Genomic DNA, 115,343 nt, shown 5'->3' with positions numbered 1-115,343 from the left:
CACTTTCAACTAATACAGTTATTGAACTCTTAGGAAAAAGTCTCGGAATAAAAGTACGCATCTGGAATTTGCCTCAGAAATGGGTCAATGCAATGGCGCAATTAGGTAACTATTTAAGATTGCCTTTAAATACTGAGCGTTTGCAAAAGCTAACCGAAGATTATGAGGTAAGCAATTCTAAAATTGTTGAGGTAATGCAAAAAAAAATGCCAGTATCATCAGAACAAGGACTGAATTTAACCTTCAAATCATTCAGAAAAAATGCTTAACAGATTAACCGCATTGGTACTTTTGGTACTTCTATCCCCTGTATTCATAGTCGTTGCACTGTTAATATATTTTGAAGACGGGCGTCCTGTTTTATTTAAACAAAAAAGAGTAGGTGTAAATTATACCTTTTTCAATATGTATAAATTCCGCAGCATGAAGATGAATACTCCTAATGTTGCTACTCATTTATTGAATGATCCGGAACAATACCTGCTTAGAATAGGAGTTTTGATGCGCAAATTAAGTATTGACGAATTCCCCAATTTAATTAACATCATAAGAGGCGAAATGGCTTTTATCGGACCTCGTCCTGCTTTATATAACCAAGATGATCTTATGGAATTGCGCGTAAAACAAGGTGTTCACATCATAAAACCAGGAATAACTGGCTGGGCCCAGATAAATGGAAGAGATGAAATATCGCTGGAAGAAAAAGTAGCGTATGAAGCGGAATATTTAAAACGAAAATGTTTACGATTCGATACAAAAATATGCATTCTCACTTTTGTCAAAGTTCTGGGACGTCATGGAGTTAAGCATTAATTTATTTTTTTCAGATAAACCTTTTTAAAGTATCTTGTTGAAATTAATGTAACAGTAGGTAGTATTATTAAAAAATATCAGGGTTCGACTTTTAAGAGCAGCGCAACCTTTTTAACTAATAATAAAGTTCGGATTACTTTTAATTCTTGGTAGATAGGGGCATTATGTTTTTCTCTAAGTATTACATGAAATCAAAAAAGTGCATTTTTATATAATCAACGGAACTTCGCCAGAACTATTGTTTTTTGTTTGTTGTAACGGAGTAAAAAAGGAATTGAGAATCATAACAGCACAAAAAATCCTTACTTAACTGTTTTTCTTTTTTAAGGATTCCCTGAACTGAAAATTTGAAAATTATGTAGTATTGATTTTGTTTTAATTTGATTATTAGCAGGTTATCTTTTTTTTGATGTTTGTCGGTTTTTTCGGTTAAAAAATCAAAAAAAAAAGCATTAATTGTCCCTACATTTGCCTTAAAACAGATCTTTTTCAACCCATTTATGTGAGTTTGAACTGCGAAGCTTTAAAATAAAAAGAACACAATGTATTACTAACAGAGACGAAATTTGAGGTTACGATTGGAAATCGGGTACTATGTACAATGCAATTTTCCAATTGTGAATTTAAGGTAAAAAAGATGTACGGTATGAGGCCTCTAGTTAGCATGGTAGCAGCCACTTTTGCAAAACAACGTATTATAGCAATAAAGCACAATGAATAAAGACACTAAAATATATATTGCAGGACATAAGGGAATGGTGGGAAGTGCGATTTGGAGAAACTTAACTGCAAAAGGATACACTAATTTACTAGGTGTTTCCAGTTCAGAGCTGGATCTTAGAAATCAACAGGCCGTTAGTAATTTTATAACTGATGAAAAGCCGGAAGTTATAATTGATGCTGCTGCAAGAGTGGGCGGAATTCTGGCGAACAGCAATTATCCGTATCAATTTATTATGGAAAACATGCAAATTCAGAACAATCTGATCGATTCGGCACTTAAATCGGGTGTGGAGAAGTTCATTTTTCTGGGAAGTTCTTGCATTTATCCGAAATTGGCGCCGCAACCTCTAAAGGAAGAATACTTACTTACGGATACTTTAGAACCGACTAACGAATGGTACGCGATAGCGAAAATTACCGGGATAAAAGCCTGTGAGGCAATCCGCAAGCAATTTGGAAAAGATTATGTGAGCCTTATGCCCACTAATTTGTTTGGGACGCATGATAATTTTGATCTGAATACCTCACATGTTTTGCCTGCAATGTTGCGTAAGTTTCACGAAGCGAAAGAGAACAAACATGCACCAGTTACCCTTTGGGGTAGCGGTACGCCCAGACGAGAATTTCTATTTGTAGATGACATGGCTCAGTCCGTGCTTTTTGCCTTAGAAAATAAATTGCCGGAGTCCTTGTATAATGTAGGAACAGGAGAGGATATAACGATAAAACATTTGGCAGAAACAATTCAAAAAATCACAGGACATCAAGGAGAAATCATTTGGGATGCCACCAAACCGGACGGTACACCAAGAAAATTAATGGATATTTCAAAAATGCATGATTTGGGATGGAAACATCAGGTGAACCTTGAAGAAGGCATCCAGAAAACTTATGATTGGTTTTTGGAAAATATCGAACGATTTAAGGAAGTGAAGATGTAAAGGAGGTTAATCGTTTATGAAAAAGGGTTAATCGTTTAGGAAAAGTTTAATCGGTTAAGAAAAGGTTAATTGGTTAGGAAAAGTTTAATCGTTTAGGAAAAGTTTAATTGGTTAGGAAAAGGTTAATCGGTCATGAAAAGGTTAATCGGTTAACTGAGATACAAATTCGATTAAACGCTTAACCAATTAAACGCATAAGCAATTAAACGCTTAAACAATTAACCAATTAAAAGCTTAAACAAATAAACAATTAACCAGCTAACCAATCCCGGTTTAATCAAATTAGAAAAAGAAAATATGAATATCATACTAAAGCATAATGGATAATAAACAAAAAATAGCATTTATCACAGGTGTAACAGGACAAGATGGAGCATACTTGAGTGAATTTTTACTAAAAAAAGGATATATTGTACATGGGTTAAAAAGACGTTCGTCTTTGTTTAATACCGATAGAATCGATCATTTATATCAAGATCCGCATGTTAATAACCGTAATTTCTTTTTGCATTATGGTGATATGACGGACAGTACTAACTTAATTCGTTTGATTAAAGAAATTCAGCCCGACGAAATTTACAATCTTGCGGCGATGAGCCATGTGGCGGTTTCTTTTGAAACGCCGGAATATACCGGAAATGCGGACGGATTAGGAACTTTACGTATTTTGGATGCGGTTCGTTTATTGGGATTGGAAAAAAAAACCCGTATTTATCAAGCCTCCACTTCGGAGCTATACGGCAAGGTGCAGGAAGTACCACAGTCAGAAACGACGCCGTTTTACCCTCGTTCGCCGTACGCAGTAGCAAAAATGTATGCGTTTTGGATTACGGTAAACTATAGAGAAGCCTATGGAATGTATGCCTGCAACGGTATTTTATTCAATCATGAATCACCTATTCGCGGCGAAACTTTTGTAACACGTAAAATTACCAGAGCCGTTTCCAGAATTGCTTTAGGATTGCAGGACAAATTCTACTTAGGTAATTTAGATGCCAAACGAGATTGGGGTCACGCCAAAGATTATGTTCGTATGATGTGGATGATATTACAGGCAGAAGAAGCTGAAGATTGGGTTATTGCCACAGGTAAAACCACAGCGGTACGCGATTTTGTTAGGATGAGTTTTGCTGAAGTAGGCGTTGAATTGGATTTTAAAGGAGAGGGAGTTGATGAAAAAGGGTATGTTAAAGCCTGTAATAACCCAGAATTTCAACTGGAAATTGGAAAAGAAGTACTGTGTGTTGACCCTAAATATTTCAGACCTACCGAAGTCGATTTATTAATTGGTGATCCTACTAAAGCACGCACTAAATTAGGCTGGGAATGCAAATATGATTTGCCGGCATTGATCAAAGACATGATGCAAAGTGACATAAAACTGATGCAGAAAGATCAATATTTGAAAGATGGAGGATATAATACTTTAAATTATTTTGAATAGTTAACTTTTAATATCGACAGGATTAAATAGTTATCAAGAAAATAAATTTTTTAAAAACAGTATGGTCAAACCAAAAATTTACTTCTGCACTTTTTCAGATTCAAGATTACAGCCTACATTAAAAAGAATTGAAAATGAAGCTAAATCTTCTAATTTTTTTGATGATATTTTTATTTTTAATGAATTTTCTCTTAATAAAGAATTTAAAAATAAATTTAAAGATGTACTTAATTACAATAGTAGGGGATATGGTTGTTATATTTGGAAGGTCTCCATAATACAAGATGTGCTGTCTAAGCTTAAAGAAAATGATATCCTCTTATATACAGATGCAGGCTGTAGTATTAACAGTAACGGGTTTAACAAATTTCAAGATTATATCAATTTAGTAAATGAATCTGAGTTGGGCATCTTGGCAGTTTCTCTTGAAGACAATTTACTTGAGAGTAAGTATACAAAAGGAGATTTATTTGATTACCTGCAGGTACGAGATAATGAAGCGATTTACAATACCCCGCAAATACAGTCTGGACTTATTTTAATAAAAAAAAATAAAAATGCTGAAGTTCTTTTTAACGAATGGCAAAATGTTATTAATTCAAGTTTTAATTTAATAAATGATGAAGTATCCATTTCATCAAATTTTCCCGATTTTATTGCCCATCGACATGATCAAAGTATTTTTTCAATATTATTTAAAATGCATAAAGGGGTAACAATTCCTTTGAGTGAAGTATGGGTTAAACAAAATGAAGATCTTCACTTATTAAAAGACAGCCCAATTTGGTGTATGCGAAACAAAAATAAAAAGGTATTTGGTCTAAAATATCTTATGGTCAATTGGATAAATGACACCTTAATATTTAAAAAAAGGATGTAAAGACATGGTTTTTAGATCCATGGGTACTATGGGCTTAAAAAGTGAAATTATAATTATGTATTATAAATTTACATCTAATATTTTTTTGTACTACTAAAATTCATCAGTTTGATAATAATTAATCTACTTTAGAGAGAATGTTTTGGAATTATTTAGAGTGGACGAATGCTTTTTTTATTCAGTTTTTTGCAATTATTGTTGCTGTTATCGTTGGTAAGAAAAATGAAATCAAAAATCATGATATATTCCTGGCGATCTCATTAGTTAGTCCCGTGGCGATATTTACTGTGTCAGCGGGTGTTGCAGGTGCTATTTTTTTAAGCGATTTAGCAGCAATCTATTTATTGTTCCGTGAAAATAATCCGATAAAAAAAATCAAAGTGGTGGTTCTAGCTTTTTTTTTATATTTAGCCTGGCCACTTATTTCAACTTTTTTAGCTGTTCTATATGCACCTTTTTCTACTGAGATAATAGATTTTGACAGCAAAATTTTAATTATTCAGTTGGTACGTTATTTTCTTTATTTTATTCTTTTGGCTAAATTAGTTTCTAAACCTTTTACTGATACTACTTACATACTAAAATTGTTTAAGGTGCAGTCGATAATGCTTTTTTTTATTTTCACCGCAATTCTATTAGGATATTTAGGATTAATTAAGGTCGACGCTTGGAATGAATTGGCCGATATTGATTTAAGTGACAGTGATTTAGGTAAAGGGGGTATGTACCTTTATCGAGGAGGTGTGGGGACATTGGCAACAATATCCATTCCCATTGTATATTATTGTTTTTTTTCTGCAAAAGGATTTTATAAATATCTTATGATTTTTTTAATCTTTATAATTATTACAGCAACACTATTTTCAGGTTCACGTCAGGGAATAACTCTTTCTTTTTTATCTTTATTGCTATCTCTGCTGCTCTTTAAACAGTTTAAAAAAGCCATTCAAATCTCAGTTATTGGTTTTGTATTCTCTTTATTTGTTTTGCAAAACGATTCTATCAGCAAGACCTCTGATTGGGTTATTAATCGTTATGAAATTTTATTAAATGATAATATTAATTTTGGAGATGAAGTGAAAGAAAGGAATTGGGCAATTGATAATGCTGAAAAGCAAAAAAAAGATTTATTTCATGAAATTAATGGATATGGACTTGGAGGGGGTATAATTCCAACAGAATCTGATTATTATAATTCCTATTCTTATTTTGGAGCTATTGGTTCAATTATTTATTATTTTTTTATTCTTTATTGTGCTTTTAAAATTTACAGGAACTGGAAAAATGCATATGACCGTAGTATTAAAAATATATTTTTGATTTCTTTAATTATTGCATTAATAATGCCTCTTTATGGCTTTCAACAGTGGTACATTATGACTTTTGGCTCACATAATGCGATGAACATTTATTTAATATTATTCATTCTTACTCTGGCATTACGAAATTTGAAGTCGCCACTTAGAAATAGTAAAATTTCAATCAATTGATCCCATATTTAAAAAAAATAATTCAACATCCTTTTTTTACCAATTCTTTATGGGCGATAGCAGGATCTTTTATTTCAAAAGGAATCAATTTTGCTTCAATAGCTTGGATTGCCCGTATTTTAGGGCCTGAAATGTTTGGGGAATATAACGTAATACAAACTACTGTCGGGATGTTTGGCACCTTTTCTGGATTAGGTCTGGGACTGGCAGCTACAAAATTGATTGCCGAATTTAGAGACAGGGATATTATAAAAGTTGGGCGAATAATTAGTACACTGTATTTACTATCCTTTTTAATAAGTTTTGTAGTTGCAATTATTTTTTTTAGTATCGCTGGATTGATTTCAAACAATTTGCTGAACAATGACAAGCTTACCTTGCTATTACAAATTACATCAGTAATTGTAATTTTTGACGCAATAGCCGGAGTGCAAAATGGTGTTCTTTCCGGTTTTGAGGCATTTAAGGAAATTACTTTTATTGGTATTATTGTTGGGATATTCAGTGCTCCATTGTTGGTTTTTGGTACTATCTATTATGGTCTCACTGGGCTTACGGTTATGTTACTTGTGTCAAGAATCATTAATGTTGTTGCGAATAGAGTTTATCTCAATAAAAAATTTAAAACTCATGAAGTACGAGTAAGGCCGCAAATAAATAAAGATGTTCTGAAAAGTATTTTTGACATAGGAATTCCATCCTTCCTAAGCGGATTGTCAACAAGTCCTGTTAGTTGGATTACAACATCGATATTTGTGAATCAGCCATTAGGATACCAGTCTTTGGGAACTTATAATACTGCAAATCAACTTCGGACACTGGTGCTTCTTTTACCTGATAGCGCTGGAAAAGTGACCATGCCACAATTAGCTAATGCGTTTGGCAATGAAGATATTAAAAAATTTAAAAAGATAGTTGTGATTACTTTTGTATGGAATCTAGTTTTATCAGTTTTGCCCGCTGTGATCTTATTTTTTTTTGGAGGTCTTTTTCAAAACTTTTTTGGAGATAAATTTAATTTAAGTAGTTCCTTGATAGCTGCTGTATTGGCCACAGGAATTTTAGTTGCCCTTACAAATGCGGTTGGCTATATATTTATTTGTTCCAATTTAATTTGGTATGATTTTATTTTACGAATATTTTGGGGTATAGCACTTATAATTTTGATCCTTCTTTATGGAAGACACAATGGAGCAATCGGATATGCCATTTCTATACTCGGAGCTTCAATTGTACATATGATTGCTCAGGGAATTGTTTTGTTGATAAAGTTTAAATACAAGCCTAATAAATGAAAAATATTATTTATATAAATATCATAACGCCCTTTAACGATGAAACTTTTATGAGACAACTGTCCGCTTCTTTGGAGAAGGAAGGTTTTTTGTTTTTTGAAAATAGTTTGCAAGATCGCGTTTGGGATATGGTAATTGTTTACGAAGGTTTAAAAACGGAATTAAAGATAAAATGCAAACAAGGGGGGATTTTGTTTATTTCCGGGGAACCACCTTATAGTATGACGTATTCGACTTATTTTCTAAAGCAATTTGATCATCTGATTTCATCTCATCCCAATTTAAAGCACAAGAACAATCATTTAATTCAGCAGGCACTGCCTTGGCATATTGGTATTGGTCATAAAACAAAATGTGTGAATTATGATTATAATGATTTAATTGATATGCCATTGCCTAAAAAAAATAAGAAAATATCTATAATTACCTCAAATAAATTAATAATGCCCGGGCATAAGCAGCGCATGAAATTTTTAAATAGTATACAAACTACCTTTCAAAATGAAATAGATGTATTTGGCCACGGTATTAATCCAATTGATGATAAAGCTTCTGCTTTACTGGATTATCAATTCAATATCTGTGTTGAAAATTCGTCTATAAATGATTATTGGACTGAAAAGATTGCGGATCCATTTTTAGGTTACTGTATTCCCATTTATCATGGATCCAAAAATATAAGTAAATACTTTGATGAGGATTCTCTGATTAAAATTGACATTAATAATATTGAAGCTTCACTAAAAACTATCGAGAATGTCTTGTTGAAATCAGATAAATTATATTTAGAAAAATTTGAGTATTTGATCGCCTCCAGAAATAAAATTTTATTAGAATATAATTTATTTAACGCACTTAAAAGTTTTTATATCGATACTATCAATAATCATCTTTTACCTTCTGAGACTTTTATTTTAAGACCAGTCTATGATTATAAAGATCAGAAAATAAAAATGAATTTTTTAAGAGGAAAACGATTTTTAAAAAGGTATATATAAGACACGGTACTTAAAAAAGTATAAATTATTCTAGTATTTGTTCACTGCAGTTTTTTTAAGAAAACAGCGTTTGAAAATTATTTGTAGAAAAATTAGATAAAATAAAATAATGACTCAATATTTCATAATACTTTGTAAAAATAAAAATTGATTTATGATAACAGTTCGCCTGTCCAGTGGTTTGGGAAACCAACTCTTTCAATATTTTTTTGCGCAATATCTTAAGGAAAAGTACGATCAGGAAGTACAATTTGATTCAAATGGCTTTAAATTTGATGATTCCCGAGAAATAGAAATTACTATTTTAGAATCTAATTTTAATACAGTTAATGAAGCAAGACTGTTTACAAATTATTTAGGAGTTGCTCACAGGATAAAACTTTTTTTCTTTAAAATTAGTCGTCGTACTAAATATATAAATGATAAAGTAGTATTTAATAAAACAGCACTGGATAAGGCTAAAGATTATTATTTTGACGGCTACTGGCAAACGGACTATTATGTTTCTAAAATAAAAAACAGAGATTTTTTTTTGGATACAGTAGATAAAATGCCTGTATTGATCGAAAATTATATTTCAGAAATTGAAAAAAGTAATTCAGTCGCTTTGCATATCAGACGTGGAGACTATTTTTCGCCGCTGTACATGGACAGGTATGCGGTTTGCAATGTTAACTATTATTTAAAGGCTGTAAATTATATTCAAACTAACGTTGAAGACCCTGTCTTTTTCGTGTTTTCAGATGATTTGGATTGGGTTAGAAATAATCTAAAGCTACCAAAGGGTACGATATTTGTTAAAAACGAAAAAATAAATAGTTTTTGGTATGTTTTTTTAATGTCGAAAGCGAAACATAACATTATTTCAAACAGTACATTCAGTTGGTGGGGAGCATATTTGAATAACAATACAAATAAGATCGTAATCTCGCCAGATAGATGGATGTTAGATTCCGATAAAACTATTGCATTAAGTGAATGGATCAAAATTTCAGTACTGAACGAATGAAAAAACTATCTTTAATCATTCCGGTATACAATGTAGAAAAATACGTTGCTAAATGTATTCAATCCTGCATTGATCAAAATCTGAATAAAACCGATTATGAAATCATTATTATTAATGATGGGTCTACCGATAATAGTTTCGAAATAGTAAAGGCTATTGCCGCAGGCCATGAAAATATAACTGTTTTTTCTCAAACCAACGCCGGATTAAGTGTAGTACGTAATAGAGGTTTAGAATTAGCTCAAGGTGAATATATTTGGTTTATTGATTCCGATGATTGGATTGAAACAAATTGTCTGCAGAGTATTACAGAAAAATTGACTGATATTGATGTTCTAGCTATGGGATATGTTAATGCCTACGACGATACTTCAAAAAATAAAAAGATTTTTCCAACTTCAGCTGTAACAAATTCAGGTATTGATTTACTTCACAATTCGTATATTGTTCCAGCACAGTTTTATATTTATAAAAAGGAATTTTTATCAGAAAACAATCTTTTTTTTGAACCCGGAATTTTTCATGAGGATTTTGAGTTTATTCCAAGGATGCTATATTTTGCTAAAAAATTAGTGGTTTATAACAAACAATTTTATTTTTTTTACAAACGGCCAGATTCGATAACTGCAAGTATTAATCCGAAAAAATCTTTTGATTATATCAAGATTGCTTTAAATCTTATTGCATTTGAGAAAAAAAATGTAAAAAAAACGGAAAAGTATATTTTTCATAATGTGATTTGGTTGGCATTAACTAATGCGTTACACAATTCACTGGTAATGGATGGAGTTACCAGGGTTAAGCTGAACAAAGAATTCTATTTTAATAAATGGATGTTTAAATATTTAGACTCAGGTACTATTTTAAAATATCGAATAGAAAGAATTTTGTTTGTTATTTTTCCTAAACATTCAGTTTTTATTTATCGATTGTTAAAACGATTTGTAAAATGAAGCAGAGTTGTTTAAACAGGATTGAAAGTTCCATTTTCAATTACGACGCAATATTTTTGATGCTCATTAAAAAAAAATTATGAAAATTTTATATATTTCTGACAATATATATCACCATATGATTCCTCTAGCCAATGCATTAGTATCTCAGGTTGGAATTGATAATTTTAAATATGCAATACTTGAACCTGCGGAAAAATTTAGAGTTAATATGGGATTTAATGCTGAGGATGAGGATCAGCCTTGGGCAATTAAAGTATACGAAAACGAGGAAAACAGCATTGAATTTGAAAAATGGTTTGATCAGGCTGATGTCGTTCTGTTCAGTAATAGGACTTTCTTTGAAAAGGCCAGTCAACGAGTAAAAAACAATAAATTGACATTCTACTTTTCAGAACGATGGTGGAAACCGAAGATCGGAAGATGGAGATTGCTATTTCCAAAATATATTAAATACGCACTGGAAATCAGGAAATTATCAAAAAATCCTAATTTTCATTATTTAGCACAGGGAGGTCATGCAGCGAACGATATTCTGTTCATTTCTAAATTTAAGGAAAGAATATGGAATTTTGGATATTTTACAGCTGTTACATCAACAACATTAATGTCAAGACCTACCAGCACTATCTCTATTTTATGGTGTGGGAGAATGCTGCCTTGGAAAAGAGTAGATGTATTAATAAGAGCTTTTAGCGAGGTAATTAAAAAACATCCTGATTGTCACTTGACATTAGTGGGCGATGGAGAAGAAAAAGAAAAATTGCAAATTTTAGCCAAAGAGATTTTACCACAAGAAATGTACAGTATTGTACCTTCTCAAAAAATTGAAGTTATAAGAGAAATGATGGGAAGTTCTGATATCTATGTGCTGCCAAGCAGCGGATATGAGGGGTGGGGAGCAGTTGTCAATGAGGCAATGTCTGAAGCTTGTGCGGTTATTGCTTCCGTAGATTCAGGTGCTGGTAAAGCTATTATCGAAGATGGTGTAAATGGATTTGTGTTTAAATCCGGTGACTGGAAAGCATTGAGTAAAATAATACATCAATTAATTGTTGATGAAAAACTAAGAACGCAAATTCAATTTAAGGGTCAAAAATGCATAAAAGAAATTTGGTCTCCGCAAGAAGCCGCAAAACGATTTGTCAAAATTTGTGATATTATTTTAAATAGAAAAGAGAGAATTAAGTTCGATAGTGGACCTTTTAATAAAAATTTCAAATAGAAAATAAACGATAGATTATAAACATATTTCTGTTTATCCGGTTGTGTGTAATTTGTTTTTGATTATAATTTTTCGTCAGTCAAGTGATTTTCAAATTAAAATTGTAACGAGAATAAGAAATATTTGATTAAAAAATGGTTTTCAATACATTTTTTGTTCTGCTTTATTTCACAAAAAAAGTACTGTGGCTGTTTTAAATAATAACATTTAAAGGAATTAAGTTAGTATCGTCGAAAAAGAGAATGTTCAATCTTGAAATAATTAATTATTGATTAATAGAGTAATCAGATTAATTGCAGAAATGTATTTTAATTTAAACAGTATATTATTGATTAAAAATGAAAACTTTTAATAAAATCGGTCTTATATACAATTTTGCACAGCATTATAGAACTGCTATATTTACGCTTTTAGATAAAGAATTGGAAGTCGATTTTTATTTTGGTAACAAGATGGACGGTATTAAAAAAATGGATTACACCCTTCTTTCAAATTTTAAACGTGAACTTACAAACGTTAAATTATTTTCGACGATTTATTGGCAAAGAGGAGCCGTTTCTCTTTTTTTTAAGAATTACACTCAATATGTGATTTTGGGAGAATATTATTGCCTTTCAACATGGTGTATGTTGTTGTTAAGTAAATTTTCTAATAAAAAAATTTACTTGTGGACTCATGGTTGGTATGGAAATGAAAGTTTTATAAAAAAAGTAGTTAAGAAAGTATTTTTTAATTTGAGTGATGGTTTATTTTTGTATGGAGATTATGCAAAAAAACTGATGATTAAAGAGGGTTTTAGAGCAGAAAATCTTCATGTGATATACAATTCATTAAATTATAGTAATCAGCTCTCAGTTAGAGAAAAATTGCATAAAACTGATATTTATTCCAATTATTTTAAAAACGATTATCCGATATTGATTTTTATTGGTAGATTAAGTAGAGGGAAAAAATTAGAACAGTTGATAAATGCCTTTAAGTATTTAAAGGAAGATGGAATTTTAATCAATTTGGTCTTTGTCGGAACTGGGACTGAAGATGAAAGACTGAGAGAAAAAACGAAAAGCATGAATAATAGTGTTTGGTTTTATGGCTCCTGCTATGATGAAGAAAAAATTGGTGAGTTAATTTATAATGCAGCAATTTGTATTTCACCGGGAAATGTTGGACTTACCGCAATGCATTCATTAGTATACGGAACACCAGTAATAACACATTCTGATTTTTCAAGTCAGATGCCCGAATTTGAAGCGATAAATGAAAATGTTTCGGGAACTTTTTTTATTAAAGACAACGAAACTGATTTAGCAAACAAAATTAAAGCTTGGTTTTCTGAATCAAAGGAGAGAGAAAAAACGCGGCTCGACTGTTTTCAAATCATTGACGAAAAATATAATCCTCGTTTTCAACTGGAAGTAATTAAAAGAGTTTTAACAAATGATTAAATATAAAATAAGAGAATTATTTAGGTTAACGAGAATGTCATTTCTTCGATGGAAACTGAATCTAAAATATGTTCACAAAACCTTTTATATGGGTCGTGGTTGTTCTATATCTTCAGATTTAATTGCAGGAGCTTTTTCTTATATTGGACCTAGATCTTTAATTTATCCAAAAGTTAGTATTGGTAATTATACAATGTTGGCTAATGATGTATCTATCGTAGGTGGGGATCACGTTTATGATATGGCAGGTCGACCAATAATATTTTCAGGTCGTGCCAAATTGAATTCAACTGTAATTGGTAAAGATGTTTGGGTAGGAGCTTTTGTCAAAATTGCGACAGGTGTAAAAATTGGAAATGGAGCAATAATAGCTTTAGGTTCTGTAGTGACAAAAGATGTTGAAGCTTATTCGGTTTATGGAGGTATTCCTGCAAAGAAAATAAAAGACAGATTTCAAAATGATCAGGACCGAATTAAGCACGAGGAAATGTTAAACAAAACATATCAAGATGCCGGATTCGATTTTAAGTTATTGCCCCGGAAAATGGAGAATACAAAAATAGATGTATCGTAATTACGCAGTGCGCTGAGCTAAAAACCTCATGATGACAGTATGGTCTCGATAATTATATGAAAGCCTTTAAAATTTTCAAAATATCATGGATGTTCGACTTTTTACATTCTTATGTAGTTTCCAAATCTGTAAATTTATACGCTGGTTCTTATTGGACATATTAGCCGCTGTCGTTTACAAATTATAGCATAATAACGATGGTTACCACAAGATGGGGCAGTAGTTTTGTGTAGTAAGAAGCAGTACCAAAAAGTTTAACTTTATACAGTCGCTGTGACAGCGCCACAATATGCTTAAAAAACAGATTTTTTTAAAATAAAAATATGAGAATAGATTTTAATAATTTAAGTAAAATTCCAGTAACTGTAATTGTTCCGGTTAAGAATGAGGAAAAAAATTTACCGGAATGCCTAGGGAGATTAAAGGATTTTTCAGAAGTTATTGTGGTTGATTCTAAAAGTACAGACAGGACTCCTGAAATTGTAAAAGATTTTGGTTTTCAATTCGTACAATTTGATTGGAATGGTAAATTTCCTAAAAAAAGAAATTGGGTGCTGCGTAATGTAGAAATGAGAAATGAATGGGTTTTATTTTTGGACGCTGATGAGTTTGTTACCAAAGATTTTCTTGAAGAGTTGAGAAATAAAATAATAGCTGATGAGTATTCAGGTTTTACTATAATGTATGAAAATTATTTTATGAAAAAGAAATTAAATTATGGCGATAAAATGAAAAAAATGCCTCTTTTTAAGGTAGGTAGTGGAGAATACGAGCAAATAAAGGAGGGCTCTTGGAGTCATTTAGATATGGAAATTCATGAACATCCAATAATATCTGGAAAAATTGGTTTTATCAAAAGTCCCATAATACATAATGATTATAAAGGTCTTGAGCATTATATAGCAAGACACAATGCTTATTCTTCATGGGAAGCTAATCGATATGTAAGTTTGAATAGCAGTAATTATGGATTGCTTACGTCTCGTCAGAAGTTAAAATATAAACTAATGAAAATAGGACTTCTACCGATCGTATATTTTATAGCAACTTATTTTTTTAAATTCGGCTTTCTCGATGGGAAAGAAGGATTTTATTTTGCAAAATATAAATCACAGTACTTTTTTCAGATAAAAACAAAAATAATTGAGTTACAGTCGTAAAGTGGATTTTATAAGTGTGGTCAATCTAATAAATGCTAACGAGTTTTCAATGCATGGACTGGCAAAATCAATAATTGATTTGAGAAACCAAATCTAATTTTATTTTATGCCTCTTCTATGGGATAATCTTAAGTAAAGACAACTTAATCATACGTTGGCTCAAGAAAAAATATAAAAGTGAAAATAGGATTCAATTAGGAGACAGTTCGATAAACACAATAGGTTACCTTAAATATGTTTTAAGGAAAACATATTTTTTTTTAATTTAAATACAAATTTTTGAGAATATCCATCATTACCGTATGTTACAATAGTGCCGCCACTCTTGAAAAGACAATTCTTTCCGTTGCTGGTCAAACCTATAAAAACATTGAATTTATCATCGTTGATGGTCTTTCCAAAGATGATACGATATCGATAATTCAAAAGCATCAGGATAAAATTTCTAATTGGATTTCAGAGTCCGATAGAGGCCTATACGATGCCATGAATAAAGGTATTGCTATGGCTACAGGTGATATAATTGGAATTCTGAATGCAGATGATACATTCTATTCAGATAATGTTATCACAGAAGTTGCCGCTTTTCATTCAAAAAACAAAACGGATGCATCCATAGGTACAGTAGTGCAACACAACAAAGAAGGCAAAGTTATTCGCACTTATTCATCAAAATTTTGGAATCCGGATAAACTTAGAATTGGATTTATGCCGCCACATCCTTCAATTTTCTTCAAAAAGGAACTATTTGATAAATTCGGAGTTTACGAACTTGGATTTACGATAGGTGCAGATTATGAACTTATCACTCGTTTTTTTCTCAAAAAAAAAATAAGTTGGAAATATTCAGGTATAACGACCACCGCAATGTTAGTTGGAGGATTGAGCAGTTCGGGAGCTACTTCTTACATGCTTATTACAAAAGAAATTCAAAAAGCATTAGCAATGAACGGCATCGCTTTTTTACCATTTAAAATAAAAATGCGGTTCTTTTGGAAAATAATTGGTTTTCTAAAAAAATAATTAAAAACAGCTTTATTAATGTTTTGTTAAGATCCTAATCTACTGGTTGATCCGGCTAAAATAAAAGTTATAATACGGAAACTTTGTAGACAGTATCAAAAAGTTGATTACTATAATAAAAGGAGAAATGGTTTTTTTCGGCCCGCGACCAGCCTTGTATAATCAGGAGGACCTTATGGCATTGCGTGTCGCAGATAATGTGCATACACTAAAACCGGGTATTAGCGGTTGGGCACAAGTCAACGGCAGAGATGAAATTTCAATCGAGGAAAAAGTGGCGTATGAAGTGGAATACTTAAAAAGAAAATCTTTTCTGTTTGACTTGAAAATTTGCATCCTCATTTTTACAAAAGTTGTCGGACGTCATGACGTAAAACACTAATTTCATTTCTGTGGGAATAATTTATTGGTGGCGACAGCTTTGAAATAAATAAACGCTCAATCGCGTGATTGTTAAAATATAGGGATTCCACTTTTTAAATAAAGTGGAATCCTTTTTTTTATGGATATTGACGCCAGTGTTGTGGCTCATACGCAATTTTTAGGGTAAAAGGGTATTTTCAAATATGATAGTAGAGTCAATATAATATTTCACATTAGCAATGGAAATACCGTTGTCATTTTTAAATCCTTCTTCTTTTTTAGGTCAATTAGGAAAGATTTGTAAGATATAAATTCCATATCTCTGGGATTTATTTGCAACACGAAATTTATTTTTCCCAATAAATGCTCCAGGTAATTCCTATGGTTAATTTCTTTGTATTCAAGATGTTCCTCAAAACCAAATTTCTTAATATAATAAAGCGCTTGTCGCAAATCGTTGCGTTTATGAAACACAACTTGGGGCTTTTCATTGACAATTATTCCGGTCACCTCCTGGCGTGAATTGGGTGTCATCAATTTTGTTTTGTTTCCATTGATGCGAAAATTTTGTCTTTCAATAATTTCAGTGACATGTTTTAGCAATTCATTTTCATCAAAATCTCCTGAAAAGGTAAGGTCATCCGCATATCTGGTATATCTTATTTTTCGTTGCATACAAAAATTGGAAATAGCGGCATCAGCTTCCTTAAAAATTAAATTAGAAAGATAAGGACTCGTGCAGGCACCTTGTGGCAAAGCACCGTTACAACTACACAATCGGGTTAAAAGTCTTGACATCATTTTTGAATAGCCCAACTGTAGAAAAACTTTTTGTATGGAGTCATATTTGATCGATGGAAAGAAATTTTCTACATCCAAAGTAAAAACTTTCGGTTGCTTTTTATGGAATTTCAGATTTTCTAGAATACTTACGGTGGGTTTATACGCTTTTGCAAAAGCACTGACTGGTACTTTATAAAGGATGTTTCTGAGAATCCAAAGTTGTATTTCTTTCAAGCTGGGCAGCGGTTCAGAAATAAGTCGTTTTGATCCGTTTTTTTTTGTAATGTGAAAGTTGCGATAAAAATAGTTAGGATATAATGCTGCTTTCTGCAAGTATTCCTTTTTGTAACCCACAAGCAACGCGAATTGTGATGGATTGTAAAGTACTGGGACCCCATGAGAGAATAAAACTTCAGCGTATTCCAAACAGCGTTGGATATTTTTTGGAGAATATCCAAGTTTTGAAGCTTCTCGTGTGAAAACACAGGTGTAGTGCGGAAAATCCATTGCTTTTAAAGTCATTAATGGGGTAGGGACTATTTTGTCCCTATCCCCAATTAAGAATACAGGTTTAAAAGTTCGGAGCTCTGCGGAGAATCTTTTAAACCTGGTGCTTGAAAGAACATTCAATTACAGAGCAGTGACTCACGGCTCCGATTCTAACGTAAACAAATTTATTTCTAGAAAATGGGTTAGAAGAATAATTCATCCTGATTTGGAATAAATAGTGTTTTTTTATCCAGTTTTGGAATTTTACGCTCTATGTCCTTCCGAATCCAATCCTCTTTCTTTTTAGCTTTTATTTTGTGGGTTTCCATTATTTTAAAGTATTGATTTGTATTTTATAAGTATCACATTATAAGTGTTTTGACAAACTAAAAACCATCATAAAGTTAATTAAAAATATTTTATTATCAATATTATTGAACTATTTTTTTTTAACTTAAATTCCAATTCGTTGAAACTTTTACAGCAGATTTTAGGTTTAATTTCAGAGCGTAAAATGCTATGATTTTATTAATTATAGAAACGTTTATAGGGAGTGTAAGTGACAATAATTTCTATAATTCGCGTGATTAAGTATGACAGGATATTGATCAGTTTTGTCAATATATTGGTTTTATTTTGCAGCAGTTCCGGAGTAATTCTCTCGCATTGACCAATAATTTTAATCAGTTGTGCTCGGTACATTGCAGAGAAAGTTACTGAATCGATTTCCAAATTCATTTCAATACTTCCATAAGAGCTCAGATTATTCAAATTAAATGAGCCTACTGTAGTCCAGCATCCGTCTATTACAGCAGTCTTCCCATGCAGAATCGATTGTTCCCATTCGTACAATTCAATCTTGTAACTCAGCAATTTTCCGTAGAGAAAGCATGTAGCGCGACGGGTCAGCGGAAGGTCTGATTTGCCGGATAGTATTAATTTTATTTCCACTTTATTTTTGGATGCTTTTCTGAGAGCGCGTATAATTCGAATACCCGGCAGAAAATAACTGCCTACGATAATGATTTCTTTTTTGGCAGTCCGAATTGATTTAATATACGCGTCACAAATTTCATTTTTTCCTTTTAACCAATCATTCTGGAGGATGCGGACACTTGCATCTCCTTGCATCTGAAATTCTGATTCGGTTTTTTTATTATTGGGTCGTCTTTTTTTGAAATAAGTGACATTGCAGAGCTCTCGGAGGCTTTTTGCGATTTCACCGTTGACTTGAATCGCATAATCGAGCCAAGGTGCTTCATGCCTTGTACCATGATATTTGTCAGCTATATTTATGCCACCAATTAATGCAGTTTTACCATCGGAGACTACAACTTTTCGATGTAATCGTCTGCCAAGATAAAAAGTGTATGATGAAAACAACGGTGCAAAAAACCGAATATTTATGCCACACTGCCGCAGTTCTTTGATCGTTTCAGCCGGAAATGTGAGAGATCCTAATCCATCTAAAAGAATATAAATGGAAACATTTTTAGCAGCTGATTCTTTCAATGCCTTTATAATTCGCCTACCTGTTGCATCATTGTCAAAAAGGTACATCTGAAGATGGATTTCAAATTGAGAACCACAAATAATAGCTTCTAATCTGGAAAAAAAATCTTCGCCACTGTTAACAAGTTCCAGATTTTTAGCGGTCGTAAAGTCATTTTTAGTTTTTGACATGCGTTGCATCTATTTTAACTTCATGAATCAAAATGAATTCCATCAGATTTTCTATATCTAATGTGCCGGCAAGTTCATTATTCTCCATAACCAGCATTAATCTTGATTTATTGAGTTCGAGTAACTCAAAAACATTTTCCAGTAAGGAATCGCTATCGAGATAAGTCAAATTCCTGTCCATTACATGATGAATTAATTCCTTTTCCCCTGCTGTCGAAAGTCCTTTTATAATTTGGTCGCGATTAAGCGTTCCAACTGGAATACCATTTTCCAGAATTAGAAAATTCTTATTTTGACTGTCCAGCAATAAGCCAACTGCCGTTTTAATTGTTTCATTTAAATCAATTGTCTGATAGTTTTTCATGACCACATCCTTGATTTTAAAACCTTTCAACATGAATTTTGACTCGGTATAATCAGCTTCAACCTGTGCGCCGATAATAACAAAAACACCGATAAAAATCAAAAAAGGGGAGATGAAAAAACCAAAAATAATAAAAAGCATTGCCAGAAACTGACCAATACGGGCCGAAATTCTCGTGGCCACATGTCTTTGCAATTTAAACGATAACAGTGCTCTTAAAATTCTGCCTCCGTCCATGGGAAATGCTGGAATTAAATTAAAAAAGGCCAGCCAAAAATTAATCAAAAAGAAGTTAAGAAAAAAATTATCCGCGTTTACTCCTTTAGATAATTCATTCATCATTTGCTCAGTAGTTTGAGGAAACGTGATAAAAATTCCCGTAATAAACGCCAGTGTGATATTGACCAGAGGTCCGGCAGAAGCGACTATTAATTCTTCGAAAGGCTCTTCAGGAATCTTTTCCAGACGCGCTATCCCGCCAATAGGTAAAAGGGTGATGTCCTTCGTAGCAATATTAAAATTTTTAGCTGCTAAAGCATGACCTAGTTCATGTAAAATGATAGTAACAAATACAGCTAAAATAAATACAACAGACCATATTATCTGGTTGATATTATGCTGAGCTTTGTAATTAATGAAAATGATAAATAGTATGAGTAAGGAGAAGGTCCAATGAATAAATATACCAATTCCTGCTATTTTTGCGAGTTTAAATGATCCTTTCATCTTGTCAGATTTTAATCCTATTAATCACAGTGTGTTAAAAAATATGTTACTAAATATACATGTAGATTCGTTTAAAAAGCATTATGAAAATCGTATTATTTCACTTCATTTTCAGAAATACCATTGTAGGCCCAAGCGTTTAGGTTTGCAATCGTGTGATGTGCAATTTGTCCTAATGCCTCTTTAGTCAAAAAGCCCTGATGACCGGTAATCATAACATTTGGATAGGAGCGGAGCTTGAGAAATAAGGCATCATTGATCGAAGAATCGGTGTGATCCAGAAAAAATATCTGTCTTTCTTTTTCATAAACGTCCAGACCAACTGCAGCCAGCGTTTTGTCCTCTACAGCTGCTACTAAATCTTCTGTATTTACAATTTCTCCTCGGGCGGTATTAATAAAAAACATTCCTTTTTTCATGAGGGAAAAAGTAGTTTTGTTAAACATTGCTTTTGTCGTTTCGATAAGCGGACAATGAATGGATAACACATCTGAATTTTTACAGACCTCCTCGAGTGATGCATATACAACAGGGATTTCGCTCATTAGTTCCTTGTTCTCTTCAATGTCAAAGGCCAAAATTTCACAGCCAAAACCATGTATAATTCGCGCGAAAGCAGCTCCAATTTTACCCGTTCCCACAACACCTATTTTTTTTCCGTGCAAATCAAAACCCACCAGATGATCTAATCGATAATCGCCAATTTGCATTAAGGTCTGGCCTAAAATTAGTTTTCTGTTTAAGGCCAATAATAAAGCTACAGCATGTTCAGCCGTGGCGTAAGGGGAATAGGATGGCACGTTTGCCACTTTCATCGCTAAGGATTTAGCTCTTGGTAAATCAACCTGGTCGTAACCCGCTGAACGAAGGGCAATATATTTTACACCGCAGGCATAGAGTTTTTGCAAAACGATGTCTGAAGCATAATCAGAAGTGAAAAGTGATACGGCATCAAATCCGTTAGCCAGATCTACAGTGTTTTCATTCAAGGTCATTTCTGTAAAAACCAATTCGTGATTCCCATGGGCGGCTTTTTCCAAAAATGGCTTTTCAAAATTAAAGAGACTATAGACTAATACTTTCATTATTAATGTTTTTTAAGATCAGTAAATAAAAGCAAATATGGACCAATAATAAAATACAAGAAACTGAAAATCAATAAATTGTATAATATTTATCTAAAAGATAGCTATGTAAAGTTACATTATTTTAAAGCAAAATAATTATATAAATGTATTTTTTGAATGTGAAAGTCAAAAATGGTTATTAAATTTTTAAAGTGCTTTTTGCCCCAATACTATTTGGCAAAATGGTACTATTCGTACATTTCCGGATGCATAATTTAGTTCGGTTTTAATTCCCTGTTCTTGTCCTTACGGCAAAATAAATGCTTATGGCAAATGCGGTAAAAAAGACAATAACCGTTGAAATATCAACTAAATTTTCAGAAAAATTAATTCCAGTTGTTTTCAGTATCAAAAAATGAATATAGGAATTACTTTCATCGGAATAGCCCATAAGCCGCCGTATTTTCCAATGCCAATCAGTCAGTGGGCAATAGCCAAAGCCGTACCATATTCCCAATACAAACCACGAAAAAGCGGTTAGTGACAAAGTGATTAAATTTGCACATCGCCATCGTGGAATAATCCAGCCAAAAACATTGAATAAGATGAGAACGATATGAAACACAATGAAAAAATAATCGATAAAATGCAATATAAATTTATTCATAATAATGCTGATATCACGGCGATGCTATTTTTTTTTACGGGAAATATATGATACTAGGGCTTCTAATGTATTGATTTTTCCATAATCCTCTTCCGGAATATCTATTCCTAATTGCTCATTCAAGGCGACGATGAATTGCAACGTATCAAAAGAATCAATAGCGAGAGTTTCCCGAATATTTTCATCTGCTTTCAATTCCGAAGGTTCTGTATCAGGAGCAATCCGCTTCAGCAATTGAAAAATAGTTTTTTTAATTTCTTGTTCATTCATAATGATTCTGGATTTTGTAAATATTTGTTCAGTGAAACTAAAAACCCACTGCCAGTAAGTCCGTCGGTAGCGCGATGATCACCTGCCAGTGTTACGAAAATTGAAGAGCGAATTCCTAACATGCCGTCCTGCGCAAACGGCTGTTCCGAAATACTTCCAAAACCAATTATCGCAACCTGGGGAGGATAGATAACTCCAAAAATCGTATCAGCTCCGCCGTCACCTATATTTGTTATTGTTACAGTGGAATCACTTAATTCCGAACTGCGTAACTTCAAAGCTCTTGCTCTGGGGATAATATCATTGAGGGCCTCCATAATTTCATCAACATTTTTTAAACTGGCCTGATGTATGGCGGGAACAATTATTCCGCCGCTGCGTAGTGAAACCACAAAGCCAATATTGATGTCTTTTTTTTGCTGCAAACCATCGTCCCAAATCGCATTCAAATCCGGAAATTCAGTTAATGATTGCGCGGTTGCTTTTATCAGCAGAACAACAGGAAGTAGCCGTTCTTTTACCGTTCTTTTACTGTTTACCTCTTTCAGCCAGGTTAGTGCATTTGTCATATCTATTCTTTTTCCGAGATAATAATGCGGAATTTCCCTGTTCGATTTGCTCATCGCAGCTGCTACAGCAGTACGAATCGATTCAGCAACGGTGCCAGGTTTTTCTGGTGCAACAGCTACTTCCTGAGTCTTTTCTTTTTCAGTTATATCTCTTTGTGCTAGAGTCTTTTCTACATCCTCTTTGGTAATGGCGCCCTCGGGTCCGGTTCCTTTTATTAGCGACAGGTCAATTTGGTTTTCGAAAGCAATTCTTTTGGCAAATGGAGAGGCTTTAGTATGAATTTCTTCTGTTTTTTCTAAGGAAATGGGTTCCAATATCCGTTCTTCTGTCGGTTGTAATGCAACTGGTTTTTTCTCCGGAATCTTTTCTTCTTCTTCTGGTTCTGAAGCAATTCCACTCGGGTTAATTAATGCCAGTGCAGTTCCTACGGGCACTTTGGCGCCTTCGGGAATCAGCAATTCTCCGATGATTCCTTCGTCAAAAACTTCAATTTCAATGAGTCCTTTTTGCGTTTCCACTTCGGCAATAATATCGCCGCGTTTGACCGTATCGCCTGGTTTTTTCTTCCATTCGATTAAAGTACCCGCTTCCATATCAGCTCCCAGACTCGGCATTAAAAATTCAATCATGGCGTATCATTTTTTTTACTGCATTTATAATATCGTTTTTTTGCGGAACTGATGCTTCTTCCAAATGCAAAGGGTAGGGAATAGGGACCTCGACACCGCACAACCGCTGTACTGGCGCATCCAGATCATAAAATACCTTTTCCATAATTCGAGCGCTGATCTCTGATGAAATACTTATCGAACGCCAGGCATCTTCCACAACGAGAACCCGATGCGTTTTAGCAACTGATGCAAGAAACGTTTTTTCATCTAAGGGGCGTAAAACCCGCAAATCAATAACTTCTGCATCAATACCGACGGTGGCTAATTCGGCTGCAGCCTCCAGACATTTATAAACACCTGTTCCATAAGTAATAATCGAAAGGTCTTTTCCGGTTCTTAATACTTTGGCTTCGGTAATGTTTACGGCAGCTGAATTTTCTGGAATTTCTTTTTCCAAGTTAAGCATCGAGGTATATTCAAAAATAACAACCGGATCCGGGCTTTGAAGCGCAGTGCGCAACATCCCTCTGGCATCTTCATGCGTACCTACCGATAAAACAATTAATCCCGGGACATGGGCATAAAAGGGTTCCCAACTATGAGAATGTTGTGCGGCCAGTTGCCGTCCAATGCCGCAGCCCATTCTTATAACGATAGGAATCTGTAATTGTCCGCCGGACATATGCTGCAGGGTTGCTGCATTATTAATTATCTGATCCATCGGGAGTAATCCAAAATTTATGGTCATTACCTCAACAATCGGCTTCATTCCGGTCATAGCAGCGCCAATTCCGGCACCTACAAAGCCTGATTCGGAAAGCGGTACATCCATGATGCGATCGGCTCCAAATTCCTGTAACAATCCTTTACTCACAGCAAAAGCACCACCATAACGGCCCACATCTTCGCCCATCAAAAAAACGCGTTCGTCATTTTGTAACGCATCACGAATTCCTTGCCGGAGGGCCTCACGATAGGTGATGGTAATTTTATCGTTATTCTTTTCCATGGTTTGAATCGATTATTTAAATGATTAGCTTTCTTTCCAGCGTTTTAATAGCGGTAAAATGTTGATAGCTTCATGAATAACATTTTCTTGAAGATCCAATTTTTTCATTTGGTTTTCCACGTTGTTTTTCATTTCAGTCAAAGTCATTTTTGGATGTTTGAAAGCTCCGTCTTCGTAGCAATACTTGCAATAATCAATACTTTTTAAGCCATTTTTCTCAGTGCCTTTTAAAGCTTCGGTATCAAGTGGCAAACCGCAACTTTGACATAAAATTTTATTTTCCATTTTTTTCCTATTTTAATAGGGTTCAATTGATTTGCTTTCAGACTTATTTTTATCATGTACATCTCGAATCCAGCCTACCAATTCCTCATTAATTTCCTCATCCGTGAAAACATCAATACAATGGAGGAAACGGTTTTTTGACATTGGAGTAATTTGTTTGATTCGTTTATTTATAACTTTATGATTTAAACTGAAATCGATACTAATTTTGTCTTTGAATACTTTGACAGCTGCAAAAGTGAAAGTGCTGACAAAATGAATGCAACATTCAAGCGATTCAATTTTAAAACGATCGAATATCTTTTCGAGCGAAAATTTTAATTTTTTATATAACAATTCTCCATTGCTTTTCTCTATAAAATGTTGTTCTATTGGATATTGCTTGCAGGAATGACTTTGATTTATTTTTTCAAATTGACGTCCTCATTTTGGACATTCCTATAGTTCTATTATGTCGGTTTTATTTCTCACTGTAAACAAATTTGGTTAGTTGGTTTAAAGGTTCCCAGGTTCCTGCTTCCGCAAATGCTACTGCTTTTTCAATTTTTGCTTCAATTTTATCCTCAAAAGCAGCGATTTCCTGATCCGTAATCCATTGCTGTTGCAAAAGAAACTGCTCGAATTGCGGAATCGGATCCCGTTTTTTCCATTCCTCGACTTCATTTTTGTCGCGGTATAACTCGGCATCAAACATCGAGTGGGCACGAAAACGATAGGTGTTGCAAACCAATAAGTAGGGCTTACCACTAATTCTTACTTTTTCTACAGCTGAATTGGCGGCTTGCATCACAGCCAATAAATCCATTCCGTCCACTGCAGCAGCTTCAATTCCATAAGCCGCGCCTTTTTTTTCCAGTTCGGTTACGGAATGAGAGTATTCTATGGGTGTTCCCATGGCATACAGATTGTTTTCACAAACAAATAAAACGGGAACTTTCCAAAGTGCTGCCAGATTCATCGCTTCGTGAAATTCTCCTTCAGCGGCGGCTCCTTCACCAAAAAAACAACAGGTAATATTTGTTTTTTTCTGTTTTTTGGACGCCAATGCCATTCCAACAGCTATCGGAAGATGGCTAGCTACAATAGCGTTACCACCATAAAATTTTTTTGATGCATCAAACAAATGCATGGAACCGCCCCGACCTCGGCTGCAGCCTTCCACTTTTCCATACATTTCCGCCATGATAACATCTGGGTCAATGCCGCGAGCCAACGCATGACCATGTTCGCGGTAGGTGCTTAACACATTGTCTTCATCAGTTAACGCTTGAATTACGCCAACAGCGACCGCTTCTTCACCAATATATAAATGCAAAAAACCCCTGATTTTGGCTTTGGTGTATTGCTCTGCTGCTTTTTCTTCAAACCGTCGAATGAGCAGCATTTGATACAAAAGGAGCAATCCTTTTTTCGCATCCATGGGTTTCTGCATTGTGACTAATGGTAACATATCGTTTTATTTTTTAAAGTTGTTTTACATTCCAAAGGCATAGTAATAATAAGTTGGGTCACCGGCATATTTTCCTTCGAGCATTATCCCACCTTGTTGTGCTTCAACTGTCTCCAGGAAAGATTGAACGGTCGACACCGCCCTGTTGTTTACGGATGTAATTACAAACCCTTCTCGTATAGCGGTATATTTTTTGAGTTTTCCATCATAAAGTTTGGTGACTTTTACTCCGTTTCTGACTTTGTAATTTTTTTGATCTTCCATGCTAATTGCAACGAGTTCAATGCCCAGATCCTTGAGTAAATCGGTTCTTGTACTTTTTATGATTTTAGGACTTTCCTGTTGTATTTTGAGTGTGGCAGTAAGTTCTTTTTTCTCTTTACCGTTTCTAATCAGCGTAATTTTTATTTTATCTCCCGGGCGTTTTCGCATGACAATCTCCTGCAATTTTGAAGCTGTTACGGTTTCCATATTATCAATGCTGATGATTACATCTTTGGCTTTAATGCCGGCTTCTTTTGCGGCTCCGGTAGCCGTAACGCTGTCAACATAAACCCCGTTGGCACGGTCAATATTGATCTCCTTTGCAATGGTGCTGTTCATGTCACGGATAATGATTCCTAAAACACCTCTCTGAACCGATCCAAAATTCATCAGATCATTGGCCACTTTTTTTACAATCTCAGCAGGGATTGCAAAAGCATAACCCGCATAAACCCCAGTAGGTGTTGCTATTGCGGTATTGATTCCGATGAGTTTTCCATCTAAGGTCACCAAAGCGCCGCCGCTGTTACCCGGATTGGCGGCGGCATCGGTTTGTATGAAGGATTCAATGGCTCCCTGTTCTCTTAAAATATTTATATTTCGGGCTTTGGCACTTACAATTCCGGCAGTCACTGTTGACGCCAGATTAAATGGATTTCCCACGGCTACGACCCATTCTCCAACTTCTATGCTGTCACTGTTGCCATACATAATAAAGGAGAGGTTTTTTTCATCAATCTTAAGGAGCGCCAGATCGGTCTGCGGATCATTACCGATTACTTTACCGCGATAGGAACGGCCATCAAACAGAGTGATATTAATCTCATCGGCATCTTTTACCATGTGGTTGTTGGTGATAATATAGCCGTCGGGAGTCAGTATCACTCCGGATCCGCTTCCGATGAAAGGCTCGGAATCATATTGCGGAGATTGGGGAATTCGAAATTTAAACTGTCTGAAAAAAGGATCGTCTTTAAAAAAATCTTTTAAAGGATCAGGCATATTATGAAAATCATCGCCATCTTGGTACTGCTGCGTCTGTGGTTTAAAAGTGCATTTAATATGCACCACTCCGGGTGTCGCTATTTTGGCGGCTAATTTGAAATCTACATTGCCAGTGTAAGAGGCCTTAGCAGAGATAGGAATTGCACTTTTCTGAATCGCAGCAATGTCTTTTTCATCTTTCTTATCCTGAGCGTGACATCCCTGAAATAGCAGAAAGAGGACAAACAAATAAATTTGTCGACTTTTGGGACCCGTTTTCTTAATTGTCATCATGACTGAAACTGATTTAATAAAAATTAGTATAACGTCTCACTTATATCTTGCTTTAAGTTACCAGATTTGATAAGCTTTAAATTATTTTTAGTTTTGTTCCAATGTAGAAAGATCTCCTTCCGGCAATCCGAGTTCACGGGCTTTTAATAATCGTCTTAAAATTTTTCCGCTTCGGGTTTTGGGTATACTTTCCACAAATTCAATTTCTTTAGGAGCAACAGCTGGACCCATTTCTTTCCGTGCAAAACCCATGATCGCCATTTTGGTATCTTCATTCGCTTCCTTTCCGGTTTTTAATACGACAAAGGCTTTTACCATTTCCCCAATAGTGGGTTCCGGTTTACCAATCACCGCTGCTTCAGCCACTGCCGGATGTCGCATCAAAGTGCTTTCCACTTCAAAAGGCCCCACCATATGACCCGAAGTTTTGATGATATCATCGGCCCGACCGATAAACCAAAAATAACCATCGGCATCTATTTTGGCCAGGTCTCCGCTGAGGTACCAATCGCCAATAAAACATTTTTTATACCGTTCTTCTTCATGGATATATTCCCGAAAAAGCGATGGAAATCCTTTTTTCAGAACCAAATGTCCTTGAATTTCAGGTTGTGTGATAAGTGTCAGTTGGTCGTCATTTATTGCTGCAATGGCAATTTCTACTCCCGGTAATGGTTTTCCCATCGAACCGGGTTTTACGACCATCGACGGATAATTTGCAATCATAATACCGCCCGTTTCAGTTTGCCACCAATTGTCTAAAATTGGGATACCAAAATTTTCCTGTCCCCAAATCACGGCTTCGGCATGAAGTGGTTCGCCAACACTGAGTATCAATCGAAGATTTTCGAGATTATACGTGTTTTTTGGCTTTATATCCATCCGCATCAATCGTCTTATAGCAGTGGGAGCGGTGTACCAAATGTTTATTTTATGTGTTTCAAGAAGCGAATACCATCGGGAAGCATCAAATTCTGCTTCATCAACAATGCAGGTGACACCATTGATTAAAGGAGCAATAATTCCATACGATGTGCCCGTTACCCAACCCGGATCGGCGGTACACCAATAGATATCCCTTTCGTGAAAATCGAGTACATACTTGCCCGTTATATAATGCGTAAGTGCAGCCTGATGCACATGTAACACCCCTTTTGGCATTCCTGTAGTGCCACTGGTGAAATGGAGCAGTGCTGCATCTTCCGGATGCGTTTCCGCAATGATAAAATTATCTTTTGCCTCTTCCATAAGTTTTGAAAAAGACAATATTTTCTCTGAAACAGGCTCACTCACATCGGTGAGAATGATGTAACGAAGCGAAGGAAGTCGTTCCACTAATTGCTTTACGGTCTTTTCATATAAAGCGGATGTGGTTATTAAAACCGATGCATCGCCCCTGCTGAGTCTTTGAAAAACAGGCTCAGGGCCAAAGACAGAAAATAACGGACAAAATACTGCAGTATATTTCAACGTTCCCAAAGCGGTAATGTATAGCTCTGGAATTCTTCTTGCCAGCGAGAAAACGCGTTCCCCTTTTTGGATGCCCAAATTCTGGAGGACATTGGCGAATTTTGAGGTTTGTTTTTGCATTTCAGCATAAGTGAAGTCCTCAAAACTGCTGTCTTTTCGAATAAAGCGAAGCGCTACGGTATCTTTGAGATGACCGTTTGCATGACGATCAATCGCTTCGTGAGCGATGTTTAATCCTTTTCCCTCAGCAAGTCCGCTTAATTCCTTAGCAGTATTTTCCCATGAAAAAGAAGCCATAACTTTTTTATAATCCAATAGATGGTGTTGTATTTTATTTTTGATGGAAATCATATCGTTACTCTTTAGGGATAAGACTCTGCTCAACAATTATTTCGGGTTCTAATCGAATGGTTGTTTTAACTGCGCTGGAAATCAAACAGGCCTTTTCGCTCATCTCCAAAAGACGTACTGCCTTTTCTGGTTTTTGTGAAAAGTGGATGACGACTTTTGGTTGTAAGATGATTTCGGTTACTGCGTATTTGCCATCAATCAGGTCGACATTGCAAATGGATTTGCTTTCAAAGCTTGAAAATTCAAATTTTGAGTTCTCGGCAATTGATATAAAAGTTGTCATCAGACAGCTATTTATCGATGCTGCAAATAAATGTTCGGGGGACCAGATTCCTGCAATTCCTTTAGGAAATTCTGGAGGTGTGGCGACCTCAATATTTTGGGGCAAAACAGGGGAACTTAAAAGCCCTTTTCTGGTGCCTGTCCATTTTAAATTTACTTCGTAAGTATGCATTTTTATTGAGTTTTTAGTTTGAATATGAAGTAGTAAAATTATTATTGAGCCACAAAACCACCATCCACGGCCATCGCGTGTCCGGTAACGAAGGAAGCTTCATCGGAACACATCCAAACCACGGAATTGGCTATTTCTTCGGGCTGACCAAAACGTCCCAGCGGTTCTAAACCTTTAAATTGTTCAATTGCTTCTTTCGTTTTTCCGGTAAGTCGGTCAATCATTGGCGTTTGTATGACGCCGGGACAAACAACGTTTACACGGATTCCGAGTGTAGCGTATTCTAAAGCAGCTGTTTTTGTTAATCCGATAACACCATGTTTAGATGCCACATAAGCGGGTAATCCGGCAAAACCAATCAGTCCGGCTACTGAAGAGCAATTGACTATAGCTCCGTTGCCTTGTTTCAATATTTCGGGAATTTCATATTTCATGCAGAGCCAGATTCCTTTGAGATTTATGCCAATGGTTTTATCCCAATTTTCTTCTGTACAATCAAATGTATTTGCTCGTGTTCCTTCAATTCCGGCATTATTGAACGCATAATCTAATCGACCGAAGGCAGCAATGGTTTTTTCTACCATCGTTTTTACGTCTGCGGTTTTGGAAACATCGCATTTGATAAAAATAGCCTCACTGCCCATTTCTTTGATGAGGTTTACCGTTTCATTGTTTTCAATCCAATCCACAACGGCGACCTTGGCTCCTTTTTTGGCGAAAGCAAGTGCCGTGGCTTTCCCAATTCCAGAGGAACCTCCGGTTACAATAGCCACTTTATTTTTGAATGCTGTTTCCATAATTGTATTTTTTTTACGTTAGAATTTTTCTTTTTGTTTTCTTTTCCGCTTCCAAAATATTCTCGATTCCTTTTATCAAAGCATCGGGATTAAATGAAATACTGTCAATTCCTTCGTTGACCAAAAAATTGGCAAATTGTGGAATGTCGCTCGGTGCCTGTCCGCACAATCCCACTTTTATTTCAAAACGTTTGGCGACCCGAATCGTTTCTTTAATTAAATATTTTACGGCCGGATTTTCTTCATCAAACAAATAACTTACTAATTCAGAGTCCCGATCCAAACCTAAGGTGAGCTGCGTTAAATCATTGGAACCGATAGAAAATCCATCAAAAAGTTTTGCGAATTCATCGGCCATCAATACATTGCTTGGAATTTCAATCATCACATATACCTGTAATCCGTTGATGCCTTGCACTAATCCGTTTTTGGCCATTTCATTAAGGACATTTTCTCCTTCTTCGACGGTTCTGCAAAAGGGAATCATCAATTTAACATTGAGAAGACCCATTTCGTTACGTACCTTTTTCATGGCTTCACATTCTAAAGCGAAACCTTTTCGGTAAAAATCACTGTAATAACGTGAAGCACCGCGGAAACCAAGCATAGGGTTTTCCTCATTGGGTTCATAATATTTTCCGCCAATCAGGTTGGCATATTCATTACTTTTAAAATCACTCATTCGTACAATCACATCTTTTGGATAAAAAGCGGCGGCAACAATAGATACAGCTTCGGCTAGTTTATCAATGAAATAATTTTTGGGATCATCATAGCCTTTGGTTAACGTTGCTATCTCAGCAACGATTTTTTCATCGGTTATTTTTTCAGGTTCGCACAAAGCCAGCGGATGAATTTTGATGGTATTCGAAATCGCAAATTCCATTCGCATCAAACCCACGCCCTGATTTGGATAATGACTTAATTCAAAAGCTCTTTCCGGATCGGCAAGAATCAGCATCGGGTCTGTCTGGGGCATTTTGAGTGTGCTGAAATCCTGTTCTGTAATTTCCCATTTCAATTTCCCGTCATAGATATTTCCTTCTTTTCCTTCTGCGCAGGACACCGTAATTTCCTGACCGTTTTTTATCACCGAAGTAGCATCACCGCAACCTACCACCGCAACGGTTCCTAGTTCTCGGGCTACAATGGCGGCATGACTGGTGCGTCCGCCTTTATTAGTAATGATTGCCGAAGCTCTTTTCATGATGGGATCCCAATCCGGATTGGTTAAATCGGTGACTATGATTTCACCATTTTGCAGTAAATAGCCTTCCTGAGGGTTGTTCAGAATTCTGGCTTTTCCGGAAGCAATCTTATCGCCAAGGGCAATTCCTTTAGTCAAAAGTGTGCTTTTTGCTGTGAGTTTATAAATTTCGCGGACTTTCTTATTTGCTTTTCCTTGAACGGTTTCGGGACGTGCCTGAACAATGTACAATTGGTTATTCAAACCGTCTTTTGCCCATTCGATATCCATTGCTTTGTTATAATGTTTTTCGATTTTATAACACCATTGTGACAGTTGGATGACTTCTTTATCGTTTAGCGAAAATTGAATTTGTTTTTCAGTGGGTGTATCAACGTTAACAATAGTATTTTCGGCTGAGGTACTTTCCGATTTATCGGCATAGATCATCGTGAACTCTTTTCTCCCGCACTGTTTTTTTAGAATTGGATTCAAATCTGGATTTTCCAAAGTGGGCTTGAAAACCATCCATTCATCGGGAGTAATGGTACCTTGGACAATATTTTCTCCTAATCCCCAACAACCATTGATGATAACCGTATTTTCGAACCCGCTGTCCGGATCAATGGTAAAGGCCACTCCGGAGGATGCTTTATCGCTTCGCACCATTTGCTGTACGCCAACGGAAATGGCAATATCTAATTTAGCAAAATCCATATCGTAACGGTATTTTATGGCACGGTCGGTAAATAAGGAAGCGTAGCATCTGCGAATAGCTACGAGCAACTGCTGATCTCCGTTAATGTTCAAAAAAGATTCCATTCTGCCTGCAAAACTTGCGGTTGGTAAATCCTCCGAAGTAGCGCTGCTTCGTACGGCAACATCCAGATTGCTGCTGCCGCATTGATCGCTGAGCGACTGGTAAGCGACTTTTATTTCATCTCGGATTTCCTCTGGAATAGTTGCTGTTAAAATAAGATTTCTAGCTGTTTCTCCAATGAAAGAAAGATTAGAAAACTGTTTTGTATCCAGTGACAGCAACAAATCCTCGAGAGGTTTATTCAGATTATTTTCTTTACGGAATAGCCTGTAGGCTTCGGCGGTAACAGCAAAACCATTGGGAATGCCGATGCCTATTGGATTGAGTTCATTGTACATTTCGCCGAGAGAGGCATTCTTGCCGCCAACTTGACCAATGGCCTCGATGCCAATCTGGTCGAAAAACAGGATGTGTTTGTAATTTGCCATTTCGTATGTTTTTTAATTAGAAGCAGACTATTAGTAGCATTCCAGAACGGTAACAATAGAAAATAGTTGGGGCTAATTCATCCGACAGTATAATTTTTAAATTCAGAAGAAAATTGAAAATTAGCCGTCGTTTTATGGTTAGAATAAGTAGAATGTTGTAGGTACTGCAACTTATTTAAACCGATATTGTAAATTTAATAAATTAAAATTGTTTTTCGATAAAAAATAATATTTAAATGACTGCTGGTCAGTATTTTAAAATTAAAAAGAAAATATTTTTTTAATTAAAAGTAGAGAAAGCAATCGTTTTTAAATTCACGGAATAATTTGCAGAGCTATAAAAATACTTTCGGTATTTGCATTTAGATCTTCCAAGTATCCAGCAAAAATTTTCACAAATTCATTTTTTTCGCAAAGGTAAAATTGTTGACTAAAGTCGGATATGTAATCTTTAAGATAGTCACGTTCAATTCCTCTTTCGATATATCCCGGAACATTCGCTCGTGTAAACATTTTAACAAAATTATCCTTGTGCATCTGCTGCAGTTCTGTGACCTTAATTACATCTTCGGAAGTTTTATTTCTTTAAAATATTGGGTTGTTTTGAATTCAATTTTTTGAAAGAGGTTTCAAAAGATGGAAGTAAACGACGTGATTACAGAACCTACTGCTGTAAAAAGATCCGGATCTTTGTATTGAATTGCGGCAAAGACATCATGCGGAATCAACTCGGCTTCCGCATTTATACTTCTTAGCATATTGTTAACGCCGAGATAATCGGCGCATCCCGTAATCGGAAACTCGACACAGTATTTTCTCCTTAAACGAGTAAAGGTAAAAGGGCGTAACTGGGAAATTCATAATGGGAGGTTATTTTTTTATCAAAATTAAATAGTTTTACAAGCAGCTTTTCAGGCTATTTCTTTACAACAATTTTAAAAAAAAACACAGCTGAATTTAAGATTTTCTATATTTCTTCGGTTGGTACTATTGATCTGTTGCACGCTTTTAATGTAAATTAATGCGAAGCTTGCCAACTAATTAATAGTGTTTGGAATATTAAATTTGAAAAGCAACTAATTATTCAAAAATAATTTTATTTTTGTGTGTTAAATACCTTTAGAAATTCATTCAAAAAAATTAGAATAAAGCTTTAAAATAAATAGTATTTAGTGTTTATACTCAATTTAAAAATAATTTAAGATCTGCTTATTAAGATTAATTCCCAAAGATGAAAAAAGTTCCGTTGCCATTAAATGAATCTGACCGGCTTGCAGCTCTTGAAAGTTATACTATTATGGATTCTTTGCCTGAAAAAGCATATAATGCTTTAACGCAGCTAGCCACTTATATTTGCGGAACTCCAATTGCATTAGTTAGCTTGTTAGATAAAGAAAGACAATGGTTTAAATCAAGTGTCGGACTGGGAGCATCTGAAACACCAAGAGAAATTTCTTTTTGCCAGTATGCCATTATGGGCGAGGAAGTATATGAAGTGAAAAACGCTTTAGAAAATGAATTATTTGCAGATAATCCTTTGGTTACCGGTAATCCTGATATTCGTTTTTACGCAGGAGCACCTCTTAAAGATGCAGATGGTTTTAAGTTAGGAACTCTTTGCGTTATCGATACAGTTCCCAGGGCCTTGAGTGAAGATCAAAAAAATGCTTTAAAATTATTGGCAAACCAAGTCGTTTTATTATTGCAATTGCGCAAAAAAAATGCAGATTTGATTAATACCCAGAAAGAATTTCAGAATTTCATCGACCTATCAAAGGATTTGGTTTGCATTGCTAATGTGAACGGATTTTTTTATAAAGTAAACCCTGCTTTTACTACTGTTTTGGGATATTCGAAGGAAGAATTGGAAGGGACGCCTTTTGTTAATTTTGTTCATCCGGATGATTTAGCGGCAACCGGTCTTGAGGTGGAAAAACTTGTAAAAGGAGAGCTGACCATCAGTTTCGAAAATCGTTTTCGATGTAAAAATGGCGAATATATTGTGTTAAGTTGGAACACCTCTCCGGATCCAGTTACTGGCAATTTATATTGTATTGCCCGAGACATGACTTCAGAGTATCAGCAGAAAGAGAAATTGGTAAAAACCAGTAGCGAATTATCGGCAATCCTTAATTCTACGGATTTTTCAATAATATCTTCCGATTTAGATGGAACGATTAAAGAATTCAACAGAGGCTCGGAGATATTACTTGGATATAAGGCAGAAGAAGTAATTGGAAAAACTACTCCATCTATTTTTCACTTATGGGATGAAGTTGTCAAACGAACAGAAGATTTATCAGTTGAGTTTGGAAAAGATTTGGCGCCTGGGTTCGATACATTTGTATTTAAAGCGAGAGAACTAGGAGTTGCCGACTCTTATGAGTGGACGTATGTACGAAAAGACAGTAGTTTGGTTCCAACAGTTTTATCGGTTACGGGAATAAAGAATCGTGAGGGTGAACTAACAGGTTATTTAGGAATAGCTAAAGATATTACTAGAGAAAAAGAAATAGAGCTGAATTTAAAAAACAGCAATACATTATTAGATGAATCGCAAAGTATTGCTAAAACAGGAAGTTGGAAATTTGATTTAGCCACGAAGGATTTGATTTGGTCGAAGGGTAATTATAAAATTTTCGAAATTGAAGAATTACCTGCAAATAAATTATACGAAGCATATCGAAAGTTACTACGTCCAGAAGTCTTAACAAGTTTGGACCTAGCGATAGAAAAAAGCATTAGCATTGGGCAGAATTTTGAGTTTATGACCGACATTGATTTTCCTGACAACAGAGTAAAACATATTTGGACACTAGGTGAGGTTATTAAAAATGAATTTGGACAGGTAATTGGTGCTCAGGGAAGTACTCAGGACATTACTGAAAAAAAGCTGGCAGAACAAAGTTTGATAAATAGCAATAAATTATTAGATCAATCGCAAAGTATTGCTAAAATTGGAAGCTGGAAATTTAATCTAATCACAAAAGACCTTATGCTGTCTAAAGGACATTACAGCGTCTTTGAACTAGACGGTGTTCCGGCTGATCAACTCTATCAGGCGTACAGGAATAGGATACATCCTGATGATGTTTCGCAGCTGGATCAATTAGATCAAAAAGTGATGAAAACGGGTGAAGATTTTAAAATTAATTATAGAATTTTATTTCCCGATAACCGGATAAAATATATTTTAGAAATAGGGCAGCCTTATAAAAATGAGCAAGGAGAAATAGTTGGTTTGCAGGGATCAATTCAGGATATAACAGAGAAAACGCTTGCAGAACAAAAGATATTTGAAAAGTCTAAAGAAATTATCGATATCAAATCGGCCCTAGACGAATCAGCAATTGTGGCTGTTACCAATCAAAAGGGAATATTTACTTCCGTTAATGATAATTTTTGTGCGATTTCTAAGTATTCCAAAAAAGAATTAATTGGACAAGACCAAAAAATTATTAATTCAGATTACCACACCCCAGAATTTAGAAGAGAGGCTTTCGTAACCATCGCAAGTGGGAATATTTGGAGGGGAGAAATAAAAAATAAAGCAAAGGATGGCTCTTTTTATTGGGAAAGCACCACTATAGTTCCTTTTTTAAACGAGAAAGGTAAACCATATCAGTACATTGGTATCAGTACTGATATTACTCAGGAAAAATTAGCAAAAGAGAACTTAAACAATGCGCTGACAGATCTTGAAAGAAAAAATAAAGAGCTCGATCAGTTTGCTTATATTGTCTCGCATGACCTTAAAGCACCGCTACGAGCAATCAACAATTTGTCGGAATGGATTGTTGAAGATATGCCTGAAATGCCGGATGATGTAAGCGCTAACTTTGGCTTATTGCGCGGACGCATTGTGCGAATGGAGAACCTAATCAATGGCGTTTTAGACTATTCCCGCATTGGCCGGACAAAGATAGAAAAGGAACGCACTGATTTAATAAAAATATTAAATCAAGTCATTGATTCTGTTGTTCCTGTCGAAGGATTTGAAGTGATTGTGGGGGCAAACATCCCGACAATTACCACAGAAAAAATACTTATCGAACAAGTATTTAGTAACTTGATAAGCAACGCGGTAAAATATAACGATAAAGCTATTGGAAAGATAGAATGTCAATATGAGTCCTTGCCTGATTTTCATCAATTTTCTATAAAAGACAATGGTCCTGGAATTGCTGAAGAGTACCATAAAAAAGTATTTAAAGTTTTTCAAACTATTGAGGCGCGCGATAAAAAAGAGAGCACAGGAATTGGATTGTCAATTGTGAAAAAAATAATTGAAGAAAAAGGAGGTAATATTTATATTGAATCCGAAGTTGATCAAGGTGCCAATTTTATTTTTACACTTCCTAAATAAATCAGTATGAAAGTCCTTGAAGATAAATGCGAGCTACAGCTTGCTGCGTTACAAAAAGAATTTGATGAGTTTGTGTATATTGTTTCGCATGATATAAAAACTCCCATGCGAGCTATTGTAAACCTCACATCATGGATTGAAGATGATTTAGGCAGCAATGTTGAGCAAGATATTTTAGACAACTTCAGTCTACTAAAAAATAGAGTGGAACGGCTTGAAAGAATGATGAATGCGCTGCTGGAACTTTCGCGTGTCAATACATCCAATATGGAGCTGTATGAGGTTGACATTGCAAAGTTGGTCAGCGATTGCACCGAAATGATAGATAAGAATTTAAATGTCGAGTTTCATATTACGTGTAATTTAAAGGATGTTAAATACACTACTTTAGGAAAAAAATTAGAAAAGATAATTTACAATTTAATTAATAATGCCGTTCGATTTCACGATAAAGAAAAAATGAATGTGTTTATCGAAATCAGTGAAAATGACGCTGATCTTGAAATAAAAATTAGCGATGATGGTCCCGGTATTCCGGATGAATTAAAAGACAAAATTTTTTCCATATTTTATACTATAAATTCAAAAGATGTTGTAGATTCGACCGGTGCAGGATTAGCGATTTGTACTAAAATAATAAAAATGGTGGGAGGTACATTAGCTTATTATCCGGCGGAAAATGGAGGTTCACTTTTTAAATTTGATTGGCCTAAAATAATTAAAATCGAAAAATTAAAATTATGATACAAAAATTGGTGAATATTTTATTGGTGGAGGATGACTTGGTTGATGTAATGAATGTCAAAAGAGCCTTTGCAAAAAATAATATTAAAAATGAACTTTTTGTAGCGGGTAATGGGGTAGAAGCACTGGAAATGTTGAATAACATGATTGTACCTTTGCCTCGAATTATTATTTTGGATATTAATATGCCAAAAATGAACGGAATCGAGTTTCTGAAAAATTTGAGGGATACAGAGAACCTGAAAAATATATCAGTATTTGTGATGACTACCTCTAATGAAGACAGTGACAAATTTGACGCTTACAATCTCAATGTTGCAGGTTATATTTTGAAACCCCTGTCATTTGAGAATTTTATTGCATCGGTTGCGACACTTAAAGACTTCTGGCAATTGTGTGAAATGTAATTTTTATAATTTTTCTTGATGAGAAACTATAATATTTTATTAGTTGATAGTTGTAAAACGGATATCGAGTACACAAAAAATGCTTTTTCTGTACTCGATATCAAACATACTTTATATACTGCTGAAACGGAAATCCAAGCTTGGGCGATGCTTCAGGGCAATAATAAATTGACACCATTACCTGAAATTTTAATTATTGACATAAATGAGGAAGGTATAAACGGTATAGATTTATTAAGGAAAATACGAATCCATCCGGATTTAAAATCAATACTGGTGTTTGTGATTACAGCTGCTGACAATGAAGAAAATAGAATTGCAGCTATAAATTTAAACATAGCCGGATATTTTAGAAAACCCATTGAAAAAAAAAATTTTCCTGATTTTTTTTCAATTCTTAATGATTATTGGAACCTCGTCGAATTTCCAAGTAAAAAATAATGGATACTATGGCAAATGCCTTAAAAATATTGATAATCGACGATGACAAAGTTGATTTGGTCACCATAATTCGATCGATATCGCATTCTGGTATAATCGCCGATGTAGAAAGTGCCTTTTCAGCTAAAGAAGGTATCGAGAAAATTAAATCAATACAGTATGATTTAATATTCCTTGATTATATGATGCCGGACAGTGATGGAATATCTTTCTTGAAAAAATTGAAAGATTTAGGAATAGAGACTCCAGTTATTTTTGTCACCTCACAAGGAGATGAAAAAATAGCCAGTCAGGCCATTTTAGGCGGTGCTTCGGATTACATTCCAAAAACATTATTGACTCCGGACGGTATCTCACAAAGCATTAGAAATGCACTGAAACTTTCCGAAAGTCTGAAACAGAGAAAGAAAACCGAATTAGCTTTAAAAATTAATGCTAACCGACTTGCCGAAGCGCAAGAATTAGCCAAGATTGGAAGTTGGGAAATAAATTTAGCTGATAATGAAGTGTTTTTCTCGGAGCAATTCTACACTATTTTTGAAATTAATTCAAATTGTCAAGCGTCTATAGGTCTTTTAAAATCGAGACTTATTAAACCTGACGATGTTGAACTTTTTGAAACTAATCTGAATTATGTTAAAAAAAATAATTCAGAAGTACAGTTCAGCCATATTCTTACCTGTAAAAATGGAACCATTAAATACATCAATGAATATATTAAATGTCTGAACGATGAAAATAATGAACCGGTCAAAATTTTGGGGACCATTCAAGATATCAGCGAGCAAAAAAATATCGAAAATGAATTGATACTTGCAAAAGAGTTGGCGGAGCAATCAGTACGCGTAAAAGAGGAGTTCCTGACAAATATGAGTCATGAAATCCGCACGCCAATGAACGGAATTATAGGATTCGCCCGAATTCTGGAAAGTACAAATCTGGACAGCGATCAAAAACAAAGTGTGGATGCCATTAAAAGAGCGAGTAAAAATTTATTAGTTATTATTAATGACATTCTTGATTTTTCTAAAATAGACGCAGATAAAATGACATTTGAAGATGTAAATTTCTCCTTGTCTAAAAATATAAATTCAGTAATTGAGTTGTTATCTCCAATTTCAAAAGAGAAAAAAATAAAATTATTGTTTGAAATTGATCCGAAAATACAAGATTTTCTAATTGGTGATACCACAAGGCTTTCACAAATCTTGATTAATTTAGTAGGAAACGCATTGAAATTTACCGAAAAAGGATATGTGGAATTAATTATTACTCAAGAGGAGGAAACTGAAACGGAAACTTTTATTCGATTCAGTGTAGTTGATACCGGGATTGGAATCGCAAAAAACAAGATTGATTCGATCTTTGAGAGTTTTAATCAGGCTTCTCATGGAACGGCTCGAAAATTTGGAGGGACAGGCTTAGGTCTTACCATTACCCGCAAGCTAATTGAATTGCAAGGCGGAGTGATAACGGTAAAAAGTGAAATTTCAAAAGGGAGTGAGTTTTCTTTTTTACTTCAGTTTAAAAAAGTCCAGAAAGGAATTTTACCGATTGCAAAAGCGAAAAAAGAACGATTATCTGCTAATTTCCTAAAAGACACTAAGATACTCTTGGTCGAAGATAATGAGCTGAACCAACTTTTAGCGATTAAAGTATTTCAAAAATGGGAAAAAGAAATTGACATCGCTGATAATGGAAAAGTAGCCATCGAAAAAATAGAAAAGAACAATTATGATATTATTTTGATGGACATTCAAATGCCAGAGATGGATGGGAATGAACTTACAAATTACATACGAACGAATATGGGATCTAAAGCAAATATCCCAATAATTGCATTGACGGCTCATGCCACATTGGCCGAAGAAAAACGAAGTTTAGAGAATGGCATGAACGATTATCTCTCTAAGCCATTTGATTTCAATGTGTTGCTCGAAAAACTATACAATAATCTGATGAATGTAGAAAGTGTACAATCGGTTGATTTAATAGTACAAGAAGAGATTTCAGAAAAATTGATTAATTTTGCCTACTTAAATGAATTTGCTGACGGAGATCCCGATTTTATCGGCAAAATGGTTTCCTTATTTTTACACAATGCTCCTCTGGCTTTGCAAAGCATACTAGAGTCTAATGCGATGGATGACATTAAAGTTTTGAAAGCTGAAGTGCACAAAATAAAATCCTCCATTGGTTTATTAGGAATAAAAAAAGCATCCCAAAGTATCGAAATTATTGAAAACGAAATACAAATTGATCCATTAGGGCAGAAGAGAAAAGAGGAAGTTGAACAATTGTACGAAATCTGTCAGTTGGCTATTCGCGAATTGGAAACAATACATGGTTTCTCCAGATTAGAGTCAACTTGCAGTTCAGAATTAGATTAAAAACAGCAGAAGTGTAATTATAAATTGATAATCATAGCAAAACAGTGTTTTTAGAAGATGAAATTACGATAATTAATACTTAGAAAAATGAAAATATTAATAGCTGAGGATGATGAGATGATGCTAAAAACTATGGAGTTTAAGCTGATTCGTGAGGGATATGAGGTGATTTCATGTGCTGACGGGCAGGATGCACTAGTGAAAATCGTCTCTGAAAAACCGGATTTGATATTATCAGACATAGAGATGCCGTTTGCTTCCGGATTAGATATCGTAAATCGGGTAAAAATAGAGTTAAAACTGAACATTCCAATCATTATATTATCCTCCGTTGGATTAGAGAAAACCGTATTACAAGCCTTTGAATTGGGAGCTGATGATTTTATCACAAAGCCTTTTAGTCCTAATGAATTGATAGTAAGAATAAAACGACTGTTGATCAAGCACTAATTTCTAGCAGCACTTTTTATCGAACAAATAATAAAGAAAAACCAAATCACCATATAGGTGCATTAGGTTTTTTTGCGTTATAATTCTATCAGTTTTGGTAATCGATATGCATGAACTTGCGACATATTTTAAACATTAAAAGCATCATAGGCTGCTGTTTTTTATTTTCGGGCCGGAGGTGGTTTAATTATACACTTTTGCGCGCTCCTCTTACGGCAAAAATTTGTAATAAAGACTTTACTATGAGTGCTTCTATTGTGTAATCAACTATATTTACTCGATTATCAACAAAATAGAGTTAGAACCGAGTTCTTGGCTCCTGAAATTTATCGATGATTGTATACTGCTTAATTAATTTAAATAATTGCAGTATTATTGGAAATGAATCTCCAGAAGATCTTTACAAATTTTTGTTACTGAGCATATAAAAAGATTAAAAAGATGAAGAAAAAAGATCTTAAGATGAGGATAAAGCAGTTGGAAGTCGAATTGAACGACTTACATTCATTTAACCTTGATGTTATGCTGCTCGCGCAAAATAATAAAGAAAAAGAAGTGAAGGACTCAGCAGAACATTTGCGTGTGGCCAACGAAGTAGCTTCACAGACAGAAAGCAATGTTCAGTTAAAAGAAAGTGAAGAACGTTTTCTTTCTTTGGCTGACAATGTCCCGCTACACATTTTTATCATTGAACCTGACGAAGAAGCAAATATAAGTTATTGGAATAAAAGCTGGCTGGATTACATTGGTCAAAATTTTGAACAGGCAATTGGCAATACCTGGGGTGATGTTATACATCCGGATGATGTGCAGGGTATAATGGAGATCTACCTGCCTGCTTTTGAAAATCGTCAACCCTACTTTCTTCCCGGTGTACGGGTGAGGCGGTATGACGCACAATACCGCTGGCATTCCGTGAAGGCCAATCCGAGGTATTTGCCCAATGGCAAATTCATGGGGTACATTGGGATAGGCGTAGATATCCATGAAAGCAAACTGGCACAAGATGAATTAAAAGCAAGTGAAGAACATTTTAGAAAAATGGCTGACCTGATGCCGGCAAAAATTAGCAATGCCAATACAAATGGCGATGTTACCTATTACAATAAAAACTGGTTGGATTTTACCGGATTTACTTTTGAAGAATTAAGGGATTTTGGCTACCATCAGATTATGCATCCCGATGAGATGGAAGAATTTGCTATCCGTTTACAGAAAGCTGCTGCGACCGGAACAGATCTGGTAATGGAAATGCGTTTGAAAAATAAAGCAGGTGATTATGTATGGCATTTAAACATAGCAACTCCGGTAAAAGATGAAAATGGAAACCATAAAATGTGGGTGGGTGTTACCACTGATATTAGCGACCAGAAAAAACAACGGGAAGAGCTGGAAAAAGCCGTAACAAAAAGAACCAACCAGTTATTGAATGTTAGTAAAGAACTTGAAAAAAAGCAACAAGAATTGTTTGATGCCAAGGAAAAATTATTTAATGAATATGCACGAAGTCTAATTGAAGCTAGCCCAGATCCATTATTTACGATCAGCTCTACAGGAGAAATTACAGATTTTAATGAGGCAAGTTCAAAAATCACAGGAATTTCAATACAAAAATTAAAAGGCACAAATTTTATAAATTATTTCACTGATCCTGAAAAAGCACTTAAAGGATACAAACAGGTTTTTGAGCATGGTTTCGTAGCAAATTATCCACTTACAATCAAAGATGTAAACCAAACTCCAGTTTTATTTAATGGCTCCGTTTATAAAGATGGAAATGGAAACGTAATTGGTGCGGTAGCAGTGGCCAGAGTAATTACCGAGCAGAAGCGATTTGAAAAGGAATTAACCGAAGCAAAAATTGCCGCAGAAAATGCCGCGGCATCCAAACAACAGTTTTTATCCAACATGAGTCACGAAATCCGGACGCCATTAAATTCGATTTTAGGATTTACAAATGTTTTATTAAAAACAGCATTAGACGAAAAACAAAAAGAATTTATTGATGCAATAAAAACAAGTGGAACTTCATTAAATGTACTCATAAACGATATATTAGATTTGGCAAAAGTTGAGGCAGGTAAAATGTCATTTGAAAAACAACCCTTTGAAATACAGAAATCAATAAAATCGATACTTCATTCTTTTGAGTTGAAAATGAAAGAGAAGAATTTAAAAATGATAAGAGAATACGACAGTAAAATACCGTTAATGTTGCTGGGAGATTCAGTACGATTGAATCAGATTATAATAAACCTTATGAGTAATGCAGTAAAATTTACGCACAATGGGACAATTATATTAAACGTCAAATTATTAAGTGAAGATCAAGAAAATGTAACACTTGAATTTGCAGTAACCGATTCAGGAATCGGTATTGCAGAGGATAAAATAAATTCAATTTTTAAGGTCTTTGAACAGGCAGAAATTAGCACGTCAAATTCCTACGGCGGAACAGGATTGGGACTTGCTATTGTGAAACAGCTCATAGAATCTCAAGGAGGAAATATTAACTTAAAAAGCAAATTGGGTGAAGGTTCTACTTTTAGTTTTACCCTGACTTTTGGTAAAACGAATATGAGAACGCAAGAAATTATAGAAATACCAAAACTGGATTCAAATAATAAAAATATTAGCGTATTAGTAGCTGAAGATATCCCATTAAATCAATTACTAATCAAATTGATTTTAAATGATTTTGGATTTGAACACGAGGTAGCAGATAACGGAAAAATTGCACTAGAAAAATTGCGAACCAATAGCTACGATATAATTTTGATGGATTTGCAGATGCCTGAAATGAATGGGTTTGAGGCAACAGAATACATTCGTAAAACAATGAAATCTAACATTCCAATAATTGCATTATCCGCAGACGTAACTACAGTAGATATTTCGAAATGTAAAGAATTTGGAATGGACGACTATATTTCTAAGCCTATTAATGAAAACTTATTATACACTAAAATAGTAGAGCTAGTAAAGCAAAGTAACATTTTTCATGAAACATAATTGTTGAAGAAAACACTTACTATTAATAAGGTGTGATATAACTCCCCAAAAAAAAGCTATTAATACTTGAACAATCTGCTAAAATAAAAAACCCTGTAAATCAATTGATTACAGGGTTTTTGGTGGAGTCGCCGAGAATCGAACTCGGGTCCAAACAAGCAACTAAAAAGCTTTCTACGCGTTTATTTCCTGATTGAGTTTTCGATAGTGTGCTAGGCCAGAAACAGCCACACGCTACTTATCTTCTTAATTTTGAAATCCACCCGAAGCTCATGGAAATCTAGGTTTATTTTTACGGTTCTCCTGGACTGAACGCCACAAACCAAGGCTTTCAAGGAGAATCCAGCTTTCCTATCTGATAGGAACGTGGCTTAATCTTACTATAATTCGGATTATGCAGCTAAAGCGTAGTTATTTTCGCCGTGTAAAATGGTAAGATCTTATATTTACGAGCAAGGTCTCAATGCTCGACGTGCTTACTGATCAATTCGACTTGCTGTCAAAACCAGTCGACCCCTTTATTATTTCAAAATCAAAACGCAATTTTGAAGTTGCGAATTTACACTTTTTAACTTAAATCCAGTGCTAAATATCAATTCTATTTCAAAAATCGTACCTCTTTTATTCATCTTTTAATTTGAATGGATAATCGCCAAATAAAACCGCCAGTTTTCGAATGTCATATGTTTTTCTGGTGAATTTATTAGAAAGGGCTATAATCGTTACGCCCTCTTTTCTCAGGGTTATGTACGAAGATGTATTCCCGTGCCACCAGCCGTTATGAAAATAGAAATTTTGTCCCGTTTCCCAGTTGACCATTCTGATGCCTAGACCGTAATTTTTAGTTCCTTTGCGTTCATTGCTGTAACCCTTATAAACAAGGCTTTGCAGTTTTGGTGTTAAAAAAGTGGAACTGTTTCTGGCTCTGTCAAATTTCAATAAATCTCTTGGTGTAGAATAGATATTTTTGTCGCCATAAACCGCGTCTAAATAATCCGTACCTATTTCAACTCTGTTAGCTTTATAGGAGGTTACAGCGGTATCTTTATCTTTTTCATAGTCAAAAACGTAGGTGTTTTTCATTCCAAGCGGTTCGAAAATCATCTGTTTCATCGCTTCCTTGTAAGATAGTTTTGTTATTTTTTCGATTATCAGTGCCAACATCGCATAATTAGTATTGCAATAACTGAAACGCGTATCCGTTTTGAATTCTAAACCAATATCCTTTGTTGCCATAATAGTAAGGATATCTTGATTGGTTAATATATTATGCCTGTCCCAAACAGTTTTGTCTCGGTCTGTGAAATAAGCATAATTACGCATTCCGCTTCTGTGATTCAACAAGGTCTGGATCGTGACATCAGGATACGGAAACTCCGGCAAAATCGTATTTACTTTTTGATCCAGTTCGATTCTTTTTGCATTCACTAATTTCAAAATAGCAGTTGCAGTAATAACCTTTCCTACTGATGCAATATGTAATGGCGTGGATTTCGTAATCAACGTCTTTTCTCTTAGATTCGAATGGCCTTCGTATTTTTCATAAATAATTTGGCCGTTTTTAGCGACCAAGAAGCTTCCGTTTGCACTATTGTTGGGCCAATTCTTTTTATAAAAAGAGTCTATTTCTTTCCTTTTTGAAGCAATGAATTCCGCTGTGAGTTTTGGTTCTGGTTTGGTTAACGGCTTCATTTTAGGCAATGTACTCTTTGGGAGTGCCGCATCACTTATCTCTATTTTCTTTACCTCTTTCGTGCAAGAACTGAAAACCAGGACGAGCAGGAGAATATGTAGTATATTTGCTTTTTTTGTAAAATTCATTTCTGGTGTGCTAGAATCACAAATATATAGAATCAATGTCTTCTAATGTTGTGTTTTTTTTAAACCTTAACACTATTTTATCAAAAGTCTGTAATGACATTTTTTGTATCATTTTGTACCTCAGTGAATAGTGATTTTTAGCCTAGAAATCAAGATCAAAAATTAAAAATAATTTACTTTAAATTGTTACATTTGTAACAAATAAGTGCCCTAAAGTTATATTAAACAAATAAATAGAAATACATATATGAAATTTGGAATTTTAAAAGAAAGAAAGAGCCCGCCGGACCGAAGAGTTGTTTTTTCCCCCGATGAATTGGTTAGGCTAAAACAGTTGCATCAAAACGTTTCTGTAAAAGTGGAAGCATCTGATATTAGAGTTTTTACCGATTCACAATATGAAGATCTCGGAATTAAAATAACAAATGATATTAGCGATTGTGATATTTTGTTTGGTGTAAAAGAAGTGCCGATAGATAATTTGATTCCAAATAAAACCTATTTCTTTTTTTCGCACACGATAAAAAAACAGCCTTATAATCGAAAATTGTTACAGGCTATTTTAGAAAAAAATATCGATTTGTACGATTACGAAACGATTGTAGATGCTAACAATCGTAGGTTAATTGGTTTTGGGAGATATGCAGGAATTGTAGGTGCTTATAACAGTATTCGTGCTTTTGGAATCAAATTTGAATTGTTTAAATTACCAAAAGCAGAAACACTTTCGGGCAAAGAGGCATTGATAACCCATTTGAAACGATTGGTATTGCCTCCTTTAAAATTTGTTATTACAGGCACAGGAAAAGTGGGTAATGGTGCAAAAGAAGTACTGGATGCCATAAAAATAAAGGAAGTTTCAGTAGAGAATTATTTATCAAAAAACTACACGCAGCCCGTTTATACCCAAATTGATGTCTTGGATTACAACAAACGCAAGGACGGACAAGTATTAGACTTTACTGATTTTTATCGCAATCCAAAAGAATACGTTTCTGATTTCGAAAGATTTACAAAAGTATCTGATATTTACATTACAGGGCATTTTCATGCCAATGAAGCGCCGGTGATTCTTACTCGAGAAATGCTGCAGTCTAATGATTGCAAGATCAAAGTTGTTGCTGATGTTTCCTGCGATGTCAATGGTCCAATAGCTTGTACGCTGCGTTCATCAACAATTGCGGAACCTTTATACGGATATTTTCCACGAGAAGACAAAGAAGTTGATGTCTTTCATCCTGCAGCAGTTGTAGTGATGGCAGTTGATAATTTACCTTGTGAATTGCCCAAAGATGCAAGTGAAGGCTTTGGAGAAATGTTTCTAGAGCATGTTATTCCAGCGTTTTTCAATGTCGATAAAGACGGTATTTTGCAAAGAGCTAAAATTACCGAGAAAGGAAAACTGACGCCAAGATTTAGCTATTTACAAGATTATGTTGATGGGAAATAATTCCTAACACCTTAAATACTAATTAAACCTGCCACCTAAAGTTGCAGGTTTTTTTGTAGATTTCAAAATGATTAAAAATTCATTGTTCAAAGAAATAGTTAAAAATATGCGTAGTAGTGCATTTACTTGTCAGGGTCTACAAATTTTCACAAATTAATTCGTGATAATTTGTGAAATTTGTGGCAGGTAAATAGGTTAAATCGTCATGGAGACTTTAACTATTGGAACCAGAACTATTAACTTTTGGTTCATAATGATTTATTTTATCAGAAACATTATAAATCAATTAACAGCACAGAATTTTTGGCTCGATGGGAAATGATTAATTTTGTTCAAAATTTGAAATTTATAATGGATAAAAATATTCCGATTTCCCTATTAGAATTAGCGATTATTACCCAAAATAGTAATGCGAGCGAAACATTACAAAAAACAAAAGAACTGGCGCAATTGGCTGACAGTTTAGGATACAAACGATTTTGGCTGGCCGAACATCACAATATGGCGCACGTAGCCAGCACTGCAACGGTTGTATTGATTGGTTATATTGCCGGTCAAACCCAAAATATACGCGTAGGTTCCGGTGGCATTATGTTACCAAATCATGCTCCGTTAATTGTAGCGGAACAATTTGGAACCCTTGAAATTTTATATCCAAATCGTATTGATTTAGGATTAGGAAGAGCTCCTGGAACAGATGGCTTAACTGCGCAAGCGATTCGGAAAGATTTCTTCGAGCAATCGCATCGATTTCCTCAAAATGTTGCTGCGCTTCAGGAATTTTTCTCAGAAGATAATGCTACTGCAAAAGTGCGTGCTTTTCCTGCCGAAGGGACGAATGTTCCTATTTGGATTTTAGGTTCTAGTATGGACAGTGCCGCTTTGGCTGCTGCCAATGGATTGCCATATGCTTTTGCGGGACATTTTGCACCGAAACAAATGTATCAGGCATTTCAGTTTTATCGAGATAATTTTGAGCCTTCAAAATATTTAGACCAACCCAAAACGATGGCTTGCGTCAACGCAATAGCTGCGGATACGGATGATGAAGCTGAAAAACTATCAACGAGTTTAACTCAAATGTTTCTGAATTTGATTCGGAATGATAGAAAACCTTTACAGCCGCCGGTTGATTCCCTTGATGGAATTATGAGTGAAGAAGAGCATTTTCATGTCAACCAGATGACTGCTTGTTCTTTTGTAGGAAGTAAAGAAAAATTAGTGACCGAATTGCAGCAGTTTATTGATTACACTAAAATAGATGAACTGATGATTACCAGCCCGATTTTTAATCATGACGATAAATTGAAAAACATTCAAATCATGAAGGAAGTTATGGATGTTATTAATAAGTAAAAGAAACTATGTAAGTTTTTCTACTCAAAGCTAAATTATTAAATCTGCTGCTGAAAGAAATTTAAACCAAGAAACCCTGCAACGTTAAATTGCAGGGTTTCTTGGTTTATAACTCATAATTAACAATTCATCATTTATAATTAATTATTTCAAGCTTCCCACCATATCTTCGGGTTTAACCCAAGCATCAAAATCTTCTGAAGTTACATATCCCAAGCGAACAGCTTCATCTTTTAAAGTTGTTCCGTTTTTATGTGCAGTTTGAGCAATTTCAGCTGATTTGTAGTATCCGATTTTAGTATTCAAAGCCGTAACCAACATCAATGAATTGTCAACCAATTCTTTGATGCGTTTGTAGTTAGGTTCGATACCTTGAGCGCAATGTTCGTCAAAAGACATGCATGCGTCACCCAATAATCTCGCTGATTGCAAGAAATTTGCAGCCATTAATGGTTTGAAAACATTCAATTCATAATGACCTTGCATTCCTCCAACAGAGATGGCAACATCATTCCCCATAACTTGTGCGCAAACCATAGTCAATGCTTCACATTGTGTTGGGTTTACTTTTCCTGGCATGATGGAAGAACCCGGCTCATTTTCCGGGATAAGGATTTCTCCAATTCCGGAACGTGGTCCAGAAGCTAACATACGAACGTCATTGGCAATTTTATTCAATGAAACCGCCAGTTGTTTTAATGCTCCGTGTGTTTCTACAATGGCATCGTGTGCGGCCAGTGCTTCAAATTTATTTTCAGCAGTTACGAATGGATGTCCTGTAAATTCAGCAATATATTCCGCTACTTTTACATCATATCCTTCTGGTGTATTTAATCCGGTACCAACAGCAGTTCCCCCTAAAGCCACTTCTGATAAGTGTGCCAATGTATTTTTAACCGCTTTCAAACCGTAGTTTAATTGTGCCACATATCCTGAAATTTCTTGTCCTAATGTAAGTGGAGTAGCATCCATCAAGTGCGTTCGACCTATTTTTACCACAGTATTGAATTCAACAGCTTTTGCATGAAGCGTGTCTCTTAGCTTTTCAACTCCGGGAATAGTAACTTCTACAACTGCTTTGTAAGCCGCAATGTGCATTCCGGTAGGGAAGGTGTCATTTGAAGATTGTGATTTATTCACATCATCATTGGCTTTGATGAATTGTTCGCCTTCGCCAATGTTGAATCCTTTTAATACTTGAGCACGATTGGCAACAACTTCATTTACGTTCATGTTACTTTGCGTCCCTGAACCGGTTTGCCAAATCACCAATGGAAATTCGTTATCTAATTTTCCGGCTAGGATTTCATCACAAACGGCTGCGATAGCATCGCGTTTTTCGACTGGCAAAACACCTAGATCACAATTGGCATATGCCGCTGCTTTTTTAAGATAAGCAAAACCTTCGATGATTTCTTTAGGCATCGAAGCCGATGGGCCTATTTTGAAATTGTTTCTGGAACGTTCTGTTTGTGCGCCCCAATATTTGTCAGCTGGAACCTGCACTTCACCCATGGTGTCTTTTTCTATTCTGAATTTCATTTTGTTGTTATTTAGGAATAATTATGTCGATTAGTACTTTTTAGCCCCGATGGAAATGGAAATCCTTTTCTTTTTTTCTTTAAAAAAGAAAAGATTGGAGTGAACAGCGGGAAACAGCTCCAAATTCTGTTTTCAAAAATACGGATAATTCCTTTTTTATAAAAATTGATTGATAGTTTTTATGCTTTTTTATTGGTACGAAAAGGAATTAAACTTACATTTGTGGCTACATTCAAAATTCCGGAAAACATGTTTGAATTTTCACAGTACTTAGGCTTTTTACTTTTCTTAACCATTCTTACTATAGGATTTTGGTTGATGTTTTTTCTAGTTGGTTTCGTATCTTATTGGATAGGTGGAGCAACTTGGGAGGCATACAAGGAGAAAAGAGCAAAAAAGAAGCAAGAACAATCAGTTTAATCTTTTTGTTAAATAAAAAAAGGACTCATTTATGGGCCCTTTTTTTTATGCTTATACTTTTTTATTCAGATATATTAAATGATTTATATAAAAAAAGGACCCATTTTCATGAGTCCTTAATTTTGTTATCCTTGATAATCACCTTCGTTATCATTTTGGTTTCGCTTAGGCTGTTCTCTTTCGTTCTTAGGTTTGTTGAAACGATAGGTGAATGATAAATTAAATTGTCTTACTCTCCATTGCATTTCGCTGTAAGAATCAACAATTCCCGGAAGGTACGTTTCCATCATTCTTTTTCTGGAGTTCAGTACATCACTCACGTTGAATGAAAGAGTACCTTTATCCTTTAAGATGTCTTTACTGAAGGCAAGGTTTGCCGCAAAAATACCTAAGCTTCTTCCTTGTGCATTATTTTGCGGACCGTTATAGGTTGCATTAGTCTGCCACTCGATTTTGTACGGCAACGTGATTTTTGAAGTCAGTCTTGTAGACCATGATGTTGCTATGTTATCAAAATTTTGTACAATTTCATTATTGTTAAAATCAGTATAAGTAAAATCTCCTTGCGTTTCGCTTCTGAAGAAATTGAAATTACTGTTTAATTTCCACCATTTGTATGGAGAAAAATTTAATGTAAATTCAAATCCAGTTCTGTATTCAGTAGCCAAGTTGATCGGTGAACTAATTATTATGGGAATTCCATTTACGAAATCTCCTGATTCTCTTCTTGCAAATTGAAATACATCCGTAGTTTTATTTAAATAAAGGGAAGTATTAAAGGTTAATTTCTCCCATCTTTTGATGTAACCGAAATCAATAGCATCTGAAAAAGCTGGATCTAAATCTGGATTTCCAACGAAAATATTGATGTTACTTGACAAATTACTGAACGGATTCAACATTCTTCCTCTCGGTCTTTGAATTCTTCGGCTATAGCTTATTGAAGTACTGCTTTTGTCTGAGATTTCATAAGTGAAAAAAGCGCTTGGAAAAAAGTTATTGTATTTTTTAGTATTGAAATCATTGGTTGCTAATTGATTAATTTCAATATTAGAATCCTCAAAACGCAATCCGAAAAGGGCAGAAAATTTGCTAATCTTCACACCATATTGTGTGTAGACTGCATTTACATTCTCCTTGTACTCTAAAGTATTGGTGAAATTGTTATTGACTACTCCATCATTTTCAACTCTGTAATCTGTAAGTAGTTCGGAGAAATCGCCACGGTAACCTGCTTCAAACTGGCTTCCTTTTCCAATAGGCAGCACATAATCCATTTGAAGTAAATTTCTGCTTTGAGTTTGATTGTTGATTGTATTATCGAATTTTACCAGACTTGTATTAGTGGCTGTATCCGTAATTAACGCAATGTTTACATCATCATTAGTAGAGAAGGAACCATCAAATGTTAATTTATGACCATCTTTTTTAAATTTTTTAGTGAAGTTAGTTGCGTATTCTATATTCTCACTATCGCTATTCTCTAAATTGATACGATTTCGGGTGTAGTCAAAATTAAATCCTGCATCATAGTTATTTTGGAAAATGTCATCCACATTGATTCCATCACTTTTTCTATAATTGAATGTATTAGTCCAAGAAAGACTCTCGCTTAAATACCATTCGATTCCAAAGTTTCCATTATATCCTTTACTATCTCTTTCATTTTCTCTAGTTTCATTTACATAATTTCGAGTTGTGTTATCAGCATTTAAATATCTTGAATTTGTAAATGCATTACCCGGATTACTACGGTCATTGTATCCTTGCGTAGTAAAAAGATTAAAGTTTTTTGATTTGTAATTTAATGTACCACTCAAACCATAATTTTCAGGATATCCTGCCGAGGCAATAAATGTTCCATTTAAACCTTGGTTTTTTCCTTTTTTCAAAATGATGTTCAATAAACCTCCACCACCTTCAGCATCATATCTCGCAGATGGATTGGTAATCACTTCTACTTTTTCAATTGCATCGGCCGGAATCAATCGCAACGCTTCAGCAATGTTAATAGCATTAGAAGGTTTTCCGTCAATAAGCACTCGTACATTGTCATTTCCACGAAGGCTAATGTTTCCTTCAATATCTACTGCAACAGAAGGAATGTTGTCTAAAACATCACTTACAGTTCCGCCTTTTACCATAAGGTCATTTCCTACATTGTAAACTTTTTTATCTAGTTTGATTTCAACGGTCGTTTTTTCAGAACGAATAATAACCTCATTTAATTGATTAATGTCCTCTTCTAAGCTAATTAAACCTAAACTAGTGCTTGCCTGAAGTGTTTTCTGTTTGATTTCGTTTACTTTAAAAGATATAAATTCAATTTTTATATCGTAAACTCCCGGTGTGATATCAATAGAAAATTCACCGGTTGGATTAGAAATTCCACCAGCAACTGCTTTAGGATTGTTTGGATTGTAAAAAGTGATTGTAGCATATTCAAGTGGTTGTTTGCTGATTTTTTCAACAACCTTTCCTGTGATTTTGATTTTTGGAACAGCAGGGCCTTGCTGTGCAAAACTGAATAGAGTTGTAAGAAATAGAACAAGAATTAAAAAGGGTTTTGTTTTTTTCATTTTATTTAAAATAGGGTTGCGCACTTTAGAATGCAAAAGTATGATTTGGTTTAACGTAACAAATCACAAATAAATGTTAATTAAAAAAATATGATCTTACAAAATAAATTCGGCTACTTTTTGTAAATCCCGACCAATTATTGCATTGTTCCCCCTAATAACAATAGGTCGTTCAATGAGGATAGGATTTGAAATTAATATTTCGATAATTTCTAGGTCGTCCAATTTTTTATCTTTAAAATTTTCGACCCAAATTTTTTCTTTTACGCGAACTAATTCAATAGGTTTCAAATTTAGTTTTTGAAGGATAGCAGACAGTTCTTTAAAAGAAGGTGGGTTGGTCAAATAATTGATTACTTCAAACTCTTTTTCTGATTGTTCCAAAAGTGCAACACAATTTCTTGATTTTCCGCAGCGGGAATTATGGTATATTTGTATCATATTGATATGAAATTAAATGTTTAAGGTTCTTTAATTTGTAACAAAAATAGCATTTGTCAAACTAATCAGCATTTAAATTAAACCAAAAAAATACATGTTTATAGAACAAGGAATAAAATCAGAAAATAAATTTTGGAAATACATCTTAGGATCCATACTGATAATTTTCGCTTCATTTGCAGGGCAATTGCCACTTCTAATTGCCTTACTGTATGAAACTTTTGTAAACGGTAAACCGTATCCTACTAGCAATGAATCAATAATGCGTTTTTTTGAGCCGAATCTTACTTTGCTGTTGATCTTAATTTCTTTTGTTTTTATAATGATTGGGATAATATTAGTGGTGCGTTATTTACACAACCAAACGATGCTGTCCGTGACGACATCAAGAACTAAAATTGATTGGCGAAGAGTCGGATTTTCATTTTCAATTTGGTCTATTTTCACAGTTGTTTCCACATTATCTTTTTACTTCTCAAATCCTGCTGATTTTGTTTTCAATTTTAAGCCTGTTCCATTTGCTATTTTAGCATTAATAGGAATTGTTTTGATTCCTGTTCAGACCAGTTCCGAAGAATATATTTTCAGGGGTTATTTGATGCAGGGATTTGCAAACCTTGCCAAGAATAAATGGTTTCCTTTACTAATGACATCAATAATTTTTGGCGGAATGCATATTTTTAACCCGGAAGTCTCAAAAATTGGATACATAGTGTTAGTTTATTATATAGGAACGGGGCTATTGCTGGGAGTTATTACATTAATGGATGAAGGAATGGAACTGGCTTTGGGATTTCATGCTGCTAATAACTTAGTGGGGGCTTTACTGATTACTTCTGATTGGTCTGCTTTTCAAACACATTCTATTTTCAAGGATATATCAGATCCTTCAGCGGGAGTGGATGTTATTTTACCGGTAGTTATCATTTACCCGATACTTTTATTTATCTTTAGTAAAAAGTACAAATGGACGGACTGGCAGGAAAAATTATCTGGTAAAATTTATTAAATTAGCGTAAGTTACCTATAAAAAAACAATTAATTATGAAGAATACTTTAACCTATAATAACGTTCACAATCTTTTTAAATTGAATGGATTTCATTTAAATCGGAACGATTTATGTCGAGTAGCTTACAGTTTTATAAAAGAAGGAGATGAGTATGAAAAATCGGTAGGCGATTTTCTACTCGATTGGTTTGATAATAAATCATACCTTGATTTGAGTACATCCGGAACTACAGGAACTCCAAAATTGATTCGAATCGAAAAACAAGCGATGGTGAATTCAGCAATCGCAACGGGCAATTTTTTTGACCTGCAACCCGGAGATAAAGCATTGCATTGTTTGCCTACTAAATACATAGCGGGAAAAATGATGTTTGTGCGAAGTTTTATTTTGGGTCTCGATATAGATTTTGTTGCTCCAAGTTCGCATCCTATGACGAATAACATTGTTAAATATGATTTTGTAGCCATGGTCCCACTGCAAGCTCAAAATTCTTTAAAACAATTGGAAAATGTCAAAAAGATGATTGTTGGCGGTGCCAAAATGAATACTACACTTGAAAAAAAACTTTCTAAATTGAAAACGAAGGTTTATGAAACGTATGGAATGACGGAAACTATTACTCATATTGCGGCCAAGGAAGTAGGAGAGGACGCTTTTTCCGTTTTACCGGACATTACAATCAGCTGTGACGATAGGAGTTGTTTGGTTATTCATGCGCCTAAAATTTCTAATGAAGCAATAATTACCAATGACATAGTGGATTTACGTAATGATAATCAATTTGTTTTTTTGGGACGAATAGATAATGTCATAAATAGCGGAGGAATTAAATTGATCCCCGAAAAAATCGAAGCTAAATTATCTGATAAAATTAATTCAAGATTTTTCGTAACCGGAAAACAAGATCCTGTTTTAGGAGAAAAATTGGTTTTGGTAATTGAAGGTGAAATACAATCAGTAGACACAATTATATTTGAAGGCCTGGACAAATATGAAAAACCGAAAGAAATTTTCTATGTTTCGAAATTTAGCGAGACAGAAAATGGAAAAATAAAAAGAAAAGAAATAATTGACAGCCTATAATTTTAAAAAAAAAAAGCATCTTATTAGAAAATAATAGATGCTTTTTTTAATTTAGTTATTGTTCCATTTTAAAAAAATAATCCGCTGAATGTTTCCCACTGCCATAAAATAAAAAAGCTACACAAAAACTTAAAGTGAGTAATGCCAACAGCAAATTTTGAGAATACATCTCACCCATGAAATTCACGATTACAGCTCCTATCAAAATTGGCAGTTGTGCAATTATCGCCCATCTTGTCAGTAAACCAAAAATGATCATTATGCCGCCTACCATGTGCGCTGGAGCAATATAATGAATAAGGAACATCCCACCCCCAAGTTTGTCAATCGGTGAAATTAAATCGTGTAAATATTGGATATTTGTCACAAAAAAAATACCCTTCATAAACAAAAATACCCCAAGCGCGATACGTGCTAAATCTACCGGTAAATAAGTGTGCGCGTTTGCCCATTTATTTAATTTTTTTTACATTATTCATAATAATAAAGCTTTTGAAATTAATAATAAGTCTCTGATTTTAATAGATATATGATAAACTGAGTTCTTTTTTTGTTTGGGCCTATTCTAAAATAGTTCCCCAGAAATAAACCCGAGCATATCCCAAATTATTGCGGAACTGCAAATTTGGAAATAAATCCCAGTCCAAAATCATTATCTTCATCGGAAATGGTACAACCAACTCCTGTTTTGGCACCCCAATACCATTTCGAGTTTAAATTGAATTGTACATTGGGTTATATATAAATTAAACTAAAGTAACTAGGAAGAGCCCTTTTTTTCAAACTACTTTCAGGTGTCATGATTCCGATGTTTTATTTTATAAAACGTTAATCGTAATCGGATTTTATTCCTAATTCCCTTCTCGGAGAATTTTATTTCTATGGCATCAAATTAACGCCAATAGAAAGCCTGTAGACACGATACATCATAATGTGAACAGGCAGTGATAGATTAATACTCGTTTCGAGGTGAATTAAATTGTCCTTTTTTAATGAAATAGTATTGGGCTCACTTTCCTGCGCCGATACAAATTGAAACACCAACAGCATAATAATCGAGGATAGAATCTGAATAATTTTCATTTTTTAAAATAATTAAATAGTCAAATGAGGATGAATACTTTTAATGCAATTAAAAAAAAAAGAATAAGGCAGAGATGAATAGTATTTAAAAATTTAAAATTTGCAAACACAATTAAAGATACAAATTATTATTAATCAATGACATACGAACTATTGAATATTTCAACATCGTTTTGATTAATGTCATTGGTGTGGGAAAAATTGAAGAAATTTAAATGCCCGATCGCAGATCAGTAAGGATCCAGTTAATTTCAGGATCGTTTTCTTTTATACGATCTTCAATGGTTGGGATAATTTGCATATCGGGAAAAATGCCGCGCCCGTCTGTGGTAGTTTTGAAATGAGGAGCCATATACATTACACCCATGCGAATTTGGATGTTACTGTGTGGCAATTTAACCCGAGGCATAAACCCTGCAACGGTTCCATTAAATGCTCCACCAGTTTCTTCGCCTACAAACAATGCTCTTTTAGAACCTTTTAAATTAGAAGAAATTATACTAGACGCCGAAAAACTTCCTCCATTGATAAGAACATATACTTTCCCTTTGAAAGCATTTTTATTCATTGTACGAGGCTTAGTTTGCGTTTTAAAGTATTTTTTGCCATCCTGTTTTTTATTAACAGTAAACAATATATAGCTATATATTATTGGAGAAAAAATAGTTTTTAAAGCTTTGACTCCAACGGAACCGCCATAAAAATAAGCTCCTTTGAATAAACTGGATTTTGAAACTACTTCAGATTTATCCAGAAATACAAAAGTAGAATATGTTAAATAAGAATATAAATCGGCAATTTCAGTAACGCGGCCACCGCCGTTATTTCTAAGATCCAGAATAAGTGCTTTGGAATTATATGCTGCTATTTTGGCAAAGCTTTCTCGATAAAATGATTTGTAGTCACCAATTTTAAAACTTCTAATTTTCAGGACTGCCACACTGCTGTCTTTTTCCAAGAAATTCAGGTTTCGATTGTAATTTTTTTCAACGGAATAATAACCGTTTACCCTTTTCTTTTTTCGAAGCGCTTTCAATTTTGCTTTATCCTTGAATAACAGTTTTTTTTCAATTTTTTTAGCCTGATTTCCAGTAGTGTCCTCTTTTGTTCTTCGAATCGTAATGGTTTTTAAGCTATCATTATATTTGAAATTATAGTGTAAACTATCTTTAAGTCCATTTGCGGTAGTGAAAAATGATGAAAAACGTTTGCCAGAAGTGCTGGTTTTTAAAGTTGTATTAAAACCGTCCGAGCTGTAAAAATGACTGTATTCCTTTATTAAGTCAATAGGCTTTGTTCCGTTTACTGTAACTACTTCCGTTCCTATTTTGATTGATTTATCATGGGAATTATTCTTTATAACATACAATTTTTCATTGAAAAGTTCAAAATCAAATTGAGAAAGAGGACCAATGCCTTTTTCAAGGAGTGCTTTGGTTTCTTTCTTTCTCATTTTTTTGGTTGGCGGATAAACGACCACATGCCCTTGCCGAACAGCAGCAACGACTGGACTCAGTTTTTTAAAAAACTTAAAACTAGTCATTGGTTCGGTAATAGTTGTTTTTATACTGTCAAATTTATAGTCCAGATCTTTTTCGCTACTATACCAGTATAATTTTGGGTGTAATTCCTGTAGTTTTCTGTATGTAAAATCTACGTCGGATTTTAGCTTTTCAGCGGAAATTAAATTGTTCAATTGCGCGTTGTGTCTTTTTATCGAAGTACAGTGCACAAATAATAAAACTGTAAAGAAAAATAATATTATTTTTTTCATTTTATATCTGCAACAAAGGATTCTTAAAAAAATAGTAGCGATCAGAAAATTATCCTCTGATCGCTGAACACTGACAACTACACTTGAATGACGCCAAGGTTAAATTTCTTTTCAATAGGTGAGTGGTTTGCCGCTTCGATTCCCATCGAGATCCAGGTTCTGGTATCTTTTGGATCGATAATAGCATCAGTCCATAGTCGGGAAGCAGCATAATATGGCGAAACTTGCTCGTCATATCTGGCTTTTATTTTATCGAACAATTCTTTTTCTTTCGTTTCGTCAACCAGTTCTCCCTTTGCTTTAAGCGAAGATGCTTCAATTTGGGCGAGTACTTTTGCAGCTTGTGTTCCGCCCATTACGGCTAATTCCGCACTTGGCCACGCAAAAATTAATCGTGGATCATACGCTTTTCCACACATAGCATAATTTCCTGCACCATAAGAATTCCCTACGATTACAGTAAATTTTGGAACAACGGAGTTGGAAACAGCATTTACCATTTTAGCGCCGTCTTTTATAATTCCGCCATGTTCAGATTTGGATCCCACCATGAACCCGGTAACATCCTGGACGAATACCAAAGGAATTTTTTTCTGGTTGCAATTGGCTATAAAACGAGTGGCTTTATCAGCGCTATCAGAGTAGATTACTCCTCCAAACTGCATTTCACCATTTTTAGTTTTTACCACTTTTCGCTGATTGGCAACGATTCCTACAGCCCAACCGTCAATTCTGGCGTAACCTGTTATAATGGTTTGACCGTAACCGTCTTTGTACGCTTCAAATTCAGAATTATCAACTAAACGATTGATGATTTCCATCATGTCGTATTGCTCGTTTCTGGCTTTTGGCAACACACCATATATCTCGTTTTCGTCTAATGCGGGTTTTACCGCTTTAATTCGGCTGTATCCTGCTTTGTCAAAATCACCTATTTTATCAACTATATTTTTAATTTTATCTAATGCGTCTTTGTCATCCTTGGCTTTGTAATCCGTAACACCCGAAATTTCGCAATGTGTTGTTGCTCCTCCCAGCGTTTCATTATCAATGCTTTCGCCAATAGCAGCTTTGACCAGATAGCTTCCTGCCAGGAAAATACTTCCAGTTTTTTCAACGATTAAAGCTTCGTCGCTCATGATTGGCAAATAAGCGCCACCAGCTACACAACTTCCCATAACAGCTGATATTTGTGTGATTCCCATACTGCTCATTTGTGCATTATTTCTAAAAATACGTCCAAAATGTTCTTTATCCGGGAAAATCTCATCTTGCAAAGGCAAATAAACTCCGGCACTATCGACTAAATAAATAATTGGCAGACGGTTTTCCATTGCAATTTCCTGTGCACGCAGATTTTTCTTCGCAGTTATCGGAAACCAAGCACCTGCTTTTACAGTTGCATCATTTGCGACTACAATGCATTGTTTTCCTCGGATGTATCCAATTTTAACAACAACACCTCCAGATGGGCAGCCACCATGTTCGGTATACATTCCTTCACCTACAAATGCCCCAATTTCTATACATTTCGCTTTTGGATCTAATAAATAATCGATACGTTCACGTGCGGTCATTTTGCCTTCACCATGTAATTTTTGGATGCGTTTTTCGCCGCCGCCCAATTTAACTACGCTTAATTTTTGACGCAAAGCGGAAAGTAAAAGTTTATTGTGGTCTTCGTTTTTGTTGAAGTTCAAATCCATGATGAAATAGTATTTTAAAAATTTTTGTGCTAAAATACAAAATCCAACTAAATAACTATTGTTAATTTAAGTCGTTTATTCAGAGAATTGAATGTATGTTTATTGTTAAAACAAAAAAACAGAAGTCACCAGTTGTTTTTTTATGAATTTAATAATAAAATGACTTTTTATTTTTTGGATTCGTTTGCCAGTCTTTTCAAAATAGCCCATTGTTTTAATGCATCTCGTGCTTCTACAGCTGGATAACCTAATACAGTTTTGCCTGCAGGAATATCTGCTATAACGCCAGATCCGCCGCCTACAATGGCGCCGTCACCTATAGTAACATGGTCTTTTACAGCTGCGTTTCCTCCTATAATTACTCCATTTCCTATGGTTATGGAACCAGCCAGACCGCTGTGTCCTGCTATGATACAAAATTTCCCGATATTACAGTTATGACCTATTTGTACAATATTATCGACTTTACAGCCATCACCCACAATGGTTGAACTGAATTTTCCTCTGTCAACGCAAGAGTTGGCTCCAATCTCAACACTATTTCCTATAATTACATTTCCAATTTGCGGAATTTTGACCAACCCTCTTTCCGGATCGGGGCGAAAACCAAAACCGTCGGCACCAATCGTTACATTAGGATGTAAAATGCAATCATTCCCAATATGACAGCGTTCTCTAATGACAGTTCCGGGCCAGATTGTCGTGTTTTTTCCAATTGTGCATTCATCCATAATTGTCACATTTGGATAAATTGTTGCGTTATCTCCAATGACAACTTTTGGACCTATATAGCAACCAGGACCAATTCGTACTCCGTTACAAACCGTTGCACTTTGATCAATCACAGCGGTCGGGTGAATATCAACTGCAAATATTGGAGCAGGAGGAGCAAAAAGTTCCAGCACCTGAGACATCGCTAAATCAGCGTTTTTTACCTTAATGAAAGCTCTATTTTCCCCTGGTTCGATTGAAATATCTTTGTTTACGACTGCAGCACCAGCTTTGGATGTAGCCCATAATTTTTCATATTTTTTATTTCCAATAAAAGAAATTTCGGAAATATTGGCCATTTCTAATTGTTCAGGAGCTGTTATTTTTTGGGTAGTGTTCCCAATAATTTCTCCCTTAAGAATCTCATTTATTTCTTCAATAGTGTAAGATTTCATAACGTATTGTTTGGATTTGGTTGTCTGCTAATTTTCAAATAAAAGAATTTAGGTTTGAAATTCCTAATGTTCCTGTTTCTTTAATATGCATGAAAAAAGAAGTTATATACTTTTGAACGCAATTCGATGATAGTTATTCTTTTAAGGATATGGAGAAGAGCTAATTGATTTTAATAAATACAGAGTACTATAGGAGTAGGGGTTTCCTTAATTGTATGGATGTATTTAACTTTAAAAAAAAGCCGATACTTAATTTAAAGTACCGGCTAATTTGTATTTATTTGATTCGAATTTTATGCTTTGACAATCATTTTTCCTTTGTTTTCCCCTTTAAATAAACCAAGTAAGGCAGCCGGTAACTGATCAAAACCCTCTATTATGGTTTCTGTGAATTTCAATTTTCCTTCATTTACCCATTTTGATAATTGAGCGATTCCTTCTGGAAAGTCCTTTTGAAAATTACTGATAATAAAGCCCTGCATCAATACACTTCGGGTTAATAACATGGGTTGAATACGCGGTCCCAGAGGAATTTTGGTACTATTGTATAAGGAAATCTGCCCACACAAAGCAATTCTAGCGTGAAAATTCAGGTTTTGGATGACTGCATCAGAAATTTCTCCCCCCACATTGTCAAAATAGACATCAACTCCATTTGGACATAAATTAGCGATTGCGTTCTTTATATTGCCAGTTGTTTTATAGTTGATGACATCATCGTATCCAAATTCTTGTTTTAGCAGCGATGCTTTTTCATCAGAACCGGCAATTCCGATTACACGGGCTCCATGGATTTTTGCAATTTGGCCAACTACAATCCCAACTGCTCCTGCAGCTCCTGAAACCACTACAGTTTCACCTGCTTTTGGTTTTCCAATGTGCATGAGACCAAAATAAGCGGTTAATCCGGTCATTCCCAGGATTCCTAAATAATACGTCAGCGATTCTACTGTCGATTCAATTTTTTGCAGGTTTTTATCCGAAGCAATCATTTTTTCGCTCCAAGGCAAAGACCCCAATACAACATCTCCCGTTTTAAAGAGATCCGATTTTGATTCTAACACAGTTGCCAGAACACCACCCTCTATGGCTTTGTTTAATTCAAATGGCGGGACATAAGACTTTCCTTCATTCATTCGGCCCCGCATGTAAGGATCTACGGAGTAATACATTCCTTGCAGCAGTACTTCTCCCTGTTGCAGTTCGTCTAATTCTATATCTTCAAATCTGAAATCATTCAATATTGGAGTTCCATTAGGTCTTGCTGCTAATACGATTTGTTTGGTTGTCATAATTTTTTCTTTAAAAGTGAGTATTTTAAATACCTACAAAAGCCAAAGCCTATCTAATCTACTAATTTAAAATTGGTAATAGAGTAGATAGGCTTTACCTAATTAGTATTTTCTAGAACGGATCAGATAATCCACTAACACGAATTAATTTTTTATTTACAAATTCATGAATTCCTATTTCAGAAAGCTCTCTCCCGTAACCAGAACCTTTAGTTCCACCAAAAGGCAAATCGGTTTGTGTCCAGGTTGGGTGATTGATAAACACCATTCCAGAATCAATTTGATCTGCAATTCGTTTTCCACGTTCAATATCTTTGGTAAATATGGAACCACCTAAACCAAAATCAGAATCATTTGCTAATATAATTGCCGCCTCCTCATCTTTAACTCTGTAGAAAGAAGAAACTGGTCCAAATAACTCTTCATAATAGGCAGGGATTTTAGGGTTTAAATCCGTTAAAATGGTAGGTTCCATAAAAGCTCCCGGCCCATCAACGCGTTTACCACCTAATAAAACGGTAGCTCCCGCTGCAATGGATCTATCAACTTGATCTAATAAATGTATTAAAGCTTCTTCACTACTTAAAGGACCTAACTCTGTATTTTGATCCATTGGATCACCTACTTTTAATTTTGCTAATTTGGCGGTATATTTTTCAATAAACTCATCGGCAATAGCCTCCACAGCAATAATTCTTTTAGAGGCAATACAACTTTGGCCATTATTGTTCATTCGACCTATTACGGCCCATTCAACAGTTTTGTCAATATCAGCATCTTCTAGAACAATAAAGGCATCGTTACCTCCTAATTCTAATACTGATTTTTTAAGGTTTTTACCTGCTTCTGAGGCTAAACTTGCACCAGCGGCTTCACTCCCGGTCAGGGAAGCACCTTTAATTCTCTTGTCAGAAATAAGCATTGATGCCCTTTTTCCTGATAGTAACAAATTGGTATATAATCCGACTGGCGCCTGTGCTTCTTTGAATAAATCTTCAATAGCAATTGCACATTGAGGAACCATTGAGGCATGTTTTAATAGAATAGTGTTTCCTACCATCATATTAGGTGCTATAAAACGCGCCACTTGATAAAAAGGAAAATTCCAAGGCTGAACTCCTAATAAAACGCCTATTGGGCTTGATCTAATAATGGCTTCACCTAACTCAGGCTCTAATTTTTTATCGGCTAAAAATGTTTCGCCATTTTTAGCATAATATTCTAAGATATTAGCGCTTAATTCTATTTCACCTTCGGCCTGAGAAAAGATTTTTCCCATTTCGAGTGTAATTAATGTCGCAAGAGCTGTTTTTTTCTCTCTCATCAAAGAAGCAACTTTATTTAAAACAGCTGTTCTTTCGGGATAAGTTGTTTTTTTCCAAAGTTGAAACGCGGTTTCAGCTTTTGAAACTGCCTGATCTAATTGTTTATCCGTCATTTCGTCAAATGATTTAATGACTTTATTAGTAGCCGGATTCGTTGTTTGTATGGACATAATTTATGTATTAAAAAGATTAATATTTTGGCATCCGCCAAAAATAACTTATGATGCAAAACACAATGTTTTGGCATTGATAATATTCAAGAATAATTAGGGGAATTTTACAAATCAGATTTTTTTTTTTAATAACTGTTCTGGTTTGTAATAAAAATCATTGAGTCACAAAGATAAAAATTGAATAAGGAATAAGACTTACATAATTTCCACATTAACTTTTTTTTGTATGTGTAGTTAACATTCCAAGAGCCATAATTTTTTAAGGATTTTGATTTTACTTTGTGCTCGATTTTGCTGATTTTTGCGCTTTGAATAAATCTTTAGAGACAAATAATAGAAAAAGAGCTTTAATTAATTGAAGAGAATATCGTTGACAAGCTGAAAATTTCAGAAAAAGCACCAAATTAGTTTGCTGTTTTTGTAAATTAATTTACTTCAAATTACTGTGAAATACCCAACAGTATCAAATTAGCATAGAAAATGGGATCTAAGTGCTAGCCGTTTATAATTATATTTTACTTTTTCCTTCAAAAAAAAATTAGCCACAAATTTTACAAATTTCCTCACAGCAATTTGTCCTAATTTATGGCTAATGTTTAGAGATACAACAGTGCAGACTTTAAGTTTAATAACATATTTACGGACTTCTAGTACAGATGATTTTGTGCGGTTTGCAGTAGTCTTCCTTTTACTTTAAGTTGCCTGGCTAATAAATAATACAGATTTTTTGCAACCCTGTGAAAAAGTTAATTAAGAACACGAACTGATTCGGAATGTTCCTAAAATTTTTATTTTTGTATTTTTTAAAGTACCAATGAATGGAGTGATATTCAATAGCCAATCTGCTGGAAAAAGCGAATCTTTTTCAATAAGTTGGAACAGAATCATTCTTTATGCCGGATTGGAATGTAAGAACGGTATAAGCTATTTTAGGACGTGGCTTCGTAGTCCAGCAGTTAAAGATGATTATCCAAATATTTAAAAATTTGTTGACGTGGAGAAATGAAAGTTATCGATACCAAAAATGGTCCTCTATCCTCTTTTTTTTGCAGTTTTCAATGGAATTTTACTTTAAAAGCAAGAGGGACTTTATCATTTTCTTTATCCTGTCTAATCAAATAAAAAATAATCTTACTGCATGTTTAATAATCTCTTTTGCTTTTGGGGAAACACTGATCGATTGAAATAATTTGCAACAACTATTGGGATAGGTGTTTCTTTGAGTGAATGGCTTTACGTACAGGAAGCAAATTATTTTACAGTAAGTGGTATACTAAATTTCACACGTGCATTTTTTCCGTCTACCTTACCGGGAGTCCATTTGGGACTGTTAACTAATAATCTTATAGCTGACAAATCCATCTCTTTATTTATACTTTTTAAAACTTCGAAGTGGTTTAGAGTTCCATCTAATTCAACAAAAAATCCAATTTTTATTTCACCTTTAGCACTGTTTGGAGATTTAAAATTATTCGCCACGTAATCATAAAAAGCTTTCATTCCTCCAGGAAATTCGGGCTTAATGAAATACGGAAAAAAATCAATTTCGGTTCCGTTTTCATCAAAACAATTTCCGTCAACAAATTCTCCATTTTTAAAATTTTCGGTACGTTTTATTTTGCCATTTTCAAAATACCGAGTTTGAATACCTTCTTGTTTGCCTTTAATATAAATTGAATGCATTTCTTTTACACCATTTTTATACCACTTTTCAGATGTTCCGTTTAAAATTCGTCTTTTGTAATTCGAAAATTGATCTTTGGAATAAACGGTATTATCAAGGTAGTAAGTTGTTCGTAATGTTCCTTCTGGACTATCTTCGTAAATAGTATAATAAATCGCATTATCCGCAGATGGTAATTCTTTAAAATCCTCGGTAAAATATACTTTATCCTGAGAAAAAATTTGTACCGAAAAAAACAGGACGAATAATAAAAGTAATTTTTTCATGGGGATGTGATTTTTTGGTCGAAAGTAATAAAAATATCCTACAATATAGCAGTTTGCTCATTGTAGGATATTTTTTTAAATGTAGGATAAATTTATTCTTCTTTTTGTCCCATCATCATTAAATAGGCTTTCAGAAATTCGTCAATTTCTCCGTTCATGACACCATCAACATTACTGGTTTCATATCCGGTACGAACATCTTTGACTAATTTATAAGGTTGCATCACATAATTCCTGATTTGGGATCCCCATTCTATTTTCATTTTCCCGGCTTCAATATCCGCGCGTTGTGCCTGTTTCTTTTTTAACTCAATTTCGTATAATTGAGAGCGTAACATTTGCATCGCGCGCTGTCTGTTATCTTGCTGCGAACGGGTTTCAGAACATTGTATTTGAATTCCGGTTGGTTTGTGAAACAATTGCACTTTGGTTTCCACCTTATTTACATTTTGTCCTCCCGCACCACTAGATCGTGAAGTCGTAATTTCGATATCAGCAGGATTTATCTCAATTTCTATACTGTCATCTACTAGCGGATACACATAAACAGAAGCAAACGAAGTATGACGTTTGGCATTGCTGTCAAAAGGTGATATTCTAACCAATCGATGCACGCCGTTTTCTCCTTTCAAATAACCAAAAGAATAATCGCCTTCAAATTCGAGTGTTACGGTTTTGATACCGGCAGCTTCTCCTTTCTGGAAATTCAGCTCTTTTATTTTGAATCCGTATTTTTCGCCCCACATCATGTACATACGCATGAGCATTTCGGCCCAATCACAACTTTCTGTTCCTCCGGCGCCAGCGGTTATTTGTACCACAGCACTCAAAGTATCGCCTTCATCCGAAAGCATGTTCTTGAATTCGATGCCTTCAATATGCGCTTGAGTAGCGTTATAATGTTCGTCTAATTCTTCTGCGGTAAGCTCTCCTTCTTTGTAAAAATCATAAGCGAGTTGCAATTCGTCCGTCATTTCGACCGCTTTATTGTAATCTTCAATCCACTTTTTCTTGTTTCGAAGGTTTTTTACAATAAGCTCAGCTTCTTTTGGATTGTTCCAAAAATCAGGCGCAAAAGTTTTTTCTTCTTCGTTTGAAATCTCAATTAGCTTGGCATCAACGTCAAAGATACCTCCTCAACGCACCAAGGCGCTCTACAATACCTTTAATTTGTTCGGTAGTTGTCATAAAATTATATTAATTTGATAGGTCTGTTTTCAATATTTATCAAAAATGCCGCTGTCGGCTACAATTAGTTTAGTTTTAACGGAACTAGTTGGAATTAACAAACGGTATTGTGTAAATTTGTGGCACAAAAATAGAAAAATTTTACGCAGGGACAAGTCACGGCTTCTCCTTATCAAAAATAAAAAAAATAATATGGAAATAAATTTAGTTAGCGATACAATTACAAAACCTTCACGCGAAATGTTGGTACACATGTTAAATGCTGTGGTTGGTGATGATGTTTACAAACAAGATCCTACGGTTATTGAACTTGAAGCCAAAGTTGCCGAAATGTTCGGAATGGAAGCAGGACTTTTCTTTCCCTCAGGTACGATGGCAAACCAAACGGCAATAAAATTACATACACAGCCTGGAGAACAATTGATTGCCGACAAATATGCGCATGTTTATCATTACGAAGGCGGTGGTGTTTCCTTTAACAGCGGTGTCTCTTGTTGTTTATTAGACGGAAACCGCGGAATGATTACTGCGGAACAAGTGGCTGGTGCGATTAATGACCCGGAATTTTACCACAGTCCGCTAACGAGTTTAGTTTGTGTAGAAAACACTACAAATAAAGGCGGTGGCGCTTGTTATGAACTGGAAGATTTGCAAAAAATAAAGATGGTTTGTGATGCTAACAATTTGAAATTTCACATGGATGGTGCCCGAATCTGGAATGCTTTGGTAGCCAAAAATCAAGATCCAAAAGCATTTGGAAAATTATTCGATACTATTTCTGTTTGTTTGTCAAAAGGATTGGGAGCACCGATTGGTTCCGTTTTGTTGGCTGACAAAGCGACGATTCACAGAGCGCTGCGAATTCGAAAAATTCTAGGTGGCGGAATGCGTCAGGTAGGCTATTTGGCGGCAGCCGGAATTTATGCTTTAGATAATAACGTAGAACGCCTTGCTGAAGATCATCGGAGAGCGAAAGAAATTGCTGAAGTTTTGAAAAATGTAAGCTGGGTTGCATCAGTGGAGCCCGTTGAAACTAATATTTTGATTTTCTCATTGGTTCCAAATTGTATCGAAAAGAACTTAATTGAATTATTGAAACAAAAAAATATTTTAATCAGTTCTATGGGACATGGAAAACTGAGAATCGTTACTCATCTGGATTACAAAGAGGTGATGCATACTTATGTATTGGAAACGCTGCAAAAGTTAGTGTAAATGTTCTTGGGAAATTTGTTTAAAGTTTAAGGTTTAAAGTTTTTAGCTCGATCAAAAAACGTTAAACCTTAAACTTTAAACTTTAAACTTTAAACTTTTTTACTTAAACAAATTATCCATTCCAGGAATCATTGGCATATCCATTTTTGCAACTGCATCAAGTTCCGCTTCATTTGTTTTAGTCGCTTTTTCGATGGCTTTATTCAGCGTTAAAATCAAATAATCTTCCAATTGTTCTTTGTCCTCTAACAAAGAATCATCAATTGTGATTGATTTTATTTTTCTATTGGCCGTCAAAGTAATTTTCAATAGACCATCAGTACTTTGCTCGTCTATAAGAACCGTGTCTAGACGTTTTTTAGTGTCTTCTATTTTTTGTTGGGTTTCTTTAAGTTTGCCCATCATTCCCATTAAATCCATTTTAAGAAATTTTAATAATTGAACTACGAATTTACTACTTTCATTGTAATTGACAATTTTAAAATAGATGAAAAATACAATCGTTTTGCAATGTCTTTATATTATTTTTGTAACTGGACTTATTAAAATAAACGCGCAAACAATGCCAAAAAATTTACAACCACCTTTTGCCAAAATTATCCCTAAAAATTTAGAAAATTTCGGCGTTGAAAGAATCGATAATTATTATTGGTTGAATGACAGGGAAAATCCGGAAGTTATTGATTACTTGACTAAAGAAAATGAGTATTATCATGAAATGACCGCTCATACCAAAGATTTCCAAAAAGAATTATTTGAAGAAATGAAAGGTAGAATAAAGGAGGATGACGAATCTGTTCCTTATTTATATAACGGGTATTATTACATAACCCGTTTTGAGAAAGGAAAAGGTTATCCTATTTATTCTCGAAAAAAAGGCAGTCTTTCGGCAAAAGAGGAAATCATGTTTGATTGTAATGAATTGGCTAAAGATCAGTCCTATTTTCAATTAGGAGGTTTAAGCATAAGCCCGGATAATAAATTGGCTGTTTTTAGTACAGATACTATTGGAAGAAGGATATTTACTATTCAGGTAAAAAGTCTGGAAACCAATGAAATTTTAGAAGATAAAATAGAAAAGGTGACAGGCTCCGCTGTTTGGGCAAATGACAATCGTACTATTTTTTATTCCTCGCAAGACGAAGTTACCTTGCGATCGGACAAGATTTTTAAGCATAAATTAGGTTCAAGTCAAACGGATGATGTCTTAGTTTATTTTGAAAAAGACGATACTTATAATGTAGAAATCGCTAAAACTAAATCCAGAAAATATCTCGCGATTGAATCTGGAAGTACGCTGACGACAGAGTATAGAATTTTAAATGCTGACGATCCGGATGGAAAATTCAAAATTTTTCAAAAACGAATTCGCGGAGTTGAATATAGCATTAATCATTATAAGGATAGTTTTTACATAATGACCAATGCGGATAAGGCTGAAAATTTCAAGTTAATGAAAACAGCTGAAAGCGCTACTTCAAAAGAAAATTGGACTGAAGTGGTAGCGCACAGAGAAGATGTTTTATTAGAAGATATCGAAATTTTTGCCAATTATTTAGTGGTCGAAGAACGCTCAAATGGTTTGAACAGAATCAGAATTATGCCTTGGAGCGGAGAAGGGGAATATTACCTGCCTTTTGAAAGCGAAACCTACACCGCTTACGCTACAACCAATGTTGATTTTGATACTGAAATTTTGCGTTACGGGTTTCAATCGCTGGCCACGCCCTCTTCTATTATCGATTTTAATATGAGAACCAAAGCCAAAGAAGTCAAAAAAGAGCAACAGGTACTTGGCGGAAAATTTGATAAAAACAACTATAAAGAAGAACGCGTTTGGGCAACAGCGAAAGACGGCACCAAAATTCCCATTTCGATGGTGTACCGCAAAGAATTAAAAAAAGACGGAAGTAATCCATTGCTGCAATATGCTTACGGTTCTTATGGACATTCGATGGACGCTACTTTTTCATCTACACGATTATCATTATTAGACCGGGGATTTATATTTGCAATTACGCACATTCGAGGTGGCGAAGATTTAGGACGACAATGGTATGAAGACGGAAAATTACTGAATAAAAAAAATACATTCACTGATTTTATCGATTGTTCTAAATTTCTTATCGAACAAAAATATACGTCACCGGAACATCTTTATGCTGAAGGAGGTTCTGCCGGAGGTTTGTTAATGGGCGTTGTGGTCAATTTAGCGCCTGAGTTATACCATGGTGTAATCGCACAGGTTCCGTTTGTGGATGTAATTACAACGATGCTTGACGATAGTATTCCGCTGACCACGGGAGAATACGACGAGTGGGGAAATCCAAATAAAAAGAAATATTTTAAGTACATGTTATCTTATTCGCCGTACGATAATGTCAAGAAACAGCATTATCCTAATATGTATGTGTCTACGGGACTTCATGATTCACAAGTACAATATTGGGAGCCTGCAAAGTGGGTTGCAAAATTACGTACCCTGAAGTCAGATACCAATCTCCTATACCTTGATACTAACATGGATGCAGGTCATGGAGGTGCTTCAGGTAGGTTTGAAGCCATAAAGGAATTAGCTAAAGAATTTAGTTTTTTACTAGATTTAGAGAAAATTAAAAACTAAATAGATATTTTTTGTTAGATTTGTAACTTTGGTGGTTTAATTAAATTGCCACGACTAACTATTTTTTTATGAAAAAAGAAATAACAGCTTATAACAATGTCTTAGAATTAATAGGTAATACTCCGCTTATTAAGCTAAATAAAGTTACTGAGGATTTAAGAGGAAATTTTTACGCTAAAGTAGAAGCTTTTAATCCGGGACATTCATCAAAAGATAGAATTGCATTATACATTATTGAAGAAGCTGAAAAGAGAGGCATTTTATCTCCTGGTGATACTATTATTGAAACTACGTCCGGAAACACTGGTTTTAGTTTGGCAATGGTCAGTATCATAAAAGGCTACAACTGTATTCTTGCGGTTAGTTCGAAATCTTCTAAAGATAAAATAGACATGCTTCGCAGCTTAGGCGCTAAAGTATATGTTTGTCCGGCGCATGTATCTGCCGATGATGAACGTTCTTATTATAACGTGGCTAAACGTTTGCACGAAGAAACGAAAGGTTCAGTTTATATCAATCAGTATTTCAACCAGTTGAATGTTGACGCGCATTATAAGTCTACCGGTCCGGAAATTTGGAAACAGACTAATGGTGCAATCACTCACTTAATTGCTTGTAGTGGAACAGGTGGAACTATTTCAGGTACTGCAAAATACTTAAAAGAGCAAAATCCAAATATTAGAATTCTTGGAGTGGATGCTTTTGGTTCTGTATTGAAAAAATATCATGAAACTAGAGAATTCGATAATGATGAAATTTATCCATACAGAATTGAAGGTCTGGGGAAAAATTTAATTCCATCTGCAACGGATTTTGATATTATTGATAAGTTCATGAAAGTGACGGATGAGGAAAGCGCTCATGCTGCCCGAGAAATTACCAGAAAAGAGGGTTTATTTGTAGGATATACTTCAGGAGCAGTAATGCAAGCGATAAGACAATACGCAGAAGAAGGTGAATTTGACGAAAACAGTAATGTTATCGCAATTTTCCCGGATCACGGTTCTCGTTATATGAGTAAAGTATTTAGCGATGATTGGATGAATGAACAAGGTTTCTTCGACAGCATCAATGAAGAAGAAGTTCAAAAAATTGAAATGATAAAATAAGTTGAAAATATAAATAAATAAAAAAGTCCCATTTGCTTTTGCGAATGGGACTTTTTTATGGAACATAAAGAAGAATATTTTTTATTTAATCTAGTAACTCAGGATTATTAAGTATCAATTCAATTTTTTTAATAGTGATTGTGATCTGACTCATTTGTAATTCTATGTTTCTAAAAAAGAGACTAATATCTCTATTAACCCAACTTTCTGAAATAACTCTGGCACCCAAACTAATTCTTAAAATAGCGCTTTCAATTTCTGTAGTATATTTTACGTTCACTGCTTGACCAATATGACATTTTTGCGCAGCAAGCCGAATGATTTCTAAAGAAGAACCTTCAAATTGATCTGATAAATCCGAATTCAATAAAGTATATAATTTTTTTACTTTATCAACAGTTAAGACTTCATTGTTTGTAAAAATAAAGAAAGGAAAAATGGTACGGATGTTTCGTATTCCAAATTCCTTACTGTTGTAACTCTTCGTTATTGTTTCATCCCCATAAATAGGCTGTAAAAAAGTAGCCTCTTTTATAGATTCATCCACAAAATTGCAAAACATCTCAATACCCATATTTCGATATAAAATGGGTGTTTTGTAATACCTGTCCATTTCAACCACAGCGGCATTCCAGCGCATATAGGAACCATAGTTATAGCCGTCACATAATTCATTGGAACAAAACCAGGAAGTCGGCCAATCAGAACGATTATAATATTGGGTTAATCCTTTGGGTAATGTATTTTTTACAGAATGAATTAATTTATTGACATTTTTAGGTAAAATTAATGCACCGCAGTATGGAGGTCCTGTGAAGAATTTACTACCTGTTATGGTAACAATATATCCTTTGTTCAAATAATTTTGTATGTCTTTTGGATCTAATCGTAGCTGAGAACCATCTACAATTATCTGAATTGATAAATCTTTTAGTGTATTTAGTTTTTTAATAAATTCATCACTGGGAGATTGATATCCTAATTTTGATTGGTCCATAGTGTGTAATACAATGTGCCTTCCAAGATTTTTGGTTCTAACAACGGCATCAAATACTTCCTTGTCTAATTGAGCAGAAGATTTTAATGCGCCATTTTGATCTCTAAAAGGGATTTGAATTAAATCAACATCTCTAAAACCTTCAATTTTAGTGTCTTTTTTAATTGGATGATTTAAAGCAGTGGTATTTTCAAAATGGCATCCTTTTAAGGCCGCCGCTACGCCGCTACCAGTTTCATCAGAGGCAACCAGAATATGTGTAATATCTTTATCGGAAATAATTTGGGTTATAGCTGCTATTTGAAGTGAAGAATCAGTGCCTGATGGTGAAAAAATTATTTCACATTCCTCATTTAATTTAAATATTTTTCTAAGGTTATTTTTTAGTAATTCAGAAAACTCGATAGTAGTATTTTTAAAACCATTTTTCAAGCTATTTCTAATTAGTATGCTTCTCACTTTATCGGTCTTATCAAAAGCAAAATTAGAAACGCTGGACGCTGTAGATGAAGCAAAAGTAAATGCATCAGGTCTTGGGAATGGACGACATCCGTATTTATTTAGCAAATGTATTTCGTCTATATTCAATCTAAGATCTCCTCCAGACATCAACATATATTCTGTGGGTTTTGCAAGATTTTCGATAATAGGTTTCCAAGATTCTTTGATTTCAGTGTCTGAATTTTGTAAACCATGAAATGATTGGAGCTCATCGTTTATTAATGAAGATTTAGCATTTAAATCAATATCATTTTTGATTAAATTAATTAGAACATAATCAAGATTTTCTAATTTTTCTTTATCATCTTTAGGTAGTAAATTATAAAATATCCGAGTTACTTCAAGAGCTGCAATATCACATAAAACTACATCCTGTTTTTCGGTATTCAAAGCTTTGTACCATAGTTGCCATTCGATTCCATATCTTAAATAGACTAAAGCTAAAATGGGTTTATTCAAAAAAGAGGAACCAATTATAATTGATTTGTTAGGGACAATTTTGAAAATAGTAGGCGAACTGGTTGACGTGATAATATTGATGTTATTTATCTTTGGTACGGTATTAAATCTTTTTAAAATGCGAACTAAATAGTCTACATTTTCTTTTTCAAATAAACTGGTTCTTTTATATTGATTTTCAATAAGAATATTGTTTGTCATATATGTTATAATTTTAAGCGTTCCTTAGAACGATATTCTGTATTGGGAATAATTTGCTTTCAATCTAAACTCATTCAATTACGGACTATATTTTCTAAAAAAAAATTGTCACAAAAACCAAATTTTCATTTTGTATTTTTTGTTTCAAATAATGAAATTCAAATTGTAAAATAATTGTACTCTCAATATTTTTATGTATTGTTTGTTTTTAGGGCGTTGCATTTCGCAAAAGTTAGCAAATATATGAAACTTGAGAGCAGTAAAAAAGATATTGAAAAATACTCGCTTGCTAAATTTACTGTTTTTAATTAAAGTCCGTTGTTTAAAAGGTTTTTATAAAATAATTTGAAGGCAAACGCTGATGAAAAACTGCATTGATACACTATTGATTTAGTACTTGAAAACTTCAGAAAAAGGGATTAGCAGTTGCGCAAACACATAATTCCAAAAAAGTATCTCGTTTGTGTTTAAAATATGCTTTCGGCCGATTTTAAAAAATAACGCTGCAGTTGCTCAAAAGAGAATACTTTAAACAAGGAATACAAGAGGTTTTATCCTTAATTCATACATTATAAAACAAAAAAACTCCAGCCAAAGCTAGAGTTTTAGATATAATTGTAATGAAGTCTAAGCTTCTTCCATCGTGTGATAAACGTTCATAACATCATCATCTTCTTCTAATTTTTCAATCAGTTTTTCGATATCAGCCATTTCAGCTTCCGTTACTTTCTTTGTAATTTGGGGTATTCTTTCAAATCCTGAAGAAAGAATTTCAAGTCCTCTGTTTTCTAATTCTTTTTGGATGGTTCCAAAGCTTCCAAAAGGCGCATAAATCAATATGCCGTCTTCGTCTTCAAAAACTTCCTCAGCACCAAAATCGATTAATTCCAGCTCTAATTCTTCCGGATCCATTCCGTTTGCTGGAATTCTAAAGTTACAAGTGTGGTCAAACATGAATTCAACAGAACCTTGTGTTCCCATTGTTCCATTGCATTTGTTGAAATAACTTCTGACATTAGCTACCGTTCTGTTATTATTATCCGTGGCAGTTTCAACCAGAATTGCGATTCCATGAGGCGCGTATCCTTCAAATAAAACTTCTTTATAATTGGCTGTGTCTTTATCAGTTGCTTTTTTTATGGCGCGTTCCACATTTTCTTTAGGCATATTTACAGCCTTCGAGTTCTGAATAACGGCTCTTAATCTGGAGTTGGCATCAGGATTTGGTCCACCTTCCTTTACGGCCATTACAATATCTTTTCCAATTCTGGTAAATGCTTTGGCCATTGCTGACCAACGTTTCATTTTTCTTCCTTTTCTAAACTCAAACGCTCTTCCCATTTCTATTTCTTATTTTGAACTGCAAAAATACAGTTATTAGTTATTTTTTCAAATATTTTTGTTAATCAATTGGAACGTGTTTCGAAATAAAATTAGTTCCGGTTGTATTCCAGTTATTGATAGCGATGGAGCGCTCCGTATTAAACTTTGTATTGAGTTTATTATACGTTCCTACTTCTTTATTCAATGTATTTACCAACGCATTGTAATTATCAATTTCTGCTTTTGATCTCGCACCAGCTTTTTTATCATCCATTATTTTTTTACTTTCCTGAAATTTTTGGTTCAGCATCATAAAAACAACAACTCCCGGAGCGAATTCTACCGCTTCTTTTTTACTGAATTCCAATACTTTTTTGGTAGCATTCACAAGCATTACATCATTTTTGTAGGCTTTAAAGGTCTTTAGTTTTTCTAAACCTTCATTCGAATATTGTTCCAGTGCGTTACTGTTTTGTTGTATGGCATTCAAATCATTTTGAGCAATCGCTTTCATTAAAACTGATTCTGTAAAATTCACTTTAAAAAAGATCAGATATAATTGGGTGTGATTTTCGAAAACCTCGTTAGATATTTTCATTTTCTTGCCCAATTCGCTTTGATCGTCTCCAATTTGAATCCCATATTTATTGGCAAATATTTTTTGGTTGGCATTCAATTTATCGACTTCTTCATTGATTTTAGCATTGACTAAATCTCTGGCCATAATAAACGCTTCCATAAAGTCATAGGATTGTTCAGCGACTTCCTGCATGTTTATTATTTTGTCATATTCCTGATTAATTTGCTTTTCAGAAATTGCTAAATAGGCTAGAAGCTGGTTTTTGTATTCTACATCACCTTTGTAACCGTCTTTCAAAGCTTCTATTTTTTTAGCTGCGGTTTGTATGCTTTTTACCAATGTTTTTCGAGTAACATCAATTTTCCGGGCATTTTTGCTATGTGCAACTGCCGAGGTGTATTTCCAAGTTGTTCGAGAAATAATATCGGTTTCCTTACTGATATAATTCAAATAGTCAACGGGCGTTTTAAATTCCTGCGCAGTAGAAATGGTTATAGTTAATAAAAATAAGAGCAAGGTAAAGGTTGGTTTCATGTTTTATGGGTTGGTTTATTTGGTTAGCGTAGTATAATCATTCAGTATCGCAATTGCTTCTTCTAAATAGGGGCTGTTTTTTAGATTTTCAATTTTATACGTATTACTGTCTTGTTGAAAAGTATCAAATTGCAATTTTTCTAAATCATAAGTGGTGTTCGAAATCGTGAAATTACTTTTACTATCAATTATTTTTTTGACTTTTCCCCAAAGAGAATCAATTTCATGTACGTCATCAAATACATCTTTGAGAACCAATCGGGTTGGCATTTTAGGATTGTTATAAAGGGCATTAATCTGTTGGTTAGCCATATTGATTTCATTAAAACGAACATTAGCTTTTACTCTTGTTTGGCTTAATATTGTCAGTTGTGGGAAATAAGTTCTAGGCAATGGACTAAATCTGGCTTTTGTAGTAATGATATCGTTTTTAAGGGCCGTTTTGTAACTGCTTTCACGAGGATTTATACTATCAAATAAAACTGGGAGCATGATATCTGGTACAATTCCTTTTATCTGATGGCTGTCACCGGTAATTCTATAGAATTTTTCAATCGTTACTTTCACAAAATCTTCTTGATTATTTTCATCTAATGGCACTATAGCCTGCATGCTCGCCTTTCCTAATGAGGTGCTTCCTATGATAATTCCTCGGTTGTAATCTTGAATGGCAGCCGCAAAAAATTCACTCGCTGATGCAGAGTTTCCATTCATTAAGAGGACTAAAGGTCCGCTGTAAACGCTGCCACGATTGTAATCTTTTAATATAGTTTGTTGGTCTTTACTGTCTACTAAAACGGATACTGGACCAATATCTATAAACATTCCGGCTAATTTTATTGCTTCCTGGATAGAGCCGCCACCATTATTCTGGAGATCAATCACCAAACCTTTGATGTTGTCTTTTTGAAGTTTTATAATTTCTTTGGCAACATCATCAGCACAACCTTGGACAGTGTTTCCATCAAAATTGGAATAAAAACTGGGGATATTGATGTAGCCAATTTTTGATTCTTTTTCGGCGATGAAACTGTAAACGGCATTATCAGTTGCTTTCATTACTTGCTTTCGAAGAAATACGGTAACGATAGCGCCATTTTTTTTCTGAATGGTTAATTCAATGTCAGTATTGGAATCTAAAAAAATCAATTCTCCAATTTTTTCAATAGAAGAACAGGAAACAGTATAGCTGATTCCTTTGGTATTGGAAACGGCTAGAATGATGTCATTTTTTTCAAACTTACCAGTCTTTGCAGCTGGCCCGCCCGGAACAATTTCCTGTACGACGATTTCTTCCTTGTCATTAAATCCAACATTCAATCCTAAAGAAAGCGAACTGGTGGACAAACCCGACATGAAACTGGATTTTGCGGCTAACGAAAAATAATTAGAATGTGGATCAAAATAAGTACAAAACAAATTCATAAAAGTGTTTTGAAGATCACTTGCTATTCGGTCTTTGGTTTCCAAAATACTGTTTACCTGACACAAATTAGCGTCAAATAGTTTTGTTTTGGTTGTTTTTTCAAGGTCTGTAAAGTGTTGATTCAAAGAATCCAAATTAGTGCTCAATTTCGAAATATCTTCGAGGATATCATAGCGAATTCTCTTTTTCCAAACTCGTTCTAAATCAGTTGCAACTAAATCAAAAGGAAATTTTTTCTTCGAAAATTTTACAGAGTCATTGGAAGTATAATCAAAAGAATCCTTTTGTATTTTTTCTAAAACTTTCTTTTTTCTGTTCAAAGCCAAAGTGTAAACAGCAACAAAATCATTCAAAAAAGAACAATTATTTTGCAAAATGTAATTGTCCAGCTCGAGTCTGTGTTCGCGAAGTTTTACGTACTCAATCTTGGTGAATAAGTTTCGGTTCGAATCCAAAGCATCCATAAAACCATCAAAAACAAAAACCGATAAACTGTCGTCTACCGGTTTAGGTTGATAATGTTCGCGTTGTATTAGTGCGTTTATTTTAGAAAGTGTTTCACAAGTTTTTGCTTCATTTTGACCAAAAAGTGAAAATGTAGTCAGCAAAAATGCAAGTGAAAGTTTCTTCATTTAGTTGTATTTCTTGTAAAAAGGTAATTTCACCACTTTGGCAGGAACATCATTTTTACGGATTCTGATAAAGATATCACTTTCCAAAGCACTATTTTCAACAGTTACGTAACCCATACCAATTCCTTTATTCATCGATGGTGACATCGTTCCTGAAGTTACAATCCCGATTACATTTCCAGCCGCATCTACGATTTCATAATCATGTCTTGGCACTGAACGTTCTTGCATTTCAAAAGCGACTAATTTTTTAGTAACTCCGGCTTCTTTTTGTTTTTTCAGATTTTCTGAATTCGTGAATTCTTTCGTGAATTTTGTAATCCATCCCAAACCGGCTTCCAGTGGAGATGTCGTGTCGTTGATGTCATTTCCATACAAACAAAAACCCATTTCCAATCGCAGCGTGTCACGAGCCGCAAGACCAATTGGCTTGATGCCAAAAGCCGCACCCGCTTCAAAAACTTTATTCCAAATTTGTTCTACTTCTGAATTTTTACAATAAATCTCAAAACCTCCAGAACCTGTATATCCTGTCGCTGAAATAATTACGTTTTCAATACCCGCAAATTCACCCACTTCAAAATGATAATAGGGAATCGCAGATAAATCTTTTGAAGTCAACGATTGCATTGCTTCAACCGCTTTTGGTCCTTGAATGGCCAATAAAGAATAATCATCCGATAGATTTTTCATCTCTACACCCAAATCATTTTGAGCCGAAATCCAATCCCAATCTTTGTCAATATTCGACGCATTTACGACTAATAAATACTGCTCGTCTTTCATTTTATAAACCAGCAAATCGTCTACAATTCCACCATCATTGTTTGGTAAGCAAGAATATTGCGCTTTTCCAATAGTCAAAGTCGAAGCATCATTTGAAGTCACTTTCTGGATTAATGCCAATGCATTTGGACCCGTAAGCAGGAATTCACCCATGTGAGATACGTCAAAAACACCCACGGCATTGCGCACCGTTTCATGTTCCGCATTCACTCCTTCATATAAAATAGGCATATTGTATCCGGCAAACGGAAGCATTTTTGCTCCCAAACTCTCGTGTATGTGCGTAAGCGCAGTATTTTTCATTGTGTTTTTATATAAAATTTGAAGTCGCTAATTTATTGATTTTATTTCGGGTGACAAAGGCAGAGTGAAGCAAAGTTTAAAGTTTCAAACGTTTTCGAAACAATTCATATTATAGAATTTGCATCCATTTTTTTAGGAGCTATTTCCTGCTTTTCACTGCAATCTTTTTATCCGCCAAAAAGGCGTATAAAAAGGATTTCCGTTACAAACGAAGTTCACTGAACTCCTTTTAAAATTGAAGTAAAGTGAAGTAATCAGGGCTAGGGAATTTCGGTGCAATTAACAATTTTGTTTCCTATAAAATCCGTAATTTTAGACAAACAAATTTTCATGACGAATCCTATTTATATCGACCAAAAAGAAATCCTGAAACATTACAAACAACCGGACAAGCATACGCACAAAGGAATTCAGGGACACGCTTTAATCATTGGCGGAAGTTATGGCAAAATAGGAGCAGTGAGTTTATCCTCTAAAGCCTGTTTGAAAACTGGTTGCGGATTAGTAAGCGTTTTTATTCCAAAATGTGGCTACACAATTCTGCAAACCGCGATTCCCGAAGTCATGGTTCTTACAGATAATCAGGAACAAATAATTTCTAATATCACTTTTGACATTAAACCACAAGCCATCGGAATTGGTCCCGGATTAGGTCAGGCGGTAGAAACCCAAAACGCATTGTTTCAATTTTTGAAAAAGAATAAAACTCCTTTAGTTATAGACGCTGATGCATTGAATATCATCTCCAAAAACAAGAAATCATTAGCTTTATTACAACCTAAAACAGTCATTACGCCACATCCTAAAGAACTGGAACGATTAATAGGAAAATGGGATTCCGAAGAGGAGAAAATGAGTAAAGCAGTCTCTTTCTCCAAACAATACCAAATTATAATCGTAATGAAAGGAGCACCTACCCGAATCATCGATGGCGAAACTGTTTATGAAAATACCACCGGAAACGCTTCACTGGCAACCGCCGGAACTGGAGATGTTTTAACAGGAATGATTAGCAGTTTATTGGCACAATCCTATGAACCTGTAAGCGCTGCAATTCTTGGCGTTTATCTTCACGGATTAACCGCTGATATTGCTTTGCCGGAAACGGGTTACCAGTCTTTTATCGCTTCAGATGTGACTGCGAATATTGGGAAAGCCTTTTTGAGTTTAGAAAAATTGGAGTAAATAACATTCCTAAATGAATTTTACCCCACTTATTTGTAAGTTTGTATCAAAGCAAAATTGCTTTATCCAATTCGATTATGGAAAAAACACCCCATCTTAGAACCGTAAATGTTACGCGATACATCACTCCGCTGCGGGAAGGCGGTTCTTTGCCCGCGCTCGCAGAAGCCGATGATGATTTTAAATATGTATTGAAATTCAAAGGTGCCGGACACGGCGTAAAAGCTTTAATAGCCGAATTAATAGGCGGAGAAATAGCCCGTGCATTAAACTTGAAAATGCCAGAACTCGTTTATGCTAATCTCGACGAAGCTTTCGGACGCAGTGAAGCCGACGAAGAAATTCAGGACTTGCTCCAAGGAAGTCAAGGCCTTAATTTGGCGCTGCATTATTTATCGGGAGCCATAAATTTTGATCCTGTTGTCACTTTGGTTGACCCGAAACTAGCTTCCCAAATTGTTTGGTTAGATGCTTTTATCACTAATGTCGACAGAACCTTTAGAAATACCAATATGTTGATCTGGCATAAAGAATTATGGCTGATCGATCATGGGGCAAGTTTTTATTTTCATCATTCTTGGACCAATTGGGAAAAGCACGCGCAAAGTCCTTTTGCATTGATAAAAGACCATGTATTATTGCCTCAGGCTTCTTTTTTGCCAGAAATAGACGCAAGTTTCAAAAAAATATTATCTGAGGATGTATTGCAAAATATCGTAAATCTGATTCCGGAAGTATGGCTGCATTGGGAAGATACCGATGAAACTCCCGAAGCCATTCGAGAAGTCTATTTTCAGTTTTTAAGAACACGTTTGAACCATTCCGAAATTTTTATAAACGAAGCACAAAATGCAAGAAAAGCACTTATATGAGTATGCCGTAATCCGTGTTGTGCCAAGGGTAGAACGCGAAGAATTCCTCAATGTGGGTATTATTCTTTTTTGTAAAAAAGCGAAGTTTATTAAAGTTTTATATTCGGTAAATGAAGCCAAACTCCATCTTTTTTCTGATGATTTGGATGTAGAACAACTGCATTTAAATGTAAAGGCATTTGCTAAAGTGGCGCATGGCGAAAAATCAGGTGGACCTATAGCGCAATTTGATATTCCATCGCGTTTCCGTTGGTTGACAGCGCTTCGCAGCTCTGCCATTCAAACCTCAAGACCACATCCGGGATTGTGTGATGATTTGGAGCAAACTACACAGAGATTATTTGAAGAAATGGTATTGTAAATAAATTTTAAAACTGAAAGAAAGTCATTTCGTAATCAAAATACTTTTATGCTGTTAATATTAGAAGATAAAAATTTATGACTGTCCTCAAAACATACCAAGTGTTTTTTTGCCACAGATTCACAGATTTATAAATTGTTGCATAGCTATGTTTTTTTTGCCAAAAATCTAATTTTAATCTGTGAATCTGTGGCTAATTTTTAAAAACGTTGATGCGAGATTTAATTGTTATTAGTTGAGGAAAATATTGTAAAATAATTTAAGGAACTTTATTCAGGTGACGTGCAAGATGCATCCCCATGCTAAAACACGCTTGTAGCAAATAACCACCAGTGGGCGCATCCCAGTCCAGCATTTCACCGATACAATAATTACGATTTTTATTTTTTAGTTGGAAATTTTCATCTACGGCATGCAGCTGAACACCGCCTGTTGTGGATATGGCATCGTTCACGAGGCCACTGCCGGTGATTTCAATAGGTAGTTTTTTTATGTTTTGGGCTAATAATTCTGGATTCAGGTAGGTTTCTTTTGAAAGGTATTTTTTCAAAAGTCCAATCTGTGCGGAACTCAATTTAACTTCTTTTTGTAACGTCGCGCTTGTCTTTTTGAAAGTTGATTTTCTAATTTTATCAAGCAAATCATCATAACGCAAGGTTGGTTTCATATCCAAGAAAACTGTCGCTTTTTGCTGGCTGTCCAATTCCTGCCGAATTTGAGGACTCAGCGCATAAATGGCATTTCCCTCTAATCCAAAGCGGGTGATGACCGCTTCGCCTTTTTGTTTTTTATTCAAACAGCTAATCGCAATATTTTTAAGAGGACTGCCTTCATGTTCCAAGATAAAATCTTCTGGCCAGTTCACACGATACGCACAATTTGAAGATTGAAAAGGAACAATAGGAATACTTTCCCTTTCAAATAAATCTAGCCAAGAACCATCAGAACCGGTAACTTTCCAGCTTCCGCCGCCCATGGCAAAAATGGTATAGTCGGAATTTAGTATTGTATTTGAATTGAAAACAAGAGAATTGTCGCTCATCCAACCTGTCCAAGTGCGTAGGTACTCAATCGCAACGCCTTGTTTATCCAGAACATTTAGAATTGCGTTTAGAACAGTAATAGGTTTGATACCACTTTCGGGATATACGCGTTTGCTACTACCAATGTAGGTTGGAATACCGATTGAATCAATCCAATGTCTAAAGTCTTCGTTATCAAAATCAAGCAATGCTTGTTCCAGAAAATCAGGCGGTGTATAGCGCGCAATTAACTCCCCAATAGGTTCCGAATGGGTGAGGTTGAATCCTCCTTTTCCAGCCACCAAAAATTTCCTTCCCAGTGTTTTGTTTTTCTCGTAAACAGTAACCTTGAATTTATTGCAATCCAATAATGCAGCAAGTATGAGCGCTGCGGGTCCTCCTCCAATAATTGAAACTGATTTTTTCACGCCACAAAAATAGGTTTTGTTTTACCCGTAAACGCTGATATGGATGTTTATATTAACGGATCTCGTAGTATAAGATTTTAAAAAACAAATAAAATCGCAACCGTTTGATGAATTGGTTTAATAAATTAAAAAGAGTAGACGTCGAATTTCGTACAAAAAAAATGCTCCGCTGATGCAACGACGGAGCATTTTAACAAAACATGTAACTTCTTTGAACTAGCGTTCCAAAAGAATTTTATAAGTACGATTGCCATCAACTCCCTTTATGAGCAAAAAGTAAATTCCGTTTCCTACCTTATTGTTTTCCATTCCTGTTCCATTCCATGATAAATCATGATTTCCTTTTTCATAATGTGCATCGGCAATCGTTGAAATATGCTGCCCTAAGATGTCATAAATCTCGACTTTATAATTTCCGCTTATGCCTGCTTCCATTTTTACAATAGTCTGATTACTGAACGGATTGGGAGCAATATTGGCATCAAATGTTCCATTATTCTTATGCGTTACAAGATTAGACGGCATTGTACCCACATAGAAAGGGCGCATCATTTCATGATCTTCGTGTGAAAGGATATGACAGTGCCACGCATACAAACCCTCGGTATCAAATTTTGCTCTTATGCGAGTCACCTCTCCGGGATACATTATAGCAGTATCTTTCCATCCGCTTTCATCCATTGTCGGAGGTTTGGGTTGCCCGAGCAATTGCAGTGAATTAGGGTTACCCACAACATAACGCGATGTGTTGAATTTTTGTCGGTTTACTATCTGGAAGTTTACCAAATGCAGATGAATCGGATGTGCATCTTCGGTATAGTTGATGACTTCCCATTCTTCAACGGCATCAAGCATAGGGTTTTCTGTAATTGGATCATACCAGTTTAATGGACCTAGGGCAGACGTTCCTAATTGCGGTTTTAAACGTCCAAACTCATCCTCAGTTTCAATCAAAAGCAGCTGACGCGTTTTTTCAGGTGTTCCAAGAAGCGCAATGGGAGCAGGTCTCAATTGCATCGGAATTACACTATTATCAATTCCGTTAAGCGGAACAGTAACGCGAAACGCCATTATTTGTCCTGCAGTTTGTGGGTTAACAGTTTCTCCCATTGGGAAAGGAGAACGCGCATTATTTTGCAGGATGATGGTTTGGCCTGAAAGTGCAGGATTCGAAAAATCAACAATCACATCTTTACGTTCTCCCGGACCAAGTGTCATCTGGCTTAATATAACAGGAGTATTCAGGAAACCGCCGTCGGTGCCAATTTGAACAAATGGTATTGAATTCCCAAAAAATAGTTTATAAAAACGAGAGTCGGAGCCATTCAAAAAACGAAATCGGTATTTACGGGGTTCTACGTTTAATACCGGCCAGGTTTTTCCATTTACAAGAATAAAATCCCCAAACATTTCGGGCAATACGTTCGGGTTAGGTTGTCCAGCTTTTTCAGGCATCGAAGGATAATACAATTGTCCGTCGTCAGTAAACATTCGGTCTTGTATGGCGATTGGAATCTCATAATTGCCCGATGGCAGGTTCAGGTTATCTTCCCAGTCGTCGCGCAGTATATAATAACCCGCAAGTCCGGCATAGACGTTTAATCGCGTAATTCCTATAGCATGATCGTGATACCATATTGTTGCCGGCTCTTGGTCATTGGGATAATGGTAAATTTGTTGAGACCAATAGGAACCCTTTTGGCTAAAGCCGGGAGTAAACCAAGCATCAGGATTTCCATCGCTGGCAGATTCAACATGTCCTCCATGCAGGTGTGTAACCAGCGGTACCCCGCTGTACGGCCAACTTTCTGGCATAGCCCAATGGATAGTGGTGTCTAAAGGTAACAAATGCGGCAGAAAATCGCTTCCATTTCGCAATTCATTTTTCCATCTTACCGTGATGGGTACATTTCTTCTTGCTTCAAAGGTCGGGCCCGGATAACTGCCATTGTAACCCCACACCGTTGTCAAAATTGGATTTCCAAAACCATCTTTCAAACCCAAATCCTGCGTAAACTGGGTCATGCTCACTTCGTAATGAGTTCCGTTTGGAGTCGTGGGCTGGATAACTGATGGAATCGGTAAGGGATTTACGAATTTCCGTTGTGAAGAAGGGCTCAAGAGTGCCTGACATTGAACGTCTGCGATTGCAGTTAGTAACATTGCTATGGTTAACACAAGCAATATACCTTTTTTGTAATTTTTTGCCATGATGCTTCGTTTTTAAAATTTATATTTTTAAAATTTGGAAGTAGGCTGAACAAGAAAATGGTAAGATTTAAAGGGGCGGAAATCTATTCAATAGTTTAAGTAAATATACATAAAAATAAAACTTAAATCAACAAATAAAATCATTAATATGCGCTTAATTAATTGAAATACAGTGTTTTGTGTTTTTAGAAAGTTGGAGCGAAATTAGCAGTAAAATAAATTTTGAGCATGGAATTTTGGGCGTAACCCCAAAACAGAAAATTCCCTTTTCCATTCCCGTATCTGCAGCTTTGGGGTCGGGCTTTTGTCTTTATCCACGCTAAAAAGCGTGGGATACCGCCGCAATCCCTTACGCGAGCTGCCCGAAGATTAAACGATCTTTTGCTTATCGCTAGATCTTCTTCTCTTCAAATAACATTTCCAATTGTTCCAAACATGCGGTAATGCCTTGTTCAAAGCCCATTTCAATCATGGTTTCAATCTCTTTTTCATTGGAATAAAACATCTTGAATTCTACTAAAGTCCCCGATTCAGTTGTTGTAAAAACAATAATTCCTTCAGAAACTGGTAGCGAACTATTTACAGTTCCCTCTTCATCACAAAAACTGTCCTTAATTTCAAAACTTAAATGTGGCGTTATGGCTGTGTAGTCCATTCGTCCCCAATGTTTTTCATTTTCAGGACCCACCATCGCGTAAAGCCAATAACCGCCAACCGTAAAATGCATCGTTTTGGTTTCGGCTTTCCAAGGTTTTGGTGCCCACCATAATTCAAGTAGTCCACTTTCCGTGTACGCTCGCCAAGCTTTTACAAGCGGGGCAGAAAATGTTCTCGAAACCAGAATTGATTTTTCTTGGAAATCTTTTACAACAAGTGTTTTGGAAGTGGTTGCCATTTTAATTCGATTTAAGATTGATAGTATTTAGTCAATTGTATCGTTTCTTATTCTTTTGTGCGTTAATAAAAATCAACTATTAAAGTTAGTTAATTTTATTTAAATAAATACTGTTGGCTGTAATTATTAAAAATCCAGAATTCCCAAAAAAGGACAAAAAATAAACAAAAAGAAACATAGAAAAAAAGATAAGGATAGCCCAATTCTTGGCTCTACAAAGCTATTATTTACTATTTTAAAGTGAAGGGTTTTCAGAAAACATATAAAATCTATCAATCTAAGCGTTAAAAAAAACTTGAATTGAAATCAAGGAATTAATACGTATATTTAGCTTACAATTAAGCAATAAAACTTATCTAATTTTTTTTTCCAAAACAATAAATTCCAAGGGCTCTTCCGAAATTGGAATATGAACATCGCTTGCCGGAAAGGGCTCTCTTGCTCCGGTATCCTCATAACCGTTGCGTTTGTACCAAGCAATTAATTCGTCCCGCACAGATATTACAGTCATTACAATTTTTGGCAATCCTAATTCCAAAGCATGAATTTCTGCCTGTCGCAGTAATTTTTTTCCAACGCCACTGTTTTGTAATTCCGGTGAAACGGTCAGCATACCTAAATACAATTGCTGCTCTTTTTCAGCCAACAATACACAGCCTATAATCTGGTTGTTTTCCGTAAATTTCAGAATGGTGTTTTTTGGGTCTTGAATCGTTTCTGCCAGTTCCTCCTCGGTAGTTCTGAGTCCTTCTAAAATGTTAGCTTCAGTAGTCCATCCTTTTTTAGACGATTCCCCACGGTATGCTGAATTGATTAATTTATTTAAATGCGAAATATTTTCTATAGTTGCTTTTGTAATCATGGATTATTCGTGTATTCTAAGATTATTACTTTATGTCTTTCAAAGGTAGAAAAAAGACAGTGATCACTTCATTTTTTGTGTCAAATAATTGCTGTATACATACGTTGGTGTTTTTCATATGTTTGATAATCAGTATATTTGATTATTAAGTAAGGAATTTTTTTTATCTTTGGATAAAGAAATTTTAAAATAATTTAATAAATATAGGTTATGAAAAAATTAAGGATTATTTGCATGATCGGATTGGTTGGTTTACTGTGTATATCGCCTGTATTTGGTCAATCGAAAGCTAAAAAGAATAAAATTATTGCTGATAGCAATTTAGCAAAGGCTGAGTTTATTGAAAAAGATGCTCTCATGAAAGAGCTTTTTGAAAACGCCTATGGCTATGTCATCTTTCCCAATGTTGGCAAAGGAGGATTTGGTATTGGAGGTGCAGCTGGCAATGGGACTGTCTATGAAAAATACAAGGTAGTCGGAATGGCAAAGTTGACGCAAGTAAGCATAGGATTTCAGGCTGGTGCGCAAGTCTATCGCGAGGTAATATTTTTTGAATCAAAAAAGGATTTGGACCGGTTTAAAGAAAGTCGATTTGAATTTTCTGCACAAGCCTCCGCAGTAGCTGTAACCGCTGGCGCCTCAGCAAATGTAAAGTACACGGATGGTGTTATGGTATTCACCATGCTAAAGGGTGGTCTCATGTACGAGGCAGCTATTGGCGGACAGAAGTTCAAGTTTAATAGATTTTAATGAAAAACAAAACGGTTAAAAAAATATTTTTTAGCCGTTTTTTTATGATGTGCATTGAATTGTTACACTACAAAGTATTCCAATTGATTTTTCTAAGGAAACTAATTCTAAATTAATAACCAGCACTTCTTTTCTTCTCTGTAAAAAAGTATTTTTCAAAAAAATATTTCCAAGACATTGAGAGTATTAGAATGATAGTTGCCGGAAATATGTAAGCCATTTTTGGGGTTAGTACAGATTTTAAACTTCCTGCGGGGCAATAAAATACAGACCACAACTATAATCCTAAGTTTCTTTTAAAAAGCATAATGGGTTATACGGGCAGCGAATTTAAAACCCTTTGAAAAACAAGTATTTAGTGCAGGATCTAACTGCACCAATCAGTAGTCCTTAAACGATTCCAAACGCTACCATGGGTATGAATGATGTGCCATGAATTAGTTGCAACAAAAACGAACATTTAAGAAATAAATTATCGTATTATATAAATATTAATTTAGCAAACTCAGCACGAATGTTTGCAGTCAGGAACGAAAATGTTTTTGAAAATAAATTTTGATTTACTCAACTGTTAACGCAGCTACTCTTTTATATTCATAGTTTTTTGTGTCTCGGTTAATAGAAAAAGTCCAATTCTAGAGGTCCATTTTGGGCTATTTTTAAAACTAAGATAAAAAAAAATGCTGCTCTTTTGGAACAGCATTCTATAAATCAATCGAAAATGACAAGACCTTCATTACAAACTAAGTTTTATGGATTAATTGGTAATAACACCGCATTCACTACATGAATGATTCCGTTTGAAGCCGAAATGTTCGCTGCTGCTATACCTGCAGTATTACCTACAGCAGTGATTATTCCATTACTATTAACTGAGAAAGTAGATCCGAGTAAGGTTGTAATTTCTCGGGAACCGTTTTTAGGAACCACGCTATTGGCGGCACGACGGCCCTCTACAACATGATATTTTAACACATCCAATACCAATGGTGCAGGAAGATCGGTGATTTTATTCACTCCCAAAGCAGCGTAAAGATTTTTAAATGCGGCATCTGTCGGAGCAAATACAGTGTATTGATCTTTTCCATTTAAAAAAAGGTTTACCAAACCAGCATTTAATTCATTATCAACGTAAACTAGAGCTCCTACAAGTTCATTGAATCCGGCATTTATAGCAATCCCTGCAATAGGCGTGTCACCTGGTTTAGGCGCACTGTTTGTAGATTTAAAGCTTTCGCCGGTTAAATTTTTAGAGGAATTCATCACATCCATTCCTTCAGTTTCCTCATTATCACAAGAAATGGTTAAAATTGATACTGCAGCAATCAAAAGGAATGCTTTTAGCGTACGGAATAATTTAAAATAATTTGTTTTCATGGTTGTTTTTTTTTAAATTAATGAAATTGTTTTTTTTGTTTAATTGTTATAATATAAAGTTAAACAAATATAATTGACAGTAGAATTGTTTAACTGTAATTTAACAATTGATTGACTATGTGATAGTTACGACATAAAAATGCTTTTTTTTATTGAAAAAAATAGTGCGGTTTTCTGGCGCTTTACAAAAATATTGTAATAAAAATAATAAATTTAGTAGTTAAACATTAATTTTAAGAATTTATTGATGCACAAACCAACAAAGGAATTTAAGGTCATGCATTGAAAGTTAACTAAGGAAAAATTGTTGCAACCAAGAAGTAGCGGCAACAAAATCAAACATTACCCCGAAGAACGACCGCATCAAATAAATATTGACTCGGCGAAAGCCATCGTAATTTTTAGTGATCAGGAAGAAAAATATTTTTGATACTGAACTTGGTTTGTTTCTGCTCTGGTGAGACTTGCTCTGTTTCGTTCATCGTTTTTTGGTTTTGATAGAGCCAAGGTATAAAAAAAGCTACATCCTTTTAAGTCAGTAGCTTATTTTTGTTTTTTAGTATTGTTTGATAATTTAATTTGCTAGCGCATGAGTCTGAAGAAGGCCTATTAAATTTATATCATGATCTCTTATTGCCTTTTGTTGGTCACTAGAAGGATAGTATATCGTTATTTTTCAGATTTGATTTGGTAAAGTAAAGTAATTAGTTGTTTAAAAGAAGAAAGATGATTTGTTTCAGTTATTCTAATTTCTAATTCATCAAAAAAAGTTTTCTCTAGAACAACTTTTGGTTGTGATTTTTTATAAACTAAATTATAATGTTCTTTCAAAATTTCTCTAAAATACGAATAATGAAAATGTGCTTTATTTCTAAATCCTTTCATTAAATCAAGTTCTTCTGGATCGTTTGTACTAACATCATAGAATATTTTAAATTCTTTTAGAAGAGTGCCATCAGGGTTTTTCTTAACTATTTTTCTATTACCTAAAAACCAGGTCTCTACACAAACATTTTGAACAACAAAATCTAATTTACAATTTTCATTTAATATTACTTTAGATTTTTCAATGTAATCTTTTATTTCTTTAATTCTTCCCTCAATACCTATTTCTTCCCCATCTAAGCAAACTATTAATCTATCAAATACAGGATTGTCATTTATGTTTTTAATTGCATTTACAGTATGATTATATATAGATGGGATACCTCCACCAGAAAATATATAAAAATTATTTTTAATAACTTGATTTTCAAAATCAACTTGAGAATAATCAGGTAAAACATAGCTTATCCATTTTGGATAAAGTAGAATTTCGGTTTTTTCACCCTCTAAAATGAAGTATAAATTCATAAATTAAGAAATACCTTGCTTATAAAAAGGATGATTTATTAAACTCATAAACCTATCGTGATGTGATTTTCCAAAATCAAAATCCTTTGCATCAAAGGTTTTAATTATACTTCCTTTTCTAGTTACAATTTTCCAATAATCGTATGGAATTTTGTTAATTATGTATGGATGATGACTTGTTGCAATAAATTGAATATTATTGTTGTCATAAATCAAATCCTCCGTAAGAACATCAATACAGTTTAGACCGAGACTATTTTCAAATTCATCTATTAAGATTACTGTACCTTCATTCCACAGATACATTTCTGCAATATGTATTAGTGTTCTTAACATACCTGATGACATTCTATTGTGTGGAATCCATTTCTCAACTCCAATTTCTTTTATTTGAATAACTGTTGCTTCAAATATAAAACTTGAAAAATCATTGTCAACTATTGGTTCAACTTTTAAGTCTTCAATTTGAGGAAATACTTCAATAAATCTGGATTTAATTTCTTCAAAAGTTGGCTTAGAAATATCATAAACTAAAGCAAATTTATGAAATGTGTCTAAATCACTTTCTTTTATTTGGTCAAATGTTTTGTATTTATTTTTAAGTTTTTCAATACTTAAATGGCTATATCTTATACCTTCTTTTTGTGTATGATCTCTAAAGATGATTAATTTGAAACTGTCATAAATTTCTTTAATTAATTCTTCTTCTTTTAAAATATTAATAGCACTTTCAGTGGAGATAAGTTTTGGCATTTCTTTTCCACTAAAGTTAAAAACATTATTATCTCTAAAAATTATTTCTTCACCATTTAATAATATTTGTTCAGAAATGATTTTGGGTTTAATTTTGTCTTTTTCGTCATCAAAAATGTCAGGAATAAATTCGTTTTTTAATTTAACATTTTCAAATTCTCCTTTCCATAAATATGTGTTGCCACTTAAAGTTTGAAAATTAACTTCCCACTTTACTCCGTTTTGGCTACTTCCGTCGGCAATATGTTTTAAAGTATAAATTGAACGAAGTATTTGAGTTTTTCCAACTCCGGATACGCCAACTAATAATGTTAAATCAAAGAAATTAATTTCTTCAAATCCCCATTCTTGTTCTGTATTCGTATATTTTATTGAAAGAAGTTTCATTTGTTTTTAAAATTTATTTTACAAAAATAAACATTTTAAATTATTATTATTAATATTTTGTAACCATTCGCAATCGTTATGAAATTTTTCATGATGGTAGACAACTTGCATTGATAGAAAGTAGTGACTATAAGCCCAAATAAGATAGATTTGCACAATATTTTGTTTTTTATCCTCAACAAACCTAACAAATTTACTCTCAAAAAGCTAATTTAACTATAAAAAAAATCTGACGAATTGCCACAATAATAAACCGACTGAAAATTACTTCTCAGTCGGTTTGTATTTTAAAATATTCGTTAAATTTTTATCCCAAAAACACTTTCAATTCCTCATAAGTTTTAATTTTTACGCTTACTTTTACCTTTCCTAAAACACTTTCAATTTGTGTTGGAATCGGCAGTTTTACGTTTAATGTTTGTTCCACGGTGTCTAAAAACTTAATTGGGTGAGCGGTTTCTAAGAAAATACCAATCGCAGTCGGATGATTTTGTAATTCTTTTTTTAATCCCAGGTATCCAACAGCCCCGTGTGGTTCAGCAATGTATCCTTCGGTATTGTAAATGGTTTTCATGGCTTCAATCGTTTCTGCATCAGAGAACGTAAACGAAGAAAAATCTTTTTTGAACTGCTCCAAATCATTTTGGTACATTTCCTGAATTCGGATAAAATTACTTGGATTTCCGACATCCATCGCATTCGAAATTGTGGCGATTGAAGGCATCGGATCGTAAATGCCGTTTTCTAAAAATCTCGGAACCGTATCATTTACATTGGTGGAAGCTACAAAATGTTCGATAGGCAATCCCAATTTTTTAGCAATAATACCTGCGCAAATATTTCCAAAATTCCCGCTTGGACAAGAAAAAACTATTGGTTTGTTTTCTTTCTTTAAGGCTTTATACGCAAAGAAGAAATAAAACATTTGTGGCAACCAGCGCGCAATATTAATAGAATTTGCTGAAGTCAGGTTTTTATGTTTTAGACTTTCATCCAAAAATGCTTTTTTCACCATATCCTGACAATCATCAAAAACACCATCTACTTCCAGCGCTTTAATATTCTGACCTAAAGTAGTCAATTGGCGTTCCTGAATATCGCTCACTTTTCCCGATGGATAAAGGATAATCACTTCAACGCCTTTCACACCAAGAAAACCGCTGGCTACAGCACCACCAGTATCACCAGAAGTCGCTACAAGAACAGTGTTTTTACTGTTTTTATTATCTTTATTGAAATAACCCAAACAACGTGACATAAAACGCGCGCCTACATCCTTGAAAGCCATTGTTGGACCATGAAACAATTCTAGGGAATAAATGTCTTTTTCCACCTGGACAACTGGAAAATTAAAACATAAAGTTTCGGCAATGATATGCTTTAAGGTTTCTTCAGGAATTTCATCGCCCACAAATTGTTGAATCGCTTCAAAAGCAATTTCTTCATGGCTCATATTCTCAATTGCATCAAAAAAAGTTGGAGCTAAAGGAGTTATTGTTTCCGGGAAATACAAACCTTTATCAGTGGCTAGTCCTTTGATAAGGGCTTCTTTAAAAGAAACATTGGGTGCTTTGTGGTTTAAACTGTAATATTTCATTTGTATTTTTGATTGAAGATATTTTATTTTTGATTTTTTCGCAACAAGATTTATATCTATAATCAAAAATCATTAATCATAATTCTTAAATAATTTTTATTCCTTCATCATTGACTTTAGAAACGTGAATTTCATACGGTAAATTCATTTCGTCGTACACTGCGCTCATGGCTTTTGCGATTTTATCAGCGGTTTCCTCTCCTTTGCTTAAAGCAAAAATCGAAGGACCGGAACCCGAAATTCCGGAACCCAAAGCTCCGTTTTCGTAGGCTGTTTTCTTGATTAAATCAAATCCGGGAATCAAAACAGAGCGCAGCGGTTCTACGATTTCATCGTGCAACGAACGTCCGATCAAATCATAATCTTTGGTATATAATCCGGCAATTAATCCGCCCACATTTCCCCATTGCGTAATAGCACTTTTCAAGGAAACGGTTTGTTTCAATACCGAACGCGCATCTGAAGTTTTTAACTCAATTTGAGGATGAATCACGGTGGCGTACAATTCCGAAGGACTTTCTATTTTGATAATATCCAACGGATTCGAACTTCTCACCAGCGTAAAGCCACCCAAAAGGGCAGGAGCAACGTTATCAGCATGAGCGTTTCCGCTGGCTAGTTTTTCGCCTTGCATCGCGAATAAAACCAATTCTTTTCTGGTGAATGGACGTCCCAATAATTCATTGATTCCAAAAACTGCCCCAGCCGAACTAGCGGCACTGCTGCCAATTCCGCTTCCGGCTTTGATATTTTTATATATTTCTATTTCGAATCCAAATTCGGTTTCTACCGCTTCCAGCATCGCCAAAGCGGATACTCCGGCAACATTTTTTTCGGTTTCCAAAGGCAAGTCGGCACCCACAATTTTAGTGATGCGAATCCCTTTTATGTTTGATTTTCGAATAATCATTTCGTCACCCGCAGTTTCTAAACAAAGTCCAAGGACATCAAATCCGCAGGAAAGATTGGCGATAGTGGCGGGGCAAAATATTTTTATTTCGTTCATGTTGTTTTATTTCAGGTTTAAAGTTTAAAGTTGTTGCCAGTTGTAGAACTTGAAACTTTAAACAAAGAAAACTTTAAACTATTTTTATACGTTTCCAATTCTAATGACATCAGCAAATATTCCTGATGCGGTAACTGCAGCTCCTGCGCCGGCACCTTTTATCAATAAAGGTTGGTCCACATAACGATCTGTAAAGAATAATACGATGTTGTCTTTTCCTTCCAAATTGTAAAAAGGATGGTCTTTGGGAATGAATTGTAAACCAACATTCGCTTTTCCGTTTTCGAATTGCGCCACGTATTTCAAACGAGAATTTTTGCTCAACGCTTCTTGATAAATAGTCTCAAAATGAACTGCATGTGTTTGCAAGGATTCGAAAAACGCTTCATTTGAAGTGGTATCCAAACATTCAGCAGGCATAAAAGATTCGTTGGCAATTTCTTCAATTTCCATTTTATAACCACTTTCTCGTATCAAGATTAGTATCTTCCGGGCAACATCAACTCCACTCAAATCAATTTTTGGATCTGGTTCGGTAAATCCTTGAACTCCAGCTTCTTTAACTACGTTATGGAAAGTGTTGTTTTCATCAAAATTATTGAAAATAAAGTTCAAACTTCCCGATAAAACTGCTTGAATTTTATTGACTTTGTCACCTGATGCAATCAAGTTTTTTACCGTGTCGATGATTGGTAATCCAGCCCCAACGTTAGTTTCAAAAAGGAAGGGAGAATTGTATTTTCGCGATAAGTTTTTCAGGTTTTTATAAGAATCATATGCAGAGGAACAAGCAATTTTGTTGCAAGTTACTACTGCGATATTCTGTTTTAAAAATTTTTCATATGTTTTAGATATACTTTCATTAGCTGTGATATCTATAAAAATACTATTTCGTAAATTTAGCTCTTTTACATTTTCAATAAAGGACTCTTTGTCTGCAGCTTCTCCGTTATCTAAAACAGATTGCCACATTTTTAAATCGATTCCATCGACGTCAAAATGCATTTTTCGAGAATTAGATAAAGCAATTACGCGAAGGTTTATCTTCAAGTTATCTTTTAGGAATTTGTTTTGTTGACTAATTTGATCGATAAATTTCTCCCCTACATTCCCAACGCCCATTACAAACAAGTTCAGCTGTTTGATATTGTCTTCAAAAAATCGTTCATGCAGTGTATTTAGTGCTTTGTTGACGTCTCTTTGATTGATTACAGCTGATATATTTCTCTCGGAAGCCCCTTGTGCAATCGCACGAATATTGACGTTATTTTTTCCTAAGGTACTGAACATTTTACCACTTAATCCTTGATGATTTTTCATTTTTTCGCCCACTAATGCAATGATGCAAAGGTTTTTTTCGATAATGCATGGCTCAATTTTATGTTGCAAAATTTCAATTTCAAATGCTTCGTTGATTGCCTTTTCCGCAATTTCGGCATCATTATTTAAGATTCCGATACAGATAGAATGTTCAGACGAAGCTTGAGTAATAAATATAACGTTGATATCATTAAGCGACAATACTTCAAATAGTCGTTTCGATGAGCCTGAAACCCCAATCATTCCGGAACCTTCAAGTGTGATTAATGTAATATTTTCAATATGACTAATTCCTTTTACGGGATTTGTATTTGAAATGGTTTGTTCTGAAATATAAGTTCCCTCTGCTTCTGGCTCAAAAGTATTCTTGATATGTATTGGAATGTTCTTCCGCAAAACGGGCTGAATAGTTGGAGGAAACAAAACTTTGGCGCCAAAATGAGATAATTCCATCGCTTCCTGATAGGAAATAGAAGCGATGGGCTGCGCTTGCTTTACGATTTTTGGATTTGCGGTATACATTCCGTTGACATCGGTCCATATTTCCAGATTAGTTACATCCAGTGCTGCTGCTAAAATTGCAGCTGTATAATCAGAGCCACCGCGACCTAGTGTAGTGTTTATACCGTCTATTGATGATGAGATGAAACCAGGCATAATTACTACCTGACTCTCATTTGAAGCAAAAAAATCACTAATTAACTGATTTGAAACTTCAAAATTCACCGCCGCTTTGCTAAAATGATTATCTGTTTTTATCAGTTCACGACTGTCTTTGTAACTGCAATTTTTCATATTTTGCTTGAGTGCCTCCGCAAAAATATAAGAAGATAATAATTCACCAAAACTTAAAATAGTGTCAGAAGTTCGAGGAGAAAGTTCTCCCAATAGAAAGCAACCATCCAGCAGGGTTTCAAGATGATTTATAATTCTTTTAATATGACTCAATAAACTGCTTTGCTCGTTTACAGGAATTAATTCTTTCAAAGCATCTAAATGTCTTTTCTCAATATCAGCTACAATCTCTTTATAACTATCGTTATTAGACGCAGCTGTAACTGAGGCTAGCTGAAGTAAATCGGTTACTTTGCTGAGTGCAGATACCACTACAATCAGCTGATCATGTTTCGCCTGATTTTGAACTATTGCTAAGGCTAACTCTATATTTTGCGCATTGGCTACAGAAGTTCCGCCAAATTTTAATACTTTCATCTTGTTTGTATTTATTTTATAAAAAAGGAAACACTATTATATATGTGGTATCTTTTCCTTTTAAAGAAAAAAATACAAAAATAGGATTATATGTAAAGTATATACCCCACAGGGGTTGTAGTTGTTGTAGCGATAGATATAACAGGAATAACAACCCAAATTTGAGCTGTTATCGAAGAGTAATATGTAGTCCTATTTTCTATCATAATTGTTTATCAAAAGTACAGTTTTTTAGAAATAGAGTGCTCTTATAAATGCGTTTTTGCGAATATTTTAATAATTCAGCTGCATATAGACCATAATTGTATATTGTTTAATTTTGGAGGTATAAATTGAAGCTATTCTTATAAATGCAAAATGTTAAAAATCTTTACTATTTCATTTCATCACTTTAATTAAATTATTTCCGTGAATTTTAATTTATTGTAATGGATCTAAATAACTGGCACGTAACCTTATTGTGCTGTAATTTCTAACATTATTTGGGCAACAAACAATATTACTTTTCCACGCTGGTTTGTTAAAGGTTTAAGGAAATGTAGCTTTAATATGTTTTTCGCTTCAAAAATTAAATGATCAGCAATAAATGTTGTGTATTAATATAGATTTACTGAATTTTACCCATTAAATATAAAATACAAATGACCAATATACATTATGTAAGTACTGCATTGCTGAATTTTGATGTCTTACAGGAAATTATTGTACAAAATAAATCTATTGCACTCTCTGAAGAAGCTAAAGTAAATATTCAAAAATGCAGGGATTATTTAGACAAAAAAATGGCTTCTCATTCAGAACCCATATACGGTATAAATACAGGTTTTGGATCGCTTTGTAATGTGAAAATATCCAACGAGAACCTATCAAAACTACAGGAAAATTTAGTAAAATCTCATTCTTGCGGAACGGGTGAGGAAGTGCCGATCGATATTGTAAAGTTGATGTTGTTGCTTAAAATCCAATCCTTAAGTTACGGACATTCCGGAATTCAAATACAAACAGTAGAGCGCTTGATTGCTTTTTATAATAATGATATTCTACCGGTAATTTATACACAAGGCTCGCTGGGAGCTTCAGGTGATTTAGCGCCTCTGGCCCATTTATCATTACCGTTATTAGGAGAAGGCGAGGTGCATTTTGAAGGAAAGAAAGTGCATTCGAGCGAAGTTTTGAAACATTTTGATTGGGAGCCTATTGTTTTACAGTCAAAAGAAGGGTTGGCTTTGTTAAACGGAACGCAGTTTATGAGTTCCTATGGAGCGCATATTCTGATGAAAGTCAGTAAATTTTCTTATTTGGCTGATTTGATAGGAACAATTTCTTTGGAGGGTTTTGACGGAAGAATTGAACCTTTCAACGAACTAATTCATTTTATTAGACCTCACAAAGGACAAATTGTAACAGCCAAGCGCATAAAAGGATTTCTTGAAGGAAGCGAAATTATGGAACAGCCTAAAAATCATGTGCAAGATCCTTATTCGTTTCGATGCATTCCTCAAGTTCATGGCGCTTCAAAAGATGCGATTGATTATGTCAAAAAAGTGTTTAAAACAGAAATCAATTCGGTGACAGATAATCCTAATATTTTCATTGAAAGCGATCAAATCCTTTCCGGAGGAAATTTTCATGGCCAGCCGTTAGCTTTGGCACTGGATTTCATGGCGATTGCATTGGCGGAATTGGGAAGTATTTCTGAGCGAAGAACCTTTCAGTTGATTTCAGGAACTCGAAATCTTCCGGCGTTTTTAGTCGATAATCCGGGTTTGAACTCTGGTTTGATGATTCCTCAATACACAGCCGCCAGCATTGCGAGCCAAAACAAGCAATTGGCAACTCCCGCTAGTGTGGATAGTATAGTTTCCAGCAACGGGCAGGAAGATCATGTCAGTATGGGAGCAAATGCTGCTACCAAAGCATTACGCGTTTTGGATAATCTGGAACGCATTTTAGCTATCGAATTGATGAGTGCTTCGCAGGCCATTGAATACAGAAGACCACTACTATCAAGTGATTTTATTGAAATGTTCTTACTGGCGTATCGCCAAGAAGTTCCCGTGATTAAAGAAGACAGGATTTTACATTATGACATCGAAAAGACAGTTTGTTTCCTGAATACTTTTCAAATAGAAAATGATTTGTTAACAATGGCTTAACATTAGCAGGTAATAATGAAGTAATTTTGCCGGACTAAATTTTAATAAGATGAATATAAATAATTTTTTCCAATTTTTGGTTCCTAAAGACAAGAAATTTTTTCCACTCTTTGAAGAAGCATCAAGTAATTTAATTGAAATTGCTATTAATTTGCATGACGCAGTAAACCTTCCGTTGAAAGAGCGTGAAGTTCTCTTTCAGAAAATTGATGTTCTAGAGCAAAAAGGGGAGGATATAACGCGTCAAACTAACCTTGAATTGAGCAGAAATTTTATCACTCCATTCGATAGAGAAGATATTTATTCATTGATAAGTTCAATAGACAATGTTGCCGGAAATCTTCATGGTGCAGCAAGTAGAATGAGATTGTATCAAGTCGATAAAATTACAAAATCTATCAGAAAATTGACCGAAATTAATCTTGAAGCATGCCAAAACATTGATGTTGCGGTAAGAGAATTGAGAGATTTGAAAAAAATGAAAATCATTACAGATGCTTGTCTTCGGATTAATAAGTTAGAGAATAAATCAGATAATGTTTATGATAAAGCAGTTCTTGATTTATTTGAAAATGAAACTGATGCAAAAAACATTATCAAGTACAAAGAAGTATTGTCAGTTTTAGAAACTGCAACTGATAAATGTAAAAGTGTAGCGAGTGTTTTAGAATCAATTTCTGTAAAACATTCTTAATTCAATCGGTTTTATTCTGAAATTATAAATATGGAATTTACTCTACTTATAGTTATTATTGTGCTGGCTTTAATTTTTGATTACATCAATGGTTTTCATGATGCTGCCAATGCTATAGCTACTGTTGTTGCCACAAAAGTCTTAAGTCCTTTTCAAGCAGTAGTCTGGGCAGCTTTTTTTAACTTTTTGGCCTATTGGGTTTTTGGTTTTGGGGTCGCGGATACAGTCGCAAAAACTGCCAATACTTTGGAAATTGACTTGGTTGTGATCCTTGCTGGAGTTATAGCTGCAATTATTTGGAATTTGTTTACTTGGTGGCAAGGAATTCCATCCAGTTCCTCTCATACTCTTATTGGAGGATTTGCAGGAGCGGCCATTGCTCATGCGATTGCGGTTCATGGTTTTTTTGGCTACGAAGTAGTTGAAGGAACAGAAATTCATACAGCATATTGGTATGATACTGTAAACTGGTATACCGCAGGAAAAAATGGTGGATTCCCTTCTGGGGTTTTAATTATTGTTGCTTTTATTGTTTTGGCTCCTTTAATCGGTGCTTTAATGTCGTACTTAATCTCTATTTGGCTTCTTAATGCTTCTAAAAGAAGTATCTATCCTAAAATTTTTACAGCTGGATTAATGCTGCTAACTATTTGGTTTGTGGAAAGTCAGATGGTGTACTTTGAGGAAATTAAGAAACCACGTTTCGACTCCCATTTTTGGAGTGTTGTATTTGAATCACACAATATTAAGTGGTTTTTAGTTGCGTTTATTGTTTTGTCAATAAGTTCTTTTTGCCTGATTTTTAGCAGTTTAAATCTTTATCAGTCAACGTATTGGTTAAAGAAAATGCAATTATTATCATCAGCTGCTTTTAGTTTAGGGCATGGTGGAAATGACTCCCAAAAAGTAATGGGTATTATAGCTGCGGCTGTAACTGTTTACATTCAAACTAGTGGTATCGCACAGGAAAGCTTACCGGATTGGTTAGATGTGGTTCTTCCAGATGAAAATGGAGCTTTCAAAATGCCAGACTGGATTCCGCTGGCATGTTACTCCGCAATTGCTGCAGGTACTTTGAGTGGTGGTTGGAAAATTGTAAAAACAATGGGGTCAAAAATTACAAAAGTAACTTCTTTCGAAGGTGTTGCTGCGGAAACTGCAGGAGCATTGACCTTATATTTTACGGAACATTTTAAAGTGCCCGTAAGTACCACGCATACAATTACCGGGTCTATCATTGGTGTTGGACTAACTAAAAGAGTTTCAGCAGTGCGATGGGGTATGACCGTAAGTTTATTATGGGCATGGGTTTTAACCATTCCAATTTCAGCTGTTTTGGCGGCAATTATATACTATGTTTTCAGTATTTTTATTTAATGCTAATTATCAATTATAAAAAAACCATTCTCACTGAGAATGGTTTCTTATGCATTTAAGATATTGTAGCACTTTAAAAAAATTAAGAATGAAGTTTAAATTCTAATAACTTTTGTTCTAATTTCTCTGTTACAATGGGATTGACGAAGATTGTTTTCACCGCATGTACTATTAATATTTCCGTGTGCTTTTATTTATTGCCAATTTAACATCTTTGAAAAATTCGATTCCTTCTTCACGCATGGCCTTTTTTAATTCATCGGAAGAAATATTTAATTTTTCTAATACTTTAAAATCCAAATTCCTGTTATGGATGGACATATGCGTTTTTTTTTAAAGTTAGAATTTCTAAATTTCTTAATGGATTGTAAATGGCTAGTGGTTGCTATTTTAATTTAAAATTCTTTTCAATCGCTATTATCATCTCTCCAGCTATATCTTTATTGGTAGCGCCTTCAATTCCTTCAAGTCCCGGGGACGAATTTACTTCCAGTAATAAAGGTCCTTTGGCTGAGCGAATAATATCTACCCCTGCCACTTTAAGATCCATTGCCTTCGTTGCTTTTATGGCGATGCGCTTTTCTTCAGCGGTAACTTTAATAATTGATGCAGTTCCACCAAGATGGATATTGGCTCTAAATTCACCTGGCATTGCTTCACGTTGAATAGCTGCAACGACTTTTCCATCAATCACAAAACACCGAATATCTTTCCCGTTTGCTTCTTTTATGAATTCCTGCACTAATATGTTGACATTTAAACTTTTGAAAGCATTTATAACACTTTCAGCTGCTTTTTTTGTCTCTGCCAATACGACTCCTTTTCCTTGTGTACCTTCAAGAAGTTTTACGATTAAAGGAGATCCTCCCACCATTTTAATCAAATCATCTGTATCTAATGGAGAATTTGCAAAACCGGTGGTTGGGATGTCAATACCGCTATGCAGCAGTAACTGCAATGAATATAATTTGTCACGAGATTGTGTAATTGCGTTAGATGAATTTAAGCAAAAAACATTTAGTGCTTCAAATTGTCTGGTCAATGCACAGCCGTAAAAAGTAATGCTGGGTCTGATCCTAGGAATAATAGCATCAAATTGATTAAGTATTTTACCACCGCGATAATGGATTTCAGGCGTTTTTGCATCAAGTTTCATATAACATTCCTTGATATTTAGAAAGTGCATTTCATGGCCACGCATCTCTCCTGCCTCCATAATACGCTTATTGCTGTATAATTCAGGATTACTGGCCAAAAGCCCGATTCGCAAACCGGCAGTCGCTTTCTCAGAATTCTTATATAAATCTTTTAGTGTAGCGGTTGTAGGTTGTCCTAAAAGATACTTTTGTTCGGGATCAACAAGAACTCTTCCGCTCATGGCTTCACGGCCTAAAAGCATTCGAAAACCCATGGAATCTCGATTAGTCAACGTCATTTCTATTGGCCATTGAGAACTGCCAATTTGAAGATTTGTTTGAATAACGTAGCGCTGCTCTCTAAAACCACTGGAACTCTTAACGATGCGCTTGTCAACAAGCGGCGCTTCACAATGTATTACAGTCTTCTGATTATTTTGTATCGGGTTGATGTCAAATTTCACCCAATTATTTTCATTTTTAATGAATGGAGCAATGTTTACAGCATGTAAAGCTGATGTTTTTGCACCCGAATCCACGCGGGCTTTAATCGTAGGAATTCCTAATTCTGGAAAAGAACACCATTCTTCACTACCAAGAATTATTTTTTTATCTGACATAAATTAATTTTATTAAACCTTTTGTATAAAAATCAAATGTAAATATTTGTTTTTAAAAAAAGCGTATTTGATGTAAAGAATAAACCCGTTATGTTATAAAAACGTAACGGGTTTATTTCAAGATTTGAATGTATACTTTACAGATTGGTTGGCTCGCCAGCCTTATGGACTTGTACTGTTAATTCTTGAGCTCCCTCCTCAATATCCATGAAAATTTCGTCACCTGAGGCAATTTTTGAAGTGATAATCTCTTCAGCAAGTGCATCTTCAACATATTTCTGAATGGCTCTTTTTAATGGCCTTGCTCCAAATTGTCTGTCGAAACCTTTATCAGCGATAAAAGCTTTCGCTTTATCAGAAAGATTCAATTGGTAGCCTAATTCAGCAACACGAGCGAATAATTTTTTCAATTCGATTTCGATAATCAAATCAATATCATGTTTTTCTAATGCATTGAAAACAATTACATCGTCAATTCTATTAAGGAATTCAGGAGCAAAAGTTTTTTTCAACGCGTTTTCAATAATGCTTTTCGAATTGTCATCAGCTTGAGCTACTTTGGCAGCCGTTCCAAAACCAACACCCTGTCCAAAATCCTTCAATTGTCTGGCTCCAACATTCGAAGTCATGATGATTATGGTATTTTTAAAATCGATTTTTCGGCCTAAACTGTCTGTTAAATAACCATCATCCAAAACTTGTAATAACATATTGAAAACATCGGGATGCGCTTTTTCAATTTCATCCAATAAAACTACGCAATATGGTTTTCTGCGAACTTTTTCTGTTAATTGGCCACCTTCTTCATAACCTACATATCCCGGAGGCGCTCCAACTAAACGAGAAATCGCAAATTTTTCCATGTATTCACTCATGTCAATACGGATCAGCGCATCTTCAGAGTCAAATAATTCTTTCGCCAATACTTTCGCCAACTGGGTTTTACCCACACCGGTTTGTCCCAAGAAGATAAATGAACCTATCGGTCTATTTGGATCTTTTAGTCCGGCACGATTTCTTTGTATCGAACGGGCAATTTTCAAGACAGCTTCCTTTTGTCCAATAACTTTATTTTCAATTAGTTCTGGTAGCTTTGCTAACTTATTACTTTCAGTTTGCGCGATACGATTTACCGGAATCCCGCTCATCATGGAAACTACATCGGCAACATTGTCTTCGGTAACTTCTATTCTGTTATTTTTGGAATCTTCCTCCCATTGTTCTTGAGCAACGGCCAAATCTTTTTCGATGCGTTTTTCATCATCTCGGAGTTTAGCGGCCTCTTCGTATTTTTGTTTTTTAACCACAACGTTTTTCAATTCACGCACATCTTCTAATTGACGTTCGAGATCTAAAATTTGCTTAGGAACTTCAATATTGGTAATATGAACTCTAGAACCTGCTTCGTCTAATGCATCAATAGCTTTGTCCGGCAAGAAACGTTCGGACATATATCTGTCTGTTAATTTCACACATGCTTCAATTGCTTCTTGTGAGTAGGTAACATTGTGATGGTCTTCGTATTTGTTTTTGATGTTGTTCAAAATAGTAATCGTTTCAGAAACTGACGTAGGTTCCACGATAATTTTTTGAAAACGTCTTTCCAGTGCACCGTCTTTTTCAATATATTGTCTGTATTCATCTAATGTTGTTGCACCAATACATTGAATCTCTCCACGAGCTAATGCTGGTTTAAACATATTCGATGCATCCAACGAACCTGTTGCGCCACCGGCACCAACAATAGTGTGGATTTCATCTATAAATAGAATGATATCGTCGTTTTTTTCGAGTTCATTCATGACCGCTTTCATGCGTTCTTCAAATTGTCCACGGTACTTTGTACCCGCAACAAGACTGGCCAAATCCAAAGTGACCACTCGTTTATTGAATAAAGTGCGCGATACTTTTTTCTGAATAATTCGCAACGCTAAACCCTCGGCAATAGCTGATTTTCCCACTCCGGGTTCCCCGATAAGTAATGGATTGTTTTTTTTACGACGGCTCAAAATTTGAGAAACACGTTCAATTTCTTTCTCGCGTCCTACAACAGGATCTAATTTTCCTTCTTCGGCCATTTCTGTTAAATCCCTTCCGAAATTATCTAAAACAGGAGTCTTCGATTTTTTATTGGATTTATTGGCCGGATTGTTGAAAGTTCCTTCTTTCAGACTGTCATCTTGTCCTGAATCGTCGTTGTACGATTCGTTTCGCGGCAAGTTTTCTATAAAATCTTCTTCGTTTGGCGTCATGTTTAGATATTGTTCTTTAGCTACGTCATAATCAATTTTAAGTTTATTCAGTAGCTTGGTTGTTGGATCGTTTTCGTTTCGTAATATGCACAACAATAAGTGTGCAGTGCTGATTGAAGAACTTTGAAATACTTTTGCTTCAAGAAAAGTGGTTTTCAAGGCTCGTTCTGCTTGTCGTGTCAAGTGTAGGTTTTTCTTTTCAACATTTATTTCAACACTTGGACTTGCTGGGCTTAAGATCTCTACTTTTCTGCGCAAATGGTCCAAATCAACATCCAGGTTATTCAATATTTGAATTGCTTTTCCGTTTCCGTCTCTTAAAATACCCAGCATTAAGTGTTCAGTTCCTATAAAGTCGTGCCCTAATCGCAAAGCTTCCTCTTTGCTGTAAGTAATAACGTCTTTTACTCTTGGTGAAAAATTATCATCCATAATATATATTTGATATCGTAAATTTAGTGAATTAGTGATAGAAAAACAAAAACCATTCCTATAAGAAGTCGTGTCAGCTAAGAGACAAAAATAATCATAATATTAAAGTTAAATTTCCCTTAAATTATTAACGAAAGGCGAAGTTTAATTTGTTAATAAATCGTTGAAATAAGTGACTTAAAATTGGGTTAAAAATTTCAAAAAGGTGTATATTGGCACGTTTTGAAACTAATATAATTATTTAATATAACAACTTATGTCTGAAGGAGAAAAGTTAATTCCTATTAACATTGAAGATGAAATGAAAACAGCTTACATCGATTATTCGATGTCAGTAATTGTATCAAGAGCACTTCCAGATGTCAGAGATGGTTTGAAACCAGTACATCGACGAGTACTTTACGGTATGCATGATTTGGGTGTTAACTCCAGATCGGCTCATAAAAAGTCAGCAAGAATTGTCGGGGAAGTTCTTGGTAAATACCACCCACATGGTGACACCTCTGTTTATGATGCAATGGTGCGTATGGCTCAAGAATGGAGTATGCGTTATTTGTTGATTGATGGTCAGGGTAATTTTGGGTCTGTGGATGGCGACAGTCCTGCAGCGATGCGTTATACGGAGGCTAGAATGCGTAAGATTTCAGAAGAAATATTGGCTGATATAGATAAAGAGACAGTTGATTTTAAATTAAATTTTGACGATACTTTAGAAGAACCGACAGTAATGCCAACTCGTGTTCCTACCTTATTAATAAATGGTGCCACAGGAATTGCAGTAGGTATGGCAACAAATATGCCGCCTCACAATTTAACAGAGGTGATCAACGGTACGTTAGCTTTCATGGACAATACTGATATTGAAATTGACGAGTTGATGACGCATATAAAAGCTCCTGATTTTCCTACTGGTGGTATTATATACGGATATGAAGGCGTTCGTGAAGCATTTAAAACCGGTCGAGGACGTATTGTAATGCGTGCTAAAGTTGGTTTTGAAGAAGTGGACGGAAGAGAATGCATTATCGTAACCGAAATCCCTTATCAAGTCAATAAAGCAGACATGATTAAACGTACGGCTGATTTGGTAAATGATAAAAAAATAGATGGAATTGCAAATATCCGCGATGAATCGGATAGAAACGGGATGCGTATCGTTTATATTTTAAAACGTGATGCAACGCCTAACGTGGTTTTGAATACACTTTATAAATTCACACAATTACAATCTTCTTTTAGTGTAAACAATATTGCCATTGTAAAAGGGCGTCCGCAAATGTTGAATCTGAAAGATCTGATTCATTATTTTATCGAACACCGTCATGATGTGGTGACACGCAGAACGCAATTCGAATTGAAAAAAGCAGAAGCAAGAGCACATATATTAGAAGGTTTGATCATTGCTTCGGATAATATTGATGAAGTAATTGCTTTAATCAAAGCTTCAAAAAGTACCGAAGAAGCAAGAGAAAAATTAATCGAAAGATTCAATTTGTCTGATATTCAATCTCGTGCGATCGTAGAAATGCGTTTGCGTCAATTGACAGGTCTGGAACAAGATAAATTAAGAACGGAATACGACGAAATAATGAAGTTAATAGAGCATTTGAAAGCTTTATTGGCAGATGTTAATTTAAGAATTGCTTTAATTAAAGAAGAATTGACAGAAATCCGCGATAAATATGGAGATGAGCGTCGTTCTCAAATTGAGTATTCCGGTGGTGATGTAAGTATCGAAGATTTAATTGCCGATGAAAATGTTGTAATTACCATTTCGCATGCAGGTTACATTAAACGTACGAATCTTACGGAATACAAAACTCAGAATAGAGGTGGAGTTGGACAAAAAAGTGCAGGAACAAGAGATCAGGATTTCTTAGAGCACATGTTTGTAGCAACCAATCATCAATACATGATGTTCTTTACTCAAAAAGGAAAATGTTTTTGGATGCGTGTTTATGAAATACCGGAAGGAAGTAAAACCGCTAAAGGTAGAGCAATTCAAAACTTGGTAAATATTGAAAGCGATGATAAAGTAAAAGCATTTATTTGTACGCAAGATTTAAAAGATCAAGATTACATAAAAAGCCATAACCTTATTATGGTAACCAAAAAAGGTCAGGTTAAGAAAACATCTTTAGAGAAATATTCTAAACCTAGAGTTAATGGTGTTGCTGCAATTACGATCAAAGAGGGTGATGAACTATTGGAAGCGAAATTAACCAATGGGGAAAGTCAAATTATTTTGGCAGTAAAATCAGGTAAATTAGTTCGTTTTGAAGAAACTAAAACTCGTCCGATGGGAAGAACAGCTTCCGGTGTACGTGGAATAACATTGAAAGATGATACGGACGAAGTAATTGGCATGGTTACTGTAAATGACATGAACAGTGAAATATTAGTTGTTGCCGAAAATGGTTACGGAAAACGTTCCAGCCTTGATGAGTACCGAATCACAAATCGTGGTGGTAAAGGAGTTAAAACCTTAAATATTACCGAAAAAACAGGTAAATTGATTTCGATAAATGCAGTTACAGATGCCGATGATTTGATGATTATTAATAAATCGGGATTAACAATCAGAATGGCGGTTGAAGATTTGAGAGTGATGGGACGTGCCACGCAAGGAGTGAAACTGATCAATATCAAAGGAAATGATTCGATTGCGGCAGTTACAAAAGTAATGAAAGACGATGTGGCTGAAGTCGTTGTTGACGAAGAAGGCAATATTATAGAAACTGAAGCTATCGAACGAGTGAAACCGGTTTTAGAAGTACTTGAAGAAGATGGAACCGAAGACGATGAAGACGAAGATGACTCTGAAGAAGAGGAAATTGAGGATGAAACTGAAGAAGATGATTCAGATGACGAAGCTTAAATAAAAATTAGAGAACTAAGAATAATTATTAAATAAAAATTTTTACAATATGAAAAGTAAATATGCAATACTAGCATCAGCGTTATTGATATCAGTAGCTACTTTTGCTCAAAAAAATGAAATTAAAGCTGCGGAAAAAGCCATGAAAGCTGGCAAATCGCAGGAAGCGGTGACTATTTTAATGGGAGCAGAATCGTTAATAGCAAATGCAGGAGAAGCTGAAAGAGCACAATTTTTCTACCTGAAAGGAAATGCTTTATTGGATTTAGCGAATAAAAATATAGATACTGACTCAAATCTTTCATTTGCAGCAAAAGCATACCAGGATTTAATTTTAGCTGAAAAAACTTCAGGAAAGGTTAAATTTTCCAGTCAGGCGGCAGCTTCAATTACTGATATTAAATTTAAGTTGATTAATGCTGCAATTGCGGATTCTAAAATACAAAAACACGGAATTGCTGCAAAAAAGCTATATGACGCTTATTTGTTAGATACAAAAGACACCATAAATTTATATTATGCAGCTTCTACTTATGTAAATGCGAATGAATATGATGCAGCATTAAAACTCTATAACGATTTAAAAGCCTTAAATTATTCTGGAAAAGGAACGAGTTATTTTGCAGTTAATAAACTAACTACAGAAGAAGATTTTTTCCTAACTCCTGCAGAAAGAGACAGAGTTGTTAAATTAGGAACCCATGAGAAGCCACGAAATGAAGCTATCCCTTCAAAGAGAGGCGAAATTTACAAAAACATGGCTCTAATTTTAGTTGATAAAGGACAAACGGTAGAGGCTAAAAAAGCAATTGCCGAAGCTAGAAGTGCAAATCCGGAAGACACTTCCTTAATTTTAACTGAGGCGAATCTTTATTTAGAAACAAAAGATTTCGAAACGTACAAAAAGTTAGTAGCTGAGATATTGGTAAAAAATCCTAATGATGCTGATTTAGTTTTTAACTTAGGCGTATTAAGTGCGAATGCAAAAAATCAAGCAGAAGCTGAAAAATATTACGTTAGGACTATAGCGATAGATCCGAAATACGTTAACGCTTATATTAATTTAGCCGCATTAAAGTTAGAGAATGAAAAAGTAATTATTGATGAAATGAATAAGTTGGGCACCTCTACTAAAGATATGAAGCGCTATGATGAATTGAAAACGAAAAGAGAAAATTTATTCAAAAGCGCAATTCCTTATCTTCAAAAGGCGGTAGAATTAGAGCCAAAAAATGTAGAAGTTAGCAGAACACTTTTGAATGTGTATAACGCATTAGAAATGACTGCAGAATATAAAGCACTTAAAGCAAAAATGTAAAATTTGTTTTCAAATTATAAAACCTATCTCGAATCTTATTCTTGATAGGTTTTTTTTATATAATTTTTTTGATTACTCTCAATTTATGAGTGTGTTTATTAATTTCTGCATTAAATATCCCTAAGTGATCTAATCGGTCTACACGGACTTTACCACTGGCATGAATAATATAATTATCATCCATAATAATTCCTACATGAATTATGTTGCCTTCTTCATTGTCAAAAAAAGCTAAATCTCCGGGTTCACTTTCTTCGATAAAACTTAAAGCTTCACCTTGCGCTGATTGTTGCGAAGCATCTCTCAGTAGTTTATACCCATTTAATTTATAGACCATTTGTGTAAATCCGGAACAATCTATGCCAAAAGGCGTTTTTCCTCCCCATAGATAGGGAGCGTTTAAATACATAAACGCAGTATTAATCAAATTTTCTTTGGTTTTCTCGCCGCTGGTTTTAGTTCCTTCAAAATCAAAATTTGAGATATTTATATCATTATGATTTATAAATGATACCGAAGAGGCAAGAGGAATAGGTATCAGTACATTATTGGGACCTGTTATATATTCTATCAAATCAGCATTAAGAATAATGGCTTCATCAGATAATTGATAAAAACTGGCTTCAGAAATCATTTGTAGTTGCTTAGAATCGATCCAGCCTTCATAACCGTCGTATTGCATTTTGATTTTGGACCATTGTTTTAACTGTTCTAAAATTTCAAAATGTTCACCGAACAAAACTTGAGAGACTATTTCGCTTTTGTCACTGGGCTCAATGCGAAGCGGGATTATGGCTAGATTACAAATTCCGAACATTTAGGTTTATTTACGAGTTAAAAATCATGAGTTACAAGTACTAAAACTCACAACTCATAACTTATAATTATTTACGCTTTTTCAATTACAATTGCTGATCCACCGCCGCCGCCGTTGCAAATTGCTGCAGCGCCAATTTTACCATTATTTTGTTCTAAAACATTTAATAATGTAACTATGATTCTCACTCCTGAACAACCAAGAGGATGTCCTAAAGATACCGCACCACCATTTACATTTACTTTACTGTCATCTAACCCTAAAATTTTTGAATTAGCTAAACCTACAACGGCAAATGCTTCGTTGAATTCAAAATAATCCACATCATTGATTGATATTCCAGCTTTTTCTAATGCTTTTGGAATCGCTTTTGCGGGGCTTGTAGTGAACCATTTTGGCTCTTGCGCCGCATCCGCATATCCGTTGATATAGGCCAAAGGTTTTATTCGTAAAGCGATTGCTTTTTCTTCACTCATTAGGATTACTGCCGCAGCTCCATCGTTTATTGTTGAGGCATTGGCTGCAGTTACAGTTCCGTCTTTGGTAAATACGGCATTCAAAGATGGTATTTTATCTAATTTCACATTTGTGAATTCCTCATCTTTAGAAACGATGATAGGGTCTCCTTTTCTTTGTGGTACAGGAACAGGAACAACTTCATTGTCAAATTTTCCGGAATCCCACGCTTTTGCGCTACGTTCATAGGATTGAATTGCGTAATTATCTTGATCCTCTCGGGTAAAATTATACTCTGAAGCACATAAGTCAGCACACACTCCCATAGCGCTGTTATCGTATGCATCAGTAAGCCCATCTTTCTGCATTCCGTCAATCATGGTTGCAGGGCCAAATTTAGTTCCATTTCTTAAATGCATGTAATGTGGAATTAAACTCATGTTTTCCATACCACCAGCAACTACAATTTCAGCATCGCCACATTGAATCGCCTGCGCGCCCAACATAACTGCCTTCATTCCTGAAGCACATACTTTATTTACTGTGGTGCAGGCAACTGTATTAGGTAAACCGGCAAAAATTGCAGCTTGTCTGGCAGGAGCTTGTCCTACGCCAGCTTGAACTACATTGCCCATAAATACTTCATCAATTAAATTTGGATCTAATTTTATTTTGTCCAAAGCACCTTTAATGGCTACTGCACCTAATCTTGGAGCGGTAACTGTAGACAAACCCCCCATAAAACTTCCGATAGGTGTTCTAACGGCAGAAACGATAACAACTCTTTTGTTCATGACTTTCATAATGTTAGTTTATACAGCAAATTTAAACTTTTTTATACAATTTCATATTTTGATACTGAGTTTATCTTTTTTAAATTTATTTTTATTCTATATGTTTGATTGTGAAGCTTTTTTATAAAAATGATAAAAAAGATTGAAAAAAAGCCTTCAAATAGTTGTGAGAAGTCTAAAGATGTCTTAAATTTGCAACCGCAAAACAGGACACGTTTCTTTGAGCTTGGAGGGGTGCCAGAGTGGTAATGGAGCAGTTTGCTAAACTGTCATCGAGCAATCGGTGCCAGGGTTCGAGTCCCTGTCCCTCCGCTTTATAATTTGCTTTTCGGGGTGTAGCGTAGCTCGGTTATCGCGCCTGCTTTGGGAGCAGGAGGCCGCAGGTTCGAATCCTGCCACCCCGACTAATTTTTTTACACGAGCAATGGAGGCATAGCTCAGCTGGATAGAGCACCTGCCTTCTAAGCAGGCGGTCGAAGGTTCGAATCCTTCTGCCTTCACAAAAACCGATACTTTTTTTAGTATCGGTTTTTTTGTTTTTATACGTGATGAAATCCCTTTAATTGTTTTATTTTTATAAAAAAAAGTATTTATGTTTTCTTACTTCCAACCTTTTGTGATTCTTTGCTCTGTCTTTTGTATTGTTTCATGCAAATCGCAAACTGTCATATCTGATACTAAAGAAAAAAATACTCCAATTATCAACGATACTACATTTGTGAATTTAAAAGAGTACAGTCAAGATTTTATATACGATATGAAATATGCAACTTCAGATAATTTCCTGAAAGCAAAAGTGTATGACTGTGCCGAATGTTTTTTGCGTTTAAAAACCGTTACTGCACTTGTTGAAGTGAATAAACAATTCATGAAAAAAGGCCTTAAAATCAAAATTTTTGATTGCTATCGCCCACTGGATATTCAGAAAAAAATGTGGAAAATTATATCTAATCCTGAATATGTCGCTAATCCGGCTAAAGGCTCCATTCACAACAGAGGAGGAGCGGTAGATATCACCCTTGTAGATGGTAATGGAAAAGAATTGGATATGGGAACAGAATTTGATTTTTTTGGAGTAGAGGCAAGCCACAATTATCCAAATGTTTCATCAGAAATCAAACAAAACAGAGAATTATTAAAAACAGTAATGACTAATTCTGGCTTCAATTCTTTTGATTCCGAATGGTGGCATTACAATCTGAAGGCAGGTTTAAATGATAAAATTTCAAATGCTAGGTGGGACTGTAATTAAACTATTCGATACATTTTATAGTATTAATAAAATATGTTTCAGGATTGTAAATTTTATTGTCCAATTCCGATTTAAACTCTTTTTTTAAAACATAATCTTCTGTACCCGTTGAATATTTAATCTGCATCATAGAAACTGGAGAGTTTTTTAAGTCTTTAAAACTGTCCTTCATGAACATAAAAATCCCTGAATTAACTCTATTATCAAATCCTGCATCATCACGAATCGTCGTTCCACAATTTTCCTGATCAATATGAATCAACGTTATTATTTTTCCGTTGTTTAGCTGCAGATAAATCTTAGAATTTTTATCAAAACAATTCGCTTTAATAAATTCCTTACTCTTTTGGATC

At 34.8% G+C, this 115,343-nt stretch carries 94 protein-coding genes, 3 tRNA genes, 1 other RNA gene and 2 pseudogenes (2 of these 100 cut by a window edge); 45 read left to right on the top strand and 55 right to left on the bottom strand.

The features are described from left to right. From E0F89_RS05215 to E0F89_RS05140, 16 genes and pseudogenes are all read left to right on the top strand, one after another. A protein-coding gene (locus tag E0F89_RS05215) for an NAD-dependent epimerase/dehydratase family protein (RefSeq protein ID WP_131908796.1) crosses the window boundary here: on the top strand, positions 1 to 269 show its 3' portion. It extends 664 nt beyond the left edge of the window; only the last 269 of its 933 coding nucleotides appear in the window; the start codon falls outside the window, past its left edge; its stop codon occupies positions 267 to 269. Beyond that, complete coding sequence (locus E0F89_RS05210; protein ID WP_131908795.1) at positions 262 to 813, top strand: sugar transferase; 552 nt, start codon at positions 262 to 264, stop codon at positions 811 to 813. Before E0F89_RS05215 ends, E0F89_RS05210 begins: the two co-directional genes overlap by 8 nt. Before the next feature lie 713 nt (positions 814 to 1,526). After that, complete coding sequence (locus tag E0F89_RS05205) at positions 1,527 to 2,477, top strand: GDP-L-fucose synthase family protein (RefSeq protein WP_131908794.1); 951 nt, start codon at positions 1,527 to 1,529, stop codon at positions 2,475 to 2,477. A 319-nt stretch (positions 2,478 to 2,796) separates the two neighbouring features. Continuing rightward, positions 2,797 to 3,921, top strand: a complete 1,125-nt coding sequence (gene gmd / locus E0F89_RS05200; protein ID WP_131908793.1) for a GDP-mannose 4,6-dehydratase — start codon at positions 2,797 to 2,799, stop codon at positions 3,919 to 3,921. 61 nt (positions 3,922 to 3,982) lie between these two features. Further along, the gene (locus E0F89_RS05195; RefSeq protein ID WP_131908792.1) at positions 3,983 to 4,801 is read left to right on the top strand and encodes a hypothetical protein; all 819 of its coding nucleotides are present in this window, start codon (positions 3,983 to 3,985) and stop codon (positions 4,799 to 4,801) included. A gap of 137 nt (positions 4,802 to 4,938) precedes the next feature. Continuing rightward, complete coding sequence (locus tag E0F89_RS05190; RefSeq protein WP_131908791.1) at positions 4,939 to 6,291, top strand: hypothetical protein; 1,353 nt, start codon at positions 4,939 to 4,941, stop codon at positions 6,289 to 6,291. Then, a complete protein-coding gene (locus E0F89_RS05185) occupies positions 6,288 to 7,586 on the top strand; it encodes an oligosaccharide flippase family protein (protein WP_131908790.1) in 1,299 nt (432 codons plus the stop codon). Before E0F89_RS05190 ends, E0F89_RS05185 begins: the two co-directional genes overlap by 4 nt. After that, a complete protein-coding gene (locus E0F89_RS05180) occupies positions 7,583 to 8,584 on the top strand; it encodes a glycosyltransferase family 10 domain-containing protein (protein WP_131908789.1) in 1,002 nt (333 codons plus the stop codon). Before E0F89_RS05185 ends, E0F89_RS05180 begins: the two co-directional genes overlap by 4 nt. A gap of 154 nt (positions 8,585 to 8,738) precedes the next feature. Beyond that, positions 8,739 to 9,593: an alpha-1,2-fucosyltransferase gene (locus E0F89_RS05175; RefSeq protein ID WP_131908788.1), complete on the top strand. Its 855-nt coding sequence runs from the start codon at positions 8,739 to 8,741 to the stop codon at positions 9,591 to 9,593. Further along, positions 9,590 to 10,546, top strand: coding sequence for a glycosyltransferase (locus E0F89_RS05170; protein WP_165929981.1), 957 nt, complete (start codon positions 9,590 to 9,592; stop codon positions 10,544 to 10,546). The genes E0F89_RS05175 and E0F89_RS05170 overlap by 4 nt, the downstream gene beginning before the upstream one ends. 79 nt (positions 10,547 to 10,625) lie before the next feature. Further along, entirely contained in the window at positions 10,626 to 11,771 is a 1,146-nt protein-coding gene (locus E0F89_RS05165) for a glycosyltransferase family 4 protein (RefSeq protein ID WP_131908786.1), read from the top strand. A 338-nt stretch (positions 11,772 to 12,109) separates the two neighbouring features. Continuing rightward, the gene (locus E0F89_RS05160) at positions 12,110 to 13,216 is read left to right on the top strand and encodes a glycosyltransferase (protein ID WP_131908785.1); all 1,107 of its coding nucleotides are present in this window, start codon (positions 12,110 to 12,112) and stop codon (positions 13,214 to 13,216) included. Positions 13,217 to 13,505: 289 nt separating this feature from the next. Next, a pseudogene (locus tag E0F89_RS17525) lies at positions 13,506 to 13,670 on the top strand (antibiotic acetyltransferase); the annotation flags it as partial. Between the two features lie 443 nt (positions 13,671 to 14,113). Further along, positions 14,114 to 14,950, top strand: a complete 837-nt coding sequence (locus E0F89_RS05150) for a glycosyltransferase family 2 protein (protein WP_131908784.1) — start codon at positions 14,114 to 14,116, stop codon at positions 14,948 to 14,950. 279 nt (positions 14,951 to 15,229) lie between these two features. Next, positions 15,230 to 15,973, top strand: coding sequence for a glycosyltransferase family 2 protein (locus tag E0F89_RS05145; protein WP_131908783.1), 744 nt, complete (start codon positions 15,230 to 15,232; stop codon positions 15,971 to 15,973). Between the two features lie 94 nt (positions 15,974 to 16,067). Next, entirely contained in the window at positions 16,068 to 16,355 is a 288-nt protein-coding gene (locus E0F89_RS05140; protein ID WP_262709525.1) for a sugar transferase, read from the top strand. A gap of 209 nt (positions 16,356 to 16,564) precedes the next feature. Here E0F89_RS05140 and E0F89_RS05135 read toward each other — a convergent pair whose 3' ends face one another. From E0F89_RS05135 to E0F89_RS17425, 19 genes are all read right to left on the bottom strand, one after another. Continuing rightward, the gene (locus E0F89_RS05135) at positions 16,565 to 17,626 is read right to left on the bottom strand and encodes a reverse transcriptase domain-containing protein (protein ID WP_131908781.1); all 1,062 of its coding nucleotides are present in this window, start codon (positions 17,624 to 17,626) and stop codon (positions 16,565 to 16,567) included. Between the two features lie 185 nt (positions 17,627 to 17,811). After that, entirely contained in the window at positions 17,812 to 17,937 is a 126-nt protein-coding gene (locus tag E0F89_RS17430; protein ID WP_262709515.1) for a hypothetical protein, read from the bottom strand. A 199-nt stretch (positions 17,938 to 18,136) separates the two neighbouring features. Further along, positions 18,137 to 19,291 (bottom strand): phospholipase D-like domain-containing protein, encoded by a 1,155-nt coding sequence (locus tag E0F89_RS05130; protein WP_165929980.1) that lies wholly within the window; start codon positions 19,289 to 19,291, stop codon positions 18,137 to 18,139. Further along, positions 19,278 to 20,381 carry a site-2 protease family protein gene (locus E0F89_RS05125; protein ID WP_131908779.1) on the bottom strand — a complete coding sequence of 368 codons (1,104 nt, stop codon included), beginning with the start codon at positions 20,379 to 20,381 and terminating at the stop codon, positions 19,278 to 19,280. The genes E0F89_RS05130 and E0F89_RS05125 overlap by 14 nt, the downstream gene beginning before the upstream one ends. Positions 20,382 to 20,476: 95 nt before the next feature. After that, positions 20,477 to 21,466, bottom strand: coding sequence for a 2-hydroxyacid dehydrogenase (locus E0F89_RS05120; protein WP_131908778.1), 990 nt, complete (start codon positions 21,464 to 21,466; stop codon positions 20,477 to 20,479). Between the two features lie 268 nt (positions 21,467 to 21,734). Then, positions 21,735 to 22,115: a DUF2784 domain-containing protein gene (locus E0F89_RS05115; protein WP_131908777.1), complete on the bottom strand. Its 381-nt coding sequence runs from the start codon at positions 22,113 to 22,115 to the stop codon at positions 21,735 to 21,737. A gap of 24 nt (positions 22,116 to 22,139) precedes the next feature. Continuing rightward, positions 22,140 to 22,385 (bottom strand): acyl carrier protein, encoded by a 246-nt coding sequence (locus E0F89_RS05110; protein WP_131908776.1) that lies wholly within the window; start codon positions 22,383 to 22,385, stop codon positions 22,140 to 22,142. Next, the gene (locus tag E0F89_RS05105) at positions 22,382 to 23,584 is read right to left on the bottom strand and encodes a dihydrolipoamide acetyltransferase family protein (RefSeq protein WP_131908775.1); all 1,203 of its coding nucleotides are present in this window, start codon (positions 23,582 to 23,584) and stop codon (positions 22,382 to 22,384) included. Before E0F89_RS05105 ends, E0F89_RS05110 begins: the two co-directional genes overlap by 4 nt. After that, positions 23,577 to 24,575 carry an alpha-ketoacid dehydrogenase subunit beta gene (locus tag E0F89_RS05100; protein ID WP_131908774.1) on the bottom strand — a complete coding sequence of 333 codons (999 nt, stop codon included), beginning with the start codon at positions 24,573 to 24,575 and terminating at the stop codon, positions 23,577 to 23,579. The genes E0F89_RS05105 and E0F89_RS05100 overlap by 8 nt, the downstream gene beginning before the upstream one ends. Positions 24,576 to 24,599: 24 nt before the next feature. Continuing rightward, on the bottom strand, positions 24,600 to 24,860 hold the full coding sequence (locus E0F89_RS05095) for a zinc ribbon domain-containing protein (protein WP_131908773.1): 261 nt from the start codon (positions 24,858 to 24,860) through the stop codon (positions 24,600 to 24,602). A 12-nt stretch (positions 24,861 to 24,872) separates the two neighbouring features. Then, the gene (locus tag E0F89_RS17295) at positions 24,873 to 25,196 is read right to left on the bottom strand and encodes a DUF5655 domain-containing protein (RefSeq protein WP_243699475.1); all 324 of its coding nucleotides are present in this window, start codon (positions 25,194 to 25,196) and stop codon (positions 24,873 to 24,875) included. Between the two features lie 124 nt (positions 25,197 to 25,320). After that, a complete protein-coding gene (gene pdhA / locus E0F89_RS05090) occupies positions 25,321 to 26,310 on the bottom strand; it encodes a pyruvate dehydrogenase (acetyl-transferring) E1 component subunit alpha (protein WP_207915780.1) in 990 nt (329 codons plus the stop codon). 24 nt (positions 26,311 to 26,334) lie between these two features. Beyond that, positions 26,335 to 27,852, bottom strand: coding sequence for a trypsin-like peptidase domain-containing protein (locus tag E0F89_RS05085; protein WP_131908772.1), 1,518 nt, complete (start codon positions 27,850 to 27,852; stop codon positions 26,335 to 26,337). Between the two features lie 87 nt (positions 27,853 to 27,939). Then, the gene (gene acsA / locus E0F89_RS05080) at positions 27,940 to 29,673 is read right to left on the bottom strand and encodes an acetate--CoA ligase (protein ID WP_131908771.1); all 1,734 of its coding nucleotides are present in this window, start codon (positions 29,671 to 29,673) and stop codon (positions 27,940 to 27,942) included. A gap of 4 nt (positions 29,674 to 29,677) precedes the next feature. Then, on the bottom strand, positions 29,678 to 30,127 hold the full coding sequence (locus E0F89_RS05075; RefSeq protein WP_131908770.1) for an OsmC family protein: 450 nt from the start codon (positions 30,125 to 30,127) through the stop codon (positions 29,678 to 29,680). A gap of 41 nt (positions 30,128 to 30,168) precedes the next feature. After that, entirely contained in the window at positions 30,169 to 30,924 is a 756-nt protein-coding gene (locus E0F89_RS05070; RefSeq protein ID WP_131908769.1) for an SDR family oxidoreductase, read from the bottom strand. A 13-nt stretch (positions 30,925 to 30,937) separates the two neighbouring features. After that, positions 30,938 to 33,358 (bottom strand): phosphoenolpyruvate synthase, encoded by a 2,421-nt coding sequence (ppsA, locus tag E0F89_RS05065; RefSeq protein WP_131908768.1) that lies wholly within the window; start codon positions 33,356 to 33,358, stop codon positions 30,938 to 30,940. Between the two features lie 315 nt (positions 33,359 to 33,673). Next, positions 33,674 to 33,871 (bottom strand): ferredoxin reductase domain-containing protein, encoded by a 198-nt coding sequence (locus E0F89_RS05060; protein WP_131908767.1) that lies wholly within the window; start codon positions 33,869 to 33,871, stop codon positions 33,674 to 33,676. Between the two features lie 116 nt (positions 33,872 to 33,987). After that, a complete protein-coding gene (locus tag E0F89_RS17425; protein ID WP_262709514.1) occupies positions 33,988 to 34,116 on the bottom strand; it encodes a hypothetical protein in 129 nt (42 codons plus the stop codon). Positions 34,117 to 34,589: 473 nt separating this feature from the next. Between E0F89_RS17425 and E0F89_RS05055 the strand changes: the two genes are divergently transcribed. The 7 genes from E0F89_RS05055 to E0F89_RS05025 all read left to right on the top strand — a co-directional run bounded on the left by E0F89_RS05055 (position 34,590) and on the right by E0F89_RS05025 (position 45,168). Next, entirely contained in the window at positions 34,590 to 37,724 is a 3,135-nt protein-coding gene (locus E0F89_RS05055; protein ID WP_131908766.1) for a PAS domain S-box protein, read from the top strand. 6 nt (positions 37,725 to 37,730) lie between these two features. Next, on the top strand, positions 37,731 to 38,468 hold the full coding sequence (locus tag E0F89_RS05050; protein WP_131908765.1) for a sensor histidine kinase: 738 nt from the start codon (positions 37,731 to 37,733) through the stop codon (positions 38,466 to 38,468). Next, on the top strand, positions 38,465 to 38,875 hold the full coding sequence (locus tag E0F89_RS05045) for a response regulator (protein WP_131908764.1): 411 nt from the start codon (positions 38,465 to 38,467) through the stop codon (positions 38,873 to 38,875). Before E0F89_RS05050 ends, E0F89_RS05045 begins: the two co-directional genes overlap by 4 nt. Before the next feature lie 18 nt (positions 38,876 to 38,893). Continuing rightward, on the top strand, positions 38,894 to 39,316 hold the full coding sequence (locus tag E0F89_RS05040) for a response regulator (RefSeq protein WP_131908763.1): 423 nt from the start codon (positions 38,894 to 38,896) through the stop codon (positions 39,314 to 39,316). Between the two features lie 8 nt (positions 39,317 to 39,324). Then, on the top strand, positions 39,325 to 41,706 hold the full coding sequence (locus tag E0F89_RS05035) for a response regulator (protein ID WP_131908762.1): 2,382 nt from the start codon (positions 39,325 to 39,327) through the stop codon (positions 41,704 to 41,706). 87 nt (positions 41,707 to 41,793) lie between these two features. Then, positions 41,794 to 42,156 (top strand): response regulator transcription factor, encoded by a 363-nt coding sequence (locus tag E0F89_RS05030; RefSeq protein ID WP_131908761.1) that lies wholly within the window; start codon positions 41,794 to 41,796, stop codon positions 42,154 to 42,156. Between the two features lie 441 nt (positions 42,157 to 42,597). Further along, a complete protein-coding gene (locus E0F89_RS05025) occupies positions 42,598 to 45,168 on the top strand; it encodes a PAS domain-containing hybrid sensor histidine kinase/response regulator (protein WP_131908760.1) in 2,571 nt (856 codons plus the stop codon). 120 nt (positions 45,169 to 45,288) lie between these two features. Here the strand turns inward: E0F89_RS05025 and ssrA are convergent. Together ssrA and E0F89_RS05015 are read right to left on the bottom strand one after the other, a co-directional pair. Next, positions 45,289 to 45,685: a transfer-messenger RNA gene (gene ssrA, locus E0F89_RS05020) on the bottom strand. A gap of 104 nt (positions 45,686 to 45,789) precedes the next feature. Then, positions 45,790 to 46,989: a serine hydrolase domain-containing protein gene (locus E0F89_RS05015; RefSeq protein WP_131908759.1), complete on the bottom strand. Its 1,200-nt coding sequence runs from the start codon at positions 46,987 to 46,989 to the stop codon at positions 45,790 to 45,792. A 247-nt stretch (positions 46,990 to 47,236) separates the two neighbouring features. Here E0F89_RS05015 and E0F89_RS05010 point away from each other — a divergent pair, with 247 nt between their 5' ends. Together E0F89_RS05010 and E0F89_RS05005 are read left to right on the top strand one after the other, a co-directional pair. After that, positions 47,237 to 48,439, top strand: a complete 1,203-nt coding sequence (locus tag E0F89_RS05010; RefSeq protein ID WP_131908758.1) for an NAD(P)-dependent oxidoreductase — start codon at positions 47,237 to 47,239, stop codon at positions 48,437 to 48,439. A gap of 351 nt (positions 48,440 to 48,790) precedes the next feature. Then, positions 48,791 to 49,795 (top strand): LLM class flavin-dependent oxidoreductase, encoded by a 1,005-nt coding sequence (locus tag E0F89_RS05005; protein ID WP_131908757.1) that lies wholly within the window; start codon positions 48,791 to 48,793, stop codon positions 49,793 to 49,795. 144 nt (positions 49,796 to 49,939) lie between these two features. Here the strand turns inward: E0F89_RS05005 and fumC are convergent, their stop codons facing one another. Next, the gene (gene fumC / locus E0F89_RS05000) at positions 49,940 to 51,337 is read right to left on the bottom strand and encodes a class II fumarate hydratase (RefSeq protein ID WP_131908756.1); all 1,398 of its coding nucleotides are present in this window, start codon (positions 51,335 to 51,337) and stop codon (positions 49,940 to 49,942) included. Between the two features lie 222 nt (positions 51,338 to 51,559). Here fumC and E0F89_RS04995 point away from each other — a divergent pair, with 222 nt between their 5' ends. Then, positions 51,560 to 51,757, top strand: coding sequence for a hypothetical protein (locus E0F89_RS04995; protein WP_165929975.1), 198 nt, complete (start codon positions 51,560 to 51,562; stop codon positions 51,755 to 51,757). A 125-nt stretch (positions 51,758 to 51,882) separates the two neighbouring features. Here E0F89_RS04995 and E0F89_RS04990 read toward each other — a convergent pair whose 3' ends face one another. Beyond that, on the bottom strand, positions 51,883 to 54,336 hold the full coding sequence (locus tag E0F89_RS04990; protein WP_131908755.1) for a TonB-dependent receptor domain-containing protein: 2,454 nt from the start codon (positions 54,334 to 54,336) through the stop codon (positions 51,883 to 51,885). 96 nt (positions 54,337 to 54,432) lie between these two features. Continuing rightward, the gene (locus E0F89_RS04985) at positions 54,433 to 54,777 is read right to left on the bottom strand and encodes an ArsC/Spx/MgsR family protein (RefSeq protein ID WP_131908754.1); all 345 of its coding nucleotides are present in this window, start codon (positions 54,775 to 54,777) and stop codon (positions 54,433 to 54,435) included. 94 nt (positions 54,778 to 54,871) lie between these two features. Between E0F89_RS04985 and E0F89_RS04980 the strand changes: the two genes are divergently transcribed. Next, positions 54,872 to 55,786 carry a CPBP family intramembrane glutamic endopeptidase gene (locus E0F89_RS04980; protein ID WP_131908753.1) on the top strand — a complete coding sequence of 305 codons (915 nt, stop codon included), beginning with the start codon at positions 54,872 to 54,874 and terminating at the stop codon, positions 55,784 to 55,786. 35 nt (positions 55,787 to 55,821) lie between these two features. Continuing rightward, a complete protein-coding gene (locus tag E0F89_RS04975; protein WP_131908752.1) occupies positions 55,822 to 56,871 on the top strand; it encodes an AMP-binding protein in 1,050 nt (349 codons plus the stop codon). Between the two features lie 55 nt (positions 56,872 to 56,926). On the opposite strand, the pseudogene E0F89_RS04970 reads toward E0F89_RS04975, so the two are convergent. The 7 genes and pseudogenes from E0F89_RS04970 to E0F89_RS04940 all read right to left on the bottom strand — a co-directional run. After that, positions 56,927 to 57,337, bottom strand: a pseudogene (locus tag E0F89_RS04970) (DoxX family protein); the annotation flags it as partial. 413 nt (positions 57,338 to 57,750) lie between these two features. Then, the gene (locus E0F89_RS04965) at positions 57,751 to 57,954 is read right to left on the bottom strand and encodes a hypothetical protein (RefSeq protein WP_131908750.1); all 204 of its coding nucleotides are present in this window, start codon (positions 57,952 to 57,954) and stop codon (positions 57,751 to 57,753) included. 211 nt (positions 57,955 to 58,165) lie between these two features. After that, positions 58,166 to 59,728: a S41 family peptidase gene (locus E0F89_RS04960; RefSeq protein ID WP_131908749.1), complete on the bottom strand. Its 1,563-nt coding sequence runs from the start codon at positions 59,726 to 59,728 to the stop codon at positions 58,166 to 58,168. Positions 59,729 to 59,805: 77 nt separating this feature from the next. Continuing rightward, on the bottom strand, positions 59,806 to 61,434 hold the full coding sequence (locus E0F89_RS04955; protein ID WP_131908748.1) for an acyl-CoA carboxylase subunit beta: 1,629 nt from the start codon (positions 61,432 to 61,434) through the stop codon (positions 59,806 to 59,808). A gap of 167 nt (positions 61,435 to 61,601) precedes the next feature. Further along, positions 61,602 to 62,600, bottom strand: a complete 999-nt coding sequence (lpxD, locus tag E0F89_RS04950; RefSeq protein ID WP_131908747.1) for a UDP-3-O-(3-hydroxymyristoyl)glucosamine N-acyltransferase — start codon at positions 62,598 to 62,600, stop codon at positions 61,602 to 61,604. 293 nt (positions 62,601 to 62,893) lie between these two features. After that, entirely contained in the window at positions 62,894 to 63,892 is a 999-nt protein-coding gene (locus E0F89_RS04945) for an NADP-dependent oxidoreductase (protein ID WP_131908746.1), read from the bottom strand. Between the two features lie 112 nt (positions 63,893 to 64,004). Then, positions 64,005 to 65,387, bottom strand: coding sequence for an NAD-dependent succinate-semialdehyde dehydrogenase (locus E0F89_RS04940; protein WP_131908745.1), 1,383 nt, complete (start codon positions 65,385 to 65,387; stop codon positions 64,005 to 64,007). 766 nt (positions 65,388 to 66,153) lie between these two features. On the opposite strand from E0F89_RS04940, the gene E0F89_RS17520 reads away from it, so the two are divergent. Then, positions 66,154 to 66,372 carry a phospholipase A gene (locus tag E0F89_RS17520; protein WP_394345966.1) on the top strand — a complete coding sequence of 73 codons (219 nt, stop codon included), beginning with the start codon at positions 66,154 to 66,156 and terminating at the stop codon, positions 66,370 to 66,372. 269 nt (positions 66,373 to 66,641) lie between these two features. On the opposite strand, the gene E0F89_RS04930 is transcribed toward E0F89_RS17520, so the two are convergent. Both E0F89_RS04930 and prfB read right to left on the bottom strand, forming a co-directional pair. Further along, entirely contained in the window at positions 66,642 to 67,340 is a 699-nt protein-coding gene (locus tag E0F89_RS04930) for an energy transducer TonB (RefSeq protein ID WP_131908743.1), read from the bottom strand. 92 nt (positions 67,341 to 67,432) lie between these two features. After that, positions 67,433 to 68,528 (bottom strand): peptide chain release factor 2 gene (gene prfB / locus E0F89_RS04925; protein ID WP_131908742.1). Its coding sequence is split into 2 segments (ribosomal slippage): positions 67,433 to 68,464 and positions 68,466 to 68,528, totalling 1,095 coding nucleotides; the frame shifts between segments, so codons are not numbered across the junction. Positions 68,529 to 68,720: 192 nt separating this feature from the next. On the opposite strand from prfB, the gene E0F89_RS04920 reads away from it, so the two are divergent. Continuing rightward, the gene (locus E0F89_RS04920) at positions 68,721 to 69,743 is read left to right on the top strand and encodes a threonine aldolase family protein (RefSeq protein ID WP_131908741.1); all 1,023 of its coding nucleotides are present in this window, start codon (positions 68,721 to 68,723) and stop codon (positions 69,741 to 69,743) included. Positions 69,744 to 69,842: 99 nt separating this feature from the next. On the opposite strand, the gene E0F89_RS04915 is transcribed toward E0F89_RS04920, so the two are convergent. Further along, entirely contained in the window at positions 69,843 to 70,163 is a 321-nt protein-coding gene (locus E0F89_RS04915) for a YbaB/EbfC family nucleoid-associated protein (protein ID WP_131908740.1), read from the bottom strand. A 142-nt stretch (positions 70,164 to 70,305) separates the two neighbouring features. Here E0F89_RS04915 and E0F89_RS04910 point away from each other — a divergent pair, with 142 nt between their 5' ends. After that, on the top strand, positions 70,306 to 72,366 hold the full coding sequence (locus tag E0F89_RS04910; protein WP_394345965.1) for a S9 family peptidase: 2,061 nt from the start codon (positions 70,306 to 70,308) through the stop codon (positions 72,364 to 72,366). A gap of 68 nt (positions 72,367 to 72,434) precedes the next feature. Next, positions 72,435 to 73,475: a PLP-dependent cysteine synthase family protein gene (locus tag E0F89_RS04905; protein WP_131908738.1), complete on the top strand. Its 1,041-nt coding sequence runs from the start codon at positions 72,435 to 72,437 to the stop codon at positions 73,473 to 73,475. 85 nt (positions 73,476 to 73,560) lie between these two features. Here the strand turns inward: E0F89_RS04905 and E0F89_RS04900 are convergent, their stop codons facing one another. The 5 genes from E0F89_RS04900 to gcvT form a co-directional block, all read right to left on the bottom strand. Next, complete coding sequence (locus tag E0F89_RS04900) at positions 73,561 to 75,633, bottom strand: hypothetical protein (RefSeq protein WP_131908737.1); 2,073 nt, start codon at positions 75,631 to 75,633, stop codon at positions 73,561 to 73,563. Between the two features lie 627 nt (positions 75,634 to 76,260). Then, positions 76,261 to 76,974 carry a YebC/PmpR family DNA-binding transcriptional regulator gene (locus E0F89_RS04895; RefSeq protein ID WP_131908736.1) on the bottom strand — a complete coding sequence of 238 codons (714 nt, stop codon included), beginning with the start codon at positions 76,972 to 76,974 and terminating at the stop codon, positions 76,261 to 76,263. Between the two features lie 61 nt (positions 76,975 to 77,035). Next, positions 77,036 to 78,070: an LIC11966 family surface protein gene (locus tag E0F89_RS04890; protein ID WP_131908735.1), complete on the bottom strand. Its 1,035-nt coding sequence runs from the start codon at positions 78,068 to 78,070 to the stop codon at positions 77,036 to 77,038. 15 nt (positions 78,071 to 78,085) lie between these two features. Further along, positions 78,086 to 80,128 (bottom strand): carboxy terminal-processing peptidase, encoded by a 2,043-nt coding sequence (locus tag E0F89_RS04885; protein WP_131908734.1) that lies wholly within the window; start codon positions 80,126 to 80,128, stop codon positions 78,086 to 78,088. Then, positions 80,129 to 81,217: a glycine cleavage system aminomethyltransferase GcvT gene (gcvT, locus tag E0F89_RS04880; RefSeq protein ID WP_131908733.1), complete on the bottom strand. Its 1,089-nt coding sequence runs from the start codon at positions 81,215 to 81,217 to the stop codon at positions 80,129 to 80,131. 330 nt (positions 81,218 to 81,547) lie between these two features. Between gcvT and E0F89_RS04875 the strand changes: the two genes are divergently transcribed. From E0F89_RS04875 to E0F89_RS04865, 3 genes are all read left to right on the top strand, one after another. Continuing rightward, positions 81,548 to 82,402, top strand: a complete 855-nt coding sequence (locus tag E0F89_RS04875) for an NAD(P)H-hydrate dehydratase (protein ID WP_131908732.1) — start codon at positions 81,548 to 81,550, stop codon at positions 82,400 to 82,402. Between the two features lie 77 nt (positions 82,403 to 82,479). After that, entirely contained in the window at positions 82,480 to 83,274 is a 795-nt protein-coding gene (locus tag E0F89_RS04870; RefSeq protein ID WP_131908731.1) for a HipA family kinase, read from the top strand. Beyond that, complete coding sequence (locus E0F89_RS04865) at positions 83,252 to 83,635, top strand: DUF3037 domain-containing protein (RefSeq protein WP_131908730.1); 384 nt, start codon at positions 83,252 to 83,254, stop codon at positions 83,633 to 83,635. The genes E0F89_RS04870 and E0F89_RS04865 overlap by 23 nt, the downstream gene beginning before the upstream one ends. Positions 83,636 to 83,894: 259 nt before the next feature. On the opposite strand, the gene E0F89_RS04860 is transcribed toward E0F89_RS04865, so the two are convergent. From E0F89_RS04860 to E0F89_RS04845, 4 genes are all read right to left on the bottom strand, one after another. Then, positions 83,895 to 85,085 (bottom strand): BaiN/RdsA family NAD(P)/FAD-dependent oxidoreductase, encoded by a 1,191-nt coding sequence (locus tag E0F89_RS04860; RefSeq protein WP_131908729.1) that lies wholly within the window; start codon positions 85,083 to 85,085, stop codon positions 83,895 to 83,897. Between the two features lie 216 nt (positions 85,086 to 85,301). Further along, entirely contained in the window at positions 85,302 to 87,296 is a 1,995-nt protein-coding gene (locus E0F89_RS04855; RefSeq protein ID WP_165929979.1) for a multicopper oxidase domain-containing protein, read from the bottom strand. Between the two features lie 391 nt (positions 87,297 to 87,687). Continuing rightward, complete coding sequence (locus E0F89_RS04850) at positions 87,688 to 88,191, bottom strand: SRPBCC family protein (RefSeq protein WP_131908728.1); 504 nt, start codon at positions 88,189 to 88,191, stop codon at positions 87,688 to 87,690. A 352-nt stretch (positions 88,192 to 88,543) separates the two neighbouring features. Next, positions 88,544 to 89,053, bottom strand: coding sequence for a GNAT family N-acetyltransferase (locus tag E0F89_RS04845; RefSeq protein ID WP_131908727.1), 510 nt, complete (start codon positions 89,051 to 89,053; stop codon positions 88,544 to 88,546). 210 nt (positions 89,054 to 89,263) lie between these two features. Between E0F89_RS04845 and E0F89_RS04840 the strand changes: the two genes are divergently transcribed. After that, complete coding sequence (locus E0F89_RS04840; protein ID WP_131908726.1) at positions 89,264 to 89,803, top strand: lipid-binding SYLF domain-containing protein; 540 nt, start codon at positions 89,264 to 89,266, stop codon at positions 89,801 to 89,803. A 750-nt stretch (positions 89,804 to 90,553) separates the two neighbouring features. Here E0F89_RS04840 and E0F89_RS04835 read toward each other — a convergent pair. From E0F89_RS04835 to thrA, 6 genes are all read right to left on the bottom strand, one after another. Then, entirely contained in the window at positions 90,554 to 91,180 is a 627-nt protein-coding gene (locus E0F89_RS04835; RefSeq protein ID WP_131908725.1) for a fasciclin domain-containing protein, read from the bottom strand. Positions 91,181 to 91,849: 669 nt separating this feature from the next. Beyond that, positions 91,850 to 92,533: a hypothetical protein gene (locus E0F89_RS04830; protein ID WP_131908724.1), complete on the bottom strand. Its 684-nt coding sequence runs from the start codon at positions 92,531 to 92,533 to the stop codon at positions 91,850 to 91,852. Between the two features lie 3 nt (positions 92,534 to 92,536). Then, the gene (locus E0F89_RS04825) at positions 92,537 to 93,673 is read right to left on the bottom strand and encodes an AAA family ATPase (RefSeq protein WP_131908723.1); all 1,137 of its coding nucleotides are present in this window, start codon (positions 93,671 to 93,673) and stop codon (positions 92,537 to 92,539) included. A 307-nt stretch (positions 93,674 to 93,980) separates the two neighbouring features. Then, positions 93,981 to 95,270: a threonine synthase gene (thrC, locus tag E0F89_RS04820; protein ID WP_131908722.1), complete on the bottom strand. Its 1,290-nt coding sequence runs from the start codon at positions 95,268 to 95,270 to the stop codon at positions 93,981 to 93,983. A gap of 85 nt (positions 95,271 to 95,355) precedes the next feature. Further along, on the bottom strand, positions 95,356 to 96,276 hold the full coding sequence (locus tag E0F89_RS04815; protein WP_131908721.1) for a homoserine kinase: 921 nt from the start codon (positions 96,274 to 96,276) through the stop codon (positions 95,356 to 95,358). Between the two features lie 84 nt (positions 96,277 to 96,360). After that, positions 96,361 to 98,808: a bifunctional aspartate kinase/homoserine dehydrogenase I gene (gene thrA, locus E0F89_RS04810; RefSeq protein ID WP_131908720.1), complete on the bottom strand. Its 2,448-nt coding sequence runs from the start codon at positions 98,806 to 98,808 to the stop codon at positions 96,361 to 96,363. Positions 98,809 to 99,449: 641 nt separating this feature from the next. On the opposite strand from thrA, the gene hutH reads away from it, so the two are divergent. From hutH to E0F89_RS04795, 3 genes are read left to right on the top strand one after another with little or no spacing between them, the layout of a single operon-like run. Further along, a complete protein-coding gene (hutH, locus tag E0F89_RS04805) occupies positions 99,450 to 100,964 on the top strand; it encodes a histidine ammonia-lyase (RefSeq protein WP_131908719.1) in 1,515 nt (504 codons plus the stop codon). A 49-nt stretch (positions 100,965 to 101,013) separates the two neighbouring features. Further along, positions 101,014 to 101,658 (top strand): DUF47 domain-containing protein, encoded by a 645-nt coding sequence (locus E0F89_RS04800; protein ID WP_131908718.1) that lies wholly within the window; start codon positions 101,014 to 101,016, stop codon positions 101,656 to 101,658. Positions 101,659 to 101,688: 30 nt separating this feature from the next. Next, positions 101,689 to 103,035 (top strand): inorganic phosphate transporter, encoded by a 1,347-nt coding sequence (locus tag E0F89_RS04795; protein ID WP_131908717.1) that lies wholly within the window; start codon positions 101,689 to 101,691, stop codon positions 103,033 to 103,035. Between the two features lie 171 nt (positions 103,036 to 103,206). On the opposite strand, the gene E0F89_RS17065 is transcribed toward E0F89_RS04795, so the two are convergent. The 3 genes from E0F89_RS17065 to E0F89_RS04785 form a co-directional block, all read right to left on the bottom strand. Then, entirely contained in the window at positions 103,207 to 103,356 is a 150-nt protein-coding gene (locus E0F89_RS17065) for a YetF domain-containing protein (RefSeq protein ID WP_165929978.1), read from the bottom strand. Between the two features lie 64 nt (positions 103,357 to 103,420). Further along, positions 103,421 to 104,791, bottom strand: coding sequence for a 30S ribosomal protein S6--L-glutamate ligase (gene rimK, locus E0F89_RS04790; protein ID WP_131908716.1), 1,371 nt, complete (start codon positions 104,789 to 104,791; stop codon positions 103,421 to 103,423). Between the two features lie 137 nt (positions 104,792 to 104,928). Further along, entirely contained in the window at positions 104,929 to 107,475 is a 2,547-nt protein-coding gene (locus E0F89_RS04785) for an ATP-dependent Clp protease ATP-binding subunit (RefSeq protein WP_131908715.1), read from the bottom strand. A 256-nt stretch (positions 107,476 to 107,731) separates the two neighbouring features. On the opposite strand from E0F89_RS04785, the gene gyrA reads away from it, so the two are divergent. Beyond that, complete coding sequence (gyrA, locus tag E0F89_RS04780; protein WP_131908714.1) at positions 107,732 to 110,353, top strand: DNA gyrase subunit A; 2,622 nt, start codon at positions 107,732 to 107,734, stop codon at positions 110,351 to 110,353. A gap of 49 nt (positions 110,354 to 110,402) precedes the next feature. Beyond that, positions 110,403 to 111,671 (top strand): tetratricopeptide repeat protein, encoded by a 1,269-nt coding sequence (locus E0F89_RS04775; protein ID WP_131908713.1) that lies wholly within the window; start codon positions 110,403 to 110,405, stop codon positions 111,669 to 111,671. 55 nt (positions 111,672 to 111,726) lie between these two features. Here the strand turns inward: E0F89_RS04775 and E0F89_RS04770 are convergent, their stop codons facing one another. Both E0F89_RS04770 and E0F89_RS04765 read right to left on the bottom strand, forming a co-directional pair. Further along, positions 111,727 to 112,488 carry a C40 family peptidase gene (locus tag E0F89_RS04770; RefSeq protein WP_131908712.1) on the bottom strand — a complete coding sequence of 254 codons (762 nt, stop codon included), beginning with the start codon at positions 112,486 to 112,488 and terminating at the stop codon, positions 111,727 to 111,729. A gap of 71 nt (positions 112,489 to 112,559) precedes the next feature. Further along, positions 112,560 to 113,738 carry an acetyl-CoA C-acyltransferase gene (locus tag E0F89_RS04765; protein WP_131909346.1) on the bottom strand — a complete coding sequence of 393 codons (1,179 nt, stop codon included), beginning with the start codon at positions 113,736 to 113,738 and terminating at the stop codon, positions 112,560 to 112,562. Between the two features lie 228 nt (positions 113,739 to 113,966). Between E0F89_RS04765 and E0F89_RS04760 the strand changes: the two genes are divergently transcribed. The 4 genes from E0F89_RS04760 (at position 113,967) to E0F89_RS04745 (ending at position 114,990) form a co-directional block, all read left to right on the top strand. Further along, positions 113,967 to 114,050 (top strand) — tRNA-Ser (locus E0F89_RS04760). Positions 114,051 to 114,067: 17 nt separating this feature from the next. Beyond that, positions 114,068 to 114,142: transfer RNA gene (locus E0F89_RS04755), tRNA-Pro, on the top strand. Positions 114,143 to 114,164: 22 nt separating this feature from the next. Further along, positions 114,165 to 114,238: transfer RNA gene (locus E0F89_RS04750), tRNA-Arg, on the top strand. A gap of 92 nt (positions 114,239 to 114,330) precedes the next feature. Next, positions 114,331 to 114,990 carry a M15 family metallopeptidase gene (locus tag E0F89_RS04745; RefSeq protein WP_131908711.1) on the top strand — a complete coding sequence of 220 codons (660 nt, stop codon included), beginning with the start codon at positions 114,331 to 114,333 and terminating at the stop codon, positions 114,988 to 114,990. Position 114,991: 1 nt separating this feature from the next. On the opposite strand, the gene E0F89_RS04740 is transcribed toward E0F89_RS04745, so the two are convergent. Continuing rightward, positions 114,992 to 115,343, bottom strand: partial view of a hypothetical protein gene (locus tag E0F89_RS04740; RefSeq protein WP_131908710.1) — the 3' portion only. Its footprint extends 215 nt past the window's final position; 352 of the gene's 567 nt are visible here — the last part of the coding sequence; its start codon lies beyond the right edge, outside the window; its stop codon occupies positions 114,992 to 114,994.

Source organism: Flavobacterium caseinilyticum (assembly GCF_004349085.1).
GTDB classification, from domain to species: Bacteria; Bacteroidota; Bacteroidia; order Flavobacteriales; family Flavobacteriaceae; genus Flavobacterium; species Flavobacterium caseinilyticum.
This window is presented reverse-complemented; position numbering and strand designations above follow the sequence as displayed.

What these genes read in the sequence shown, in the direction of transcription:
- E0F89_RS05015 (WP_131908759.1), bottom strand. Translation starts at nt 46,989, where the DNA reads ATGAATTTTACAAAAAAAGCAAATATACTACATATTCTCCTGCTCGTC.
- E0F89_RS05010 (WP_131908758.1), top strand. Translation starts at nt 47,237, where the DNA reads ATGAAATTTGGAATTTTAAAAGAAAGAAAGAGCCCGCCGGACCGAAGA.
- E0F89_RS05115 (WP_131908777.1), bottom strand. Translation starts at nt 22,115, where the DNA reads ATGAATAAATTTATATTGCATTTTATCGATTATTTTTTCATTGTGTTT.
- E0F89_RS04745 (WP_131908711.1), top strand. Translation starts at nt 114,331, where the DNA reads ATGTTTTCTTACTTCCAACCTTTTGTGATTCTTTGCTCTGTCTTTTGT.
- pdhA (WP_207915780.1), bottom strand. Translation starts at nt 26,310, where the DNA reads ATGTTACCATTAGTCACAATGCAGAAACCCATGGATGCGAAAAAAGGA.
- E0F89_RS05180 (WP_131908789.1), top strand. Translation starts at nt 7,583, where the DNA reads ATGAAAAATATTATTTATATAAATATCATAACGCCCTTTAACGATGAA.
- E0F89_RS04985 (WP_131908754.1), bottom strand. Translation starts at nt 54,777, where the DNA reads ATGATACAAATATACCATAATTCCCGCTGCGGAAAATCAAGAAATTGT.
- E0F89_RS05135 (WP_131908781.1), bottom strand. Translation starts at nt 17,626, where the DNA reads ATGGATTTTCCGCACTACACCTGTGTTTTCACACGAGAAGCTTCAAAA.
- E0F89_RS05150 (WP_131908784.1), top strand. Translation starts at nt 14,114, where the DNA reads ATGAGAATAGATTTTAATAATTTAAGTAAAATTCCAGTAACTGTAATT.
- E0F89_RS05085 (WP_131908772.1), bottom strand. Translation starts at nt 27,852, where the DNA reads ATGATGACAATTAAGAAAACGGGTCCCAAAAGTCGACAAATTTATTTG.
- E0F89_RS05210 (WP_131908795.1), top strand. Translation starts at nt 262, where the DNA reads ATGCTTAACAGATTAACCGCATTGGTACTTTTGGTACTTCTATCCCCT.
- E0F89_RS04815 (WP_131908721.1), bottom strand. Translation starts at nt 96,276, where the DNA reads ATGAACGAAATAAAAATATTTTGCCCCGCCACTATCGCCAATCTTTCC.
- E0F89_RS05125 (WP_131908779.1), bottom strand. Translation starts at nt 20,381, where the DNA reads ATGAAAGGATCATTTAAACTCGCAAAAATAGCAGGAATTGGTATATTT.
- E0F89_RS05195 (WP_131908792.1), top strand. Translation starts at nt 3,983, where the DNA reads ATGGTCAAACCAAAAATTTACTTCTGCACTTTTTCAGATTCAAGATTA.
- E0F89_RS05045 (WP_131908764.1), top strand. Translation starts at nt 38,465, where the DNA reads ATGATACAAAAATTGGTGAATATTTTATTGGTGGAGGATGACTTGGTT.
- E0F89_RS04990 (WP_131908755.1), bottom strand. Translation starts at nt 54,336, where the DNA reads ATGAAAAAAACAAAACCCTTTTTAATTCTTGTTCTATTTCTTACAACT.
- E0F89_RS04895 (WP_131908736.1), bottom strand. Translation starts at nt 76,974, where the DNA reads ATGGGAAGAGCGTTTGAGTTTAGAAAAGGAAGAAAAATGAAACGTTGG.
- E0F89_RS04955 (WP_131908748.1), bottom strand. Translation starts at nt 61,434, where the DNA reads ATGGATTTGAACTTCAACAAAAACGAAGACCACAATAAACTTTTACTT.
- E0F89_RS05100 (WP_131908774.1), bottom strand. Translation starts at nt 24,575, where the DNA reads ATGGAAAAGAATAACGATAAAATTACCATCACCTATCGTGAGGCCCTC.
- thrA (WP_131908720.1), bottom strand. Translation starts at nt 98,808, where the DNA reads ATGAAAGTATTAAAATTTGGCGGAACTTCTGTAGCCAATGCGCAAAAT.
- E0F89_RS05050 (WP_131908765.1), top strand. Translation starts at nt 37,731, where the DNA reads ATGAAAGTCCTTGAAGATAAATGCGAGCTACAGCTTGCTGCGTTACAA.
- E0F89_RS05035 (WP_131908762.1), top strand. Translation starts at nt 39,325, where the DNA reads ATGGCAAATGCCTTAAAAATATTGATAATCGACGATGACAAAGTTGAT.
- E0F89_RS04855 (WP_165929979.1), bottom strand. Translation starts at nt 87,296, where the DNA reads ATGGCAAAAAATTACAAAAAAGGTATATTGCTTGTGTTAACCATAGCA.
- E0F89_RS04920 (WP_131908741.1), top strand. Translation starts at nt 68,721, where the DNA reads ATGGAAATAAATTTAGTTAGCGATACAATTACAAAACCTTCACGCGAA.
- E0F89_RS04930 (WP_131908743.1), bottom strand. Translation starts at nt 67,340, where the DNA reads ATGAAAAAATTACTTTTATTATTCGTCCTGTTTTTTTCGGTACAAATT.
- E0F89_RS05040 (WP_131908763.1), top strand. Translation starts at nt 38,894, where the DNA reads ATGAGAAACTATAATATTTTATTAGTTGATAGTTGTAAAACGGATATC.
- E0F89_RS04900 (WP_131908737.1), bottom strand. Translation starts at nt 75,633, where the DNA reads ATGACAAACAATATTCTTATTGAAAATCAATATAAAAGAACCAGTTTA.
- E0F89_RS04825 (WP_131908723.1), bottom strand. Translation starts at nt 93,673, where the DNA reads ATGAAACTTCTTTCAATAAAATATACGAATACAGAACAAGAATGGGGA.
- acsA (WP_131908771.1), bottom strand. Translation starts at nt 29,673, where the DNA reads ATGATTTCCATCAAAAATAAAATACAACACCATCTATTGGATTATAAA.
- E0F89_RS05190 (WP_131908791.1), top strand. Translation starts at nt 4,939, where the DNA reads ATGTTTTGGAATTATTTAGAGTGGACGAATGCTTTTTTTATTCAGTTT.
- E0F89_RS05130 (WP_165929980.1), bottom strand. Translation starts at nt 19,291, where the DNA reads ATGTCAAAAACTAAAAATGACTTTACGACCGCTAAAAATCTGGAACTT.
- E0F89_RS17430 (WP_262709515.1), bottom strand. Translation starts at nt 17,937, where the DNA reads ATGGAAACCCACAAAATAAAAGCTAAAAAGAAAGAGGATTGGATTCGG.
- E0F89_RS05005 (WP_131908757.1), top strand. Translation starts at nt 48,791, where the DNA reads ATGGATAAAAATATTCCGATTTCCCTATTAGAATTAGCGATTATTACC.
- E0F89_RS04775 (WP_131908713.1), top strand. Translation starts at nt 110,403, where the DNA reads ATGAAAAGTAAATATGCAATACTAGCATCAGCGTTATTGATATCAGTA.
- E0F89_RS04905 (WP_131908738.1), top strand. Translation starts at nt 72,435, where the DNA reads ATGAAAAAAGAAATAACAGCTTATAACAATGTCTTAGAATTAATAGGT.
- fumC (WP_131908756.1), bottom strand. Translation starts at nt 51,337, where the DNA reads ATGAAATTCAGAATAGAAAAAGACACCATGGGTGAAGTGCAGGTTCCA.
- E0F89_RS17065 (WP_165929978.1), bottom strand. Translation starts at nt 103,356, where the DNA reads ATGTCCATCCATAACAGGAATTTGGATTTTAAAGTATTAGAAAAATTA.
- E0F89_RS05175 (WP_131908788.1), top strand. Translation starts at nt 8,739, where the DNA reads ATGATAACAGTTCGCCTGTCCAGTGGTTTGGGAAACCAACTCTTTCAA.
- E0F89_RS05120 (WP_131908778.1), bottom strand. Translation starts at nt 21,466, where the DNA reads ATGAAAGTATTAGTCTATAGTCTCTTTAATTTTGAAAAGCCATTTTTG.
- E0F89_RS05170 (WP_165929981.1), top strand. Translation starts at nt 9,590, where the DNA reads ATGAAAAAACTATCTTTAATCATTCCGGTATACAATGTAGAAAAATAC.
- thrC (WP_131908722.1), bottom strand. Translation starts at nt 95,270, where the DNA reads ATGAAATATTACAGTTTAAACCACAAAGCACCCAATGTTTCTTTTAAA.
- E0F89_RS04910 (WP_394345965.1), top strand. Translation starts at nt 70,306, where the DNA reads ATGCCAAAAAATTTACAACCACCTTTTGCCAAAATTATCCCTAAAAAT.
- E0F89_RS05060 (WP_131908767.1), bottom strand. Translation starts at nt 33,871, where the DNA reads ATGTTTACACGAGCGAATGTTCCGGGATATATCGAAAGAGGAATTGAA.
- hutH (WP_131908719.1), top strand. Translation starts at nt 99,450, where the DNA reads ATGACCAATATACATTATGTAAGTACTGCATTGCTGAATTTTGATGTC.
- E0F89_RS04800 (WP_131908718.1), top strand. Translation starts at nt 101,014, where the DNA reads ATGAATATAAATAATTTTTTCCAATTTTTGGTTCCTAAAGACAAGAAA.
- E0F89_RS17425 (WP_262709514.1), bottom strand. Translation starts at nt 34,116, where the DNA reads ATGCTAAGAAGTATAAATGCGGAAGCCGAGTTGATTCCGCATGATGTC.
- E0F89_RS05075 (WP_131908770.1), bottom strand. Translation starts at nt 30,127, where the DNA reads ATGCATACTTACGAAGTAAATTTAAAATGGACAGGCACCAGAAAAGGG.
- E0F89_RS05030 (WP_131908761.1), top strand. Translation starts at nt 41,794, where the DNA reads ATGAAAATATTAATAGCTGAGGATGATGAGATGATGCTAAAAACTATG.
- E0F89_RS04830 (WP_131908724.1), bottom strand. Translation starts at nt 92,533, where the DNA reads ATGAATTTATACTTCATTTTAGAGGGTGAAAAAACCGAAATTCTACTT.
- E0F89_RS04885 (WP_131908734.1), bottom strand. Translation starts at nt 80,128, where the DNA reads ATGAAGAAACTTTCACTTGCATTTTTGCTGACTACATTTTCACTTTTT.
- gmd (WP_131908793.1), top strand. Translation starts at nt 2,797, where the DNA reads ATGGATAATAAACAAAAAATAGCATTTATCACAGGTGTAACAGGACAA.
- E0F89_RS04915 (WP_131908740.1), bottom strand. Translation starts at nt 70,163, where the DNA reads ATGGATTTAATGGGAATGATGGGCAAACTTAAAGAAACCCAACAAAAA.
- E0F89_RS04865 (WP_131908730.1), top strand. Translation starts at nt 83,252, where the DNA reads ATGCAAGAAAAGCACTTATATGAGTATGCCGTAATCCGTGTTGTGCCA.
- E0F89_RS04945 (WP_131908746.1), bottom strand. Translation starts at nt 63,892, where the DNA reads ATGACAACCAAACAAATCGTATTAGCAGCAAGACCTAATGGAACTCCA.
- E0F89_RS05025 (WP_131908760.1), top strand. Translation starts at nt 42,598, where the DNA reads ATGAAGAAAAAAGATCTTAAGATGAGGATAAAGCAGTTGGAAGTCGAA.
- gyrA (WP_131908714.1), top strand. Translation starts at nt 107,732, where the DNA reads ATGTCTGAAGGAGAAAAGTTAATTCCTATTAACATTGAAGATGAAATG.
- E0F89_RS05070 (WP_131908769.1), bottom strand. Translation starts at nt 30,924, where the DNA reads ATGGAAACAGCATTCAAAAATAAAGTGGCTATTGTAACCGGAGGTTCC.
- rimK (WP_131908716.1), bottom strand. Translation starts at nt 104,791, where the DNA reads ATGTCAGATAAAAAAATAATTCTTGGTAGTGAAGAATGGTGTTCTTTT.
- E0F89_RS04835 (WP_131908725.1), bottom strand. Translation starts at nt 91,180, where the DNA reads ATGAAAACAAATTATTTTAAATTATTCCGTACGCTAAAAGCATTCCTT.
- E0F89_RS05205 (WP_131908794.1), top strand. Translation starts at nt 1,527, where the DNA reads ATGAATAAAGACACTAAAATATATATTGCAGGACATAAGGGAATGGTG.
- E0F89_RS05160 (WP_131908785.1), top strand. Translation starts at nt 12,110, where the DNA reads ATGAAAACTTTTAATAAAATCGGTCTTATATACAATTTTGCACAGCAT.
- E0F89_RS04765 (WP_131909346.1), bottom strand. Translation starts at nt 113,738, where the DNA reads ATGAACAAAAGAGTTGTTATCGTTTCTGCCGTTAGAACACCTATCGGA.
- E0F89_RS04870 (WP_131908731.1), top strand. Translation starts at nt 82,480, where the DNA reads ATGGAAAAAACACCCCATCTTAGAACCGTAAATGTTACGCGATACATC.
- E0F89_RS04875 (WP_131908732.1), top strand. Translation starts at nt 81,548, where the DNA reads ATGACGAATCCTATTTATATCGACCAAAAAGAAATCCTGAAACATTAC.
- E0F89_RS05095 (WP_131908773.1), bottom strand. Translation starts at nt 24,860, where the DNA reads ATGGAAAATAAAATTTTATGTCAAAGTTGCGGTTTGCCACTTGATACC.
- E0F89_RS04845 (WP_131908727.1), bottom strand. Translation starts at nt 89,053, where the DNA reads ATGATTACAAAAGCAACTATAGAAAATATTTCGCATTTAAATAAATTA.
- gcvT (WP_131908733.1), bottom strand. Translation starts at nt 81,217, where the DNA reads ATGAAAAATACTGCGCTTACGCACATACACGAGAGTTTGGGAGCAAAA.
- E0F89_RS04940 (WP_131908745.1), bottom strand. Translation starts at nt 65,387, where the DNA reads ATGTCCATACAAACAACGAATCCGGCTACTAATAAAGTCATTAAATCA.
- E0F89_RS04840 (WP_131908726.1), top strand. Translation starts at nt 89,264, where the DNA reads ATGAAAAAATTAAGGATTATTTGCATGATCGGATTGGTTGGTTTACTG.
- E0F89_RS04850 (WP_131908728.1), bottom strand. Translation starts at nt 88,191, where the DNA reads ATGGCAACCACTTCCAAAACACTTGTTGTAAAAGATTTCCAAGAAAAA.
- E0F89_RS04770 (WP_131908712.1), bottom strand. Translation starts at nt 112,488, where the DNA reads ATGTTCGGAATTTGTAATCTAGCCATAATCCCGCTTCGCATTGAGCCC.
- E0F89_RS04980 (WP_131908753.1), top strand. Translation starts at nt 54,872, where the DNA reads ATGTTTATAGAACAAGGAATAAAATCAGAAAATAAATTTTGGAAATAC.
- E0F89_RS04975 (WP_131908752.1), top strand. Translation starts at nt 55,822, where the DNA reads ATGAAGAATACTTTAACCTATAATAACGTTCACAATCTTTTTAAATTG.
- E0F89_RS05105 (WP_131908775.1), bottom strand. Translation starts at nt 23,584, where the DNA reads ATGATTGAATTTTTAATGCCGAGTCTGGGAGCTGATATGGAAGCGGGT.
- ppsA (WP_131908768.1), bottom strand. Translation starts at nt 33,358, where the DNA reads ATGGCAAATTACAAACACATCCTGTTTTTCGACCAGATTGGCATCGAG.
- E0F89_RS04795 (WP_131908717.1), top strand. Translation starts at nt 101,689, where the DNA reads ATGGAATTTACTCTACTTATAGTTATTATTGTGCTGGCTTTAATTTTT.
- E0F89_RS04890 (WP_131908735.1), bottom strand. Translation starts at nt 78,070, where the DNA reads ATGAAACCAACCTTTACCTTGCTCTTATTTTTATTAACTATAACCATT.
- E0F89_RS05165 (WP_131908786.1), top strand. Translation starts at nt 10,626, where the DNA reads ATGAAAATTTTATATATTTCTGACAATATATATCACCATATGATTCCT.
- E0F89_RS05110 (WP_131908776.1), bottom strand. Translation starts at nt 22,385, where the DNA reads ATGAATGAACAAGAAATTAAAAAAACTATTTTTCAATTGCTGAAGCGG.
- E0F89_RS04960 (WP_131908749.1), bottom strand. Translation starts at nt 59,728, where the DNA reads ATGAAAAAAATAATATTATTTTTCTTTACAGTTTTATTATTTGTGCAC.
- E0F89_RS04785 (WP_131908715.1), bottom strand. Translation starts at nt 107,475, where the DNA reads ATGGATGATAATTTTTCACCAAGAGTAAAAGACGTTATTACTTACAGC.
- lpxD (WP_131908747.1), bottom strand. Translation starts at nt 62,600, where the DNA reads ATGAAATCTTACACTATTGAAGAAATAAATGAGATTCTTAAGGGAGAA.
- E0F89_RS04965 (WP_131908750.1), bottom strand. Translation starts at nt 57,954, where the DNA reads ATGAAAATTATTCAGATTCTATCCTCGATTATTATGCTGTTGGTGTTT.
- E0F89_RS05055 (WP_131908766.1), top strand. Translation starts at nt 34,590, where the DNA reads ATGAAAAAAGTTCCGTTGCCATTAAATGAATCTGACCGGCTTGCAGCT.